The sequence below is a fragment of the Leifsonia shinshuensis genome, assembly GCF_022606355.1.
GTDB lineage: Bacteria > Actinomycetota > Actinomycetes > Actinomycetales > Microbacteriaceae > Leifsonia > Leifsonia shinshuensis_B.
The window spans coordinates 449,062-545,427 of the sequence record NZ_JAHHZQ010000005.1 but is presented as its reverse complement, the minus strand read 5'-3'; the positions used below and the strand labels follow the sequence as shown (position 1 = coordinate 545,427).

Below are 96,366 nucleotides of genomic sequence, written 5' to 3'. Positions count from 1 at the left end.
GGAGCCGACCCCGCGCTAAGGGCCACGTGCCCACATTTTGCCCACACCCGTGTGAGATCACATGAGGTCGTAGTCATCTCAATGCGCTCTAAAAGCGCGGAATTCCGCGGATTTTCGGAGCCGCAACTCCCCTGGCGCGGGACCCGAGCGGACTCTTGATCCGCGGGTCGTGGGTTCGAGCCCCACGGGGCCCACCCAGTGCGTCGGAGGGATCCACGGGCCGTCGGTGGCCGGATCAGGCTCCGCGGCTTTGGGATCTGCCTACGGCTGGCCCACAGCCCTTGGGGCGCCGAGACGGCTCAATGCATCTCTGACGGCATGTTGGTCCTCATCTAGGGGTTGAAGTAGACGTCGCGGGTCATCGCGATCAACTGTCCGCGCGGCCCTAGCAGGCAAGAGCTCAGCAAGCGAAATAGTGAGTCCATCCACCCCAGCCAGGCCGGAACTTCGAGAACGGGGCGCCCTAGAGTGTGAGCGTGACGCCACCTCACCTGAATCCATTTCCTTGTGTCGAACTCGGCGGAACCCGCTTCCTCATCGACAAGAGCCGGCCGGTGGCATTTCTCCAGAGCGGAGAAACGAATCGGTTTGTGACCTGGCCGAGCGCACCGTTACCCCGACGTGCTGCGACTGCGCGTCTCATTGCGAGTTCAAACGCGGTCTGGGTCGTTTACGAAGAGGATGTCCCCGAATCAGGTGAACTTGCTTGGTCAACGGCGGTTCGGATCGGTGAGGACGGCAGAGCCACCGGGCTCGACATCGGGCAGCTGTCCGTCATCGGAGTCGACTCGGCTGGGATCTGGGCCAGTAACCGTTCGTGGCCCGCGCCGGAGACGCTTCCCGGTGAAGAGGAGTCCGAGCGAGCCCCATCCTTCGATGCTGCAGGCATACCGCTGGAGTCGTGGCACGACTTTCAGAGGCAAGAAGAACTTTGGCGTCAGGGACGCAAAGAATCAGTTGCACCCACGGTGAGGACGTCGGGAAACGTGCCCGTTTGTCGGAACGACGACGATGCTGCCTCGTACGCCTGGTACGCGTTTGCACCTGGCCAGAGCCCTGAGGAGTCGCTGACGAGGTTCGCACCCCCACCCGCGCCGGGCCCATCCGCGCCCGCCCAACTTGTCCGTTTCACTAGCGATGGACGCATCGACTCGCTATCGGTCGACCGCACGGTGTCAGAGATCGAGCAAGTGGGCTCCCGAACAGCCATCACATTCTTTCCGACCAACCCGGTCGGAACGCTCGACGAAGACCCGGGCGCGATCAGCTACTCCTACCCTCAGAGCCAGATCTTTGTCGACTTCACCACTGGCATTCCTTCCGCGCTTTCTGTGCACGACTATGAGGCCACGGCGCTCCCCACGGAGGACCGGGATGAGAACTGGGCGGACGATGAACTCGATGAAGTCTCAGAGGATGACGCGCGCGATCAGGTCGACCTCACAGGCGTCGACGGAATCGAGTGGGCACCTGCGAGGCTCAGCCCCGAAGAGATCCGGAGCGCAATCGATCGCGTGGTCGAACAGTTCGAGTGGCTTGCAAGACCGAACGCGATCTGGACGCTGCGCGACGACCAGGTACACCTTGTGGAGAGCCCGTATCAGGACGTGCAAGTCCATGTGAGCGGCGACTGGCCCCGGACCGTGGTCAAGGTCGAATTCCGCCACAGAGAGTACTCGGACGCTTTGTACCGCCGACGGTACAACGTCTTCGATCCCGCCGGTCGACCCATTGATGCCGAGTACCTCACGGTGTACCTGGAGGAGGACATCGCCACGGGCGACCATCCCGCCGAGCACGGCGGAGTCATCGAATGGCCCTTCAACCTACCTCCTGCGCTCCCCCAAGAACGCACGACGCCTCATCGACGCCATTGAGAGCGCACGCGCGGGAAACACCACCGAGCACGACCTGACCGGTGAGTGACCGCAAGCTCGCCTAGACCGCCGGCGGCTGGGAGGACTACCCCTCCTGGCAGGTCAGGATCGGCGAACGCTCAAGCGGATCAACCTCCTGATCGAAGACATCCTGCGCGATGACCCGTTCGAGGGCGTCGGCAAGCCGGAGCCGCTGAAGCACGCACTGGCCGGTGCGTGGCTGCTCGAAATGACCCTCGTTGTGAGAGTGCCACCTACTTCGTTCACAGAGTTCGATGCAGTCGCCCCCAGACTTTCATGGCGACCGCTCGGACACGCCTCAGGGCAGCGATGCGCCCGTCGGTACACGTCCGACGAAGTCGCTGTCTGCGGTGAGCACGGTGACCGGCTGGGCGCCTGCCAGCCGTACCAGGGTCGCCCAGCTGCCCACCGGATGCTTCACACCGGCCTGGAGGGCGAAGACCACAGCCGATGCGGCGGTCTTGATGAAGACATTGGTTCCGAGTGTCGCCGAGCTCTTGGGCAGGACGGCGCACAAGGTCGACGGCAGCGTCGAGACCGGAAGCGATCCGACCACCGATGGGTCGATCGGCCACAACTCGCCCTGAGCGCCGATCCAGTCCGTTCCGGAGCACGAGACCAGGTTGCTCAGAGTTGTGGGCGCGACTGTCAGCGACGAGATCGTCGCTGCACTCGCCGTGACGAGGCCGCCGGGAACGCCGAGGTCGCTCGCCGTCGTGAACGAACGGATGGGGATGATTCCGCCAGACCCGTCAGCGACGTAGACGGTGGGCGAGGTGGGGGACTTGACCAGCATCCCCGGCATCACCAGGTCCGGGCCATTCGGGATCGACGCAAGGAAGCCGTTGTTCACGGTCACGTACGCTGCCGGATCGGGCGCACTCAGCGTGGCGAGCGTCGACATCGAGAAGACACGTTGCTTGGCGCCGGCTGCATTCACGAAGTAAATCGTCGGATCGGTCGCCGACTTGACGAACAGGGCGTGATGGAGGGTGCCGACGAAATGGTTCAGCGTCAGCGCATTGCAGGTTTCAGGGTCGATGGTCGTCGATGGCAGACCGGTCGCAACACCGGAGTCGAGGATGTAGATCTTACCGGCTCCCGCGATCATGCGGGTGCCGTAGCAGTCGAACGTGTTTCGGAACGGGGTCGTCGAAGCGGTGTAGTCGGACAGCTGGGAAGCCGCGACCACATCGATCTGGAGAGGTACCCCTGCGTCGATCACCGGGTCGAACGATGTCAGCGGAGCAAGGCGCGACCAGCCGTCCACCAGGTACACGGTCGGCGATGACGTCGCCTTGACCAGCCGTCCCGGCGGGATGAAGATCCCTCCGACCGGGAACTGGTCGAGGAAGTACGACGACACCCAGTTGATGTCCGGAAAGTACGAGGCCTGCGCCCGAAGGTCGTCCATCGAGATGTAGGGGTGCTTCTTGCCGTCGTCGCCGATCGAGTACACCGTCGGGTTGCCGTGTACCCCGAGAATGGGCGGCGTGATCGAGCCGTAGTCGGCCCGCTTCAGCACATCGCAGGTCGCGTCATCGAGATGCGTGATCCCGTGTGGAGTCTTCGACAACCCGGTTGCCGGTGTGAAGTCGTGGAGCACGCCCTCGGCGCCCAGGTAGGCGTTGCCGTAACACCCCACGACGTCGCTCAGGTGCGCGGACGAGATCGTGTACGTCGAGAGCCTGCTCTTGTCGTAGACGACGGGATTCGTGCTGAAGCCCAGGTCGGTGAGCGTGGTCATCGAGTCGACGGGCACGAGAGTCGTCGAGCCGTCGACGAGGTAGACGGCCGGGGACCCCGGCATCATGACCGTGGTTCCCGGTCGGATCGCCTGGACGAGCGTCGCGCTCACCGAGGCGGCCTGCCCCTCGCCGTTGAACGTGACGGGGTCGGAGAGCTTGTGCACGGAGGCCTTGAATTTGTCGGTGAACTTCAGATCGACGCGATAGGTCCCCGGAAGGAGCGAGGTGATCGTGAGATGCCCTGTCGCGTCCGACTGGAGCCACCGGTTGGAGTCGACCCAGGTGTTGGAACCCTGGTCGAGCTGTTGGACATCGACGAAGCTGTTTCCTACGGCGGCGAGCTGCGACGCGCTCAGGCCTTTGATCGAGACGGTGGTCGCGATCGTGTTGTCCTGATAGATCGTCGCGTCGAAGCCGCTCACCAGTTTCTGGCCGCCCAGGACGACCGGCGTCGGCGGTCCGTAGGCGTTCGCGCCGTGCCAGACCTGCCCCGAGTAGCCGTTCGGTGGTCTGAACTCGATCACGTAGGGTCCATCCGCGAGCTTGCCGATCGCATAGTGTCCCGCTGAGTCGCTCGTGGCTCCGATCCATGCGGTCTGGCTGCACATGGAGGGCTGCCAAATCGCCTGGGGAATGGCACACACAGCCACGCCCGCCAGTGGCCGGGAGGCACTATCGGTCAGCGTCCCTCCGATTGTGTTCGTGTAGGACAGGGTCACCGCGACAGGCGGGATCGCGGCACTCGACCCACCGATGGCGCCTCCGGGAGAATCCCAAGAGCTTCCGCCCAACCAGGTTCCGATGTAGCCCGGATCCGTGCCCTTGTAGACGAAGTCGAGAGTGAAGGAGAAGTCGGTCGTGTCGATTCCGTCGAAGCTGAATCCCCCGGAGGAGTCTGTGAGGGCTGTCGTCGACGTGTAGGGGTAGAAGGTGCCGTTCGACAGCACATACAGCACTGCCTGCACTTCGCCGGCTGTCGCCGGCCGCGGGTTCCCGCTCGTCGGGTCGTCGAGTCGCACCGTGCCGGCCACTGTCGACGTTCCGGCCAGCACGACGGGTGCCGGCAGCACGGCTGACGGCGCGGCAACGTCGAAGGTGATGTTCTGCGGGGCGAGACCGGTCCTCAGCAGATCCGTCACCGTGGCGCGATAGTGCCCGTACGACAGCCCGGAAAGCGTCGGGTACCGGCTGTTGGCGGGAACCTGCGTCTGAGGGTCGCTCCAGGTCGCGCCATCGGACGAGTACTGCAGCGCGATCGAGATCTCGTTCGCCTGCATCGGAGCGTCGATGGTGCCCGGTACGACGCGAAAACGAACCGAGCCGACCGGAGTCGGGTCGGCGACCGCTGCCGACGAGACGGCGAACACGGAGGCGACGACGAGCACAACGGAGGTGGCCGCGAAAGCGGCCCGCCTAATCAGGTTCACATTGGCACCTTTACATGGCGACGTCGAGGACCAGTGAGCCTCGGTGGCAACACTATGGGGCGCTCGGCCGCAGCCCTCTACCCCAAAATGGGGGACCGACTCCGCGACGCTGTCGGGGGCACGCATCGGCCTCGGCAGCGCCCGGAAGAACGACGAGGCGATGGCTCGTCTCGGAGTGTCTATCGCGCAGCGGTGACTCCGACGCTGGACGAGCACGCGGGCCGGGCGGCGGAGGGGTCGCCCTTCTCACGTGTCGCGCCGGCGTTCTAAGCTCCGATCGTGGCGAGCGACGACGACTACTCGGTGATCCGCGTCTTTCCCGACTACGCGGACAGTGTGATGTGGTTCATCATCGGAACCGTCTCGTACGACGAGTCCTGCGTCAGCGACACCCTCCGGCGCGACATGGAGGCCTGGGAAAGCCACTACTGCCAGGCGATGGGCGACGACCTCGTGTGGCGGTCACCGGACGATGAGAAGTATCACGTCGCGGAAGGGCGTCGCCTCGCAGAATCCCTGTCTGTCGAGGTGGGTCACGCTTTCGAGGTCGAGTACTTCGACGAAGGCGACCGAAAGGTCCGGGTGCGGTCAGACGAGCGGGCCTCGAACGAACGCGCCGCCCGCGCGTTCGCCGACGTACGCGCTTCGCACACAGAGCTCATCGCGCGGATCGAGCGCGAGACCGAGGCCGGAGCCGTCTTCGGCTGGTTCGCGAACGACCCGAACGACGAAGCGCGTGAGTGACGCCGCTCGGCGACCGCACGGAGCCGCGGCCAGTGGAGGACGCGGACGTCACCCCAGGTGCGACCGGATGAAGATGACGGCGTAGGCCACGAATCCGACGGCGCCGACGATCATGCCCGCGATCGCCAGTCCGCCGCCGCGGGCCTGGCCGAGGCGCGCCGCACGGTAGCCGCGCGCGGCGATCGCAGCGCCGAGCGCGCCAATGAAGCCGAGCACGAAGAGGCTCACGCACGAGATCACGAAGCCCCAGATCGCCGGCTGGCTGAACGGAAGTCGCTGAGCCTGCGGCGGGGAAACCGGAGGGCCGGGCGGGATCGGCTGGATCGGCGGGCCGGGCGGGATCGGCTGCTGGCTCGTGGGCGGTTCGGGCTCGTCCATGTCGTCTCCTGTCGGCCGCGGCAGCGTGGGCGGCTGGCACGACTGTAGTGCCGGCGCGCGCTCTCCCCCTCCGGCAACGGCCGTGTCGTGGATCCGAACCTCGCCGCACTATCCTCCATCGCGCACTACAACGCATTCCGTGGTACCGTGTGAAACGAAACAGTGGAGGTCGCGTGGATACGACGCAATTGCTCAAGGGGGTGCTCGACGTGGCTGTTCTGGCCGTGGTCCAGCACGAAGACGGCTACGGGTACGACATCGTGCGGCGGCTGCGGGAGGCCGGCCTCGGCGATGTCGGCGACGCCTCGGTCTACGGCACCCTGCGGAGGCTGTACACGGCGGGCGCCGTCTCCAGCTACATGGCGCCGTCCGAAGGCGGCCCCAACCGCAAGTACTACGCGATCAGCTCCGCAGGCCGCGAGATGCTCGCGAGCCAGCGGGAGACCTGGACGTCGTTCTCGGCTGCGATGTCCGCCCTGCTCGACGAACCCCAGACCCTGACCGCCGTCCACACGATCGGAGACCGCTGATGCCCACGACCACCCTGCGGGACGATGTCGCGGCCTTCGCCGCCGCCGTACGTGCCCACCTCGACGACCTGCCGGCCGACGAGGTCGAAGACCTCACCGACGGGCTGGAGTCCGACCTCCTCGAGCAGGCCGAGGACAACGGCGGCCGACTCGCCGAAGAGGATGCCGCACAGTACGCGGCCGAGTTGCGGGCCTCCGCCGGCCTGCCCGATCGCCCGGCAGGGTCGGCCGCGCCGCTGCGGAACCGCTTCGCCGACGTCGTCGCGCACGCCAGGACGCGGATGTCCGAGCTCGCGCGGTCGAGCAGGTTCGGTGTGTGGCTGACCGACCTTCTGCTCGCGCTGCGGCCGGTGTGGTGGGTGTTCCGCGGCTGGGCTGTCTACGTCGTCGGGTGGATGCTCGTCGCGGGCCAGTCGCGGCTCCTGCCGGACGGCCTCCCCGGCTGGGTGCTGCTCGTCGCGGTCGTGCTGGTCAGCATCCAGTGGGGCCGTGGCCGGTGGCTGCCGATGGGGTGGCTGAAGGGTGTTCGACTGCTCATCTCCATCGTGGCCGTCGTGTCGGCGCCGTTCCTCGCCACCGCCGCACTGAACGCCGTCGCCAACGCGTACTCCGTGTCGCAGGTCTCCTCCGAGCCCGCACCCGTCGGCCTCACCCAGGACGGCCAGCCGGTCACCAACATCTTCGGCTACGACGCAGAGGGGAAGCCGCTCGAGCACGTCCAGCTCTTCGACCAGGACGGTGAGCCGCTCCTCACGGTCGGGCGGTCGGAGACAGGGAGCGACTCCGACTACACCGGGGACCCAAACAGCGTGAGGATCCCCTTCGCGAAGGCGGGGCACGACTACGTCTGGAACGTGTTCCCGCTGCGCGAGGCGCCGCTGTCGGAATCCGGACAGGTCGAGACGGGCAAGGCACAGGCGGTGCCGCTCCCGTTTCAGGTGACGTCGCCGCTGAGTGCGTACCGGCAGCCGGCGGCCGGGTCTGCGGCGACGGCGGGGCCGACACCGTCACCGACAGCGGGACCGACGGGAGCACCGACGCCGGCCGCGACGGCACCGTCCACTCCCCTCCCGACGCCGACTCCGGCGCCATGACGGCGGCGGAGGCCGCGCCGGGCGGCATCGATCCTGCGGCGATCGAGCTGCCGCGGACGGTCTCCATCGACGTGACCGACCTGATGCTGCTTCTGACGCCGGAGTCCGCCTGAGGCACCGGCCTCGGAGAGGAGAGTGGGGTGCGCGACGGCGGCCGCTCCGGCCGGGCTCAGGCCACCGGCCCCTGGGCGAGCGTGACGCTCGCGGTGTGGGAGGTGCCGGAGGCGTCCGTCCAGGTCACGCTGACGCTGTCGCCGGGGGCGTGGGCGCCGAGCGCGGCCGTCAGGGCCGACGCCGAGTCGATCGCGGTGCCGTTGACCGCGGTGATGGTGTCGCCGGCGGCCAGGCCGGCGGCTGCGGCGGGGCTCCCGTCGATGACGCCGGCGATCGTCGCGCCGGAGGTCGCCGCTCCCGCGGTGTCGCCGGTCGATGAGCCGGAGCCGAAAGCACCGCCGCCGTCCGTCGTACCCGATCCGGAACCCGTGCTCGCGTCGCTCGCCGAGTCGACCGCCACGCCCAAGAAGGCGGGGTAGCCGATCGTCACCGTCGATGACGACCGGCCCGACTCGATCTGGCCGGCGATGGTCAGCGCGGTCCCGATCGGGATCGCGTATCCCGCGGTCGCCGCTCCGCCCTGCTCTGCAGCGGTGTCGATGCCGATCACCTGGTCCGCGGAGTTGAAGAGCGGGCCTCCGGAGTCGCCGGCCTGGATGTCCGCGTCGGTCTCGATGAGGCCGTTCAGGGTCTCCGAGGCGGCGGTCTGCTCGGCCTGGGTCGTGATGGTCTGGTCGAGCGCCGTAATCGCGCCGGGCGATGCGGACGGCGTCCCTCCGGCGCCGCCGGCGTTGCCGACACCGGTGACCGCCTCGCCGACGGACGCGTCCGATGCGGTGTCGAGGGTGGCGGTGCTGAGGCCGGAGGCGTTGCCGAGCTGGAGGACGGCGATGTCGTCCGTCGCGTCGGTGCCCACGACCGTCGCCGTGTACTGGGCGCCCGTGGAGACGACCGTGACACTGATGCTGGTCGCCCCCTCGACCACGTGGTTGTTCGTCAGGATCTCGCCGCTCGAGGTCAGGACGAGGCCGGTGCCCGCGCTCTCCGCCTGGGCGTACGTCAACTGGGAGGTGATGTCGACGACGCCGGCCTCCTGCGCGGCCGTCGCGCTCGCCAGTGCGGAGGACCCCGAGGAGCCGGCCGACGAGCCGGAGCCTCCGCTGCCGGAACCGTAGCCCCCGCCGTAGCCGTAGCCGTAGCCTCCGGACCCATACCCGGAGCCGATTCGCCCGAGGGCGGCATGGATGCTCGCCGACGACGCGGCCGCCGATGCTGGAGTGGCCGTGGCCGTGGCCGTGGCTGCGCCCGCCGCGAGCCCGAAGGCCGCCCCGACAGCAGCCGTCGCGGCGACCGCCGTCGACAGCACGATCGCGCGGCGGCCCCGATGGGGACGCCGGCCCGGCCGTGCATCGGCAAGCGCCTGCGCACCTCGCTCGTTCGTACCCGTGGGAAGCCCGTCGACGTTGTCCATGGCTCTCGTCCTCTCAGCTGTGTCGCGTGATGGCGACAGCACAGCGCAGCCGAGTGAGAGACCCTCATGGGCGACCTATGGCCTCGCCGGGAGAAACCCAGGGTCTGCTGTGAAGACTCCCCGACTCACCCCGACGGCATGGGAGATGGCGACAGGCTCAGCGCTCACACCCGGTTCTCGTGGCGGACCGGCTTCAGCCGTTCCGGGGCGTCCGCCGCCTCGGGGAACTCGCAGCGGAACGAGCCCTCATAGCCGAACAGGAAGCCCAGCACAGCGTTGTGCACCTCCATCCGGATCCGGTACACGCCCTCCTGGTCGTCGAACCACTCGTGCAGGCGCGCCCGCCCGCTGAAGAGCATCGGAAACCGGAACCCGATCAGTGGCCCTTCGTAGAACCGCTGGGCTCCCGAGACAAGGTGCAGCGACCCGTCGTCCCCGACGCTCAGCTCCAGGTCGACCGCCAGATGCTGGTGCGTGCCGAGGTAGTCGACGACGCGTCCGTCGTGGAGGATCATGGTCGCGTCGAAACGGCTGGGCCGGCGCCGCACCCGGTACTCCCGCACGAACGTCACGGTCTCGCGGCCGAGGGGATCGCGATACGGGAAGTTCTCGATCGTGAACGGGACGTTCTCGCCGACGTCGGCGATCAGGATGTTGCGGAGCCGCCCGAGCTGGAGGAACGGGACGACCCACCACGGCCCACGGCGGATGCGCGACATCACGCCGGTGCCGACACACGCGTATCCCGCGCCCAGGCCGACGCCGAACCGCTTCTGCATCATCGGAGACAGCCGGGCGAAGTCCTCCCCGAGCGCTTCGGCGAAGATCGAGGTCACGGCGCCTCCAGAGTCTCGAGCGTCGCGGGCTCGCGGTCCGCCCCGCGAGCGTAGCGCGGGGCGCGCAGGCACCGGGAGGCGCGGGGCCGGCCGCGCCGCCAGAACTGCAGCACGGTCCAGAGCGGCCACTCCTCCGGGGGCGTGCCGGTCTCTGCCCAGATCCGGAGCCGGTCGAAGCTCCACGCGGTCATCCAGCCGATCAGCGGTCGGGAGACGAGCGCGTCCACAAGCCTCCCCCACCCGGGCGCGTAGTCGTAACCGGTGATGAAGGTGGTTCCGGATTCGGTGGGGAGGTAGCGCCAGTAGCCCCGCCCCTCGCCGAGCGGGGAGAGGCGGTCGCTGGTCGTGAAACGGAGCGCGGAGGTGCGTGTGCCGTCCGGCCGGGTGCGCTCGCCGAGGGAGGTGCCGGTGCCGACGATCGTGTGCAGCGGGATCCTCCGCTCGTACCGGAACCGGTACCCTCCGCTCGCCAACCGGTCGGTGGGCACGATCGAGCTGAACCGCAGGTCCCAGCGCGGGTGCAGCGCCGGATCCTGCGTCAGCGCCCAGAGCTCGTCGACGGCGCAGGCGATGTCGATCTCGACATAGACGCGACCTGTCCGCATCCCCTCATCCTGGCCAAGAGCCGCCGGTTCACGCAGGCCCCCGATCGGAGGCCAGGCGGCCGCTCCGGGTTCAGCGTGGGGCCGAGACCATCGTCGACGTCTGCGACTGACCGCCGTGACGTCTCCGCTCATGCGACCCCGGTGACCCGGCCGCGCTCCAGCACGTAACCCACCGCGACCGCGCCCGCGACGCACAGCATGATCGGGGCGAGCAGCTCGGGCCCCTGGTTCGTGAACTCCATCACCAGGAGCAGTGCGGTGAGCGGTGCGCGCATGGTCACCGCCAGGAACGCCGCCGCCCCGAGCAGGGCGAAGGCCGCGAGCGGTTCCCCCGGCCAGGCCAGTTGCCAGACCCCGCCCAGCGTCAGGCCCAGCCCGGCGCCGATCGCGAGCGACGGGGTGAGCGTTCCGCCCGCTGCGCCCGCTCCGATCGTCCCGACGGTGGCCGCGGTCTTCACCAGCGTGATCACGAGGATGATGACGACCGGCAGTGACGCCGACAGCGCGAGCTGCCCGAGCGAACGGCCGTTGCCGAGGATCGCCGGCAGCCAGAGCGAGGCCACCCCGACCGCGGCGAACACCAGCGGCATCACGATCAGGATGCCCCACGATTTCGGGCGGTGGTTCTGGGCCAGGCGCGTCAAGCGGACGAAGCCGACGGCGGCGAAGCCGACGATCGGTCCGGCCAGGATCGCCCAGACCACGATCTGCGGGTGCAGCGGCACCTGCTCGACCACGTAGAGCGGGTTGGCCGGCACCACGAGGCGCGCCACCAACGCTGCGATCGCAGACGTGGCGAGGGCCGGGAGGACCGTGGCGAAGCTGATCTCGGCGAGCAGGATCTCGACCGCGAAGACCGCACCGCCGAAGGGCACGTTGTAGACCGCGGCGAGGCCGGCCCCGGCGCCGCACGCGACCAGGATGCGCCGCTCCCTGGCGCTCACGCCCGCACGGTCGGCCAGCCATGACGCCCACCACGCCGCGATCTCACGTGGCGCGACCTCGCGACCGATCGAGGCGCCGAGGCCGACGATGACGACCTGGAGGGCGGCGTTCAGGAGGGTCACCAGGCCGGGCATCCGCTTGCCCCCGACCGCGGCCTCCACCGACACGACGGCGTGGTCGGCCCGGCGGCGACCCCACGCGCGCAGGAAGTACCAGCCGACGGCGCCGACGATGCCGGCCACCACCAGCGCGACGACGCGGTTCACCGGCGGGGCCTCGAGCAGCCCCTCGAGGAAGCTGCCCTCCGAGTAGCCGAACGCCAGGTGCTGGATGCTGTGGAGGCCCAGGTAGACGAGCCCGCCGCCGATCCCCGCGCCGACGCCGACCAGCGCGGTCACGACGACGAGCCGGATCAGCCAGCCGGGCGTGGTGGGTCCGGGCTGGCGGCGGGCGATGGGCACGGAATCAGGCTATCGCCGGCCGCCGCGGCGGTGCGTCACGGCGCGGCCAGGGCGCCGACGGTGAGCAGCTTGACGGTCGTGGTCGTGCAGGCCGTGACGTTGTCGTCCTTCACGAACAGCGACTCGGTGGATCCGGGCGGGTAGACGCGGAACCCGTCAGCCTTCTGCGGCTTGCAGTCCGCCTCCGGGTAGTTCATCGCCTGGGTGATCTTCAGCGGCGCCTGCGCGGTGCCGCCCGGCTGCAGGACGACCGTCGCGTGCGGAGTGCTCCGGTCGAAGTCCGCCGGGTTGCCGAGCTGGGTGCCGTTGCCGTCGCCGACGAACGAGACACCGGGCCAGCCCTGCAGCGAGCACTGGCCAGAGCCGTTGTTGGTGAGAACCAGGGTGACCTCCACGCTTCCGGCGGCCCCGCCACCTCCCTGTCCGATGGTGCCGGTCAGGTCGGACGTCGCGCACTGCCCTTCGATGGGCTGTGAGGTGCTGGTCCCGGTCGGCCGCGGCGACGCGGAACCGGTGCCCGTGGGCGACTCCGATGATGTGGGGGACGCCGAAGGACCACCCCCTGCCGCACAGCCGGCGACGCCGACCGCGAGCGCTGCTGCCAGCGCGAGCGTGACGACGGTACGAGCGAGGGCAGGGCTGGAGGACGCGGACATGCCCTATTGTCAGCACGCCGCACCCGCCGCTCGCACCACGGCGCGCCGCCCTGCCTGCACTTGCCCTGGCAGTATGGACGCATGAAAGCGCTCGGACAGTGGCTCGCCCGTTGGTGGACGGTCCTCGTCCCGATCGTCGGAGTCGTCGTCCTCATCGCCTTCTGGACGGTCGAGCTCGAGCCGCTCGCCGTGGCGTTGATCGCGGTCGTCCTGGCGGGAACGGTGCTGGCCGCGGTGCAGCACGCGGAGGTCGTGGCGCACCGGGTCGGCGAGCCCTTCGGGTCCCTCGTGCTCGCCGTCGCCGTCACGGTCATCGAGGTGGCCCTCATCGTCACGCTCATGACGACAGGCAAAGACAGCGCGACACTGGCGCGCGACACGGTCTTCTCCGCCGTGATGATCACGATGAACGGCATCGTCGGACTCAGCCTGCTGTTGAGCGCCTCACGACGCGAGACCACGACGTTCAACGCGCAGGGCAGCGGAGCAGCACTCGGAACGGTGGCCGCGATGGCGACGCTCACGATGGTGCTCCCGACCTTCACCGAGGCGACACCGGGGCCCGAGTTCTCGCCCAGCCAGCTCACCTTCGCGGCCATCGCCTCCGTGCTGCTCTACGGGATGTTCGTCTTCACGCAGACCTTCGCGCACCGAGACTTCTTCCTGCCGGTGTCGCCCAAGGGGCGGCCCATCACCGACGACGAGGACACCCACGCGGACGCGCCGTCGACCCGCACCGCGCTCATCAGCGTCGGCCTGCTCCTCGTCGCGCTCGTCGCCGTCGTGGGACTCGCCAAGCTGGAGTCGACACCGATCGAGCGCGCCGTGACCGGGATCGGCCTCCCGCAGTCGTTCGTGGGTGTGATCATCGCGCTCCTGGTGCTGCTGCCGGAGGGCATCGCCGCGTCGAAGGCCGCGCGACGCAACCGCATGCAGACCAGCCTGAACCTCGCCCTCGGCTCGGCGATCGCGAGCATCGGCCTCACGATCCCGGCGATCGCGGTCGCGTCGATCTGGCTGCCCGGCCCACTGCACCTGGGCCTCGGCTCCAGCCAGATCGTGCTGCTGATGCTCACGGTCGTGATCAGCATTCTGACGATCATGCCCGGCCAGGCGGCCCGCATCAAGGGCGGCATCCACCTCATCATCTTCGCGGCGTTCATCTTCCTGTCGATCGCGCCGTGACGTCGTAGGCCTCGCGCCGACGGCGTAGGGTGACGCCATGACCGAGCGCGACCCGCGAGTGGATGCGTACCTCGCTGGGCTGCCGTCGTGGCAGCAGGAGGTCTTCGGCGAGCTGCGGGACATCCTCCACGAGGCGGATCCCGCGATCGAGGAGACGATCAAGCGCTCCGTGCAGCCCTACTTCGTGCTGGACGGCAACGTCGCCGCGTTCCTGGCGGCGAAGGACCATGTCAACCTGTTCGTCTACGACGGCGGCATCGTGCCGGACCCGAGCGGGCTGGTCACGGCAGGCCACGGCAACGCGACGGCGCGGACGATCGGCTTCCGCGAGGGCGACAGGATCGACCGCGAGGCGCTCTTGGTCTTCCTGCGCAGGCTCATCGCCGACAACCGCGCGGGCGGGTGGCGCACTCTCACCGGCCGGCGCTGACCGCCGCGTCGCCGACCGCTCCGTCTCTGACCGCCGCATCCCAGAGCTGCTCCGCCGCGAGCCGGGCGGCGAGCGGGGTCCCGCCGCACAGCGCCGCACTCGCCGAGGCGCCGTCGAACAGGAGCGTCAGCTGCACGGCGAGCACGTGCGGCGACGTCGCTCCCGCTGCCTCCGCCTGACGCTGGAAGTACGCCGTCAGCTCCCCCTTGAAGTGCTGCGCGACGACGGCAGCCGGATGGTCACGATCCCGCAGCTCGGTGGCGACGTTGACGAAGGGGCAGCCGAAGTAGTCCCCGGCCTCCGCGGCCCGATGGAGGGCGTCGTAGACGTGCAGCACCCGCTCGCGCGGCGAGCGCCCGTCGCTCTCGTCGCTGAAGTAGCCCGCGACCACGCGCGGACCGTACTCGCGGAGCATGTCGGCAACGATCGCGTCTTTGCTCTCGAAGTGCTGGTAGATGGAGCGCTTGGAGACCTGCGCCTCCTGGGCGAGCCGGTCGACCCCGACGGCGTTCACGCCCTCGCGGATGAAGAGCCGCGCTGCCGCCTCGAGCACGCGCTCCCTCGGGCGGGGGCGGGCGGGGGCGGTCGACGTCATGCGCTCGATTCTACGGGCGCGGTTGTACAAAGTAAACCGATCTGTGTACATTGGGCGGAAACAGATCGGTTTACTTTTGGAGGAATCCCCATGACAGCTCTCACCGGACGCGTCGCCCTCGTCACCGGCGCCAACCGCGGCCTGGGTGCCGCGTTCGTCGCCGAGCTCCTCGAACGCGGCGCCGCGAAGGTCTACGCTGCGGCACGCCGCCCCGAGACCGTCGCCGTCACCGACCCGCGTGTCGTCCCCCTCGAACTGGACGTGACCGACGCCGACAGCATCCGGCGCGCCGCGGAGGCCGCCCCCGACGTGACCGTGCTGGTCAACAACGCGGGCATCGGCGTGAACCAGTCGCTCGTGACCGGCGACCTCGAGCAGATCCACCGCGAGTTCGACACGAACTTCTGGGGACCGGTTTTCGTGACGCGCGCGTTCGCCCCCGCCATCGCGGGCAACGGCGGCGGTGCGATCGTGAACATGCACTCCGCGCTCAGCTGGTACGCGATCGGCTCCTACAGCGCGACGAAGGCGGCGCTCTGGTCGGCGAGCAACTCGACGCGTGTCGAACTGGCGCCGCAAGGAATCCAGGTCGTCGGCGTCCACGTGGGCTACGTGGACACCGAGATGGCGGCGAACGCAGACGGCTACAAGGTGCCGCCGGCCCAGGTCGTGACGGAGGCGCTGGACGCCGTGGCCGCCGGAGACGCCGAGGCCATCGTCGGAGAGACCGCGCAGCGCGTGAAGTCCGTGCTGCACGAGGACGTTCGCGCGCTCTACCCCCAGCTCGCCAAGTAGGAGTCGCCGGCGAACCCGCGCGGACGGATTCCCCACTGCGCCGTCCAGGTCTCGTCCGGTTCCAGCCAGCGCAGGCCCCTGCCGGTGTTCAACGCGTTCGCCGGCGCCGTCATGGGCTCCACGGCGAGCGCCACCTCCCCCGCCTCCTTCGTCGCGAAGGCGCGGTGGGTGAACAGCTGGACGTAAGCGAACGACGCATCGCCCCACAGGGTGACGGTGCGACCGTCCGCTGCGGCCAGCGTGTGCTCGACGGGCGAGGCGAGATCGCCGAACCCGTCGTTCAGGTCGAGATCGGCGACGACCCGCCCCGCGCCGAGGTCGTACGACGTGCCGGCGACCGGCGTCTCGCCGATCACATTCAAGCGGTCGTCGGTCTCGAAACGCATACCCGCGTGCACGGTCAGCGTCAGCTGCGCTGGCGGCACGTCGCCGATGCGCAGATAGGGGTGCGCACCGATCGCGACGGGCGCGGGACGAGGGCTGCGGTTGGTGACCGTGTGGGTGACGGTCAGCCCCTCCGTGTCGAGCTCGTGCGTGACCGTCGTGTCGAGCACGAACGGGTAGCCGGACTCGGGATAGATCGTCGCAGCCTGGGTGAGCGCGGAGTCGGAGCGCTCGACGAGCGCGTACGGACGGAATCGCAGCAGGCCGTGCGAGGCGTTCCCGAGCGCCGGCTCGGTGATCGCCAGCCGCTGCGGGACGCCGTCCAGCTCCCACACGCCGTCCTTCACCCGGTTCGGCCACGGCACCAGCACGATGCCGTCGGCCGAGGGAGGCGTGGAGTCCTCCGGGAAGGGCTCGATAAGGTCCGCGCCTCCATAGCGGAGGGTGCGGATGCCGGCCGCGACCTGGGTGATTGTCGCGGTCAGATCGCCGAACTCGAGCTCGTACTGTTCTCCGGTCGGTGCGCGCATAGGCACAGCGTATTACTCAGGCGATGGTCACCGGCAGGCCCGCCGCCCGGAGCGCCCGCACGTCGTCCTGGTCGGCCGACTCCCCCGTCAGCAGTCCCGCCACCTCATCGATCGCGGCGATGCGACCGACGTGCGTGCGGCCGAGCTTGGAGCCGTCGGCGACCACGAGCGCCCTGCTGCAGGTCGCGACCATCACGCGCTTGAGGTCGGCCTCCGGCAGATTCACATTGGTGACGCCGCCGACGGGATGAACGCCGGTGCAGCCGATGAACGCCAGGTCTGCGTGCACGCGCTCCAGCAGGGTGGAGGCCAGCGGCTCCACCAGGGAGTGCTGCAGCGGCCGCAGAGTGCCCCCCGTGACGACCACCTGGAACCGCGGGATCGCGCGCTCCAGCTCGAGCGCGATCGTGAGGCCGTTGGTGATGACGGTCACGTCCTCCAGGTCGTCGCGGTCGGCCAGGGCGCGGGCGATGGCCGCGGTCGTGGTCCCGACGTCGAGCAGGACGCTGCTGCCCGATTCGACCAGCTGCGCCGCCGCGGCGCCGATGCGCCGCTTCTCCTCCGCCGACGACTCGAGAGCCTCCTCGAAGCTCGCCTCGCGCGTCCCCGCCGCCCGGAGCACGGCCCCGCCGTGGACCCGCCGGATGCTCTGCTGCGCGTCGAGCGCGTCGAGGTCGGTGCGCACGGTCACGTCGGAGACCTGGAACTCCTCGCTCAGCTCGGCGACACGCACGAACCCGGATCGACCGATCCGTTCGAGCATCCGCTCGCGACGGAGGGCGGCCGGCAGCGGTTCGGTCATACCGGCAATGCTCCTGCGCTTGCGTTTTCTTGTCAATCCGCAAGTCATTGAGTACATTTGCTTTCGCAAACGAAAGGCACGTATGCCCGCCATCACGAAGCGCCCGCACCGCCTCTCCGACGGTCGCGATCTGATCTATTACGACGACGCGGACTCGGCGCTCGACCCCGAGCGCGCCCCCGACCTCCGCGAGCCCGCGCCGCGCCCGGCGACCGCGACCATGCGACAGGACCCGCTCACCGGCGAGTGGGTCTCCATCGCCGCTGCACGGCAGAACCGCGTGATGCTCCCGCCCGCCGAGCTCGACCCGCTCGCGCCCGCGACCCCGGGCAACCCGTCCGAGATCCCGAGCCTCTACGACGTCGCGGTCTTCGAGAACAAGTCGCCGTCGTTCGGCCCGCTGCTCGACGACCCGAACCAGCCGGAGGGTCTGGACGACCTCGCGACCATCGGCCTCGGCCGCACCCGCACCTCCGTCGGCCGCTGCGAAGTGGTGTGCTTCAGTCCCGCGACGAGCGGCTCGTTCGGCAGCCTCACGCCGACGAGGGCGCGCACGGTCATCGAGGCCTGGGCCGACCGCACCGCGGCGCTGTCCGCGCTGCCCAGCGTCCGCCAGGTGTTCCCGTTCGAGAACCGCGGGGAGGCGATCGGCGTCACGCTGCACCACCCGCACGGACAGATCTACGCCTATCCGTACATCACCCCGCGCACGAGCGCGCTGATCCGCTCGCTCGAGAACTACGGCCCGACGCTGTTCGCCGACATCCTGGAGCGCGAGCGCGCCTCCGAGCGGGTCATCCTCGCCGGCGAGCACTGGACGGCGTTCGTGCCGTTCGCCGCGCGCTGGCCGATCGAGATCCACGTGCTTCCGCACCGTCACATCCCCGACCTGGCCGCGACCTCCGATGCAGAGCGGGACGAGCTCGCCACCCTGTACCTCCGCGTTCTGCGCGGCGTCGACGCCCTCTACGACTCCGCCACGCCGTACATCGCGGCCTGGCATCAGGCGCCGGTGCACGCGCACCGCGACGAGATCCGCCTCATGCTGCAGCTGACCTCCCCGCGCCGGGCCGCGGATAAGCTGAAGTTCCTGGCCGGCTCCGAGTCGGCGATGGGCGCCTGGATCGGCGACGTCCCGCCGGAGCAGGCGGCCGCCGCGCTCCGGGAGGCCGTCGCCCGGGCGGATCGCGAGAACCCGGTCGGCGACCTCCCGGCCGGAATCGCCGGCCTGGTCACGGCCTCCGACACCCCAGAAGGAAAGATCCCCGCATGACCGACCTGCGCACCGGCGTCCTCGACGACTTCGTCTCGATCTTCGGCCGCGAGCCCGACGGCGTCTGGTCGAGCCCGGGCCGCGTCAACCTCATCGGCGAGCACACCGACTACAACCTCGGCTTCGTGCTGCCGTTCGCGATCAACCGGCGCACCGTCGCCGCGCTCGGCCTGCGCGACGACCGCACGGTGCGCGTCGGCAGCACCTTCGCCGACGAGCTGGTCGAGATCGACCTCGAGCGGCTCTCCCCCGACGCGCTCGACGGCTGGTCGGCCTACCCGCTGGGCGTCGCCTGGGCTCTCGGCGAGTTCGGCGCCGACCTCGCCGCCGTCCCCGGCTTCGACCTGCTCATCGACTCGAACGTCCCCGTCGGGGCCGGGCTCTCGTCGTCCGCCGCGATCGAGGGCGCGACCGCGCTGGCCCTCAACGACGTGTGGCGGCTCGGGCTCGACCGCCGCACGCTCGCCCGCGTCGGACAGCGCAGCGAGAACATCGCCGTCGGCGCCCCGACCGGCATCATGGACCAGTCGGCGTCCCTGCTCGGGGAGCAGGACGCCGCGGTGTTCCTCGACTGCCGCTCACTGGATGCGCAGCTCGTTCCACTCGGTCTCGAGGAGGCCGGGCTGGCGGTCCTCATCATCGACACCGGCGTCACCCACGCCCATGCCACCGGCGGCTATGCCGAGCGGCGCGCGTCGTGCGAGACCGGCGCCCGAGCGCTCGGCGTCGAGGCGCTGCGCGACGTGAGCGTCGACGACTTGCCCCGCGCCCGCGAGATCCTCGACGACGTGACGTTCCGCCGGGTGCGGCACGTGGTGACCGAGGACCAGCGCGTGCTCGACACCGTTCGCACCCTGCGCGAGAGCGGCCCCGCCGCCATCGGCGAGCTGCTGGACGCCTCCCACGTCTCCATGCGCGACGACTTCGAGATCTCGGTGCCAGAGCTCGACCTCGCCGTCGAGACGGCGCAGGCGAACGGAGCCATCGGCGCACGGATGACCGGCGGCGGGTTCGGCGGCTCGGCGATCGCGCTGGTGCCGCTCGACGCCCTCAGCCGCGTGCAGGTCGCGCTCGACGGGGCGTTCGCCGAGCACGGGTTCGGCCAGCCGGAACTGTTCACGGTCACGGCGTCGCAGGGCGCGGTCCGCGAGAGCTGAGCTCCTCGGCCCGTCCGTTCATCCGTTCGTCACGGGCGTTCGCCAGAATGGGACGATGACCGATGCGGAGACCACCTGGCTGAGCCCTGACACGGTTCAGCTCCGTCAGCCCAAGTCGTCGCACTGGGAGGCGCCGTTCCTGTTCCTGCTCTTCGGGCGGGAGCGGGCGCTCCTGATCGACACCGGCGCCACCGGCGACGAGCAGATCTTCCCGCTGCGCCGCACCGTCGACGCCCTCATCGACACCTGGCTGCGCCGCAATCCGGCGGTCTTCACCCGGCCGTACCCACTGGTGGTCGCGCACAGCCACGCGCATCGCGACCACATCGCCGGCGATGCGCTCCTCGCCGGCCGGCCGGGCACGACGGTCGTCGGCACCACGCCCGCCCAGGTGATCGCGTTCTTCGGGTTCCGGGCCTGGCCCGATGAGACCGTGGAGTTCGACCTGGGGCGACGCATCATCGACGTCATCGGGGGTCCGGGGCACGAGCCGTCGGCGGTCGCGTACTTCGACCGGGAGACCGGCATCCTCTTCACCGGTGACACCGTCCTCCCCGGCCACCTCTACGTGCGCGACCGCGCCCAGTACGTCGCGACGATCGAGCGCCTGCTCCGCTTCCGCGATACGCCGACCGCTCCGCTGCGGGAGCTGCGCGGCGCTCACGTGGAGATGTCGGCGACCCCGGGGGTCGTCTACCCGCCGGGGACCATCGACCAGCCGGACGAACTGCCGCTCGCCCTGCCGCCGCGCATCCTCGACCGGGTGCGCTCGGCGCTCGACGACCTCCACGAAGCGCCGGGAGAGCGGGTCGTGCGCAAGCGCTTCGTGGTCGTCAACGAGTGAGCGGCGCGCCGTAGGGTGAAGGCATGACCATCATCAGCCTCACCGACGGCTCCACCCCCAGCGTCGCCGACGACGCGTTCGTCGCCGCCGGCGCTGTTCTGGCCGGGCGGGTGCACCTCCGTCCCGGCGCCAGCGTCTGGTACAACGCCGTGCTGCGTGCGGAGGCCGAGGACATCGTCGTCGGCGAGCGGAGCAACATCCAGGACAACGTGTCGTGCCATGTCGACCACGGCTTCCCGCTGACCATCGGTGCCGACGTCTCCGTCGGCCACAACGCCGTGCTGCACGGCTGTACGATCGAGGACGGCGTGCTGGTGGGGATGCATGCGACCGTGCTCAACGGAGCCGTGGTGGGCGCAGGTTCACTGCTCGCGGCCGGCACCGTGGTGCTCGAGGGCGCGGTCATCCCGCCCGGATCCCTCGTCGCCGGAGTCCCCGGCAAGGTGCGCCGCGACCTCACCGACGACGAGCGCGCCGGCCTGCTCCGCAACGCCGCCGCCTACCTGACCCACATCACCCGACACCCCACCCCCTAGCGATCGATTCCTCACTTCCTCACGCTGGCGCACGGCGTGTTGCGGGAGAAAGTGAGGAACGGATAGCTGGTCAGGAGGGCTCGACGGGACCGGGCTCGCCGCCGGTGATGCGGACGAGCTCGTCGAACGTCGTCGGGAAGACGGTGTGCGCGTGACCCGCGGCGGCCCAGACCTCCGGATAGCCGGCGAGAGCGACGTCGACGACGGTGCGCAGGGGCTCGGGATGGCCGAGCGGCGCGACGCCGCCGATCGTCTGACCGGTCGCGGCCTTCACGGTCTCGGCGTCCGCCCGGCGGATGCGCCCGCCGAGACGCTCCCCCAGGAACGCGGTGTCGACGCGGTGCGCACCCGAGGTCATGACGAGCAGCGGCTCGCCGTCGATCGTGAAGACCAGGGAGTTGGCGATGGCGCCGACCTCCACGCCGAGCTCGGCAGCCGCGGAGACCGCGGTCGGCGTCGCCGACTCGAACCAGCGCACGCGTGGCTCGATCCCGGCCTGCAGGAGGGCGGCCTCCACCCGTTCGACGGCGGGGTGCGTGCGCTCCGCGTCGGTCACGCCAGCGCCCGCTCGGCCGACTCGACGACGTTCTGAAGCAGCAGCGCACGGGTCATCGGCCCGACGCCGCCGGGGTTGGGCGAGACCCAGGATGCCACCTCGGCGACGTCCGCCGCCACGTCGCCGGCCACGACGCTCTTGCCCGTCACCGGGTCCTCGACGCGGCTCACGCCGACATCGAGCACGACGGCGCCGGGCTTGACGTTGTCGGCGGTGACCAGACCGGCCACGCCGGCAGCGGCCACGATGATGTCCGCACGCCGCAGGTGCCCGTCGAGGTCGACAGTTCCGGTGTGCGTCAGCGTGACCGTGGCGTTGAACTCCCGGCGCGTGAGGAGCGAACCGATCGCCCTCCCGACGGTCACCCCGCGACCGACGACCACGACGTCCTTGCCCTTCAGGTCGATCCCGTGGCGCAGCATCAGGTCGATCACGCCGCGCGGGGTGCACGGCAGCGGTGTCGTGATCGGCCGGTTGACGTTGAGCACGAGCCGGCCGAGGTTCGTGGGGTGGAGGCCGTCCGCGTCCTTGGCGGGATCGACGAGCTCCAGGATGGCGTCCGTGTCGATGTGCGGCGGTAGCGGGAGCTGCACGATGAACCCCGTGCAGTCCGGGTCGTCGTTGAGCTCCTCGACCACGGCCTCCAGCTCGGCCTGCGAGATGTCGGCCGGCAGATCGCGGCGGATCGACGCGATGCCCACCTCCGCGCAGTCCCGGTGCTTGCCCGCGACATACCACTGCGAGCCGGGGTCGTCGCCGACCAGGATCGTGCCGAGACCGGGCACCACCCCCCGCTCGCGCAGCACGCTCACGCGCTCCTTCAGCTCCGCCTTGATCTCGGCTGCTGTCGCCTTGCCGTCCAGAATCTTCGCCGTCATGCCGGCCTCCACACTCTCGTCATCGGCCCGCGGTCCGCGAGCACAGGAGAAACGTCGCAGAACCGCCGAGCGCGGAGCAGTTCGCCCGCGCTCGGCGGCTGCGGATGGTCAGATCGAGGACGGGAGCTCGACCGGGAAGGCGTCCTGGCCCGAGGGGGTCAGGCCGGGGTACAGCGGGAAGGCCGCCGTGAGCGCGTCGACGCGGGCGCGGAGCGCCTTCGTGTCGGCGCCCGGACGAAGCGCGAGGGCGATGATGTCGGCCACCTCGGTGAACTCGACGTCTCCGAAGCCGCGGGTCGCCAGGGCCGGCGTTCCGATGCGGAGACCGGACGTCACCATCGGCGGGCGCGGGTCGAAGGGCACCGCGTTGCGGTTGACCGTGATGCCGACCTCGTGGAGGACGTTCTCCGCCTGCTGGCCGTCGAGCTCCGAGGTGCGGAGGTCGGCGAGCACGAGGTGGACGTCGGTGCCGCCGGTGAGCACGTCGACGCCCGCCGCCCGCGAGTCATCGGCGGTCAGGCGCTCGGCGAGCAGCTTGGCGCCACGGACGGTGCGCTCCTGACGGTCCTTGAACTCGTCGGTCGCGGCGAGCTTGAACGCGGTCGCCTTCGCGGCGATCACGTGCATGAGCGGGCCGCCCTGCTGACCGGGGAACACGTTCGAGTTGAGCTTCTTGGCGAGCTCGGTGTCACGGCTGACGATGAAGCCGGAGCGCGGGCCGCCGATGGTCTTGTGCACGGTCGAGCTGACGACGTCGGCGTACGGCACGGGCGACGGGTGCAGCCCGGCGGCCACCAGGCCGGCGAAGTGGGCCATGTCGACCCAGAGCTTGGCGCCGACCTCGTCGGCGATCTCACGGAACGCGGCGAAGTCGAGCTGGCGCGGGTAGGCGGACCAGCCGGCGATGATGACCTGCGGCTTGTGCTCCAGCGCCTTGTCGCGCACCACGTTCATGTCGACCAGGAACGACTCGGGGTCGACGCCGTAGGCGACGGCGTTGTAGAGCTTGCCCGAGAAGTTGAGCTTCATGCCGTGCGTCAGGTGACCGCCGTGGGAGAGCTCGAGCCCGAGGATGGTGTCGCCCGGAGTCGCGATCGCCGAGAGGACGGCGGCGTTGGCGGACGCACCGGAATGCGGCTGGACGTTGGCGTACTCGGCGCCGAACAGGCTCTTCGCCCGGTCGATCGCCAGCTGCTCGGCGATGTCGACGTACTCGCAGCCGCCGTAGTAGCGGCGCCCGGGGTAGCCCTCGGCGTACTTGTTGGTCAGCACGGAGCCGACCGACTCCAGCACGGCGCGCGGCACGAAGTTCTCGGAGGCGATCATCTCGAGGTAATCGCGCTGGCGGCCGAGCTCGAGAGCCAGCACCTCCGCGATCTCCGGATCGACCTCCGCCAGCGGCGCGGTGAAAGTGGACGGAAGGGTGTCGGTCACAATCGGCTCCTTCAAAACAGGGATGAACACTGCATCGACCCAGGCGCGCGGCCGAATCCATCCGTTCGTTCGAGGTACCGTCGTCGCTCCCCGATGGTGACCATCTGAGCGCCAGTCGCGACGTGAGCAAGCATAGCAAAGCCGGGCGCCCCGAAGCCGTGCGCTTCAACGGGAGGCCTTGCTGATTAGTTAGGGGCCCTGCAATACTCGCTGGTGGTCGTCCCGCGGTGGGCAGCGTCGGCCGAATCCGAGTATCCCCCTGACGCCGTGAGGAGCATCCGTGGTCGTGCCTCGCCCCGCCCAGCTCGAGAACACGGGCGATGCGCCCTTCACCCTCCTCCCCGGAGCTCGGATCATCGTCGCCGGCGCCGGAGCCGAAGCGGTCGGGCGGCTGCTGCGCGACGAACTGGCGACGGACTGCCATCGCGACCTGGTCGTCGTGCACGAGCCTCCCGCGTTCGGCGACATCGCCATCGTGATCGCCGACGACGAGGGACCCGCCGGACACGCGCCGGAGGGATACACGCTGGACGTCTCGGCCGAGGGCGTGCGCGTCGGCGCGGCGACGTCCGCCGGCGCCTTCTGGGGCGTCCAGACGCTCCGCCAGCTGGTCCCGGCGGTCTGCGACGGCGACCCGTTGACGGTGGACGCGGTGCGGATCAGCGACCAGCCGCGCTTCGCCTACCGCGGCGCGATGCTCGACGTCGCCCGGCACTTCTTCACGCCGGCCGAGGTCAAGCGCTTCATCGACGCCATCGTGCTGCTCAAGGTGAATCACCTCCACCTCCATCTGACGGACGACCAGGGCTGGCGGATCGAGATCGCGTCCTGGCCGGAGTTGACCCGTCGCGGCGGGTCGACGGGGAGCGACGGGAGCCGCGGCGGCTACTACACCGCCGACGCCTACCGCGACCTGGTCGCCTACGCGGCCGAACGCTTCGTCACGATCGTCCCCGAGCTCGACATGCCCGGCCACACCAACGCCGCCCTGGCGTCCTATCCGGAGCTGAATCCCGACGGCATCGCCCCGGCCCTCTACACGGGTTCGGAGGTCGGGTTCAGCACGCTGCGGACCGGCGACGCCGTGACCGAGCGGTTCGTGCGCGACGTGATCGGCGAGGTCGCCGCGCTCACACCCGGCCCGTATCTGCACATCGGCGGGGACGAGAGCCTCAGCACCTCGGAGCAGGACTTCCTGGGTTTCATCGACCACGCGATGCACGTCGTCGCCGATACGGGCAAGATCCCGGTCGGCTGGCACGAGATGGGACGCAGCCCGGACCTCCCCGAGGGCGCCGTGGGACAGTACTGGTCCTTCCGAACGCCACGGGAGCAGGCTGCGGACGAGACGCTGTCGTTCGTCCGGGCGGGCGGCGCCGTGATCATGTCCCCCGCGGATGTCGCCTACCTCGACATCGTGTACGAGGACGGTGACGCGATCGGCCAGGACTGGGCCGACGGGGCGACGGACCTGCGCAGCTCCTACGAATGGGATCCGGCTCGAATCATCCCCGGGCTCGGAGACGCGCACATCCTGGGTGTCGAGGCTCCGCTCTGGACGGAGACGATCGCGACGATCGAGGAGGTGGAGGACATGGCCTTCCCACGCCTCGCCGCCGTCGCCGAGATCGGCTGGTCGGCGGCGCCCGCCGATACGGAGGCCATCGACACCGCCCGCGACTTCGACGATTTCGCCACCCGCCTCGGACGGCTCGCCGAGCACTGGGACGCCCTGGGCACGTCGTACCGCCGGGTGCCGGGTGTGCCCTGGCCGGAGGCCGTCGCCGGCTGACCCGCGGTCGGGTCGGGCGATCCCTGCGCGACCATGGTGACGGCGTCCGACGACGACGAAGCCGGCGACCGTCAGGTCGCCGGCTCGTCGTTCGACGGTGCTGAATCCGTCGAGTCGCTCTCAGGCTGCGGCGTCGGCGCGCGAACGGCGACGGCGCACGATGAGCAGCACGAGCCCACCGACGAACAACAGGACCGCGCCCGTCGCGATGCCGGCGATCGCGATGTCCGAACCGGTCATCGCAAGGCCTCCGTCGGAGCCCGAACCGGCCGCCGAATCGCTGCCCGAGCCGGAACCCGCGTCCGGGCCGCTTCCGTTTCCGGCGCCGCGAACCACCGTCGTGACGACGAAGTGGTCCCAGACGTCTCCGCTGGCGAGGATCACATCGACCTCGTACTGGTCGCCGTGCTGAGCGGTCATCGGAATCGTGAAGCTGAACGTGTGCGAACCGTCAGCCGCAGCCGGCTTGGAGAAGGTGCCCTCGGTGGCCGGGGCGGCCTTGGTGGACGCCAGGCCGATCGCGTGAGCCTCGAGGCCGCGGATCTTCTGTGTGAGGGCCTCCTCGGCCGCGTAGGTGTTGGCATCCGCGGAGTAGGTGATCGTGTCGCCCGGTGCCCCGACGAGCGAGTTGAGCGTCCCGTGAAGCGCGTCACCCGCGCCCGGGGGGTACGGCGCGGCGTTCGCGCCTGCTGCCGGCGCCAGGGCAAGCGCCAGGGCGACGAGGCCGCCGAAGAGTTTCTTTCGCATGGGGTTCTCCTTTGTGTGGGTAGGCACGACGGATCGGAACGGTCCGGTCAGCCGCAGGTTCCGCGCTCGGCGTAGTGCTCGAACGAGGTGGCGGTGGGGGTGGCGACGACGCGGTCGACGGTGGGGGTCCGCTGGGAAAGGACGGTGAACTCGGTCTCGAGGACGGCCACCTGGCCCGGCGCGAGGTCGACCATGGCGACCACGACGGGGCGGCCGTCGATCATGCGCGTGACCAGACCCGCCTCTTCACCGTCGACGATGATTCGGACGGGACGCAGGCTGTCCGTCGCCGCGAACTGCACCATCGTCCGGATGTGCCCGGTCGCCGGGAGGCCGTTCCCTCCCGGACCGGTCACCACCCAGGGCGCCGAGGTGATGTCGCCCGGTGCTGTGGAGGCGAGCGTCGCGGTCGCCGCGATGGACCGGCCGTCCTTCCCGGAGGAGCACGTCGCGGTGACGGTCCCTTCGAGATAGCCGTCCATCTTGCCCGCCGTCCCGTCGGCGAAGAACACGCCGACGGGAGCGCCGTCGTCGCTCAGCTGCGCCAGCGGGCCGCCGAGCTTTCCGCCCGACGTGACGGACTGCAGCGCCGGGTCGGCGAACCAGACCGAGATCCTGCCCTCGTCGACGACGGCACCGAGTTGCTTCACCAGGGCGACGAGAGGCGTGCCGCTGCTGAAGAGCTTGTCGAACATGACACGGGTCAGCTCGCCGAAGAAGGCGTCCTGGTCGTCCCGATCGTCGATCTCGCGATAGACGTCGGTCAGCAGTACGGCATTCGCGTTCGCGGCATCGATCGTGCGTCCTCCGACGGTGACCGGCCCCGTCGCCGCGAGCAGCCGGGAGACCGATGCGGTGTCGATCGACACCACCCCGTCGAGCGCTGCACCCTGCGACTTCTGCCAATGTGATGCGGTCAGCTCACCGCTGCGGACGAAGTCCGGGGTCAGATTCACGTTCTGGATGTACTCGCCCAGCTGCACCCCGAACAAGGCGTGCTCCTCCGGGGTCACCCGGATGCCGGCGCCCTCGGCCGGATTGAGGTCGTCCGGAACGAGCTGGCGCCCGAGCTCGAACCGGCCGGCGTCGGTCGTGAGCTCGGAGATCGCGCCGGCGATCCCGCCGGTCGTGCGGAGCTCTGCGTTGTTGTTGAACAGGAGCGCATAGCGCTTGGCACCGTCGGCCCCGAGCGCACCCGGCAGGACGTCCACCGCGGTGGAGAGCGCCGAGACCGTGCCATGGAGGTCGCCGACCAGCTCGCCGGCTTCTCGGACGCCGGAGGCGAGCGGCGGTACGAGCGCACCGGATTCGGCGTCGGCCAGAGACTTGCCGCTGCGCGCGAGCGCGCCCTCGGCAGCATGGAGGTCGCCTGAGACCCCGGACAGCGCGGCGACGTCGACCGTTCGGTCCGACAACGAGACGGAGGCCGCGAGAGTCGAGAAGTCCGCGGCGACCGGGGCCAAGCCGTCGCCGACGGCGACGGCCAGGGCGTCGACGGTCAGCCGGTAGGCACGGAGGTTGTCGCCCAGGAGGGGAACGAACTCCGCGGACCGCCAGACGACGTCGGAGGTCAATCCGTGCGCGTCATCCAGACGTGCACCGAGGCTGCGGAGCCGGTCGACCGACGCCGCCCCCGTGGTGGGATCGGCCGTGAGCGTCGCTACGACGCTCGCGGCCTCGGATCGCGCAGCCGAGACCTGCCCGTACGACATCACGAGACGCACACCAATCCACGCGGCGCACGCCACGACCACGAGTGCGAGACCGCCGACTGCGGCGAAGACGATGCGTTTCGTCTTCACCGAGCCTGACTTCGTCGCTCGACGGCGTGCTCGATCGCTCATGCCACGGGTCCCTTTCACTTGAACCCCATGCTGTCGCGAGGCAGGAGGTGCGGACCCTCGAATCGTGAGAAGACCGGGCTCCTGAGCCGACGATCCGGAGTCGACTATCGACATTGCGTGTCTAAGATTAGAATTATGCGTATTACTTGCGTGCGAGTCTGGATCCTTCCCACCTCCTTCCCTCCTGGAGTCCGACGGTGACCGAGCCCCGCGCCGCATCCGCCCCGCGTCTCGTGGGTCGCGACCGCGCGCTGACGCTGGCCCGCGACCTCCTGCTCTCCGCCGGCGCGGACGTGGACATCGTCGGTCCGCGACGCAGCGGGCGATCGAGCGCCGCTGACGCGATCACCGCCTTCGCGTCAGACGCGCACCGCACCGCCGTCCGGCTGAACGGCGTCCGGTCCCTCTCGACGACGCCCCTGGCCGCGCTCCACGCCGCGGGGCTCGGAGACAACACCGGCCTGGAACGCCGCACCCCGTCCCCGCTGCAGAACGCGATCGACGCGCTGACGGCCGCCGTCGCACGCACCGACGCCGTCATCGTGGTCGACGACGCCGACCTGCTCGACGACGCATCGACGGGGGCCGTTGACGCGGTCCGGCGCGCGACGCAGGTACCCCTGCTGCGCACCCGCACGCGGCGGCCCAGGGCGGCCGAGTCCGGCTACGTCGTCGAGCTGACGCCCCTGTCGTACGATCAGCTGGCCGCAGTCGTCGGCGAGCGCCTCGACGGGCCGGTGGACGCCACGACGATGAGTCGCCTCTATGCGATGTCCGGCGGCAATGTCGGCGTCGCCGTCTCGATGATCCGACTCGCCGCGGTCGAGGGAACTCTCTCCAGGCGGGCGGGGATCTGGACTGCGGAGCGAGACCTCTGGACGCCGTCGCTGCACGGCCTCGTCATCGATCTCCTCGCCGGGTTCACGCCCGCCGAACTGGCAGCCCTCGAGGCCGTCGCCGTCGACGCGCACGACGATGCGGCCGCGGTCCGCCAGAGCCTCCGCGAACGCGACAGCGACAGCGACAGCGCAGCCTCCCTGAACGCGCTCGAAGCGACAGGCGTCGTGAAGACGGTCGACCACGGCGGCAGGCGCCGCATCGTGCTCGAGCCTCCCCTGCTTTCCGAGCACTTCCGCCGTGCCGGCGAGGCTCCGACCGCCGACGACGCCCTCGTCGCGCGGCTCGTCCACGAGGAGACGGCTGCGAACCGCGCAGCGGCGAGGGCGGAATGGCGTCGCTCGCCGACGCCGCGGTCGGCGCTCGCGCTCGCGCGGGCGTTGATGGCGCCGGCGGGCCTGAACCCCGGTGCCGCCGCTGAGCTCGACACGGTCTTGACGGCGGCCTCCGGGCACACGGAGGACCCGCTCGCGCTCGTCGAGCTCGCCGAGCTGCGCGCCCGTCGCGCGCTCGGGACGGGCGTGGACCTCGCGACGACGGCGGCGGCCCTGCACACCGCCGTCTCCGAGCTCGGCCACCCGTACTCGCACGCGGCGGACGCGACGGCGGCACTGCTCGCGGTCGAGGTCGGCGCAGCGCCCGGCACGGAGGTGGAGCAGCCGGGCGACGACCGGGAGCTGCCGACCGCCGTCCGCTCCCGCCGGCTCCTCGCGGCGCAGGCCGTCGCCCTGCAACGGGGTCGCTTCGCCGACGCGCTCGACTTCCACGAGCGGATGCGCTCCCTTCCCGACGCGGAGATCCCGCCTCTCGCCGACGCCCTTCACGGGCTCGCGCTGCTCGGCTGCGGGCGGAGCGCCGAGTCGGCGACCTGGGCTGCGCGCGGGTCGGCTGCCGCGCGGGAACGCCTCGACGTCGACGCCCTGCGCGCGCACAGCCTCGTCGCCGGCCTCGGCCACCTGGTCTCCGGCCGCACGGAGGCCGCATCGGAGGCCATCGCGACGGCGACCGCGCTGGGCGCGCCACCGTTTCCCGGCTCGGCGGCAGAGCTCGGCCTCCGCACGCTCGCGGCGATCGTCGCGGCTCGCCGCGGTGACCCTGCGGGCGCCGAGCGGGTCCGCGACGAGCTCGCCGTCCGGCCCGATGCATCCTCCCCTGCGGGCCGGGCGGCGTTCGACTGGATCGACGCGCAGCTGGCCGCCGTGCGGGGACGCCCTGACGAGGCGGTCGCCCGGCTCCGCAGGCTCGCTGCCGGTTTCCGCTCCACCCGGCAGGAAGCCGCCGCCGCGTTCGCCCTGCTGACGGCTCTGGAGCACTCCACGGACGAGAGCGGGCTGGACGAGGCGCGGTCGCTGCTCGCCGGTCAGCAGTCGGAGCTGTTCGACGCGCAGCTCGCCCAGCTCGTGGCACGCGCAGAGCACGATCACGACGCCCAGCGGGCGCTCGCCTCCCGTCTCGCCGCCGTGGGGCTCGAGAGATCGACCGCGGGCGGACACGACCGCACAGGCTTCTTCACGACACCGGTCTCGTTGACGGAGCGGGAGCGGGAGATCGTCCGCTTCGTGGCCGACGGGCTCGTCTACCGCGAGATCGCTGCGCGACTCCACCTCAGCGCGCGCACCGTCGAAGGCATCGCCGCCCGGATCATCCGCAAGCTCGGGCTGCGCGACCGCAGAGAGCTCGCGGAGCTCGCTCGTTCCGGTGCGCTGTGAGCTCGCTCACGGATAGCCGATGAACCACAGCAGCACGAGCGCGACCGGCTGGAGAGCGATGCCCGCGATGAGGACGATCCGCCTCGCGCGCGCGTTGTGCGTGAGTCCGGGCGCGCCCGCGAGCGGGGCCAGCGGCATCAGGAGGCGGAAGAGGCTCTGCTGCGGCAGGAACACCGCGAAGAGGTACAGCGCATAGCTGGAGGCGTAGGCGACCACCTCAGTTCCGAGCGCGCGGACGCTGGGCCGGTTGAGCAGCCAGGCGTAGCCGGCGATGACGGCGACCACGAGGAGAGCCCCCGCGACGCTCGCGTACCGCCAGGTGAAGAGGAACCACGGTGTGAGCGGCACGAACGCGACCCTGCCGATGAAGCCGGTCCACCACGACAGCTCGGTCTCGACGTAGGCTCCCGGCGTTCCCGTCACGGTGGCGGCGACCAGGGGCCACGCCAGACCGGCGACGGCGGTGGCAGCCCCGGCGACGATCATCGCGACGCGGTCGCGCGTCCCGAAGTCCTCCCCGGACCGACGCGCACCCAGGGCGCGGATCGTGAACATGATCCCGAGTGTCAGCGGCAGGGCGAGCTCGCCCGGGCGCGTGAAGGCGGCCGCCACGCCGAGAGGGATCACCGTCCAGTAGCGCCGCGCCATGATCGCCCAGAGCCCGCTGAACAGGAGGACGAAGAACATGCTCTCCGCGTAGGCGATCTGCAGGACGAACGACAACGGCCCGAAACAGAAGAAGACCGCAGCCCAGAGGCCGCTCACCGCTCCGACGCGCGAGGCGACGAGCCGGTACAGCACGAGCACCGCCGCCGCACCGCACAACACGGCGACCAGTACTCCCGCCGGCGCGAAACCGAGTCCGGTGGCGGCCATCAACCCGCGGACGACCAGCGGATACAGGGGCAGGAACGCCCACTCGTTCTGCTGGACTTGGCCGTCCGCGTCGGTGGGCAGCGTCGCCGGGTAGCCGTGCTCGACGATGCGCCGGTAGTAGGAGGCGTCCCAGGTGCCCGCGAACCCGAGGAAGGTCGGGTGGGCCTGCGGGCTGCCGCCCTCCCAGTGGAACGCCCCGGCGAGCAGGTACAGCACGAGCATCAGGACGGTCGTGAGGACGCGCGAGGCGGCGTAGAGGCCGAGGATCCCCGCCCACCAGGGCAATTCCCGGCCGAAAAGCCGAACCTGGCCGACATCGCCCGACGGCCCGGCGGGATTCGCCGGGCGCAGCGAACTGGAGGTACCGGCCGTCATCGCTTCGATGCTACTCCCGCGAGGGCCGCACGGGGCGAGGACCGATCGCGGTCCTCGCCCCGTGTTCCGTCGCCTGCGTGCGACTCCGCATCGCCTACTTGTAGTAGGTGAAGACGTAGTGCGTCATCCCCCCGTAGGCCAACGTCGACCAGCAGGACGTGCTCACGCGGTCGTAGCCGTACTGGATGAATCGGTTCCGCACTTGGTCGCACTCCGACTTCGTCGTGAACTTCATCGTCGTCAGCACGGTTCCCGCCGACGCCGGAGCTGCCACCCCGAGCGACAGACTCACGGCGAGCCCCACGATCGCCGCGCCCCCGAGCACCTTGTTTCTGGTGAATTTCATTGCGTTACCCCTTCGTAGCAATTCGATCGCCCGCACTACTCGGAGTGCAGGTTCCGCACACCATACCGGACGGTCTACCCGCCGGAACGGCGTGACGGCTCGACGATCGAAAATGATCAGTAGACAACCGTTACGCTCATAAGCGATCATTGAAGCGACCGAACCGTCGTGAGGAGATGAGCAGTGGCGTCCGAGATCCCACTCGACGACCGGCTGGGCGCCGGGCACCCCGTGGTCGCCTTCGACGTCGGAGGCACGGACGTCAAAGCCGCCCTGGTCGACGAGACCGGCCGCATCGTCGAACTCCTCCGCCGCCCGACGCCGCTCGACGGCGAGCGCACCGGCGATGCCGTCATCGCGGCGACCGTGGCGCTTCTGGACGACTTCCGTCGCGCGCACCCTGAGATCCGGCCGATGGCGGCGGGACTCGTCGTGCCCGGCCACGTGGACGAAGCACGTGGCGTCGGGGTCCTCGCCGAGAATCTGGGCTGGCGCGAGTACCCGTTCCGGGACCTCGCCACCCAGTCCCTCGGTATCCCGGTCTCGTTCAGCCACGATGTGCGGGCGGCCGGCGAGGCCGAGTACCGCCTCGGTGCCGCCAAGGATTTCCGCGACGTGGTGGTGATCGCGATCGGCACGGGGATCGCCGGAGCGATCTTCATCGACGGCACGCTGTTCACCGGTGGCGGGATGGCCGGTGAGATCGGCCACTCCCGTGTCGCAGACGGCCCCGAGTGCGCGTGCGGCGGCCGTGGCTGCCTGGAGGCCGTCGCCTCCGCCGCCGCCATCGCCCGGCGCTACACGGCGCTCAGCGGTGTGCCGGTCGCCGGATCGCGGGAGGTGCTGGAACGCGCGCGGGCCGGCGACCCCGCGGCCGGGCGCATCTGGGATTCGGCGCTCGACGCGCTCGCACTCGACCTGTCGCACACCGTCGCCCTGCTCGCCCCGGAGGCGATCGTGATCGGTGGGGGCCTCGCCCAGGCCGGCGACGCCCTCTTCCTGCCGCTCGCCGAACGCCTCGAGGGCATCCTGACCTTCCAGCGCCGCCCCGTGCTGCTCGCCGCGCGCATCGGCGAGAACGCGGGCGTGATCGGCGCCGCGCTGCGCGCGCGGGAACTCCTCGACGTCGTCGACCCCGGCCCCGACCCCGCCCCCGTTCGCGAGAGAGCTCGATGATCCTCACCGTCACGCCCAACCCCGCCATCGACCTGACCTATCGCGTCGCGGCCCTGGAACCCGGCGAGACCCACCGCGTCGCCGCACCGGCCGTGCGGGCCGGCGGCAAGGGCCTCAACGTCGCCCGTGTCATCGCCCAGACCGGCGGAGCGGCCTTCGTCCTGACGACGGCAGGCGGCGCCCCCGGACTGCGGCTCGCCGACGACCTGGAATCCTCCGGCCTGCCGTCCGAGCTCGTGCCCGTCTCCGCACCGACCCGCAGCAGCGTAGCGATCGTCGACGAAGGCTCGGGCGTGACCACGATCTTCAACGAGTCGGGCGGCGCGCTGTCGGCGGCCGAGTGGCGGGCCCTCGGGGAGGCCGTCGAGCGACTCGCGGTACCGGCCACGGCGATCGTCGGCTCGGGAAGCCTCCCTCCCGGAGCCCCCGACTCGTTCTACGCCGACCTCGTGGCAGTCGCCCGCCGGCGGGGCGTCCCCAGCGTCATCGATGCGACGGGCCTCCCCCTGCTCGCGGCCTCCGAGGCCGGTGCTGACGTGCTCAAGCCGAACCGTCGCGAGCTCGCCGACACCGTCGGCATCGACGACCCCGTCGACGGCGCGCGCGCCCTTCTCGCCGCCGGTGCGCGGCTCGTCCTGGTCTCGCTCGGCTCCGACGGGATGCTGGCCGTGAGCGGGACGGAGGTCGCCGCCGCGCGCCTGCCGCAGCCGCTCGCCGGCAACGCGACCGGAGCGGGCGACGCCGCCGTCGCGGCCGTCGCCGCGAGTCTCGCCGCGGGCATCGACGACCCCGCGCTCCTGGTGCGGCGCGCCACCGCCTGGTCCGCCGCCGCCGTCCTCGCCCCGCTCGCGGGCGAGCTCGACCCCGCCTACCCGGAGTACGAGGCTCGCCTCGTGCTCTCCTGACCCGCGAACGCCGACCCACCGGAGGCCCCATGTCCCTCGTCCCCACCCTCGACCTCTTGCACGGAGCGGTCGCCGCGCGCACCGGCGTCGCCGCGTTCAACGTCATCCACCTGGAGACGGCGGAAGCGCTCGTCGCCGCAGCCGAGGAGGCGCGCCGCCCGGTGATCCTCCAGATCTCACAGAACTGCGTGACGTATCACGGCTCCCTCGAGCCCATCGCGCGGGGTGCACTCGCCCTCGCATCCGAGTCGTCCGCGCACGTCGCCGTGCACCTCGATCACGCGGAGGACGAGGAGCTGACGCGACGCGCGATCGACCTCGGGTTCGGGTCGGTCATGTTCGACGGCTCGACGCTGGAGTACGACGCGAACGTGGCGGCCACCGTGCGCGTCGTCGAGTACGCGCACGCCAACGACGTGTCGGTCGAGGCGGAGCTCGGCGAGATCGGCGGCAAGGACGGCGCCCACGCACCGGGGGTGCGCACCGATCCGGCCGAGGCGCGTCGGTTCGTCGCCGAGACCGGGGTCGACGCGCTGGCGGTCGCCGTCGGCAGCTCCCACGCGATGACCGAGCGCACGGCGCAGCTCGACCTCGACCTGATCGCCGCGCTGCGGCACGCCGTCCCGGTCCCGCTCGTCCTGCACGGCTCCTCCGGGGTCGCGGACGACACGATCGAGGCGGCCATCCGAGCCGGGATCACCAAGGTCAACGTCTCCACCCACCTCAACCGGTACTTCACGGAGGCGATCCGCGCCTACCTCGGCGCCAACCCTGACGTCGTCGATTCGCGACGCTATGTACGTGCAGGGCGCACGGCGGTCGCGGCGGAGGCGGCCCGGCTGCTGACCCTGTTCGATGTCGCGGCGCGCCTGCCGGACGGAACGGCGACGGCGCGACCATGAACAGGGCGGAGCGCCTCAACGCGGTCCTCGACCTCCTCGCGGAGACCGGCCAGATCGAGGTCGAGGACATCGTCGCGAAACTCGATGTCTCCGCGGTCACGGCCCGGCGCGACCTCGACGCGCTCGCATCGCAGCAGTTGCTGACGCGCACCAGGGGCGGAGCCGTCGGCCAGTCGGTGGCCTACGACCTCCCGATCCGCTACAAGCGCGAGCAGCACGCGCCCGAGAAGCTCCGCATCGCCCAGGCCGCGAGCGCTCTCGTGCCGCGCGGGTCCGTCGTCGGCCTGTGCGGCGGCACGACCAGTACCGCGGTGGCGAGCGTCCTCGGGTCGCGGCCCGACCTCATGGAGCCGTCCCCGCACCCCAATCTCACCGTGGTCACCAACGCCATCAACATCGCGGCTCAGCTCGTGATGCGACCGCAGATCAAGACCGTGGTGACGGGTGGCGTGGTGCACGCCAGATCGTACGAGCTCGTCGGGCCGTACAGCGACGTGGTGCTGGAGCGGATCACGATGGACATCGCGTTCATCGGTGTCAACGGCATCGACCCGGTGGTCGGCCCGACCGTGCACGACGAGGGCGAGGCGAGCGTCAACTCGTTGATGGCGCGCAGAGCCACTCGCGCCGTCGTCGTCGCCGACTCGAGCAAGATCGGCCGCACAGCCTTCGCCACGCTGGGCGGCCCCACGATCATGTCCACGCTCATCACCGACGACGGCATCACCGCCGACCAGCGCGCCGCCTTCGTCGCGCAGGGCATCGAAGTGATCGTCGCGTAAGTTGGAGAGGATGTCTGTGCACGCGATCCATTCCGCCCGCCTCGTCAACGAGGGCCGTATCACCCGCGACGCGTGGGTGCTGTTCGACGGAGACCGCGTCGCCGCGACCGGGACGGGCGACGGCTGGGTAGCCGCCGTCGCCGGAGCACCGGACGCGATCGTGACCGACGCCGACGGCGGGTGGCTCACACCCGGCTTCATCGACATCCACGGTCACGGAGGAGGCGGGGCGGCGTTCGACGACGGCGCTGAGGCGATCCGCACCGCCCTGGGTCTCCATGAGCGCCACGGCACGACCCGGTTCGTCGTGTCGCTCGTGACGGCCACGGTGCCCGAGCTCGCCGAGCGTGTCGAGGTCATCGCCGCGCTCACGGCGGAGGACCCGCGCGTACTCGGCTCGCACCTCGAGGGCCCCTTCCTCGACGTCGGCCACAAAGGCGCGCACGACCCCGCACTGCTGCGGTCGGCGACACCGGCCGACGTCGACCTGCTGCTGGAGGCCGCCCGCGGCACGCTCCGCCAGATCACGATCGCCCCGGAGCTCCCCGGCGGCATGGAAGCCGTTCGCGCCTTCGCCGGTGCGGGCGTCGCCGTCGCCGTCGGGCACACCGGCGCCGACTACGAGCAGACCCGTGCCGCCTTCGACGCGGGGGCCACCATCCTGACGCATGCCTTCAACGGCATGGACGGCCTCCACCACCGTGCGCCCGGCCCGGTCGCCGCGGCGACCCGCACTCCCGGGGTCACCGTGGAGGTCATCAACGACGGCATCCACGTGCACCCGGAGGTCGTGCGGATGGCGTTCGCCTCGGCGCCCGGCCGAGTGGCGCTGATCACCGACGCGATGGCCGCGGCCGGAGAGGCCGACGGCGACTACCTCCTGGGCGCTCTGCGCGTGGAGGTGCGCGACGGCGTCGCCCGGCTCGCCGGGGGCGGTTCGATCGCCGGCTCCACGCTCACCCAGGACGACGCGCTCCGCCGCGCGGTGCAGGAGGTCGGCGTGAGCGTCGAGGAGGCCGTGCGCGCACTCACCGAGACGCCCGCGGCCGCGATCGGCCGCGCAGCCGACCTCGGACGCCTGGCGCCGGGCTTCGCGGCCGACGCCGTGCTGCTCGACGACGACTTCCGCGTGCTGCAGGTGTGGTCGGCGGGTGCTCCCGTCGGCCGCTGAGCCGATCGGTCAGGCGTCGGCCAGGTCGGAGCTGCTCACGATCTCGATGAGCGGGGCGTAGAGGGCCATCGCGTCGAGCGCCCGCCGGTGGTCCGCGTCGCTCGCCCCGGCGCAGGCGTCCGCGACCACGAGGACGTGGAGGCCGGCGTCGGCCGCTGCGAGCGCCGTCGACAGCACGCAGCAGTCGGTGGAGACGCCGGTCAGCACGAGCTCGTCGGCGTCGCCGATCGCCTCCCGCAGCTCCGGCCCCCACTTGCCGAACGCCGGCAGCGAGACGACGGGATGGCCGGTGTCGCGGAACGCGAGCACCTGGTCGTAGAGCGGATCGTCGGCGGGCACCAACGCGAACGGCCACTGCTCGTAGTAGCGGATCCAGGCACCGTCGGGCTGTTCGGGGGCGACGAACCGGGTGAACACCGCTTGTCGGCCGAACGACGGCAGCAGCCCGGCGATCACGGCCTCCGCCTCGGTGAACCGCGGCGTGAACCAGGGGCTCGCGGGGTCACCGAAGACCTGCTGCATGTCGACGACGACGAGGGCGCGCCCGGTCACCGCTCCTCCTGACGGCGGATGATGCCCCGGCCGAACAGCAGGACCCCGAGGAAACCGATCGCCAGCGACACGAGCACGCCGAGGTTGGCGTAGGCCCAGTCCCCCGTCGTACCGCCGAGCCCCAGCGGCCCGAGCAGGTAGCCCTGCCAGCTCAACCAGTCGGCCGAGCTGTTGGTGACGAGCCCCCAGCCCACCGCGGTGCCGGCGGCGATCAGCGCGATCGGCAGCCAGCGTACCGACCCGTACCGGCCGCGGCGGTCGTAGAGCTCGGCCTCCGCGTAGTCGCGCCTGCGCAGGGCGATGTCGGCGACGAAGATGCCGCACCACGCCGCGATCGGCACGCCCAGCGTGATGAGGAAGCCCTGGAACGGGCCGAGGAAGTCGCTCGCGAAGAACACCACGTAGACGGCCCCCGCGGTCATGATCACCCCGTCGATCCCCGCGGCGACGTACCGCGGCACCCGGACGCCGACGCTCAGCAGAGCGAGCCCCGAGGAATAGATGTCGAGCACCGCGCCGCCGACCAGCCCGAGCACCGCGACGATGACGAACGGCACCAGGAACCACGTGGGAAGCAGGGAGGCCAGCGCGCCGATCGGGTCGGCGGCGATCGCCTTCGAGAGCGACGGGGACGAGCCGGCGAGCAGGATCCCGAAGATCAGCAGGAGGACCGGTGCGAGCGACGAGCCGAACGTCGTCCAGCCGACGACACTGCCGCTGCGGGTCGAGCGCGGCAGGTAGCGGGAGTAGTCGGCTGCGGCATTCACCCAGCCGAGACCGAACCCGGTGAGCATGAAGACGAAGCCGCCCACCACGTGCGGGACGTCCCCGGCCGGAAGCGCCCCGACCGCGCCGAGGTCGATGTGGCCGAGCACCAGCGCGATGTAGAACACCGTGAGCACACCGGTGACGATGGTGATCACCATCTGCATGCGCATGATGAGGTGGAAGCCGATCACGCCACCGGCGACGACCAGCCCGATCACGACGACCAGGGCGACGACCTTGGTCGCCGTGCCGCCCTCCCAGCCCAGGCGGGTGAACACCGTCGCCGTCGCGAGCACGGCGAGTGCCGTGAGGACGGTCTCCCAGCCCACGGTCAAGAGCCACGACAAGGCGGAGGGCACCCTGTTGCCCTCGACACCGAACACCGCGCGGCTGAGCACCATCGTCGGAGCGGAGCCGCGCTTTCCGGCGAGGGCGATCACGCCGCAGAGCAGGAACGATGCGACGATCCCGACGACCCCCACGATCGTCGCCTGCCAGAACGAGATGCCGAACCCGAGCAGGAACGAACCATAGCTCAGGCCGAACACCGACACGTTCGCGCCGAACCAGGGCCAGAACAGGTCGCGGGCGCGCCCCCTGCGCTCGCTCTCGTGGATGGTGTTGAGCCCGTTGAGCTCCACACCCAAGGTCGCCGCCGCACCCCCGGCCCGGTCGGGCCGATCGTCACCGCTCGTCATGAACCGATCCAAGTGCAGCCGGCCGGCCGCCGTCAACCGGACGCGGGGGTGGGGGCCGGTACCCTGGACGGATGGACTCCACCGGCCCTTCCGACCCCACCGGCCCCGCCACCGGCAACGCCAACCACTGGGTGCTCACCTTCAGCTGCGCCGACAAGCCCGGGATCGTGCACGCCGTCTCCGGCGCGATCGTCGCCGCGCGCGGCAACATCACCGAGAGCCAGCAGTTCGCGAGCACCGACACGGGGCGGTTCTTCATGCGGCTCCAGGTGGAGTCGGCGGCCGATCGCGCCGAGTTCGAGCGCGCGCTCGCGCCGGTCGTCGAGCGCTTCGGGATGACGCACAACGTCGACAACGTGGGCCGTCCGCTGCGCACACTCGTGCTGGCCTCCACCGCGGCGCACTGCCTCAACGACCTCCTGTTCCGGCAGCGGGCGGGTCAGCTGCCGGTGACGATCCCTCTCGTGCTGTCGAACCACGGCGCCCTGCGCGACCTGGCCGGGTTCTACGGAGTCCCGTTCGAGTCGCGTCCGGTCACCGATCCGGAGTCCAAGGCCGCGTTCGAGGCGCGCATCCTGGAGGCGGTGGAGGAGCACGACATCGAGCTGGTCGTGCTCGCGCGCTACATGCAGATCCTCTCCCCCGGGCTCTGCGAGAAGCTCGCGGGGCGGGCCATCAACATCCACCACTCCTTCCTGCCCGGCTTCAAGGGAGCGAACCCGTACCGTCAGGCGCACGCGCGCGGCGTGAAGCTCATCGGTGCGACGGCCCACTTCGTGACCAGCGACCTCGACGAAGGCCCGATCATCGAGCAGAACGTCGTGCGAGTCGACCACACGCGCAGCGTGCCCGAGCTGGTCGCGATCGGCCAGGACGAGGAGAGTCGAACCCTGACCCAGGCGGTCAAGTGGTTCGCGGAGGACCGGGTGCTGCTCGACGGCGCCCGCACCATCATCTTCCGCTGACACCGCGCGGCTACACTGGTCCGGTGACCTCCACGCACGACCCGAGCACCCCCGCCGCAGCGCGCCCCGCCGCTCTGCGGGCCAACGACATCCTGCGCTTCCTGCTGGAGATCTTCGCGATCGTCTCGCTGGCCATCTGGGGGTTCGTCGCCTGGCCGCTGCCGTGGAACATCGTCGTCGGCATCGGCGCGCCCGTGCTGGCCATCCTGCTGTGGGCGCTGTTCCGCTCCCCGAAGGCCGTGCTGCACGTCGATCCATTCGTGAAGGCGGTCGTCGAGCTGGTCGTGATGGGATCCGCGGCGTTCGCGTGGTGGAGCCTCGGCCAGCCGATCGTCGCGCTCGTCTTCGCCGTGGTCGCCACGGTGAGCGGCGTGATCAACGGTCGGCGCGAGTTCGCATGACCGGCGTCGTCATCCATGACGCCCGCAAAGTGGATGCGAGCGGACTGGTCGACGAGTTCTGGCTGGCGACCGACGGCGACCGGATCCTCGCCACCGGTTCCGGAACCGGTTGGCACGACGCCGCTCGAGTGCCGGGCACCGAGGTCGTCGACGCCGGAGGCCGTTGGCTGACACCGGGCTTCCTCGACCTGCACTGCCACGGCGGCGGCGGTCATCCGTACGACGACGGCCCGGAGGAGATGCTGGCGGCGCTCGCCACGCATCGCGCGCACGGGACGACCCGCGCGCTCGTCTCGCACGTCGCGAACCCGCTCGCCTCGCTGCGTGAGAGCCTCGGTGTCGTCGCCGATCTGGCTGCGGTGGACCCGATGGTGCTCGGCTCGCACCTGGAGGGCCCGTTCCTCGCGCGTGAGCGCAGGGGCGCGCACGACGACGCCTTCCTGCGCGAGCCGGGGCCCGAGATGGTGGAGGAGCTGATCGGTGCGGCGCGCGGCACCCTGCGCACGGCGACGATCGCGCCGGAGCTGCCGAACGCGCTGGAGGCCATCGGCGTGCTCATCGAGGCCGGCGTCGTGGTCGGCATCGGCCACACGGCGGCCGACTACGCGCAGGCCCGCAGGGCGTTCGAGGTCGGCGCACGCCTCCTGGTGCACGCGTTCAACGCCATGAACGGCATCCACCACCGCGCGCCGGGGCCGGTGATGGCCGCGATCGAGAACCCGGAGGTCACGCTCGAGCTCATCCTCGACGGCCTGCACGTGCACCCGTCGGTCGCCGGGCTCCTCTTCCGGGAGGCCGCAGGCCGGGTCGCGCTGGTCACCGACGCGATGGCTGCGGCGGGGGCGTCCGACGGCGACTACCGGTTGGGCGGGCTGAACGTGAGCGTGCGCGACGGACTCGCGGTGCTCTCCGGCACGTCGACCATCGCCGGTTCGACGCTCACGCAGGACGCGGCGCTCCGCAACGCCGTCACGCTCGTCGGTCTCGACCCGGTGACCGCGGTCACGGCGCTGACGCACACGCCCGCGAAGGCACTCGGCGAAGGCCACCGGTTCGGCCGCCTCCACGCCGGCTATGCCGCCGACGCGGTGCTGCTCGATCACGAGTGGCACGTCCGCCAGGTCCTCGCCGACGGTCGCCTGCTCTAGCTCACGTCGAGGGGCACGCAAGCGCCCCTAAAACCGCGTTTTAGGGGCGCTTACGTGCCCTTCGCGACAGCGAACGGGGGCTACAGCTTCTGCCAGGCGGGCTTGTGGTCGTAGGCGTACCGGTAGTAGTCGATGTTGCGGAGCCGCGAAGCGGCCGCCTCGTCCACCAGCACGGTGACGTGCGGATGCAGCTGGATGGCCGAGCCCGGATTGGAGGCCGACACCGGCCCCTCGACGGCACCGGCGAGCGCCTCCGCCTTGCCCTCGCCGAACGCCAGCAGCAGAAGGTGACGCGCGCGCAGGATGGTCGAGAGGCCCTGGGTGATGCAGTGCATGGGCACGTCGTCTTCGCTGTCGAAGAAGCGCGCGTTGTCCTTGCGGGTCTGCTCGGTCAGCGTCTTCACCCGCGTCACCGACGCGAACGACGAGCCGGGCTCGTTGAAGCCGATGTGGCCGTCGGTTCCGATGCCGAGGATCTGCACATCGACGCCTCCCGACTCGGCGATCGCCTTCTCGTAGTCGGCACCGGCGTGCTCGATCGTCTTGCGCGCACCGTTCGGGGTGTGGATCAGCGACGGCGTCAGACCGAGCGGTTCGACGACCTCCCGAGTGATCACGGCGCGGTAGGACTCGGGGTGACCCGCCGGCAGGCCGACGTACTCGTCGAGCGCGTAGCCGCGGACGTGCGACACGTCGAGGCCGCTCTCGGCGACCCGCCGGGCCAGCGCCCGGTACACCGGGAGCGGGGTGGATCCGGTCGCGAGCCCGAGCACCGCGTCGGGCTTGGCGGCGATCAGCCGCTCGATCGACTCCGCCGCGAGCTCGCCCGCTGCGTCCTTGTCTGCGACGACGACGACTTCAGCCATCTGTTCCTCCTACGAGCGCCGCTCCGAGCGCGGCGACTGGCGTTCCTTCGGGGACGAGGCGCACTCGCCGGGACAGCGCGAGAGACGCGAGGAACGGGGATGTCCTGGCCCACCCGTCGAGCACCTCGTGGACATCGCTCAGCAGCCGGTCCCCGAGATGACGGAGGCCGCCACCGATCACCACGGTGTCGACGTCGACCGTCAGCACGAGCACCCGCACCGCTGCGGCGATGCCCTCCGCAAGCCTAGCGGCGATCGCGCGCGCCTCGCGGTCGCCGTCCGCGGCAGCGGCGAACAGGGCACGAGCGGGCAGCGGGTCGTCCGTGCGCCACTGCCGGGCGACGCCGGACCCGCTCGCCACCGTCTCCAGGCAGCCGCGCTGGCCGCAGCGGCAGAGCGCGCCGGCCGGGTCGACCGGGAGGTGCCCGATCTCGCCCGCCACGCCCGTGGCTCCGCGCCAGAGCCGGCCGTCGACCACGATGCCCGCCGCCATCCCGGTCCCGAGGTTCAGATAGGCCATCGACCCGTCCAGCCCGAGCAGATGGAACGCGCCGAGCGCCGCCGCCTTCACGTCGTTCTCCACCCGCACTCCGACGCCGAGCCTCCCGGCGAGCTCACCGCCCAGAGCGAGGCTCTCCACGCCGAGGTTGACGGCGTGGGCGACCTGCCCCGAGACGCTGTCGACCATCCCCGGGATGCCGATGCCGATGGAGGAGAACCCGCCGGCCGCGAGCCCGGTGAGCTCTCCGATGCGGGCGACGGCCGTCACGGCCGTCTCCACGACGGCCGCCTGCCCGAACCCGGTCGCGAGGCGGATGCGCTGGGCGAGCGCTCCCCCGTCGTCGACGGCGACCGCGTCGGTCTTCGTGCCGCCGATGTCGATGCCGAGTCTCACGGGGTCTCCCCCGTGCCGCCCGTGTGGTCGTGGTCGAGGAGCTCGATGAGCGCCCGGCCGATCAGCCGGGAGGCGCCGAACGTCGCGATGTCGGCGTAGGCGCGGTCGTCGCTCGGCCAGCCCATGTCGACGACGACCACGCCGTCGCGGTGAGCGCGCAGCCGGTCGATCGCCTCTCGAGCGAAGGCGTGCCGGTGGTTGTCCTTGCCGACGACCAGCACGGGCGAGGCGGCGGCGAGCACCAGGTCGGGATGGTCTCCCTCGGTGAACACCACCAGGGGGTTGGCCGCGAAGCCCGAGCCCGCTCCGTGCGTGCCCGCCTCCGCCGCCACCTCCGCGAAAGGTCCCCAGGGGGCCTGTCCGATGGCGATGTTCGCGACGGTGTCGACGCGCACGACCGAGTAGCGGCTGTGGTGGTCGCGCAGCCAGGACGCGGCGTGCTCAGAGATGTCGAACGCCTCGAGCGCGCGTCGCACATCCACCTCGTCGATGTCCGCCGCACGGCGACGGGAGCCTGCGGTCGACGGGACGGCCGCGTGTGCCGCCGCGTCGGCGCGTACGCCATCGGCCAGCGCGCGGACCCGGCCGGCCGCCTCTTCCACGCGGGTCGGGCTGAGCCGCCCCGCGGCGATCGCGGCCGCGATCGCGTCCTCGATCTGCGTGAGCTGGGCGTCGGTGTTCTCCGTCCCGATGCACAGGAGGTCGCACCCCGCGGCGAGCGCGAGGACGGCCGCCTCGGGGATGCCGCGATCGCCGCTCGCTCCGTGCATGTCGAGCGCGTCGGTGACGACCACGCCGGTGAAGCCGAGCTCGCCGCGCAGCAGGTCCTCGACGACCCTCCGGCTGAAGGTCGCGGGCAGGTCCGGGTCGATGCGCGGCAGCAGGATGTGCGACGTCATGACCGTGCGGGCGCCCGCCTCCACGACCGCGCGGAACGGCAGCAACTCGCGCTCGCGCAGCTGCTCGGCGGTCAGGTCGACCTCCGGAAGCTCGAGGTGGGAGTCCTGGGCGGTGTCGCCGTGACCGGGGAAGTGCTTCGCGCAGACCGCGACACCGGCGGATTGCAGCCCGCGCGTCCACGCGGCGCCGTGCTCGGCGACCACCTCCGGAGTCGAGCCGAAGCTGCGCACCCCGATGACCGGGTTGTCGGCGTTGGAGTTGATGTCGACGTCGGGGGCGAGGTCGAGGTTCACCCCGACCGCGTGGAGCTCCTCGCCGACGCGGCGCGCCACCGCCTCGGTGTAGGCGGTGTCGCCGAGACGCCCGAGCACTGCGTTGCCGGGGAACGGCGAACCGCTGTCGTAGTAGAGGCGGGTGACGTCGCCGCCCTCCTCGTCGATCGCGATGATCGCGTCCGGGTTGGCGGCGTAGACGGCGTCCGTCAGCGCACGCAGTTGCGGCACCGACTCGACGTTCTGGCCGAAGAGGCACACCCCGCCGAGACCGTTCCGCAGCCGCTCCTCGAGCCACGCCGGCACGGTGGTGCCCACGAAGCCGGGAAGCAGCGTCGCCGCGATGCGGCGCCGGAGGGCGGTGTCGGTCGGGCCGGGCGCCTCGGCCGTTTCGGACCGGGTGACCGACATCCCGCTCACCCCTTGACCGCCCCGCTGACCAGGCCGCTGGTCATGCGTCCCTGGACGATGAGGAAGAAGATGATCACGGGCACGGCCACGAGGGTCGAGGCCGCCATCACCTGTCCCCAGTCCGTCGCGCGCGACGCGGACTGCTGGATGAAGCCGCGCAACCACAGCGGCAGGGTCTGGCTGCTGTTGTCCTGCAGGATGACCAGGGCCACCGTGAACTCGTTCCACGCCTGAAGGAAGGCGTAGACGCCGGAGGCGACCAGCCCCGGGGCCAGCAGCGGGAAGGTGATGCGCAGGAAGGCCTGGGTGCGGCTCAACCCGTCCACCATCGCGGCCTCTTCGAGGTCGGCGGGGATGCCGGCGACGAAGCCGCGCAGCATCCAGATCGTGAACGGCACGACGGCGGCGATGTAGATGATGCTGACGCCGATCACCGTGTTCAGGAGGCCGAGCGATCCCATCAGCTTGTACTGCGCGATGAACAGCCCCTCGGCGGGGAGCATCTGGATGAGCAGCACGGCGAGCACGAACGAGGTGCGGCCACGGAATTTGAACCGGCTGATCGCCAGCGCGGCCAGGAAGGCGAACGCCAGGCAGAAGACGACGGTCACGAGAGCGATGACAAGACTCATCCCGAGCGCGGGGAAGAACGTCCCGCCCTGCATGACGGCGATGAAGTTGTCGAACGAGCCCCCGAACGGCAGCCAGGTGGGCGTCGAACTCTGCAGCACGACGTTCGGCAGCAGCGAGGAGTTGAGCATCCAGTAGACCGGGAAGACCCAGATCAAACCGAGCACCACGGCGAGGACACCGAGGAGGATGCGGGCGGGGCGGACCTTCTGCTTGAGCTTGCGGTCGGCGACGGTGGTCACGACTGGTCCCCCTTGAGCAGGTGTCGGACGTAGAACCAGCTGAGCGCGATGGTCAGCACGAGCACGAACACCGAGACGGCGCTGGCCATCGCGAAGTCGCTCGATCCCACGCCGAGCTGGTAGATGTAGGTGCCGAGCAGGTTGGTCTCGCTGGCGATGGAGCCCTTGTCCTGCAGCAGCTTGATCTGGGTGAACACGCGGAGGTCCCAGATGACCTGGAGCAGCAGCACGATGCCGAGCACCGGGCGGATCATCGGCAGGATGATGTAGCGCAGCCGCTGGTAGCCCTTCGCGCCGTCCATCTGCGCGGCCTCCAGCACCTCGGACGAAACCTGCGTGAGGCCGGCGTAGACCGAGAACGCCACGAACGGCACGCTCATCCAGGTCACGATGACACCGGCCACGAAGAAGAACGAGATCGGGTTCTGCAGCCAGTTGTGGTTCTGGAAGTCCAGTCCCCACGAGGTCAGGACGTTGTTGATCACGCCGCGGCGCCAGTCGAACAGCCAGTTCCAGACGGTCATGGCCGCGACGACCGGCATGGCCCAGGCGAGCAGCAGTGTGATCTGCAGGAAGATGCGCGGGAAGCGCGAGATGCCGGTCATCAGGAGCGCGAGCCCGACGCCGATCACGACCGTCACGGCGGCCGTGGTCAGGCAGAAGACGAGCGAGCGCCCGACGACGACCCACATGTACGGGTCCGAGAAGAGCGTGACGTAGTTGTCGAACCAGACGAACGGCGCCGGCTTGCCGAACTGCTGGGCGAGCCCGAAGTGCTGCATCGAGGTGACGAGCTGCCAGACGATCGGGTAGCCGAGCGCGAGCAGCAGGATGAGGATGGCCGGCAGCAGCAGGGCGTACGGCGTGAGGCGGGGCTTGCGCCTCCGGGGCGCTGTGGGCTTCGGTGCGCTCGCGGTCGGCGAGGCGGTCACGGTCTCGCTGGTGGTGGTCACGGCGGTCCTCCTTCCTGGGGTGTGGGGGAAGCGTGCGGGTGTTGGGGAAAGTCTGGAGGCAGGAGCGAGGGCGCGGAAGGGGTGGTGCTGCTTCCGCGCCCTCGCCACTGCGCTGCTAGGTGTCGCTAGGTGGAGCCGATCAGCCGTTCTTCACGTTGAGAAGAGCGTCGATCTTGGTGTCGTACTGCTGAGCGAGGCCCTTCAGGTCGGACGAGTCGCGGATCTTGGAGAAGAACTCCTCCATCACGTTCGCCGCCTCGACGCCGGCCCAGCCCGGAGCGGCCGGGGTCAGCTTCGAGTTGGAGGCCGACTCGATGAGCGCCTTCGCGAACTGGTCGTCGCCGAGCGAGGACATGTAGTCCGAGTTCGCCGGTCCCAGGCCGTTCTTGCCGAGCATCTCCTGGTACTCCTTGCTGAAGATGATCTTCAGCAGCGTCTTGGACAGGCCCGGGTTCTTGGACTTGGCCGAGATGCCGATGTTGGAGCCGCCGGCGAAGACCGGTGCGGGCTTGCCGTCGTTGCCCGGCAGCACGTAGGTGCCGAAGGTGTTGTCGTTCCAGGTGCGGACCGCCTTGCCGTCCTTGGTGGACAGGTCGCCGATCGACCAGTGCGCCCAGCCCGGAGCCATGATGGTGGCGGCGGCGAGCGAGGTGTCACCCGTCTTGTTGCCGTTGGCGTCCACCGTCTGGTCCGTGTCGTTCAGGTAGATGTACTGGTTGGAGTCCTTGGCGTCGTTCGGGGCCTTGGACGCGTTCTTGTAGATGTCCTGCAGCTGCTGGAGACCCTTCAGCGACCCCGCCGAGTCGAGCGTGGCGACCCACTTGGAGCCTTCCTTCTTGGCGATGTCACCGCCGTTCGCGAAGATCCACGAGATGCCGTCGCGCCAGTCCTGGCCGCCGAGGAAGAAGCCGGAGAAGTTCGGGATCCCCTTCGGGTTCTTCGCGGTGATGTCGGCGACAGTGGTGTTGAACTGGTCGAGCGTGGTCGGCACCGTGGCGCCGGCCGCGGCGTAGACGTCCTTGCGGTAGAACATGTAGCGCGAGCCGAAGTAGTACGGCAGCGTGTAGTTCTTGCCGTCGACCTTGCCCGCGTCGACGAAGGACTGCAGCAGCTTGTCGCCGCCGAGGTCCTTGTACATGTCGGAGATGTCGAGGAACGCGCCCACGTTCGTGAACGTCGGGGACTGGGTGTTGCCCATCTCCGTCACGTCCGGGGTGTTGTTCGCGTCGGGGAGGGACGTCGTCAGCTTGGTGACGATGTCTCCCCAGTCCTGCTGCTCGATCTTGAGCGTCGCGCCGGTCTCCTTGTTGAACTCCGTCTTCAGGTAGTTGCGGAGCGCGTCAGGGGTGTCGGACCCGACGAGCCACAGGGTGACCGTCTTTCCCTTGCCGTCGGTGCTCGGAGCCTGGCCTCCACCTGAGGCGCATCCGGCGAGCACGAGAGCGGAAGCCGTAGCCACTGCGGCGAGGCCGACGAGCTTTCTCTTCATTGCTGTTCCCTTCATTGTGTTCGGGCTTTCTTGGGTGGTCAGTGTGGGCGAGTGCTTCACACCGTCGGTGCAGGGGTCGTGGATCGCGGTGCTGTGTTACGAGACCCCGAGTTGTCCGGAGAGGACGAGTACGGCCGCGCCGCGCAGGACGATGTCCTGCCCCTGCGTGGTCATCCGGACCGTGAGGTCGGCGTGGTTCTCTGCCATCGTCCGGCTCCGGAGCGTGTGGATGGTCGCCTCGGAGAGAGGGCCATCGAGGAGGTCCGTCGGCCCGCTCAGCACGAGCTCCGACAGGTTGAGGGCGCCCACGATCGGGGCGAGCGCGATGCCGAGCCTGCTGCCGGCTTCGCGGAGGAGGGGGGTCGTGTCGGCGCCGGCGCCCTCCGCTTCGCGGATCCCGCGCTGGAGCTGCGGGACGCTGAGCCAGTGCTCGAGCACCTGGTCGCGGCTGTACGTGGCGTCGAGCCCGAGGTCGGTGCCGACCATGACCTGGCCGATCTCCCCCGCGGCGAAGTGGCTGCCGTAGACGAGGGCGCCGGCGATGATGAGCCCCGCTCCGATTCCGTGGCCGACGCGGATGAGCATCATGTCGCCGGTCGCTCCCCCGTAGCTGTGCTCGGCGAGCACGGCGGCGTTGGCGTCGTTGGCGACGACGACCGGCAGCCCGGTGAGGAGGTGCAGGTCGTGCTGCAGCGGAACTCCGGTCCAGCCGAGGTTCGGGGCCGTGAGGATGGTGCCTGTGAGGTCGACGACACCCGGGGAGCCGACGCCGATGCCGAGGATGGGCGCCGTCGCGCTGTCGACGAGGTGACGGACCAGCTCGACGACCTTCGCGAGGGCCTCCTCGCCGGTCGCCGCACGGCCGTCCCCGTCTTGGAGCGGGACCTCGGCGGAGTGGAGCAGCTCGCCGTCGAGGTCCATCACCGCGCCGCGGAACCGGTCGTGATCGCTCAGGTCGACGCCGACGATCTGGTGTGCGGAGCGATTGATGTCGAGGAGCACCGCCGGCTTGCCCGGGCGCGCCGACTCGCGCTGGCCGAGTTCGATGACCAGGCCTTCGCTCAGGAGTTCCGCGACCAGATCGGATACGGTGACCCGGGTGAGCCCGGTCTCGCGTGCGATGTCGGCGCGGCTGAGCCGGCCTGCCCGGTAGAGCGTCTGGAGGACGAGCGAGCGGTTGTGGCTGCGCGCGTGCTCCGGGAGGACCTTGGCGCGCGGCCGGAGCGCCCGGCCGGGGCCGAGCCCGCCGTTGCTTCCCCGCACATCCATCGTGGTCATGTTTGTTAGTAAAGCTTACGAACAAAAGAAACGCAAGCACCGAAACGAACTCGTTACACTCCTGCACGTGACCGACGCATCCACCGCCCCCGCCCGCACACCCTTCGCCCTCACGGGCTCGCGCGCACTCGTGACCGCGGCCAGTCGCGGGCTCGGCCGCGAGATCGCCCTCGAACTCGCGGGACAGGGCGCCGACGTCGTGCTCGGCGTGCGCGATCCCGACGGCTCCGCCGAGCTCGTCGCCGACCTGACCGCGTTCGGCGTGACGGCACGCGCCGTGCGCCTGGACGTGCTCGACCTCTCCGCCTGCCGCGCGGCGATCGACGAGGTCACCGCCGAGCTCGGCCCCATCGACATCCTGGTGAACAACGCCGGTGGCGGTGTCAACGCACCCGCGCTCGAGGTCACCGAGGACGACTTCGATCATGTCTGGCGGCTGAACACCCGCTCGACGTTCTTCCTCTCGCAGCACGTCGCGAAGAGCATGCGCGTGAACGGCGGAGGGTCGATCGTGAACATCGCCTCCCAGGCCGGGCTCGTCGCCCTCCCGCTCGAGTCGTCGTACTGCACCGCCAAGGCCGCCGTCGTTCACCTCACCCGCTGCCTGGCCGTGGAGTGGGGAGGCTACGGCATCCGCGTGAACGCCGTGGCGCCCACCTTCATCGCCACGGACGGCACGTCCGAGGCGCTCTCGGACGACGCCTTCCGCGCCGACACCATCGAGCGCATCGCGGCCCTCCACCGCATCGGGGTGCCGGCGGAGGTCTCCGGCGCCGTCGCCTTCCTCGCCTCCCCCGCCGCGTCCTTGATCACCGGCCAGACCCTCGCCATCGACGGCGGCTGGACCGCCCGCTGAGCCGGGATTCGTGACGAATGCCACGATCCGTGGCACGAAAGTCGACATTCGTGACGAATGTCGACGCCCGTCACCCCTGGCGCGCCCGGAAGGCCGCGACGTCGAGCTCCCGGGTGGGGATGGCATCGAGGCGGGCCAGGGTCTCGGCGTCGAGGACGACCGAGCCCGCCGCCAGGTTCGCCTCCAGGTGCCCGGCATCCGCGGTGCCGGGGATGAGCAGGACGTTCGGCGCGTGCTGCAGCAGCCAGGCGAGACCGACCTGGGAGGCAGTGACGCCGAGCGCCTCCGCAGCCGAGATCACCTCCGGCTCGTCTGTCACCTTGGGGAGGCCGGCGAAGGCGCTGCCGAGCGGGAAGTACGGCACCCACGCGATGCCGTGCGCCTGGCACAGCGCGAGCATGTCCTCGTCGTCGCGGGCGACCAGGCTGTAGGCGTTCTGCACGCACACGACACCGGCGGGGAGCGCTCGGCGGAGGCCGTCGATGGCCACACTGCTGAGGCCGATGCCGTCGATCATGCCGTCGTCGCGCATCGCGACCATCGCCTCGAGCTGGTCGTCGAGCGGCACGACCTGGTCACCGTCGGCGCGGATGCCGATTCCGGAGTCCATGCGGCGCAGGTTGACGACCGGGATGCGCTCGACGCCGAGCGAGCGCAGGTTCGCCTCCACGGCGGCACGGAGCTGCTCGGGTCGCTGCGCGGGCCGGAGGCCGTGCCCGCCCGGGACGACCTCGGCGCCGACCTTGCTCACGAACTGGACGTCGCCGTCGTGTCCGGCGAGCGCCTCGCCGAGAACGCCGTTGACGAACCCGTCGCCGTAGAACTCGGCCGTGTCGATGTGGTCGACGCCGAGCTCGGTCGCGCGTCGCACCAGCGCGATCGCCGCAGGCCGATCCCCGCGGAGCCGCTCGAGCTGCATCGCGCCGAAGCCGATCCTGGCGACCCGGCGCCCGGCGAGTTCACCGACGCCACCGGGGCGCGATCGGTCGTCGGTGATCGTGTCGTCGGTCATGGTGCTGCCCTCCCGTGTCAGAATGGACGAAGCGGAGGATCCTCCGCTAACGCCACGATACACCTTCCGGAGGAGCCTCCGCTTTGAGTTCGCCGAATCAGCGACCGCTGCGCGCGGACGCCCAGCGCAACCGCGACCACCTGCTCACGATCGCTCGCGCGGCGTTCGCGGCCGACGGCGACGAGGTGACCCTCGACCGGATCGCCAAAGACGCAGGCGTGGGCATCGGGACGCTCTACCGGCACTTCCCCACCCGCGATGCGCTGGTGGAGGCCGTCTACGCGGCGGAGCTCGACACCGTCGTCGCCGACGCCGAGCCGCTCCTCGCCGCCCTCCCGGCCGACCAGGCGCTGCGCGAGTGGATGAACCACTACGCCCGCTTCACCGTCGCCAAGCGCGGGATGCTGGGGACCCTGCGTGCCGGCTGGGCCTCGGGGCGGATCGCGACCCCCGCCACCCGGCAACGAATCACAGCGGTGATCGGATCGATGCTCACGGCCGGCGCGGCCGACGGCATCCTGCGCACCGACGTGGACCCGGACGATGTGGTCACGATGCTCGTCGGCGTCTTCCTGTCGTCCGGCGCAGCGGACGGAGCCGACGGGCCCGCTCGGACCGACCGGCTCCTCGACCTGCTGATCGACGGGTTGCGGCCCCGCGTCGGCTGACGGGGGAAGCCGGAGGCGACCGTGCCGCCGCCGCTCGTCGAGCCGCCATCGACGAGGTGAACGCGGAGGACGTCGTCTTCACCGACCCGGAGGGCACCGCGACCGGGCAGGACCCCCTGGCGGCCAAGGCCGACGACCTGCAGCGCGACCTCCCGGAGGCCCTCGCGTTCCGCGAGGACGGCCCGCGCTACGAGGGCGCCTGAGCGCCCGCGCGCAGCCCGGTCGTCACTCCGGAGCGCCCGTCGGCGTCCGCAGCCGCGCCACCTTCTCGAGCGCGAACTCCATCGCGAGCTGGCCGGCGACCAGGGCCGCAGCCGCCGCGGCCCCGCCGACCTGCGCCGACGGATCCGTCACGTTGCCGGCCGCCCACACCCCGGGCACCCCGGTCCGGCCCTGGGCATCGGTCGGCAGGTACTCGCCGATGCCGGACGGATGCTCCACCGGCGCGAGGCCGAGTCCTTGCAGGAACGGCGCGACGATTCGCGAACGCGGCCCGATGACGACCGTCTCGACAGGGTGCACGTCACCGTTCACGAGGCGGATGCCTGCGACCCGTCCGTCGCGCAGTTCCACGGCCTCGGCAACGCCCTCCACGACGGGGATGCCGCGCTCAGCGGCTTCCTCGGCGAGACCGGGCTGACCGTTCACGAACAGCGTGACGTCGGGGCTCCACTGGTGGAACAGCAGCGCCTGGTGCATCGCGCGGGGGTTCAGCGCCAGCACGCCGATCGCCGTGTCGCGCACCTCCCAGCCGTGACAGAACGGGCAGTGCACCACCTCGGCACCCCAACGCTCGCGCAGGCCGGGGAGATCAGGAACGTCATCGACCAGCCCGGTCGCCACGACGATCCGGCGTGCGGTGAACCGCCGGTCGCCGTCCACCGTCACCGCGAAGTCGTCCCCGTCGGGATGCGCGTCGGTCACGGTGCCGGAGACGATGCGGCCGCCGTACCGCCGCACCTCGTCGCGGCCGCGGGCGAGGAGGTCGGCGGGAGGCGTGCCGTCGCGGCCGAAGAGGCCGTGGACCTCCCCGGCCGGCGCGTTCCGCGGCGCCCCCGCGTCCACCACCAGCACCGGGACGCGGGCACGGGCCAGCATGAGTCCGGCGCTGAGTCCGGCGGCGCCGCCGCCGATCACGATCACATCGAAGTCGTCCATGACTCCAGGCTGGACGCCAGGCAACAGATCCAGCAAGTTCTGTTGCCGGAATGGCAAACTGGTCGCGTGATGAACGACACCGCACCCGACCGCAGCCTCGAGGCCGTCGGCGAGCGCCTCCGCGCGCTGCGGACCAGGCGCGACCTGACACTCGCCGACCTCGCGGCCGCGACCGGCATCTCGGTCAGCACGCTCTCGCGGCTGGAGTCCGGCTCGCGACGGCCGACGCTCGAACTGCTGCTCCCACTCGCACGCGCACACGGCGTCACGCTCGACGAACTGGTCGACGCGCCGCAGACGGGCGACCCGCGCGTGAACCTGCGTCCGGTGCGGCACGGCGACCGCACCGTGATCCCACTGACCCGCCGGCCCGGCGGTATCCATGCGTTCAAGACCGTCATCTCCGGCGGCAGCCCGGCCCCGGGCATCCCCGACCCGAAGAGTCACGAGGGCTACGAGTGGCTCTACGTGCTGAACGGCCGGCTCAGGCTCGTCCTCGGCGACCACGACATCGAGCTCGGCCCCGGCGAGGCCGCCGAGTTCGACACCCGGGTGCCGCACTGGTTCGAACGCGCGGGCGAAGACGCCGTGGAGTTCCTCAGCCTGTTCGGCAAGCAGGGCGAGCGCGTCCATCTGCGCGCCCGTCCCTCCCGCCCCGGCGACGGGGACAAGGCGCCCTGACCGGTCAGCGTCCCGCGATCGCCGGCGGGTTCCATCTGCCGTCCAGGGCCTCCGGCCGAGGAGCGTACAGTCGCATGATGATCCGTAGCGGCCCAGCGGGAGCCGGCAGCCAGTTCGCCGACTTCTCACCGCCCGGATCCGTCGGTCCGTAGTAGAGCTCGAGCGAGCCGTCGTCGCCGTAGTACAGTGCGTCGCGGTCACCGAGCGCGAAGCGGTTCAGCGGATTCGGTGCCTGGAAGCTGTCGTGGTCGTACATCGTCACCGACCAGAAGGCGTCGACCGGCGGCAGCTGGTCGTGCTCGAAGCGCTGCACGTAGTCCCGCTCCCCCACGATCGGGCGGCCTGCGGCGTCGCCTACGGCGATGGGATAGATGGCGTCCTCGGGCTGGTTCGCGCCCAGGCCGACGACCGACACGGCGGCGCGCTTGAGGTAGAAGTCCCCGTAGACGCCCATGGTGTCGGTGTTCATCGCCCAGCCGTTCGCGATGCGGGCCATCGTGGTGATCGCCCGGTTGTGGCGTTGGCGCGCATCCTCTGCACCACGCTCGAGGGCGGCACGCTGGTCGTCGTCGAACGCGGCCCCGTCGAACTCCGCGCCGCGGACGATCCCCAGCGCCCCCAAGCGGGCCAGGATGCTGAAGTCCGTCGCCTGCGGAGGGTGCTCGGCGAGCAGGCGCGCGGCGTAGGCGAAGTAGTCCACGGCCGGGAGCCCGTTGACGATCGCGAGCGGCTCCTCGGTGAGGTCGAGCCCCTCGGGCGCCACCGAAGCCGGAAGCGCGGTCGAGGGCGCCTCGCCGTCGAGCCCGGTGAGCCGGAGGCCGTCCTGGAACTCCCGGACGGCCGCGTAGTCGGCCGGCCCGTTCGTTTGGACGCGACCGATCAACCAGACGTGGGAGGTCGGGGCGTCGATCCTCGTCACCGCGTCCGGCATCTCCCCCTCCCACCCGGGCGGTGCGATCAGGAACCGCGCCGCCGCGGTCCCCGTGGTGCGCTTGCCCGGCACGGCGAACGCGTTCGTCCACATGTCGAGCAGCGGGAGCAGGTAGTACCGGCCCCCGCTGTCCGGGACGTCCAGGAGGAGCGGGCCGCGTGAGAGGTCGAGCCACGCGGACGAGTACAGGGTGTCGAAGTTCGGCGCGACGACCGCTCGGAAGTCGGCGTCGGGGAAGGCCCGCGCGTGTGCAAGGGTGTTCGTAGGCCCCCGACCGATGGCCGTCGACTCGCCCGGCTGGGTGAAGACGGTGCGTGTGACATCCATCGTCACCAGCGGGTAGAAGTACGTGTAGGCCTCGGCCGCGCGGGCGGCGACCTCGTCCGGGCTCAGTGCGATCACAGCATCCCCCTCGATTCGTCCGATGCGCGACCCGCATCTGCGCCGCAGCATAGGGGCGGCCCCGCCGGTTTGGCCAGGCCGCACCTGCCTGCGCCTTAACGACCCGTGCCGAATGCCGGCTCCGGACGCGCCGGAGTCGACATTCGGCACGAATGTCTGCGGGAGAGACCTAGGCCACGCGTGCCTTGAGGTTCTCGCTGATCGCGTCGAGGAACTCCTCGGTGGTCAGGAACTTCTGCTCCGGGCCGACCAGGAGGGCGAGATCCTTGGTCATCTTGCCCTCCTCGACCGTCTTCACCACGACGTCCTCGAGGGTGTGCGTGAAGTCGATGAGGTCCTGGTTGCCGTCGAGCTTGCCACGGTGCGCGAGGCCGCGCGTCCAGGCGAAGATCGAGGCGATCGGGTTCGTGGAGGTCGGCTTGCCCTGCTGGTACTGGCGGTAGTGGCGCGTCACGGTGCCGTGCGCGGCCTCCGCCTCGACGACCGAGCCGTCCGGGGTGGTCAGCACGGAGGTCATCAGGCCGAGCGAACCGAAGCCCTGCGCGACGGTGTCGGACTGCACGTCGCCGTCGTAGTTCTTGCATGCCCAGACGTAGCCGCCCTCCCACTTGAGGCTGGAGGCGACCATGTCGTCGATGAGGCGGTGCTCGTAGGTGAGGCCGGCCGCGTCGAACTTCTCCTTGTACTCGGTGTCGAAGACCTCCTGGAAGAGGTCCTTGAACCGGCCGTCGTAGGCCTTGAGGATCGTGTTCTTGGTCGACAGGTAGACCGGGTACTGGCGGTCGAGACCGTAGTTGAACGACGCGCGGGCGAAGTCGCGGATGGACTCGTCCTGGTTGTACATGCCCATCGCGACGCCGGCACCGGGCGCCTGGTAGATCTCGAAGGACTGCGCCTCGCCGCCGTCGGCCGGCTGGAAGCTCATCGTGAGCGTGCCGGGACCGTCGAAGGTGAAGTCGGTGGCGCGGTACTGGTCGCCGAAGGCGTGACGGCCGATGACGATCGGCTTGTTCCAGCCCGGGACCAGCCGCGGGATGTTGGAGATGATGATCGGCTCGCGGAACACGACGCCGCCGAGGATGTTGCGGATGGTGCCGTTCGGGCTCTTCCACATCTTCTTGAGGCCGAACTCCTCGACACGGGCCTCGTCCGGGGTGATGGTCGCGCACTTGACGCCGACGCCGTGCTTCTGGATGGCGTGCGCCGCGTCGATCGTGATCTGGTCGTCGGTCTCGTCGCGCTTCTGGATGCCGAGGTCGTAGTACTCGAGGTTCACATCGAGGTACGGGTGGATGAGCGAGTCCTTGATCGCCTTCCAGATGATCCGCGTCATCTCGTCGCCGTCGAGCTCGACGACCGTTCCATCAACCTTGATCTTGTCCACTGGTTCTCCTGGGGTCTGTGCCGTGTTTCAGCCGCAGACAGCTTACCCGAGGCGGGCAACTATCTTGACATCGAGACACTTTTGCCAGCAATCGGTCAGCGCCGTCGTCGACTATGCGGGCCGCTCCGTGCACGTTACCCTTTCGTTATGGCTGAGTTGAGACTGGAAGAGTTGAGCGCGAAGACCGTCGTGGCGGCGAACGCGCTGTCACTGAAGCCTGGCCAGGAGCAGTTCATCGCTCCCGTGTCGTACTCGGCCGCGGCCGCCGTCGCCGACCCGACGACCTCCTGGCAGCGTGTCGTCCTCGACGGCGACGACGTCGTCGGATTCATCATGGGCGACTTCAACCCGCACGCCGAGCACGACGAGTTCAAGGCGATCCTCTGGCGGATCAACGTGGACGCCGACGACCAGGGTCGCGGAATCGGCACGTTCGCCGTGCGTGCTCTGGCCGCCGAGGCGCGCGAGCGCGGCGTCCAGCGTCTCTACGTCATCTGGGAGTCCGGCGAGCTCGGCCCCGAGCAGTTCTTCCTGCGCACCGGGTTCACGCCCGTCGGCGAGACGCAGTACGGCGAGACGATCGGTGCCCTCGAGCTCTGACGGCGCCGCAGGAGCGGGCGACGACTTCGCTTCGCGGGTCCTCGCCGTCGTCGAGAGCATCCCGCCCGGGCGCGTGATGACTTACGGCGACGTCGCGGCGACCCTCGGGTCCCGGGCGTCGCGCATGGTCGGCCAGGTCATGGCCTACTACGGCGCGGCGGTGCCGTGGTGGCGCGTGGTGCGGGCGAGCGGCCATCCGCCGGCGAACCACGAGCACATCGCACTGCAGCACTACCGCGCTGAGGGGACGCCGCTTCTCGGGGGCGGCGATCGGCCGTACCGCGTCGATCTGGCGGCCGCCCGCCACGACGCCGTCTGAGGCCGCCCCGGCGACATCATCCTTTCGGCCGATGCGGCGCTCAGGTTGATGGTGTTGACTGGATCGGTCTGTCCACCATCCCGTCCAGGAGCGTCCGTGCCCCGTACCCGTCGACTCGGCCTCGCCATCGCCGCCGTCCCCCTCGTCGCCGCCCTCTCCGGGTGCTCCGTCGTCGCGGCGTTCACTCCGCATGTCGAACCGGCGATCTACGACACGGCCAAAGAGCTCCAGTCCTCGAGCAACGCCTCGCTCGGCTCGATGACGTTCGTCCCCGACGATGCGAAGGTGATCCGCATCGACTACGACACGCAGACCGACGAGGCGATCATGACGTACACCTCGCCGACGCTGCTGCGGCCGGACGTCTGCAAGGGCGCCGCCGCCACGCCCAAGCCGACCATCCAGGACAGCTGGTGGCCGGTATCCGGAGTCCCCGCCGAAGGGTCGGCGTGCCCGGGCAAATGGGTCGCGTTCGCGATCGGCCAGCAGGTCTACGCGATCCGCCCCGCCACCAAGTAGACACCGGCTCGGCCGCGCACGGCTCAGGAGGCCGGCCTACCCCCTCTCGGCTGCGAGCGCGGGCACGACCAGCTCCACGATGGTGCCGAGGCCGACGACGGACCGCACGTCGACATGACCGCCGACGGTCTCGACGCGGTCGCGCAGCCCCTCCAGTCCGCCGCCCGGCTCGATGCGCGCCCCGCCGCGGCCGTCGTCCTTGACCGTCACGGTGACCAGGTCGCCCTCGCGGGTGACCAGCACGGCGCAGTTGCGCGCCTCGGCGTGCTTGGCCGCGTTGGCGAGGCACTCCGAGACGCAGTAGTAGATCGTCTCCTCCACGACGTTCGGCAGCCGCTCGTCGAGTTCGACCTGCACTTCGACGGGGGTGCGGCTGCGCTGGGCCAGCTCCTCCAGCGCCGATCGCAGGTCCCCGTCGGTCAGCACGGTGGGGTGGATCCCGCGGGCGAGCTCGCGCAGTTCGCGCAGCGCGTCGGCGAGTTGCGCCGAAGCGCCCTCGAGGTCGCCGACGAGTTCGTGCTCGTCTGCCGCCGCCGCCTTCGAGGTCGCGATCCGGAGGCTGATCGCCAGCGACACCAGCTGCTGCTGCGAGCCGTCGTGGAGGTCGCGCTCGAGTCGCCTGCGCGCCAGGTAACCCTCCTCCACGATCCGGAGCCGCGACTCCCGCAGCTCCTGGATCGTCTGTTCGAGGCGGGCGCGCAGGCGGTCGTTGTCGACCGACAGCAGCAGAGCGGACGAGACGGCGTCGAGCAGCCTGTCGTCCTGTGCGAGCGCCACGTCGTGTTCGATGAGCGCGATCGGCCCCTGGTCGGAGTCGATGGCGAGCGTGGAGCGGCCCGGCCGGTCGATGTGGTCACCGTCCGGCACCGCGTCGCCCCGGCTGGTACGGTAGCCGCGCCGGTGCTCGTCCCACCAGAAGACGCGCAGCGAACTGTCGTGCAGCGTGCGCGCGAGGCTCGACTCCCACAACCCGCGGTCCACCTTGTCACGAGCAACGATCACGAGGTCCGCGACCCGGGACCGCAGGCCGCGCGCATAGAAGACCCCGCCCACGTAGGCCGGTGGGATGAGCGCGATCGCGACCGGCGGGATGAACTGGAGCCAGCCGCTGTCCCAGCCGAGCGCGAAGCTCAGCGAGTCCTGGAACGTGCCGTAGCACCAGAGCAGCAGGGCCAACGGCATCACGAACGCCACGCGACGCGCGGGGAGCGTGCTGGTCACCCAGCGCACGGCGAGCCGCACGGCGACGGCCAGCAGGAGCACGACGCCGACCACCCGCCAGGCGACGCCCAACCAGTAGTCGGCATCGGGACTCGGGATGAGTGCGTACGGATTCGCCACGCACCCGCACTCGGCCGCGGTCGGCGACGAGAACACCAGGATCCCGAGGAAGCGGATCACGAACGCACCGACCAGCGTGTAGGCGACGACGCGATCGAACCGCGACGTCAGCCGGCCAGTCGGATAGGTGAGCACCAGGATGCCCACGAGCACCGCCCACAGGTCGGTGACGCCCTCCATCAGCGGCCAGAGCCACGCGATGTCCCTGGTCACCGGATACCAGGCGCCCGCCGCCCAGAAGAGCGCCGCCCCGACCATCAGCCAACCGGGCACCGGGCTGCGGATCGCCCGCCATGCGATCACCGCGCAGACGACGTAGTCGACGGCCACGGCCACGAAGACGATCGCCCAGCCGACGCCCTGCGGCCGGGGTCCGTAGTCGTCCGTGACCGCGCTCACGACCTGGGCGAGCACGTTCGACGCGATCGTCACCGTGACGGCGAACGCCCGCAGCGAGAGGCGTGCGGCGTTCACGTCGTCAGCCGTCCCGGCCGAGGAAACGCAGGACGGCGAGTACCCGCCTGTGACCTTCGGTGGTGTCCTCGATGTCGAGCTTGCTCATGATGTGCCCGATGTGCGACTCGACGGTGCGCAGGCTGAGGTGCAGCGCGGCGGCGATCCCGGCGTTGGAGAGCCCCTCCGCCATCAGCCGGAGGACGTCGACCTCTCTGCTCGAGAGCGACTCGACGGCCGCCTCGGACGACCGTGCGGAGACGAGGAGCTGGACGACCTCCGGGTCGACGACGGACCCGCCGCGGGCCACGGAGCGCACGGCGTTGACGAGCGTGTCGCCGTCGGCGACCCGGTCTTTGAGGAGGTAGCCGGTTCCGCTGCCTGCGCTCATCGCCCGGATGGCGAACGCGGCGGTCGTGTACATGGAGAGCAGGAGCACCCCCACCGTGGACCCTGCAGCGCGCAACGTCTCCAGGGCACGCAGCCCCTCGTCGGTGTGCGTGGGCGGCATCCGGATGTCGAGCACGACGGCGTCGATGCTGTCTTCGTCGTCGAGGAACTGCAGCAGCTGCTCCGCCGTGTCCACCGACGCGACGACATCCACTCCGCCCGCTCGCAGAAGCTGCCCGATCCCCTCACGCAGCAACACGGCGTCATCGGCGATCGCAACCCGGAGCGGGCGGGAATCCGAGTTCTCTCCCCCGACCACGCGCTTACATTAGCAGGCTGCGAATCGCCTCACCGCTCAGTTCCGCTTTGCTGATGAAACCGTCTGCCCCGCTGTCGGTCACCCGGGTGCCGTAGTCGCGCGAGGAGCGGCTGGAGGTCAGCACCACAGCGGCCCCCGTCGCACGCATCACCGCCACCAGATCGAACCCGTTGGCGTCGGGAAGCCCGACGTCGAGCAGCACGAGATCGGGCGTGAGAGCACGGCTCAACTCGATGCCGCGGGCACCGGTCTCGGCGTCGCCGACGACGGAGAAGCGCTCCAGCGTGAGGAGCTCGGCGGCCTGCGCACGGAATCGCGCGTGGTCGTCGACGATCACAACACGGAGGCACATGCTGACGATTCTCGCCGGAAGCGCAGGGACGGCGCATCCGTGCCAGCACGCAGCATGTTCATGTGAGTGGATCCGGTGACTACGTTCGAGGGATGGACGACGACCGAATCCCCCACCGCGCCCTTCGGGCCGCGGACATCGTCGCGACCATCGTGCTCGGCGTGCTTCAACTGATCGCGTCGTTCACGTTGCCCATTCTGGGGTGGTTCCAACTCATGAGCGTCGCGAGCTGCTCTGAGAGGGAGTGCGACTACGCCCTCCTGGGCATCTCGGGATACCTCACCGCAATCGTCGCCGCGCTCGCATTCGTCGCGACGCTCGTGTTCGTCATCCTGCGCGCCGTTCGGGGGCGGAGCACGTGGTGGCTGACGTGCATCGGGCTCGCGGCGGTCGTGGTCGCGTATGTGATCGCCACAGCGCTGAACGAGCTCGCGCGCGCCTGAACCAGCTCTGACGCTCCTGATCCGTGCCAGCACGCACCACGTTTCGGGTGGTCCCCCGGATGTGGGACACGCTCGGCCGGACGAACATATGAGGCAAGCTCAGCACCTAGCTCCGAGCCCACCATCCCGAACCCGAGGAGGATGCGATGCCCACCGCAACCCGAACCGCCGACCCGAACGGAGCAGCCGACCTGGCCTCCGAGGCGGTCGCGGTGGGCATCCACGACCTCCCGGTGGTGGTCATCGACCTCGAGCGGGCGCGCCGTCGGTACTGCGCGCTGCGGGACGACTTCCCGTGGGTCGACGTGCACTACGACGTGAGCGCACTCGCCCATCCCGCGCTGCTCTCCGCGATCGCGGAGGCCGGTGGCGGCTTCGAGGTGACCCACGACCAGGCGCTTCCCGCGCTGCTGCTCGCGGGCAGCCCCGGCCATCACGTGCTCCATGCGACCCCGGTCGCGCACCCCCACGAGGCCAGAGCGGCCTACGACGCGGGCGTCCGCCGGTTCGTGATCGATGGGGCACGCGCCCTGGAGGTGTTCGCCGGCGCTCCGGGCGACCTGCGGCTCGTGCTGAAGCTCCAGCCCGCGCTCGCCCCGCGGCCGGCCCACCGCGCAGCACGGGGGATGTGTCCCGCTGCGGTCGTGGCGGCAGCCCGCACGGCACGCGGCCTCGGCGTCCGCGTCGCCGGCTTGTCTCTCACCCTCCCGCAAGACGGCAGTCCCGCCGAGTACGTCAGCGAGATCGTCCGAGCGATGGGAGTCGCCGCCGACGTGGAAGCCGGGACGGACCAGCGCCTGCGCCTCCTCGACCTGGGTGACGGGTTCCCTGGTCGCGCCGACCGCCGGCCGGCCGAGCGCGCGGAGCTGGCGCGCGCGATCCGCGGCATCGTCGCGCCGGCGACCTCCGGGATCACCGTGACGGCGTCGGCCGGAAGCGCGATCACCGCCGGCTGCCTGAGCGTCGTGTCGGCAGGCGTGCGGCACGACGTGGAACCCGCCGTCGCCAGCGCGTGCATCGACGCGGGCGCGGAGGTCGTCGTCCTCGACAGCCAGGGCACCTCACTCCTGCGACGCCTGCCCCTGCTGCGCAGCAGGAGCTCCTCCGACCACCGGGTGCTCCGCAGACTCGCGAGCTCCTGATCCGTAGACCTGGCGGGACGCGCCGACAATCAACCCAACCCAACCCCTTGGCCCGTCCCGACCACGGCGGCAGGCCCCGGATCCTCTCCCCGAAGGGAGGGCCCGGGGCCTGTCGGTACCTCCCAGAGCCGACCGCTGCCCGTGGTCACCCGTGTCGCCCGTGGTCGCCGGCGTCGGGTGCGTACGGCGTGCTGGCGCACATCAACTATTGTATAAGATGTGAAATGTACAAAACCCCTCGCCGTGAGTATTCTCGCGGCCTCCGCCTTCGCGCTCGTCGGCGCCCCCGCGCCCGCGACCGCCGCGCCCGCCCCCTACACCGTCTCCGGCACCGTCTACTTCGATGCCGACCGGAACGGCTCATACACCCTGGGTGACCTCCCGATTCCCTCGGCGACCGTCGACCTCTACACCAGCGCAGCCGACGCGGCAGCGGGCACCCGCCCGGTGCGCACGGTGACGACCGACAGGCTGGGCGCGTACTTGGCCACCAAGCTCACGCCGGGCACTTACCACGCCACGACGAAGGCCACCGGCTACCGTTCGAACGCAGTAGCCGAGGTGACCGTCTCCGGACTCTCGCTCGTCGGCGTCGCGAATGTCGCGGCGACCAAGCAGACCGATCTCACCGCCACCGTGTTCGACGACAGCAACGGCAACGGCGTCCGCGACTCCGGAGAGGGACTCCTCAACGGCAAGACGCTGATCTTCGTCGACGTGCTCGCGACGCAGAAGGCGCTCGCGGACGGCTCGCTCGAGTCGATCGACGTCGGCGCCGCCGTCGGCGCCGCAATCGGAGGCTCGCTCGACCTCGGCGACGCGATCAGGTTCCGCACGACGGCCAGCGGTCAGCCGATCACCTACACCGACGTGCCGGAGGGCGTGTACGTCGTGTTGCGCTCCCCGTTCAACCTGACGGTGGGAGACCTGCTCGCGAACACCTCGCGGGTCACTGCCCTCATCGACATCCTCAGCTCGGGCGACGTCGACGCCCTCCTCGCCATGGACCCGGAGCTGCTCTCGACGGGTGACATCACCACCGCGCCGACGAACGAGTATCTCAAGAAGCTCGCGTCCGGCCTGTCGCGTGCGGTCGGCGTGGTCGACCGGGTCGACACCGAACGCCTCCTCGGCGCCGATGCTGCGGCCCAGATCGGCACCCTGACGGGAACCGTCGCCCAGGCCGCCGGCCTGATCGATGCCATCCCCGCGGCTCACTTCGTCGCGGTCGGCCACTGGGGCAACTCCTGGCAGCTGACCGGCCTCACGGTCAAGAAGACCAATGACTTCGCCTTCGGCGTCCGCCAGCCCGTGAGCATCACCGGAACGGTCTTCAACGACGCCAACGCGAACGGCAAGAAGGACACGTTCGACCTGGCGGAGTCCGTCACCCTGACGGCGTACCGGGCCAACGGCACCGTGCTCGGCAGCACCAGCACGCCTTCGCTGATCGGCTCGTACAAGCTGAGCGGCCTCCCCTACGACACCGACATCTACGTCGGACTGAGCGGCACGTCGAAGTCGCCGTCCGTGCGGTACTCGGGCACAGTTCCGCCGGCGCTCGCGGGCGTCACTCTGATCGGCTCGTACCGTCTCGCCGGCACCGGCACGCAGAACTCTGTCGGCCAGGACATCGGTCTCGCCACCCTGACCGCTCCCTCGGCCACGATCGCCGACGTGTCGGCGTCGGGTACGGCTACGCTCACCCTGACCAACAGTGCGTCGGCCGTCGTGAACGTCGGCTACTCGGTCAACGGCGCGGCCAGCACCGCCACGACCGTCCCGGCCAAGGGCGTCCGCTCGGTCACGCTCACCGAGCTGGTCGCCGGCACCAACACGGTGACGGTCGACTGGTCGGCCGGCGTCTACCGCGGTGTCCCCCTGACCATCGAGGTCGTCCGCGGCTGACCCTCCCCTCCCAGCACGAAGGTCCCGGAAGGAGTGACTCCTTCCGGGACCTTCGTCGTTGCTCAGACCAGCGAGTCCCGCCACGCAGCGTGCAGCTGCGCGAACCGGCCGGTGCCGGCGATCAGCTGATCCGGCGAGCCGTCTTCGACGACCGTCCCGTGCTCCATGACGAGCACCCGGTCCGCGATCGCGACCGTCGACAGACGGTGCGCGATGATCACGGCGGTGCGGTCGGCGAGCAGGGTCTGCAGGGCCTCCTGCACCAGGCGCTCGCTCGGGATGTCGAGCGAGCTGGTCGCCTCGTCCAGGATGAGCACCGCCGGGTTCGCCAGGAACGCCCGGGCGAACGAGATCAGCTGACGCTGACCGGCGGACACCCGGCCGCCGCGCTTGTTCACGTCGGTGTCGTACCCGTTCGGCAGTCCCGTGATGAACTCGTGGGCGCCGACCGCCTTCGCGGCCTCCACGACCTCCTCCCTCGTCGCCTCCGGCTTGCCGAGTGCGATGTTGTCGGCGACCGACCCGCTGAACAGGTACGCCTCCTGGGTGACCATGACGATGGCCCGGCGCAGATCCTTCGGGTGCATGTCGCGCAGATCGACGTCGTCGAGCGTGACGGAGCCTTCGCTCGGGTCGTAGAACCGGGAGATCAGCTTGGCCAGCGTCGACTTGCCTGCGCCCGTCGAACCGACCAGTGCGATCGTCTGCCCCGCCGGGATGTCCAGGCTGAACTCCGGGAGGATCACACGATCGCGCTTGTAGGCGAACGTCACGTCATCGAACCGCACGTGGCCTTCGGCCGTCCAGAGGTCGACCGGCTTGACCGGGTCGGGCACGCTCGGCTCCTCCTCCAGCACGCCCGAGATCTTCTCGAGCGCCGCAGCGGCCGACTGGTAGGAGTTGTAGAACATCGCCATCTCCTCCATCGGGTCGAAGAACCGGCGCGTGTAGAGCAGCGCAGCCAGCAGCACACCGATGGCGAGCTGGCCGTTCGCGACCCGGAAGCCGCCGACCAGCAGCACGACACCGACGGTCACGTTGCCGATCATCACCAGACCGGGGTCGAAGATCCCGAACAGCTGGATGACCCGCGCGTTGACGTCGCGGTAGTCCTCGACGAGGCCGCCGAACTCCTTCTCGTTGCGCTTCTCCTTGCGGAACGCCTTGACCGCGCGGATGCCGGTCATCGTCTCCACGAAGTGCACGATGAGCTTCGCCGACGCCACCCGCGAGATGCGGAACAGCGCCTGCGAACGCTTCTGGAACCAGCGCGTGAGCAGGTACAGCGGCACCAGCGAGCACAGCAGCACGACACCGCTCAGCCAGTCGAGCCAGAACAGCGCGATGGCGATGAACAGCATGTACAGGAAGCCCTGCACGAGCTGGTTGATGCCGGAGTCGAGCAGCTCGCGGATCGAGTCGAGGTCGCTCGTCTGCCGCGAGATGATGCGGCCGGACGTGTACGACTCGTGGAACTCGAGCGAGAGCTTCTGCGTGTGCAGGAAGACCCGCTTGCGGAGGTCGATCAGGATCGCCTGGCTGATGCGCGCGCTGAGCACCGTGTACCACGAGATCAGCACGGCACCGATGATGCCGGTGAACAGGTAGGCGACACCGGCGGCGGCGACCGGGAGCCAGTTCTGCGAGTGCAGAGCCGTGATCCCGTTGTCGATGCCGAACGCGATGATCGCCGGCCCGGCCACCTGGCCGGCCGTGCTGACCACGACGACGATCGCGGTCAGCACCAGCCGCAGGCGCAGTGGGTGCAGCAGCGAGCCGAGAAGGCGCAGCGAGCGCCGACGGATCTGCCGGCTCTCCTCTTTGCTGAGGTCGTTGCGCTCTTCGCCCTCGACGCCCAGTACTGTCGCGGTGCTCACAGGTTCACCTCCTGAAGGAACTCCTCGTCCTGCTCCTCTTCGAGGGAGGAGAGGACGAAACGGTAGTGCTCGTTGGTCGCAAGCAGGTCATGGTGGGTGCCGACGGCCGTGATGCGGCCGTCCTCCAGCAACGCCACCCGGTCGGCGAGCATGACCGTCGACGGACGGTGCGCGACGACCAGTGCGGTGGTGGAGGCGAGCACCCGGCGCAGGGCGGCCTCCACCAGGGCCTCGGTGTCGACGTCGAGCGCCGACAGCGGGTCGTCGAGCACCAGGACGCTCGGAGCCGCTGCCACCGCGCGCGCGAGCGCGAGTCGCTGACGCTGTCCGCCGGACAGGCTGAGCCCCTCCTCGCCGACCTTGGTGTCGAGTCCCTCCGGCAGCTCGTAGACGAACCCGGCCTGCGCGATCTCGAGAGCCTCGGTCAGCACGCGCTCGGCTTCCGGCGACGCGGGGTCGAGACCGTCACGGCCGAGGAGGACGTTGTCACGCACCGAGGCCGAGAACAGCGTCGCGTCCTCGAACGCCATCGCGATGGCCTTGCGGAGGTCGTACCTGGTCAGGTCGCGCACGTCGACGCCGTCGATGCGCACCGAGCCTCCCGTCACGTCGTACAGACGGGTGGTCAGGGCGGTCAGCGTGGACTTGCCGCTTCCGGTGAGCCCCACGAGCGCCATCGTCTCCCCCGGCAGCACCGTGAGATCGATACCGTTCAGGAGGTCGGGGAAGCGCTCAGGCGAGTCCTGGTAGCGGAAGTGCACATCGTCGAAGACGAGCTCTCCGCGCGGATCGGTGATCTGCTTCGGCTCTGCGGGGTCGGTGATCGCGTTGGCCTCGTCCATGACCTCGAAGAAGCGGTCGGCGGCGGTGCGCGTGTCGAACGTCATCGAGAGCAGGAAGCCGATCGACTCGATCGGGAACCGCAGCACGGTCGCCGTCGCGAAGAAGGCGACCAGCTCGCCGACCGAGAGCTGGCCCTGAGCGGCCAGCCAGACGCCGACGACCAGGCAGATGCCGAACGCGACGTCCGGGATGAGCAGCAGCCACAGCCAGAGGCCCGCGACCGCCTTCGCCTTCTCGATCTCGGTGCCGCGCAGCTCCTCCGCCTGCGACTCGAACTTCGCCAGCGCATGCTTGCCGCGCCCGAACGCCTTGAGCACGCGGATGCCGTGCACCGACTCCTCGACGGCCGTCGCCAGGTCGCCGGCCTGGTCCTGACTACGCCGCGCGACGATCGAGTACTTCTTCTCGAACGCGAAGCCGTAGATCCACAGCGGCACCGACAGCGCGAGGAAGATCAGGCCGAGGATCCAGTTCCACCCGATCAGGATCGCGAAACCGACGATGATGGTGACCACGTTGACGACGAGCAGCACGATGCCGAACGACAGCCAGCGCCGGATCAGGCTCAGGTCGCTCACGGCGCGCGAGAGCAGCTGGCCGCTCGGCCAGCGGTCGTGGAAGGCGACAGGAAGGTCCTGCAGCTTCTCGTAGAGCGCGTTGCGCATCCGCGCTTCGACGTGGGTGCCCGGCGTGAGCACGAACCAGCGCCGCAGCGAGATGAACACGGCCTCCGCGGCACCGAGCCCGACCACCAGCAGGGCCGCCGGCCAGACCGCTGAGGCGTCGCCGGTGGACAGCGGGCCGTCGACCAGCCAGCGGAGCACCTGCGGGATGAACAGCGCGACCAGGCTCGCCAGCAGCGCGGCGACCATGCCGAGCACGATGCGGGGCGCCGCCGACTTGGCGAACGGGAGGATTCGGAGAAGCGTGCGGAAGGTCCCGAGCCGCTTCTGGACTTCTCTTTGGGGTGGGTGCTGATGGGTTTCAGCGATGGACATGAGTTCCGTCTTCTCTGTATGCGTTTCGTGGCTTCGATTTCGTGGATGGGTCGACTCCGACCCGGTGTGACGTGCTGAGAGGTCGCCAAAGGAGTCGTTCGCGTGGGCGCGACGAGCCCGGGCCGCGGATGCCCGGACGGTGGTGCCGGCGACGGTCAGCCGGAAGCGCGTTCCTGCCTGGGACCTACCAGGCGGGGGCCGGCTCCGGGGACGCGTACGCGGCAGCGACGAGCCCGAACACGGTCACGGTTCGTGTCTTCTCAGTCGTTGTCATGGCGTCCTCCCAAGGCCCGATGCGTCATCCGAATGCTGCGACAAGGCAGCCCTACAGGATATTCCCAGCGTCACTCAGAACGCAAGAGCGAGTTCTCGCAGCTGCGTCGCGAATCGTGACGGGCGGTCCCCCGCTAGGCTGCTGGGATGGTGTGGCGGTCCCTCCCGTTCTGGTCGGTCATCGGGGCGTTCGCCGTGTTCGTCTCGCTGGTCGCCGGGATCTACGTGAGCGTGGGGGCGGCGTGGAGTGCGGCCCGGTCATTGACCCACACCACCCTCGAGCTCCGGGTGCAGGGCGAAGGCTCGCGGACCGTCGAGGTCTACCTGCATCACGCGACCTGCGTCGTCCGTGCCGGTCAGCGCGTCGTCGTGCGGAACGACCCGACCTCTCGTGCGCCGGCGCAGATCGTCGCCGATCTCCGCAAAGGAGTCTTCAGCACCAACATCAGCACCGGCGACGGTGGCTCGTTCTTCTCCACCCAGGCGTTCCGACTCGAGGGCGGCAGCGTCCACTTCGACGGGACGACCGGCGACTACGTCGACGTCTTCGACGGGGGCGCGACGAAGAAGTCGCAGCTCGCCGGCAGCATCCCGTGCACGAAGGACACGTCCGGCGATTGAGCCGTCAGGTCAGCGAATGCGAATCGAGAGGCAGGTGACGCAGCCCTCGAGCTTCTCGAACTCGGAGATGTCGACCTGCACCACGGTGTAGCCGAGGTCCTCGACCAGCGCGATGGAGCCCGGGGCCGACGAGGACATCAGCACGGTCTCGTCGTCGAGCACGACGACGGCGGTGCCGTGCGCCTCGGGGACGGGCAGGAAGCGCTCGAAGATCCTCGGCTCGTCCACGATCGGCTCGTAGCCGATCACGGTGCCGTCAGGGAGCGCGGTGACCGCGGTCTTGAGGTGCAGCGCCTTGGTGACCGGCACCGCGACGACGGTGTAGCCGAGCGGCGCGACGAGCGCGCGCAGCTGCCGGATGCCCTCGGCGTTCGTGCGGCCGCCGCGGCCGACGTAGACGGTGTCGCCCACCTTGAGCACATCGCCGCCGTCGAGGGTGCCCGGCTCCTCGATGCGCTCGAGCCGGAGGCCCTGGGCGCGCAGCGCTGCCTCGGTGCCGACGGTCTCCGCGCGGCGGGAGTCGGCGCCGGGGCGCGAGATGACGGCGGTGTCGCCGAAGACGATCGCGGTGTCTTCCACGAAGACGGAGTCGGCGAGCTTGTCTGCGCTGGCGACCTCGACGGTCTGCCAGCCGGCGTCGGAGAGCGCCGCGACGTAGTCGTCCCACTGCTTGTCGGCCCGTTCGTTGTCGACGGCCTCCCGCTCGATGTGCGTCACCAGGCCGTCGGCCAGGTTGGCCGCGGGGATGCGCACCAGGGCGATCTTGCGCGCGGCGGGCGCGAGAACGCGCCTGTCGAGCGCCACGTAGACCGCGTATCCCGCGGTCGGGAAGGCGATCGCGGCCGCGATCCAGACGCCGAGGTTGACGCCGATGAGCGACAGCCACATCTGCTGCCATGCGGTCCCCGTGAGCGTGGCGCCGTTGGTGGCGTAGAGCACCAGGGTGCCGACGATCGTCCCGATGACCGCGACAACGACGCCCGAGATGATGGAGACCCAGCGACGCTCGAACGCGCCGAGCAACGCCGCGATCAGCCCGAGGACGAACAGGGCGAGCGCGATGTATTCCGTGTACTGCACGGCATTGCCGAGGATCTTCGGCTCCGCTGCCGACCCGTTCAGCCAGAGGAGCACGCCCGTGATGATCGCGATGACGGCCACTGCGGCGAAGAAGGCGATGGCGGCGACTGCGACGGCAGCGAGGAGCGAAGCGACGAACCGGCGCCCAACAGAGGAATTCATGAGACCCAAGCCTATCCGACGGGTTCCTATGGGAATGCTGGCATCGCGGGGCCTCGTAGTGATATCCGGCAGGTCAATCTCTTCTTCTCGAATGTTATGCTTCGGACTCCGTTCCCGCCCGCAGAGGAGGTCGCCCGTGACCGACCGGTCCACGCTCGCCGAGCCGACGCCCACCTCGCGGGTCGACGGCAGGTCGCGTTTCCGGCCCGAGATCCAGGCTCTTCGCGCGGTCGCCGTCCTCGGGGTCGTGGTCTACCACTTCTTCCCCGCCCAGCTTCCCGGCGGCTATGCGGGCGTCGACGTGTTCTTCGTGATCTCGGGCTTCCTGATTACCGGTCACCTGATGCGCGAGCTGACCTCCTCGGGCCGGATCAGCCTGGGTGCGTTCTACGCCCGGCGCGCGCGGCGCCTGCTCCCGGCGGCGTTTCTGGTGCTCGCCGCGTCGGCCGTGCTGGCCGTGACCCTCCTCGGTCCCCACCACTGGCAGCGCGTGGCCATCGAGATCGGCGCCTCGGCGCTGTACATCGAGAACTGGGCCCTCGCGCAGGCCGCCGTCGACTACCTCTCGCCGACCACCGAGATCCTCAGCCCCGTGCAGCACTACTGGTCGCTCTCGGTCGAGGAGCAGTTCTATCTCGTCTGGCCCCTACTCTTGCTGGTCGTCTGGCTGCTCGCGGCGAAGCTCAGCGCGAGTCATCGGCAGTACGTGCTCATGGTGACCCTTGCCACGGTGTTCACCGCCTCCTTGGCGTTGAGCATCGTCCAGACTGCGACCGCGCCGAGCCTCGCCTACTTCGCGACGACGACGCGGGCCTGGGAGTTCGCCGCCGGAGGTCTTCTCGCGCTCCTCCTCCGCGAAAGCGACGCTCGGCCTGTTGCCCGGTCCCTCCTGTCGTGGCTCGGCCTGGCGGCGATCGCCGTGTGCTTCTTCGTCTTCGACGATCGCACCCCGTTTCCCGGGTACACCGCGCTGCTCCCGGTCGTCGGCACCGCGCTGGTGATCGCGGCAGGCAGCCCGCGGCTGTGGTGGTCGCCGCGCGCGGCCATGGCCGTGCGGCCGGTTCGGTACCTGGGCGACGTGTCGTACAGCCTGTACCTCTGGCACTGGCCGCTGGCCATCGCGGTCGTCGCCCTCGTCACGGATCCCGGCCCGGTCATCCGGTTCGCTGCAGTGGCACTCTCGCTCGTCCTCGCGGCGGCGACCCGGCGCTTCGTCGAATCGCCGGCCCAGCGGGCACGCTTCCTGACTTCGAAGCGTCCACGTTTCACGCTGGGTGTGACCGCGGTCGCGATGGCTCTGATCGTGGCATCGGTAGGTGGTGCCATCTGGTCGATCGGGCGAGCCACAGCGTCCGACCTGAAGAACGCGGCGCTGACCGTCCGCGAGTCTCCGCCGTGCCTCGGTGCCGCAGCTGTCGCTGAAGGCTGCTCGATCGAGGGATCGGGCTCTCCGCCCATCCCGGGAGTCCTCGCCGCAGCGGGCGACGCCGCAGTGACCCCCGAGTGCTGGGGCCATGCGCACCTGAGTCAGCTCATCGTGTGCTCGGCCGGCCCTGCCGAGCATCCCGCGCTCCGCGTAGCCCTGGTCGGGGACTCCCACGCCAACAACTATCAGGACACCCTCGAGGTACTGGCCCGGGAGTATGGCTGGCGCGTCGACTTCATCGGCAAGTCGTCCTGCCCGTGGTCGACGATCGAGCGGGAGTACTCGGCGGCGTGGAACACCTCCTGCCAGTCCTGGGTCCGTTCGCTGACCGAGCACGTGCTCACCGGAGGCTACGACCTGGTGATCACCAGCTCGGCGGTCGGGGACTCGTGGAAGGCCACACCGGGACGCACGGTCGAGCAGAGCCTCGCGGACGGATTCGTCGGCACCTGGTCGCCGGTCGCCGCGGCCGGCATCCCCATCGTCGCGATCAAGGACATCCCCCGCGCCATGCCCGGGTACCTCGACTGCATCCACGCGCACCCGACGACGGCGACGACGGCGTGTGCGTTGCCCCAGGGCGAGGCCTTTGCGGGTTACGACGCTCAGAGCGCAGCGGCCGAACGGGTGAAAGGAGTGACGGTTCTGGACTACACCAGGTACTTCTGCCAGAGCGGGCGCTGCCCCGCGGTCATCGGCGGCGTGATCGTGTACCGCAACAACGACCACCTGACCGGAACGTACGCTGCCACCCTGGCTCCGATGCTCCGCTCGGACGTGCTCACGGCGACGGGGCTCATCGAGCGCCCACGCGGCTGAGACGCACGGCGCCGAGAGCGCGCGCACGCGGCGCGCGCTCTCGACCCCATTGGCCCGTCAAGCGTGAGCGGGCTCGCGGAGGCGCGCCATCGCGATCTCGTCGGCGGCCTCCAGCGTGGTGATGCCCCGCTCGGCGGCGACGTCGAAGACGCGGGCGACGGTGTCGCCGATGGCCTCCACCCGCGCGCGGGTAGCCTCGGCCGAGGGTGTCTCTTCGTTCATCATCGACAGGAAGATGACTCCACCGGCGTTGACGACGAAGTCGGGCGCCCAGAGGATGCCGCGGGCGGCGAGCCGCTCGGCGCCTGCGCGCTCGGCGAGCTGGTTGTTCGCCGGCCCGACGACCGCCTTCACGCGCAGCTCGTCGATGACCGCGTCGGTCAGCACCCCGCCGACGCCCGCGGGAACGAACAAGTCGCCCTCCACGCGGTGCGCCTCGCTCGGCTCCACCCAGGCGGCGCCGAGCGCGTCGGCGAGCGCCCGCTTGGCCGGGTTGACGTCGGTGACGGTGAGCACGGCTCCCTCGCTGGCCAGCCGCATGGCGATGATCGACCCGACGTGTCCAAGGCCCAGCACCGTCACGCGTCGGCCGGCGACGTCGCGACTGCCGGTGACGCGCTCCAGGGTCGCGAGCAGTCCGGCGTAGACGCCGGCAGCGGTCGCGTCACTCGGCTCGCCGACGCCGCCCTCCGCCGGAGGGAGGCCGCACACGTTGGCGGTGCGCGTCGCGACCACCGACATGTCCTCGGCGCTCGTGCCGACGTCCTCCGCTGTCATGTAGCTGCCACCGAGGCTCTCCACGGCATCACCCAGGTCGAGCATGACCTCGTAGCGCTCCGTGGGGCTGAGCTGGTGACCCCGCGGCAGGTAGACGACGGCCTTGCCGCCTCCGCGGTTGAGGCCGGCGGCCGCGTTCTTGTACGTCATCCCCTCCGCCAGGCGGAGCGAATCGGCGACGGCCTCCTGCCAGGAGTCGTAGTTCCACACGCGGCAACCGCCGAGAGCGGGGCCGAGGACGGTGGAGTGGACCGCGATGCTGATGGTGAGGCCGCTCCGCCTCCCCTTCACAACGTGCAGTGTTTCGTGCGGCAGGTCTGCGGGCAGGACGGACATCGGTGTCTCCTCGTGGGATCGCGGTGAATGCTGAGGGTCTTGTGGACCGTCCTCCATTCTCCGCGACCCCGCGAGGGGATGCAACGCGGCGCCCGGATGAGCGCGCGCCGCTCAGTGGAAGAAGTGGCGCTCTCCGGTGAAGTACATGGTGACGCCCGCCGCCTTCGCGGCAGCGATGACGTCCTCGTCACGGATCGAGCCGCCCGGCTGCACGATGGCCGACACGCCCGCGGCGATCAGGATCTCCGGGCCGTCGGCGAACGGGAAGAACGCGTCGGAGGCCGCGACCGATCCGGCCGCGCGCTCGCCCGCCCGGCTGACGGCCAGGTTGCACGAGTCGACCCGGTTGACCTGGCCCATGCCGACGCCGACCGAGGCGCCGTCCTTGGCCAGCAGGATCGCGTTGGACTTGACCGCGCGGCAGGCCTTCCACGCGAACTCGAGGTCGGCCCGGGTGGCGGCGTCGGCCTCCTCGCCGGAGACGAGGGTCCAGCCGGACGAGTCGAACCCGTCGAAGCGGTCGCTGTCCTGCACCAGGATGCCGCCGGAGAGCTGGCGGAACTCGGTCGTCGCACGAGTGTAGCCCTCGGGGAGCTGCAGGATCCGCAGGTTCTTCTTGGTCTGCAGCAGCTCCAGCGCCTCCGGCTCGAAGCCGGGGGCGATCAGCACCTCGGTGAAGATTCCCTTGACGGTCTCGGCCATCGCGAGCGTCACGGTGCGGTTCGCTGCGATCACGCCGCCGTACGCGGAGACGGGGTCGCACTCGTGAGCCTTGCGGTGCGCGTCGGCGATGTCGTCCGCGACCGCGATGCCGCACGGGTTGGCGTGCTTGATGATCGCGACGGCCGGCTCGGCGAAGTCGTACGCACTGCGGAGGGCCGCGTCGGCGTCCACATAGTTGTTGTACGACATCTCCTTGCCGCCGAGCTGCGTGGCCTGCGCGATGCCGCGCCCGGCCGGGTCGGCGTAGAGCGCCGCGGCCTGGTGCGAGTTCTCGCCGTAGCGGAGGGTCTGCTTCAGTTCGGCGCGCACCTCGAAACGCTCCGCGAAGTCGTCCGTCGAGGGCGCCTCGCCCGCGAACCACGCGGCCACGGCACCGTCGTAGGACGCCGTGTGCGCGAACGCCTTCGCGGCGAGCGCACGCCGCTGGTCGAAACCGGTGCCGCCGGCGGAGACCGCTGCGGCGACCTCGGCGTAGTCATCGGGCGAGACCACGATGGCGACGTTGGCATGGTTCTTGGCCGACGCGCGCACCATCGCCGGGCCGCCGATGTCGATCTGCTCGACGACGTCGTTGCCGACGGCGCCCGACGCGACCGTCTCGACGAACGGGTACAGGTTGACGACGACGAGCTCGAACGGCTCGATGCCGAGATCTTTCAGCTGCTCCTCGTGGGAGGCCAGACGCAGATCGGCCAGCAGACCGGAGTGGATGGCCGGGTGCAGCGTCTTGACCCGCCCGTCGAGCGACTCGGGGAAGCCCGTCACCGAGGCCACGTCGGTCACCGCGTGGCCGGCGTCGCGGATGGTCTGGGCGGTGGAGCCCGTCGACACGATCTCGACTCTGGCCTCCGCCAGCGTCGCAGCGAGTTCGAGGAGGCCCGTCTTGTCGCTGACCGAGATCAGCGCGCGGCGGATCGGGACGAGGTCCCGTTCGCGGTAGAGGCTGGCGTCGTGACGGGGTCCGCTCATACTCGGGAGAGCTCCTTGAGGTCGATGTGTCCGTTGGCGATGTCGAGGACGGCGTCGATCAGGAGGCGCCGCTCCACGGGTTTGATGCGTTCGTGCAGGCTGGCTTCGGTGTCGCCCGGCACGATCGGGACGCGCTCCTGGCTGATCACGGGCCCGGCGTCGACACCGTCGTCGACGACGATGAGGCTGGCGCCGGTCTGGGTGGCGCCGGCGGCCAGGGCGTCGCGGACGCCGTGCGCGCCGGGGAACTCCGGCAGGTAGGCGGGGTGCGTGTTGATGAGGTTCGGCGAGAACGCCTGGACGACGCGCGGCGGCACCAGACGCATGAAGCCCGACAGGATGACCAGGTCGGGCTCCCAGAGCCGGATCTGCTCGAGCAGAGCGTCGCCCCACTCCTCGCGGCTGTCGTACGACGTGAACGGCACGGTGAACGACGGGACGCCGAACTCCTCCGCGTGGTCGAGCCCGTCGGCCTCCCGATCGGCGCCGACCGCGACGACCCTGGCCGGGAACTCGGCGTCGGATGCCGCCTCGAGCAGAGCGCGCAGATTGGAGCCACCGCCGGAGATCAGCACGACAATCGAGAGCACGCGTCAAGCCTACCCATCCGCGACGCCGCGCTCAGACCAAACGCAACCCCCACCGCGACGGGGCGATCGTGTACAGCTGGCGGTAGAGCGCCGTTCCCACCAAGACGCCGAGCGCGATCGAGACGATCGAACCGAGCACGTTCGGGATGCTGCCGGCGTCGAAGTCGACGCCCGTCGCCGTCTGCGTCAAGCGGATGAGCCCGGTGGCTCCCGGCACGAGCAGCCAGAAGGCCGGGAGGAAGCAGACGACCGCAGGCGGTGCCCCACGCACCGACTGCACGAGGTAGGCGAGCACGGTGAGCGCGAACGCCCCGAAGAACCCGCTGAAGACGTTGCCCATGACGAAGGCACCGACGAGCTGCCCGCCGTAAGCGACCAGGAGCACGAGCGTGAGGAAGTAGAGCGACCGCTTCGGCCCGCAGTAGTAGAGGAAGATCCCCGCCGAGAACAGCAGGACCCCCAGCCACGGCTGGATCGCACCGAGCGGCGGCTGGGTCGACAGCAGCGCCATGGAGGCGGGGACGCCCGTGATCTGCAGGGCGGCGAGGATACCGATCGCGAGGAAGCCCAGCTGGGCGATGCCGGACACCAGCCGGCTGGAACCCGCGACCATGTCGCCGGTCGCGAGCTCCTGGATCCCCGTGGTCAGCACCGCGCCGGGAAGCAGCGTGACCAGCGGCGGGACGAGCACCTGCAACGGCTCGTCGAAGAGGACGGTCCGGCCCAGCAGGAACACGATCAGCGAGAGCACGAACGCGGTGGCGACGGGCAGGAGGATCGCGGCGTACGTGCCGGGGCGGACGAACAGCTTGGCGGCACCGACCAGCATCCCGAGCGTGAAGGCGTAGAGCATGCTGGTGGTCTCCGCGCCGAGGAGCACCAGGGCGACGCCGGCCGACGCGAAGCCGTGGCCGACGATCCGCACCAGACGGTTGAACCGCGGCCGGGCCGACGCGATCGCATCGAGCGCGTCGATCCCCTGGGCTGCGGTGATCTCCCCCGCGAGCGCGCGGTCGACCACGGCGTAGACGTGCGCCGCCCGGTCGAAGCGCACCTCGCCCCCTGCGGCCTCCGCGACGTCGAAGCGGGTCTGCGCCTCTCCGGGCAGGCCGACGAAGATCAGGGTGGGGAACACGATCAGCGTCGCGCGCGGCGACCCGAGGGCGGTCGCGACCCGCTTGAGCGTGCCCTGGATGTCGCGCGAAGCGGTACCGATCGCCAGGAGCGCGCTGCCGAGCCGCACCAGGAACTCCTGCAGCTGTGCGGACGGGCTCTCGACGAGCTGCTCGGCCTCTGTCGACCTGCGTCGGAGAGTGAACCGCGGCAGGTGGAACCGGAGCCCGGGCGCTCTCATCGTCGCGCCCGGCCTCCGGCCAGCAGTCCGATGACCGCCGCGACGGCGACCTCCGCGGCGGCGATCGCGCCGACCAGCCACGGGTTCGGCCCGACGTCGTGCAGGCGGCCGGGGCCGAGCGCCCCCGACGACCACCAGGCCAGTAGGCCGAGCTGGATGCCCGCGACCGCGCCGATCCCGAGCGCCGTGAGGAACAGTGCGAGCGCGCCGTCGACCTGGGCCCTCCTGGTCGCGCGCAGCAGCGCGGCGGCGAGGAAACCCGCGAGCAGGGGCACGAGCACGCCGACGAGGCCGAAGCTGTAACCATGGGCGGGGATGACACCGAAGAGCGGCACGCCGGGCAGCGGCCCGAGCGCGGTGCCGATCGGGCTCACGGCTGACCCGGTGCCGATCGCGAAGCCGGGGCCGACCAGCCAGGACATGAGCCAGATCACGAGGTTGGGCACGAAGGCCAGCTGCGCGACCGTGAGGGCGACGCCGCCCGCGACGCCGGTCTGCAGCTGTTCGTAGAGGCTGATGATCGCCGCGTAGTTGCCGAAGATCAGCAGCGCGAGGATGAGCGCGGAGATCCCGATGACGATCGCGGTCGCCGCGCTGCCGGCTCTGACCGCGCCCAGCAGGCCCGCGCGGATCGGCGCCGGGATCGTGTTCAGTCGGGCACGGACGGCGACGGCGACGGGTGCCGCCCCGTCCGGTCCGTCGGGCGGCGCGCCGTTCACCTGATCACCTGGTCGGTCGACGTGCCGGTCCGAAGCCCGATCTGTCGAGGAGGTGGTGCGGCCTCCTCCCCTGCGGAGCGCCGCGAAGGCGAATCCGATCCCGATGCCCAGCGCGTAGACGAACGGAGGCAACACGATCCCCTGCCACATCGACGGCGTCACGACCGCGCTCCCCGCGGTCAGGGTCACCAGCGCGGAGACGGCGACGAACACGGCGAGCGCGGAGATCGCACCCGTGCTGCGGTAGGGCGTCTCCGCAGCACGCAGGCCGGTGCGGACCCCGAGGCCGGCGGTGAGGGCGGCGAAGCCCAGAAGCGCGATGGTCACTTGGAACGGCGCAGCAGCGCCGGGGAGTCCGAGGGATCCGACGGTCTGCGGATCCAGGGTCACCGTCAGGTTGACGCCGTGCCCCACCAGCCAGATGTCGGCCGCAGCCTTCCAGACGACCGCGAAATCCCCGGTCAGATGATATTGCGCCGCCCAGAGCACGGTGAGCGGGACGACGCAGATGCCGATGCCGACCGCCGCGACGATGGCCGCCTCCAGCGCGGCGAGCAGGGCGACGGTTGTGCGATTCATGACCGGATGGAGCCTACCGGTCGCGGGGGTGTCCAGCCGGTAGACACTTCGACAGCCGGGCGACCGTCAGGGACTCCACAAACATCTAGCATTTGAACCTCTTGCATTTATGCCTGATGTTCTGGTTTGCTGTGGCCATGAAGAAACACACCAGAGTCAGCAAGATCCGTTCCCGCGTCGCCGCCGGAGTCGTGGCAGCGGCCGCATCGGTCGGCCTCATGGTCGGCACCGCCGTGCCGGCGCAGGCGGCGATCTGGCACTACGTCTCGTCGTCGTGGGTCGAGGCGTACGCAGGTGCGACATCGAACACCGCCCGCGACGGGATGATGCAGGCCTACGCCGTGCTCGGCGGGGACTACAAGTGGGGCGTCCGCTCGTCGAGCTCGACGCTCGCCAAAGTCAACGGATTCAATACGACCCACAAGGCTCAGCTCTTCCGTGACGGCAAGTTGATCGCGTCGAGCTGACGACCCGGAGACGGAGCCGGGACTCGTCCGAGCCTGGCTCCGTCCACCCGGCCGACGCCCCAACCTGGAAGCACACGTGACACGTCCCATGAAACGCACCGCCTTCGTCTTCGCCGCCGCCACGCTCGTAGCGGCGATCAGCGGGTGCTCGACGCAGGCTCAGACCGCAGTCGTCGGCAAGCTGGCCGACTCGTATACGGCGCTGATCGAGGAGAAGCTGGGCGGCACCCTGACCGAGTTCGAGACAGAGGTGCTCGAGCGCGCGCTGGATCGGGGAACGATCTCGCAGAGCGACTACGAGGCGGCGCACGGCCGCTATCGCGAGTGCATGGCCCAGCACGGTATCGAGACCGAAGAGCGCCGGTTCCCGAACGGAGTCATCCATTCGACTCCGCCCGGGCCGGACGAACAGTTCACCGTCGAGCAGCTCATCGACGTCGACTACCGGTGCGCTATCTCCACGATCTTCGTGATCGACGAGCTCTACGTCGTCCAGCAGGGCAATCCCGGGCTCCTGCGCGACACGTCCGCGGCCGGCAGGGAATGCCTCATCCGAGAGGGGCTCGCACCGTCGTCGTTCAGCCGCGACGACTTCGAGTCGGCATTCGGGCCGGGAAACGACGACTACGACAGCCTCCCGTTCGACGTGAGAGACGAGCTGGTGCAGATGTGCCTGTTCACCGCGCACATCGTGCTCGGGTTCGCCGAGTGATCCGCCGCCTCCTGCTCCCCGTCGCCACCGCTCTCGCCGGGCTGGCGGCCGGCGTCCTCGTCGTCTCGACGTTCGCACCCTCGGCTCCGGACAGCCTCCAGGTTCCGCAGGCCCCACGCACGCTCGGCCTGCAGGAGACCGAGTTCCGGGATGAACGCTCGATGGGACTCACCGCGGACGTCGACCGCACCGCGGCCATCGCGCTGAACACGAGCGGGATGGTGACGGCGTCCCGTTGCGCGCCCGGCGCCGGCTTCGCGAGCGGTGATGTGATCGCGCACCTCGACGCGGCGCCGGTCGTGGCGCTGTCGAGCAGTACGCCGCTCTTCCGCGATCTCGCGCTCGACGACGAGGGCACCGACGTGACAGCGCTGCGGGGAGCGTTGCGCGGTCTCGGGTTCGCGGTGGACGCCGAGGGGAGCTACAGCACCGCGGTGCGCGATGCCGTGAAAGAACTGCAGCGGCGTGCGGGGGTTGCACCCGCCGACGGCGTGCTCCGGCTGTCGAGCATCGCCTGGCTCCCCGGGCCCACCGTGGCGGTCACCTCGTGCGAGGTCATCGTCGGCGAACGCTATGAGCTCGGGAGCCCCTACGCGCAGGTCCCGGGCACCCTCCGCTCGCTCACCCTCGTCACCGGCGAGACGACCACGGTGGTCCCTGGCGATCGCATCCTCCGGCTGGGCGCTCGGGAGTTCACGATGCCCGACAGCGGGGTGATCGGCGACCGTGCCGTCCTCGACACGATCGCCGCTTCTCCGGAGTACCTGGCGAACGCCGCCAAGCCGAAAGACTCCCCGCTCTCGGTCACCGCGCGTCTCGTCACGCCGCTCCGCGTGGTGGCGGTGCCGCCCGGCGCGCTGGTCGGCACCGCGGCGGATGCGCGGTGCGTCCAGGCCGAGAACGGCGCGACCGCCGCCGTGCGGATCGTCGCCAGTCGGCTCGGCTCTTCCTTCGTCGTCTTCGACGGAGACGTCCCCAAACGCATCCGGATCGGTGCCGCGGTCACCGCGAGAGCCTGCGGATGAGCGCGGCCGTCGGCGCACGCCTGGCGCTCACCGGCGTCGCCTTCGCCTTCAGCCCAGGCGCCTCGATCTTCCACGGCCTCACCGCGACGATGTCGCCGGGCCAGGTCTGGGCCGTGACCGGGCCCTCGGGTTCCGGCAAGTCCACGCTGCTGTCGCTCCTCGCCGGCTGGGAGGCCCCGACCGCCGGCGGCATCGAGCGCACCGGGATCGGCCGTGTCGGGTGGGTCTTCCAGAACCCGCACGGCCAGGCCCACCGCACCGCCCTCGATCACGTCGTCTACCCGCTCATCGCCCGCGGGGACGACCGCACCTCGGCCTCCCGCCGCGCTTTGCGCATCCTCGGCGAGCTCGGGTTGCTCGGCCGCGCCGAGCACACCTTCGCCCAGCTCTCGGGCGGGGAGGCCCAGCGGCTCATGCTGTGCCGAGCGATCGCCGCCGAGCCCGACCTCCTGCTTGTCGACGAACCGACCGCACAGCTCGACCGCACCAACGCCGCGACGGTGAACGGGGTGCTCCGGTCGCTCGCCGGCATCGGCGCGATCATCGTGGTGGCGACCCACGACCAGGACACGGTCGCCGCATGCACACACCGGCTGACACTGGAGCGGGCGACGGCCGCGCCGGAAGAGGCCGGGACGTGAGGATCGTCCGGTTGCGCTCCCTCGCCGGCGAGAGCCGACGCAATGTCTCGACCAGCCCGCTGCGATCGGTGGTCCACGGTGCGGTGCTCTCGGCGATCATCGCGGCGACAGCTCTCCTCGACACCCTCACGATCACCGGGCTGGAACGCCAGGCCGAGGTATTCCGGGCGGCGGGCGGTGCGACGCGGGTACTCTCCTCGCCCGATGCCGTCGATCGGGCCCGTTGCGAGGCCCTTCCGACCACGGCAGGCTTCGCAGGTTCCGGATCGCTCACGCAACGGGAGCCGATCGCCCTGCTCGAACCCGGCTCCAGCGCGATCCCGGTCTTCGAGGTCTCGCCGGGACTGGCAGCGCGGCTGGGCATCGCGGACACCGGCCGAGGCGGCGTGTACATCACGACGCTGTTCGCGAAGGAGCTCGGCGCGGATCACGGTACCCGATTGATGACGCGGGAAGGTCCGGTCACCGTGCTCGGGACGTTCGAACCCGGGCCGCGAGACGGCGCGGCGTCACGGCTGTCGTCCGCGCTGGTCTCGGTCGTTCCGGCGACGGGGACCGCGGGCGAGTGCTGGGCGGACACCTGGCCCGCCGCCAGGGACCGCGATCCGCTCCTGCTGACCGCACTCTCACCGGACGCACCGTCGAAGGAGACGTCGATCGACCCGCTGAATCCCGTCGTCGGTCAGGAGTTCTCCGGCGCGTCTGCTTTCGTCGAGCGGACGAGTCGATTCGCGCCGGCCGCCGCAGCCGTCGGTGCCCTGCTCCTCGGCGTCGTGTACGCGCGCGTGCGCCGGCTCGAGCTGGCCAGTTCGTTGCACTCCGGCGCGAGCCGCATCTTCGTCACCGGGACGCTGCTCGTCGAGGCCGCTCTCGTCGGCCTCCCTGCGCTGGCGATCGCGGCACTGAGCTATGGCCTCGCCGTCCTGGGCCTGGAAGGCGCCTCGAACGCCCGGCTCGTGGTGCCGGGGCTGGCCGCCGCGACCGCCGTGGCGATGTTCGTCGTCGGCGTCGGCGCCGCAGCCTCCGCGGTTCGCGAGAGCGACCTGTTCGCCCTCTTCAAAGCCCGCTGAGGAGTGGCACGCTCACGGCACGGTCATCACGGGCGTGTCGTCGTCGGCGTCCTCCGGAATGGTGATCACCGGTCGCTGCACCAGCTCGAGGATCGCGATCACCACCGCGGCGATCACCAGAGTCCAGATGATGAGCGACGGGGTCAGCGGGCGCACGAACAGGACGATCGCCGCCGCGATCACCGCCACGGCGCTGCGCAGCAGCACCCGCTGGGCGTAGATCCACTCGCCGGTCCGGCCGGTGGTGATGCCGTGGCGTTCCGCGGACTCCCGGACCCAGGTGACACCGGATCCGAAGAAGCCACGCAGGCGACGGGGCACGCCGAACGGACCCGAGTACCAGGCGACGAGCGCGACCACGATCGCGAGCACGAGGACCGCGACGCCGGTGTCCTTCATCGCCGTCGAGACGGTGGTGTAAAGCGTCGTCGCGACCCCGGCGGGCACCAGCCCGGGGGATGCCGAGGCGACGAACACGATCTGACCGATGCTGATGCCCGCGACCACCACGATCATCGCGACGCCCAGAGCGCAGGCCGCGCCGATGAGGGCGAGCGCGCGACGCCGAGCCACGATCACCCCCAGGGCGAGCAGGCCGATCGAGACCCAGGGCAGCCAGGCGCCGGCGACGATGGCCAGGTTGTAGAACATCTGAAGGGTCGGGATGGACGAGTTCTGCGCGACCGTGATCGTCCTGTCGATCGTCGGGATCTGCGAGGCGAACGAGAGGCCCTGGTCTTCCAGGAGCTGCTTGACCCGGTCGATGATCGGACCGAGTTGCACGCCGACCGAGCCGTCGGCGCCCACCGTGATCGCCGCTTTCGGATTGCCCTGCATCGTGGCGACCAGCTGCGTATGGCTCGCACGCAGGGCATCCTGCCAGACTTGCGCGAAAGCGTCCGACGACACGAACCGGCCCACCGTGGTCTGGATCAACGACACGATTCCCTGCGCCAGGGGCGCCTTGAGCGCATCCAGGGCCTTCGTGGCCACGGGTCCGGTGCCGAGGCCCGTGATGCCGTCGATCACCTGGGAGGTCAGCTTCGGGATGTCGACGTGCTCCTGGATCACTTTGACCGTCTCGTCGGTCACGTAGGCCTGCACGCCGGGGTCGTTCGCGAGCGGCGCATAGGTGGCGACGAACGTATCGGTGTCCGTCAGCTGCACTTTGGCCCAGGAGGCGACGACGGCGACCGGCGCGAGGATCGCCCCGATCACGATCAGGACGACGGCCAGCAGCGTCCAACCCCACCCCCGCTTGTGCTTCGCCCCGGTGATCAGTGCGGTCTCGGGCAGCGGCTCCGTCGCATTGTCGTCGAGCCGGCTCCGGAGGGTGGTGTTCTCGGCTTCGAGCGCTGCGACCCGCCGAGCGAGCTCGGCGTTCGTCATCTTCGGCATCGGCAACATCCCCCTCCGGGCGTGATGCCTCACTGTAGCGCCGGGCCGGGTGGCACGGGCAGGCCCGGAAACGGGTGGTGGACAAACGGCGCAGGGCCGGACTCTGTGGAGGAGTCCGGCCCTGTGCCGTCAGTGGTCGCTGCGGACTACAGCGCCGCGTAGACCTCGCGGAGCAGCGCCGCGGTCTCGGACGGGGTCTTGCCGACCTTCACGCCCGCGGCCTCCAGCGCCTCTTTCTTGGCCTGCGCCGTACCGGCGGAGCCGGACACGATCGCGCCGGCGTGACCCATGGTCTTGCCCTCTGGCGCGGTGAAGCCGGCCACATAGCCGACGACCGGCTTGGTGACGTTGGCCTTGATGAAGTCGGCCGCGCGCTCCTCGGCGTCGCCGCCGATCTCGCCGATCATGACGATCGCCTTGGTCTCCGGGTCGGCCTCGAAGGCGGCGAGCGCATCGATGTGCGTGGTGCCGATGATCGGGTCGCCGCCGATTCCGATGGCGGTGGAGAAGCCCAGGTCGCGCAGCTCGTACATCATCTGGTAGGTCAGCGTGCCCGACTTGGAGACCAGCCCGATCGGCCCCTTGCCGGTGATGGTGGCCGGGGTGATGCCGACCAGCGACTCGCCCGGCGTGATGATGCCGGGGCAGTTCGGGCCGATGATGCGGGTCTTGTTGCCCTTCGCCTTGGCGTACGCCCACGCCTCGGCGGAGTCCTGCACCGGGATGCCCTCGGTGATGACGACGAGCAGCGGGATCTCTGCGTCGATGGCCTCGACCATGGCATCCTTGGCGAACGCCGGCGGAACGAAGATGATCGACACGTCGGCGCCGGTCTTCTCGATCGCCTCGACGACGGTGCCGAACACCGGCAGCTCGACGTCGCCGTGGGTCACGGTGGTACCGGCCTTGCGCGCGTTGACGCCGCCGACGACCTGGGTGCCCGCCTTCAGCATCAGCGCGGTGTGCTTGGTGCCTTCGCCACCGGTGATGCCCTGGACGATGACCTTGGAGTCCTTGTTGAGGAAGATAGACATTCTCTGATTCGTCCTTGCTTACTTCGCGGCCAGCTCGGCGGCCTTGTCGGCGCCTTCGTCCATGGTGAGGGCGAGGGTCACCAGCGGGTGGTTCGCCTCGGTGAGGATGCGGCGACCCTCATCGACCTTGTTGCCGTCGAGACGGACGACGAGCGGCTTGTTCGCCTCGCCGCCGAGGATCTCGAGCGCCTTGACGATGCCGTTCGCGACCGCGTCGCACGCGGTGATGCCGCCGAAGACGTTGACGAAGACGCTCTTCACCTGCGGGTCGTTCAGGATGACGTCGAGTCCCGCTGCCATGACCTCGGCGGACGCACCGCCGCCGATGTCGAGGAAGTTCGCCGGCTTGACGCCCTTGTGCTTCTCACCCGCGTAGGCGACGACGTCGAGGGTGGACATGACCAGGCCGGCGCCGTTGCCGATGATGCCGACCTGACCGTCGAGCTTCACGTAGTTGAGCCCGGCCTTCTTGGCCTTGGCCTCCAGCGGGTCGGCGGCCTCCGCGTCTTCGAGCGACTCGTGCTCGGGGTGACGGAAGTCGGCGTTCTCGTCGAGCGTGACCTTGCCGTCGAGGGCGATGATGTCGCCCTCCTCGGTGAGGACGAGCGGGTTGACCTCGACCAGCGTCGCGTCCTCGCCGGTGTAGACCGCGTACAGCTTCACGAAGACATCGGCGACCTTGTCGACCAGCTCGTCGGGGAACCCGGCGGCCTTGGCGATCTCGACGGCCTTCGCGGAGTCGAGGCCGGCGCGGGGGTCGACCTCGATGCGGGCGAGCGCCTCCGGCTTCTCGACGGCCAGCTGCTCGATCTCCATGCCGCCCTCGACGCTCGTCAGCGACAGGTAGGAGCGGTTCGCCCGGTCGAGGAGCACCGAGAAGTAGAACTCGCGGGCGATGCGGGCGCCGCCCGCGACCATCACCCGGCGGACCACGTGGCCCTTGATGTCCAGGCCCAGGATGGCCTTGGCGGCCTCTTCGGCGTCGTCGGGGGTCTTGGCGACCTTCACGCCACCCGCCTTGCCACGGCCTCCGACCTTGACCTGCGCCTTGACGACGGTGACGCCGCCCAGCTTCTCCGCGGCCGCGCGGACCTCCTCCGGAGTGTCCGCGACGATGCCCGGAAGGACCGGGACGCCGTACTTCTCAAACAGGTCTCTGGCCTGGTACTCGAATAGATCCACGGTTATCCAATCCGCTGATGCCCGGCGCGCTCGTGACGCTCCGGCTGATATCTCCTGGGCGGTCCGGCGGGAGAATAGCTCGACGCCGAGATAAATTCGCCAGTGAGAACTTTAGCGCGTTCGACTGAACAGCCCGAATCCGGTTCTCCTCCACAGCGGACGACCTGAGCGAGTACTCCACGGATCCGGTCGTGCCCGGCCCTGAGCGGGTCCGAGACGGCGACCGTGGAGGGCATGACACATCGCATATCGACCTTCGTGACCGCCTTCGCCCTCGCCGGCCTGGCCGTCTTCCTCGGCATCCTGCAGGCCCTCGTGATCGCGCCGGATGCCCGCGCGCTCACGGGCGCCGGGCACGGACCCGGCTATCTGTCCTCCGACGGCTGGTGGCTCGGCACCTATCGCATGGACGACGGCCGGCAGGGGTTCTGCCTCAACGCGGGAAAGCCGAGCCCGACCGGCCACGGCCTCGACTACGCGGAGGCCTCAGCGCTCGGGTGGTACACGCCCCAGCAAGCGGCGTCGCTCGCCTACATCTCACGCAGCTGGGCGGGAACCGGCGACCAGCTGACGGCGGCGGCCGGCCAGATCGCGACCTGGCTCGTCGCCGGGCTCAACGGGCACAGTCCGGAGGAGGTCGCAGCGCGCGCGGGAGCAGACGCCGGGCGGGTCCTCGCCCGCGCCCACGAGATGGTGGACGAGGCCGCCCGACGGGGATCGAATGCCGTCAGGGCCGACACCGTCATCGAGCTCGCCGAGACCGGTCCGGGACGCGTGCGTGTGGAGCTCACCGTCATGCGACCGTCCGGCTCCGATCTCATCGCCCCTGGCGGCCACCTCGCCCGGGTGACGCTCGCCGGCGCTTCGTTCGGTGACGGAAGCACGACAGCTGAGGTGCCGACCGGCACCGACGTCGAGATCATGCCGACGGCGACCGATGCCAGCGTCACGGTGAGCGCTCACGCGGAGTTCTCTGCCCTCCCTTATGGGGACCGCATGCTGGTGGCCGTGCCGCACGACGACGCGCAGGCGGTCCTCATCGCCGTGCCCGCCACAGCGGAGGCGCACGCGGAGGCCTCCGCGACGGGCCCCTCGCCGTTGCCGTTCCAGCCGGTGGTCGCAACGGTGACGAGCACGGCGGTCGCCGCGCCCGGCGCCGCCGTGCATGATCGCCTGACCGTCACCGTCGACACCGAGGACGGCCTGCTCCCGTCGTGGGGCGTCCGTGCGACCGACGACGGGTTCGAACCGGTCGACGCGACCGTCGAGAGCACCCTCCACGGGCCGTTCGACGACCCGATCGTGGAGTCCGCCGCTGTTCCGGAGGGCTCGCCCGTGGTGTGCGTCGTCGAGACGGCGGTGAACGGCACCGGCGAGTACGAGACGCCGGAATGCACGCTCCCTGCGGCCGGATACTACGTGTGGACCGAGCGCATCGATCCGGCAGCCGTGGAGCCGGACGCGGGCGGGGAGCGGATCCGGCCCTGGCAGTCGGCGTTCGGCATCGCCTCGGAGATCACGCTGGTCGCAGCACCGGCGCAGACGCCGCCCGCCCAGCTCGCCGCCACCGGCGATGACTCCGGACCGCGGGCACTCGCTCTCGCAGGCTCCCTCGTCGTCGTCGGCTGCACCATCGTCGCGATCGGACACATCGGGATGCGTCGAGTGCGGCGGCCGACTCATCGACGCGCCTGACCGGCCGAGACGGCGAAAGTCCGACTCGTGACACGACGGCCTGCGGTGCTTCCGCCCTCGAAGGCCCTGCTTCAGGATGGTGACATGACTGCTCCGCACCGGGAACAGAGCGCAGATTTCCACCAGATCGCCGGCGAGGCCCTGTGCCTCGCCGGCGGCGGGAGCGCCCTGCTTCTGCAGATCGCACACCCGGCGGTGGGCCGCGGCGTCGTGGAGCACAGCGACTTCGCGAACCGGCTCATGGATCGGTTCCACGCCACGATGATGTTCGTCTACGCGGCGGCCTTCGCCTCGCCGGACGAGTTCAGCACCGTCCTCCGCAGCGTGAACCGGGCACACGCCCCGGTCCGCGCCCCAGCGAGCGGTGAGCGTCCCGCGTACAACGCCTTCGACACCGACCTCCAGCGGTGGGTGTCCGCGACGCTCTTCGCGACGATGACCGACCTCCACGAACGCGTCTTCGGGCCGCAGACCGGTGACTCGAAGGAACAGGTGTACCAGGACTTCATCCACCTCGGGCGCAACCTCCAACTGGTGGCCGAAGACTGGCCAACCACCCGGAGCGGATTCCAGACCTACTGGGACGACATGGTCGCCGGCTTGAGGGTGAGCGACGAGACCCGGGTCGTCGCCCGCCAGATCCTGTACCCGCGCGAAGTGCCGCTGTGGCTGAGAGCGGCCCTCCCCGGCGCGCGGCTCGTCACCGCCGGACTGCTGCCCGCCAGGGTACGGGAGCAGTTCGACCTGCCGTGGAACCCGGCGATCGAGCGTCGCTTCGAGCGTCGGATGCGGACCTTCGCCGCGATCTATCCTCGGCTGCCGTCAGCGCTGAGGCATCGACCACGGGATGTGTACCTGCGTCGATTGCGACGGACGATCCACGCGGATTCGACGGCGTCGTGAACACCTCACGTTCCCACTGCGACTGCATGGCGCGGCTCGGGCGATCGTCGTACGAGACGCGACCCGCCATCGCTCCCGCTGGAACGCTGCCTCAGATCGTCGGAGTACGGCCCCGCTCGATCGCTCGTGCGAGCAGCACGAGCGCGATGCCCACGCCGGCGCCCAACGCGGTCTCGATGACCCGGTCGAAGAGCAGCGGTCCGAGCGGGACCGGCGCAGCGAGATGCGAGACCGCCAGCGCCATGGGCGTGATGAACAGCAGGGCGTAGCCGTAGTGTCGCCCGACGAGCATCTCTGCGAAGAACTGGCAGACGACGATCACGAGGATCACCACCACGGCCGGAGGAGACCAGAACAGCACGACGGCGGCGACCCCGACGCCGCCGACGGTGCCCAGGATCCGATGCAGCGACCGCGAGATCGAATGCGCCGCGCGGGCGGGAGGGATGACGGCGACGAGACTCACGACAGCCCAGTAGGCGTGGCCCAACCCCAACGCGAGCGCGACGCCTCCAGCGATCAGCACGCCGACCGCGTTCTGCGCTGCCGTGAGCCAGACGCGTCCGTCGCGGAACACCGTCGTGTCGACGCCGGGGCGACGGTGCAGCTTCTTGAGCAGCACCGCCCCTGTCCTCGCCGCCCGATCGCCCGCCCAGCGGCGGACGACCCACCCCGAAAGCGTGAGCACCCACGAGAACGCGGCCACGGCGGCCGCCAGCCCGATCCGCGGCAGCGCGTCCTGCGCGGTCGTCGGCACGGCCGCGCAGACGAGCAGGGCGAAGACGAAGAACAGCGGCTGCGTCGGAAGGAGCTGGAACGCCGTCGCGAGCAGCGTTCCGGCGACGACGATCAGCACGAGCAGAACGGTCACGAGCCAGAGCGGTTCCCCGGCGACGGCGACGATCACACCGAGCGAGATGCTCACCAGCATCGCGACCGCAGCGATCGACACGCTGCGCAACCGGAGCCGGTACGGTTCGTTGCGGCCGTACAGAGCAGTGAAGGCGCCGAACGTCGCGTACGCGGCGAGATCCAGACGGCCGACGGCCAAGAGGATGAGCAGCGGAACGGCGACAGCGGCCGCCGCCCGAAAGCCGACCTCGACGCTCATCGCCGCGAGACGCTGCCTCACCGCCGTGCCCCCACGGCTCGACGGCTCACAGCTTGTCGATCGGCGCGATCTTGATGAGGAGCTTCTTCGCCCCCACCTTCTCGAACTGCACGTGGGCGACGCGCTTGGCCCCCTCGCCGGTCACGTTCGTGACCCTGCCCTCCCCGAAGTCCGCGTGCCGGATGCGGTCGCCGGGAGCCAGCTCGAGATCGCCGTTGTCACGCACCTTGCCCGTCACCCGGTTCGGCCATTCGGCCTTCGGGCGCTCCGCGGGGGCGCTGCCTCCGACGGGATAGCTCTCGTTCCAGCGACCCGCCGTACCCCCGCCGATTCCGGGCCTGCGCGCGTTGAGCGCGCGGGACTGCGAGCCGCCTCGGCCGTTCGCGGCGCCGGGTGACTGCCTCCAATCGATCAGGTCGGCAGGGATCTCCTGCAGATAGCGACTGGGCATCGCGACGGCGGTCTCGCCGAACTGCGCTCGGGTCATGGCCAACGACAGGAACAGCCGCTTCTTGGCACGCGTGATGCCGACGTAGAACAGTCGGCGCTCCTCCGCGGGGCCTCCCGGCTCGTTCGCCGACATCCGGTGCGGGAGCAGGTCCTCCTCGATGCCCGTTAGGAACACCGCGTCGTACTCCAGGCCCTTGGCCGTGTGCAGAGTCATCAGCGAGACCGAGCCGCTCGAGTCGTCGATCTCGTCGGCCGCGGCGACCAGCGACACCTCGGTGAGGAAGTCCACGAGCGTTCCGTCGGGATTGTTCCGCGCGAACTCGCGGGTCACGGCCACGAGCTCGTCCACGTTCTCGGCGCGGGCCTCGTCTTGCGGGTCGCGACTGTTGCGGAGCACCTCGAGATAGCCGCTGCCGTCGAGCAGGAAGGTCAGCACGTCGGCGACGGGCGCGACGCCCGCGGGGTTGGCCGGATCGATCTTCGCCGCCGCCTCGTCGAGCAGGGCGGAGAGCTGAAGGATCGCTCCGGTGACCTTGGGGCCGAGTCCGAGCGAGCCGGCGTCGCGCATCGCGTCGCGGAACGTGAAGCCGTTGTCTTCCGCGTAGCTCGCGAGCTGCGTCTCCGTCGCCGGCCCGATGCCCCGCTTCGGGGTGTTCAGGATGCGGCGCAGAGCCAGGGTGTCGTCGGGGTTGGCGACCGTGATGAGGTACGCCATCGAATCCTTGATCTCGGCGCGCTCGTAGAACTTGGTGCCGCCCATCACCTTGTAGGGCAGTGCGGAGCGGATGAAGATCTCTTCCAGAGCACGGGTCTGGGCGTTGGTGCGGTAGAAGACCGCGATGTCTTTGTAGTCCATGCCCGCGGCGTGGAGCTTCTCGATCTCGTCGGCGACGAACTGCGCCTCGTCGTGTCCCGAGTAGCCGGTGTAGCCGACGATCTTGTCGCCGTCGCCGACCGCCGTCCACAGCTTCTTGTCTTTGCGGTCGAAGTTGTTGGCGATGACCGCGTTCGCGGCGCTCAGGATGTTCTGCGTCGACCGGTAGTTCTGCTCCAGCAGCACCACCTTGGCGCCGGGGAAGTCACGTTCGAACTCGACGATGTTGCGGATGTCCGCGCCGCGGAACGCGTAGATCGACTGGTCGGAGTCGCCCACGACCGTGAGCGACGCGCCCGGGATGGCGCCCACCACGTCACGCAGCTTGCCGACGTTGCGCCCGTGCTGCTCCATCTCCTCGGCGATGTCGGGCGAGACCGGCATCGTCAGCTCGCGGATGAGGGAGTACTGGGCGTGGTTGGTGTCTTGGTACTCATCGACCAGGATGTGCCGGAAGCGCGTCTGGTACAGCGCCGCCACTTTCGGGAAGGCCCGGAACAGGAACACCGTCTCGGCGATGAGGTCGTCGAAGTCGAACGCGTTCGCCCGCCGGAGCGCGCGCGTGTACTGCCGGAAGATCTCGAGGAACATCACCTCCTGCGGGTCGCTCAGATTGGCCGAGCGCGCGAAGGTCTCGATGTCGGTCAGCTCGTTCTTCAGCTTGGAGATGCGACCGGCGGTGCCCGCCACGGTGAAGCCGAGCGTGTCGGCGTCGAGCTCCTTGATGATCCGTTTGAGCAGGGCGCGGGTGTCGCCCGAGTCGTAGATCGTGAAGCTCTGCGTCTTGCCGATCGTCTCGGCCTCGCGGCGGAGGATGCGCACGCAGGCGGAGTGGAACGTCGAGATCCACATGCCCTGCGCTCGGCCGCCCAGGAGCTGCTCGACGCGCTCGCGCATCTCGTTCGCCGCTTTGTTGGTGAACGTGATCGCCAGGATCTCGCTCGGCCACGCCTCGCGGCTCTCGATGAGACCGGCGATCCGGCGGGTGAGCACGCTCGTCTTACCGGACCCCGCGCCCGCCACGATGAGCAAGGCGGCTCCGCGGTACTCCGCCGCTTCGCGCTGCTGCGGGTTGAGCCCGGCGAAGAGCCGGTCGGAGGGCGCGTGCCCGCGGCGGCCGTCGCGTGTTCCGCCGGTCGCCGAACCGCCACCCGACCGGTCGTCGCCCTCCCAGCCGTCGAGGATGATCGGCACGGAGGAGGGTGCGGCGGAGGTGGGAGGAGGGGCGTCGGGAAGGCTCGTCATGTCTCCAGCCATTTTAGCCGCCGCCACCGTCATCGCGGCCGGGATCGCTCGCGGACCGGAGCGCTCGCTCCGTCGCCTCCGCCTCAGCGGCCGTCGCGGACGGCGACGGCCAGGTCCGGGTGATCCGCGAAGACGCCGTCCACCCCCGAGTGCAGCAGGATCGCGAACAGCCGCCTCCAGTCGCCCCACTCGTCGTCGCGGCCGCCCGTGCGGAACTCCCGGGGAAGCATGCCGTTCTCGGGCCGCAGCGTCCAGCAGTACACAGAGAGGCCGGCCGAGTGCGCGAGGTCGACCAGATCCGACGTCACAGCACCGATGTCCACTCCCCCCTCGTCCTCGCCGAACAGCCCCATCGATACGGAGCCCGAGTGCAGGATCTGCCCCACATCGACGCTGATCCCGTCGACCCGGTCCGCAGGCGACGCCGCGGATCCGAGCGCGTACAGCCCACGAAGGGTCACGTCGGAGGCATACCCGGGCGCGGCGGCGCCGAGCGAGGCGACCCGGTCGGCCGGCGCGCCCTCCGCCTCCACGAGGTACACCCGCCGCCCGCGGAAGCCGCGCACGCTCAGACGCCCGAGCACGGTCTTCTCGAAACTCTCGACGACGAGCCCCGGGTGGTCGCTCCAGCCCGCGTCGGCGAGCGCGTCGACGAAGAGCTCGTCGAGCGGCAGGCCGGCGGCCTCGAAGTAGGTGGCGTGCTTGAGCTCGGCGACGAGGCCGAGCGCGCGGCTCGCTGCGTCGGAGGCCGAGTCGACGACCTCCAGGACGTCGGACAACCGGAGGATCGGGTAGCGGTCGTCGAAGGTGGCACTGGCCTGACGTACCTGCGGAAGTCGCTCCCTCGCCCGCAGCACCGAGAGCTCACTCCACGTGAAGTCCTCGGTGAACCACCCGGTCAGGGCGACTCCGTCGACCTCCTTGGTGGTGCGGCGGCCCGCGAACTCCGGATGGTCGGCGACGTTGGTCGTCCCCGAGATCTCGTTCTCGTGACGCACCACCAGCACGCCGTCCTTCGTGGCGACGATGTCGGGCTCGACCGCGTCGGCGCCGAGGGCGAACGCCAGTTCGTACGCCGCCCTGGTGTGCTCGGGGCGATAGCCGGGCGCGCCTCTGTGACCGATCACAGACGGAGTCGAGCGGGCACGCATGTGGCGATCCTAGCCGGGCGGTCGAAACGATCCGATGCACGTCCCCGCCGATTCACCCGTCCGTCGACACGAGGTGACACAATCGGGGTGTGCCCGATCCCGACGGCCTCCCGACCCGTGCGCCGACGACCTCCGAACCGCTCCAGGAGGCCGCAGGGCGGCGCCGCGCCTGGCACGAACCGGCGCGCGACCTCGGCCTCCACTGGGGCGACTATCGCGCGAGGTGGATCGCCGGGCTCGCGATGATCGTGATCGGCACCGCCTGCATCCTCGTGACGACGGCGTACAGCCTGCCGTTCCTGCTCGTCGGCTCGCTGATGCAGCCGGCGGGCTGGGCCGTGCTGCCCTCCACCATCGGCCGGCGCGTCGCGGTCGTCGTCCCCGTGCTGGGCTTCACCTGGCTGATGCTCGGAGGCTCGGGCTTCGCCTGGTGCTACGCCATCATGCTGGCGGCGTGGCTGTTGGTGCGCCTGCGCCCCCTGCCGACGTTCGCCGTGCTGGTCCTCCCGATCGCATCGAGCCTCGTGCTGCCGAGCTTCGTCACCACGTACGAGCAGGGCTGGATCACGATCCTGGTGAGCTCCGTGGTGATCGTGGCGTCGGCCTGGCTCGCGCGCTGGGGCGCGATCGCACTGGATTCATGGCAATCTGTCAGAAGTCTCAGAAAACAAACCGATAGGTTGGACGAACCGAGACCCTAAGCGGTCCCCGACAAAGCGAGGAACCCATGGCAACCTCCAATCCTGCCTTCTCTCAGAGCGCTGCCTTCAACGCGACCGCGAGTGCTCAGCAGCTCGAAGAGCTCTACAACTCCCCGTCCGCGTCGTCTGCAGAGACCGACCGCATGACCGTGGAGGACACGATCCGGAAGACCGCCGCGAGCTTCGGCATCCTCCTCGTGGGCGCCGTCGTCGGGTGGTGGGTTCCCGGGCTCTGGATCGTCGGCGCGATCGCCGGGCTCGTCCTCGCGTTCGTGAATATCTTCCGCAACCGTAAGAAGCTCCCGTCGGCCGGTCTCACCCTCGCCTATGCGGCCGCGGAAGGTCTTTTCGTCGGCGGCATCTCCAAGTTCTACGAGGCGTTCGCCGGGGGCGTCGTGGTCCAGGCCGTGCTCGCGACGATCGTCGTGGTCGGCGTGACCCTCGCGCTCTTCGCCACGGGCAAGATCCGCGCGTCGGCTCGCGCGACGAAGGTCTTCCTCGCCGCGATGATCGGCTATCTGGTCTTCTCCCTGGTGAACCTCGTCCTGATCTGGACCGGCGCGGTGAACGACCCCTGGGGCCTCCGCGGATCCTTCGAGATCTTCGGCATCCCGCTCGGCGTCGTGATCGGCGTGCTCGTCGTGATCATGTGCGCCTACTCGCTCGTTCTCGATTTCGACATGATCCAGCAGGGTGTCAAGAACCGCGCGCCGCGCGCCTACGGCTGGGCCGGCGCCTTCGGGATCATGGTCACCGTGGTGTGGCTCTACCTCGAACTGCTCCGCATCTTCGCGATCGCACGCAACTAGCGCCGCACACGCAGAAGGGCCGGGATGCATCCGCATCCCGGCCCTTCTCACATCTCGGGGAGGCTCACTCCCATTCGATCGTCCCCGGCGGCTTCGACGTGACGTCGAGAACGACACGGTTGACGCCGTCCACCTCGTTGGTGATGCGGTTGGAGATCGTGGCCAGCAGGTCGTACGGCAGGCGCGTCCAGTCGGCCGTCATCGCGTCCTCGCTGGAGACCGGGCGCAGCACGATCGGGTGGCCGTAGGTGCGGCCGTCGCCCTGCACGCCCACGGAGCGCACATCGGCCAGGAGCACCACAGGGCACTGCCAGATCTCGGCGTCGAGGCCGGCGGCGGTCAGCTCGGCACGGACGATCGCGTCGGCGTCGCGCAGCAGGTCGAGACGTTCCTGCGTCACCTCGCCGACGATGCGGATGCCCAGGCCGGGGCCTGGGAACGGCTGGCGGCCGACGATGACCTCCGGCAAGCCGAGCTCGCGGCCGATGGCGCGCACCTCGTCCTTGAACAGGGTGCGCAGCGGCTCGACGAGCTCGAACTGGAGGTCTTCCGGAAGGCCACCGACGTTGTGGTGGCTCTTGATGTTGGCCGTGCCCGTGCCGCCGCCCGACTCCACCACGTCGGGGTAGAGGGTGCCC

Annotated in this window: 90 protein-coding genes, 1 tRNA gene, 1 pseudogene and 1 riboswitch (1 of these 93 only partly in view); of the genes and pseudogenes, 44 read left to right on the top strand and 48 right to left on the bottom strand. The window is 70.1% G+C overall.

Going from position 1 to position 96,366, the window contains the following annotated elements; all coding sequences use genetic code 11:
* The first annotated feature begins 130 nt into the window (after positions 1-130).
* From KNO15_RS21350 to KNO15_RS23540, 3 genes and pseudogenes are all read left to right on the top strand, one after another.
* Positions 131-194: transfer RNA gene (locus tag KNO15_RS21350), tRNA-Lys, on the top strand.
* A gap of 978 nt (positions 195-1,172) precedes the next feature.
* On the top strand, positions 1,173-1,877 hold the full coding sequence (locus KNO15_RS21345) for a hypothetical protein (protein WP_241705945.1): 705 nt from the start codon (positions 1,173-1,175) through the stop codon (positions 1,875-1,877).
* A 76-nt stretch (positions 1,878-1,953) separates the two neighbouring features.
* A pseudogene (locus KNO15_RS23540) lies at positions 1,954-2,043 on the top strand (hypothetical protein); the annotation flags it as partial.
* Positions 2,044-2,196: 153 nt separating this feature from the next.
* Here the strand turns inward: KNO15_RS23540 and KNO15_RS21335 are convergent.
* A complete protein-coding gene (locus KNO15_RS21335) occupies positions 2,197-5,073 on the bottom strand; it encodes a carboxypeptidase-like regulatory domain-containing protein (RefSeq protein WP_241705944.1) in 2,877 nt (958 codons plus the stop codon).
* Positions 5,074-5,352: 279 nt separating this feature from the next.
* Here KNO15_RS21335 and KNO15_RS21330 point away from each other — a divergent pair, with 279 nt between their 5' ends.
* Complete coding sequence (locus KNO15_RS21330) at positions 5,353-5,817, top strand: hypothetical protein (RefSeq protein WP_241705943.1); 465 nt, start codon at positions 5,353-5,355, stop codon at positions 5,815-5,817.
* Positions 5,818-5,865: 48 nt separating this feature from the next.
* Here the strand turns inward: KNO15_RS21330 and KNO15_RS21325 are convergent, their stop codons facing one another.
* Positions 5,866-6,195, bottom strand: a complete 330-nt coding sequence (locus KNO15_RS21325; RefSeq protein ID WP_241705942.1) for a DUF4190 domain-containing protein — start codon at positions 6,193-6,195, stop codon at positions 5,866-5,868.
* 173 nt (positions 6,196-6,368) lie between these two features.
* On the opposite strand from KNO15_RS21325, the gene KNO15_RS21320 reads away from it, so the two are divergent.
* Both KNO15_RS21320 and KNO15_RS21315 read left to right on the top strand, forming a co-directional pair.
* On the top strand, positions 6,369-6,725 hold the full coding sequence (locus KNO15_RS21320) for a PadR family transcriptional regulator (RefSeq protein WP_241705941.1): 357 nt from the start codon (positions 6,369-6,371) through the stop codon (positions 6,723-6,725).
* Positions 6,725-7,819 carry a hypothetical protein gene (locus tag KNO15_RS21315; protein WP_241705940.1) on the top strand — a complete coding sequence of 365 codons (1,095 nt, stop codon included), beginning with the start codon at positions 6,725-6,727 and terminating at the stop codon, positions 7,817-7,819. The genes KNO15_RS21320 and KNO15_RS21315 overlap by 1 nt, the downstream gene beginning before the upstream one ends.
* Before the next feature lie 169 nt (positions 7,820-7,988).
* Here KNO15_RS21315 and KNO15_RS21310 read toward each other — a convergent pair whose 3' ends face one another.
* The 5 genes from KNO15_RS21310 to KNO15_RS21290 all read right to left on the bottom strand — a co-directional run bounded on the left by KNO15_RS21310 (position 7,989) and on the right by KNO15_RS21290 (position 12,847).
* Complete coding sequence (locus KNO15_RS21310; protein ID WP_241705939.1) at positions 7,989-9,344, bottom strand: S1C family serine protease; 1,356 nt, start codon at positions 9,342-9,344, stop codon at positions 7,989-7,991.
* A 164-nt stretch (positions 9,345-9,508) separates the two neighbouring features.
* Entirely contained in the window at positions 9,509-10,180 is a 672-nt protein-coding gene (locus tag KNO15_RS21305; protein ID WP_241705938.1) for a DUF4166 domain-containing protein, read from the bottom strand.
* A complete protein-coding gene (locus KNO15_RS21300; protein WP_241705937.1) occupies positions 10,177-10,785 on the bottom strand; it encodes an SRPBCC family protein in 609 nt (202 codons plus the stop codon). Before KNO15_RS21300 ends, KNO15_RS21305 begins: the two co-directional genes overlap by 4 nt.
* A gap of 128 nt (positions 10,786-10,913) precedes the next feature.
* The gene (locus tag KNO15_RS21295) at positions 10,914-12,191 is read right to left on the bottom strand and encodes a chloride channel protein (RefSeq protein WP_241705936.1); all 1,278 of its coding nucleotides are present in this window, start codon (positions 12,189-12,191) and stop codon (positions 10,914-10,916) included.
* Positions 12,192-12,226: 35 nt separating this feature from the next.
* Positions 12,227-12,847 carry a DUF4232 domain-containing protein gene (locus KNO15_RS21290; RefSeq protein ID WP_241705935.1) on the bottom strand — a complete coding sequence of 207 codons (621 nt, stop codon included), beginning with the start codon at positions 12,845-12,847 and terminating at the stop codon, positions 12,227-12,229.
* A gap of 81 nt (positions 12,848-12,928) precedes the next feature.
* On the opposite strand from KNO15_RS21290, the gene KNO15_RS21285 reads away from it, so the two are divergent.
* Together KNO15_RS21285 and KNO15_RS21280 are read left to right on the top strand one after the other, a co-directional pair.
* Positions 12,929-14,032: a calcium:proton antiporter gene (locus KNO15_RS21285; protein ID WP_241705934.1), complete on the top strand. Its 1,104-nt coding sequence runs from the start codon at positions 12,929-12,931 to the stop codon at positions 14,030-14,032.
* Between the two features lie 37 nt (positions 14,033-14,069).
* Positions 14,070-14,462, top strand: coding sequence for a DUF1801 domain-containing protein (locus tag KNO15_RS21280; protein ID WP_241705933.1), 393 nt, complete (start codon positions 14,070-14,072; stop codon positions 14,460-14,462).
* On the opposite strand, the gene KNO15_RS21275 is transcribed toward KNO15_RS21280, so the two are convergent.
* The gene (locus KNO15_RS21275; RefSeq protein ID WP_241705932.1) at positions 14,446-15,057 is read right to left on the bottom strand and encodes a TetR/AcrR family transcriptional regulator; all 612 of its coding nucleotides are present in this window, start codon (positions 15,055-15,057) and stop codon (positions 14,446-14,448) included. The two genes, KNO15_RS21280 and KNO15_RS21275, sit on opposite strands and share 17 nt — an antisense overlap.
* A 90-nt stretch (positions 15,058-15,147) precedes the next feature.
* On the opposite strand from KNO15_RS21275, the gene KNO15_RS21270 reads away from it, so the two are divergent.
* On the top strand, positions 15,148-15,852 hold the full coding sequence (locus KNO15_RS21270) for an SDR family oxidoreductase (RefSeq protein ID WP_241705931.1): 705 nt from the start codon (positions 15,148-15,150) through the stop codon (positions 15,850-15,852).
* On the opposite strand, the gene KNO15_RS21265 is transcribed toward KNO15_RS21270, so the two are convergent.
* A complete protein-coding gene (locus KNO15_RS21265; protein ID WP_241705930.1) occupies positions 15,831-16,766 on the bottom strand; it encodes an aldose 1-epimerase family protein in 936 nt (311 codons plus the stop codon). The two genes, KNO15_RS21270 and KNO15_RS21265, sit on opposite strands and share 22 nt — an antisense overlap.
* A gap of 16 nt (positions 16,767-16,782) precedes the next feature.
* Entirely contained in the window at positions 16,783-17,568 is a 786-nt protein-coding gene (locus tag KNO15_RS21260; protein WP_241705929.1) for a DeoR/GlpR family DNA-binding transcription regulator, read from the bottom strand.
* Between the two features lie 82 nt (positions 17,569-17,650).
* Between KNO15_RS21260 and galT the strand changes: the two genes are divergently transcribed.
* Genes galT through KNO15_RS21240 form a run of 4 tightly spaced genes read left to right on the top strand, consistent with a single transcriptional unit; the run spans position 17,651 to position 21,378 of the window.
* On the top strand, positions 17,651-18,841 hold the full coding sequence (gene galT, locus KNO15_RS21255; RefSeq protein WP_241705928.1) for a galactose-1-phosphate uridylyltransferase: 1,191 nt from the start codon (positions 17,651-17,653) through the stop codon (positions 18,839-18,841).
* On the top strand, positions 18,838-19,998 hold the full coding sequence (gene galK, locus KNO15_RS21250; RefSeq protein ID WP_241705927.1) for a galactokinase: 1,161 nt from the start codon (positions 18,838-18,840) through the stop codon (positions 19,996-19,998). The genes galT and galK overlap by 4 nt, the downstream gene beginning before the upstream one ends.
* A 55-nt stretch (positions 19,999-20,053) precedes the next feature.
* Positions 20,054-20,842 carry an MBL fold metallo-hydrolase gene (locus tag KNO15_RS21245; RefSeq protein ID WP_241705926.1) on the top strand — a complete coding sequence of 263 codons (789 nt, stop codon included), beginning with the start codon at positions 20,054-20,056 and terminating at the stop codon, positions 20,840-20,842.
* Positions 20,843-20,865: 23 nt separating this feature from the next.
* Positions 20,866-21,378 (top strand): gamma carbonic anhydrase family protein, encoded by a 513-nt coding sequence (locus tag KNO15_RS21240; protein ID WP_241705925.1) that lies wholly within the window; start codon positions 20,866-20,868, stop codon positions 21,376-21,378.
* A 70-nt stretch (positions 21,379-21,448) separates the two neighbouring features.
* On the opposite strand, the gene KNO15_RS21235 is transcribed toward KNO15_RS21240, so the two are convergent.
* The 3 genes from KNO15_RS21235 to glyA all read right to left on the bottom strand — a co-directional run bounded on the left by KNO15_RS21235 (position 21,449) and on the right by glyA (position 24,246).
* Entirely contained in the window at positions 21,449-21,934 is a 486-nt protein-coding gene (locus KNO15_RS21235; RefSeq protein ID WP_374113191.1) for a YbaK/EbsC family protein, read from the bottom strand.
* Complete coding sequence (locus KNO15_RS21230) at positions 21,931-22,812, bottom strand: bifunctional methylenetetrahydrofolate dehydrogenase/methenyltetrahydrofolate cyclohydrolase (protein WP_241705924.1); 882 nt, start codon at positions 22,810-22,812, stop codon at positions 21,931-21,933. The genes KNO15_RS21235 and KNO15_RS21230 overlap by 4 nt, the downstream gene beginning before the upstream one ends.
* A gap of 108 nt (positions 22,813-22,920) precedes the next feature.
* Positions 22,921-24,246 carry a serine hydroxymethyltransferase gene (gene glyA / locus KNO15_RS21225; RefSeq protein ID WP_308220466.1) on the bottom strand — a complete coding sequence of 442 codons (1,326 nt, stop codon included), beginning with the start codon at positions 24,244-24,246 and terminating at the stop codon, positions 22,921-22,923.
* 30 nt (positions 24,247-24,276) lie between these two features.
* Positions 24,277-24,375, bottom strand: a riboswitch (ZMP/ZTP riboswitch).
* 151 nt (positions 24,376-24,526) lie between these two features.
* On the opposite strand from glyA, the gene KNO15_RS21220 reads away from it, so the two are divergent.
* Positions 24,527-26,038 carry a beta-N-acetylhexosaminidase gene (locus tag KNO15_RS21220; protein ID WP_241705923.1) on the top strand — a complete coding sequence of 504 codons (1,512 nt, stop codon included), beginning with the start codon at positions 24,527-24,529 and terminating at the stop codon, positions 26,036-26,038.
* Positions 26,039-26,158: 120 nt separating this feature from the next.
* Here the strand turns inward: KNO15_RS21220 and KNO15_RS21215 are convergent, their stop codons facing one another.
* Positions 26,159-26,785, bottom strand: a complete 627-nt coding sequence (locus KNO15_RS21215; RefSeq protein WP_241705922.1) for a hypothetical protein — start codon at positions 26,783-26,785, stop codon at positions 26,159-26,161.
* A 47-nt stretch (positions 26,786-26,832) separates the two neighbouring features.
* Entirely contained in the window at positions 26,833-28,629 is a 1,797-nt protein-coding gene (locus KNO15_RS21210; RefSeq protein WP_241705921.1) for a DUF4012 domain-containing protein, read from the bottom strand.
* A 197-nt stretch (positions 28,630-28,826) separates the two neighbouring features.
* On the opposite strand from KNO15_RS21210, the gene KNO15_RS23425 reads away from it, so the two are divergent.
* Complete coding sequence (locus KNO15_RS23425; RefSeq protein ID WP_241705920.1) at positions 28,827-31,235, top strand: helix-turn-helix domain-containing protein; 2,409 nt, start codon at positions 28,827-28,829, stop codon at positions 31,233-31,235.
* Positions 31,236-31,241: 6 nt separating this feature from the next.
* Here KNO15_RS23425 and KNO15_RS21200 read toward each other — a convergent pair whose 3' ends face one another.
* Both KNO15_RS21200 and KNO15_RS21195 read right to left on the bottom strand, forming a co-directional pair.
* The gene (locus KNO15_RS21200; RefSeq protein WP_241705919.1) at positions 31,242-32,486 is read right to left on the bottom strand and encodes a mannosyltransferase family protein; all 1,245 of its coding nucleotides are present in this window, start codon (positions 32,484-32,486) and stop codon (positions 31,242-31,244) included.
* A gap of 94 nt (positions 32,487-32,580) precedes the next feature.
* Positions 32,581-32,832, bottom strand: a complete 252-nt coding sequence (locus KNO15_RS21195) for a hypothetical protein (RefSeq protein WP_208039731.1) — start codon at positions 32,830-32,832, stop codon at positions 32,581-32,583.
* 183 nt (positions 32,833-33,015) lie between these two features.
* On the opposite strand from KNO15_RS21195, the gene KNO15_RS21190 reads away from it, so the two are divergent.
* The 5 genes from KNO15_RS21190 to nagA (KNO15_RS21170) are packed head-to-tail and all read left to right on the top strand — an operon-like array spanning position 33,016 to position 37,768.
* A complete protein-coding gene (locus tag KNO15_RS21190) occupies positions 33,016-34,008 on the top strand; it encodes an ROK family protein (protein ID WP_241705918.1) in 993 nt (330 codons plus the stop codon).
* The gene (locus KNO15_RS21185; RefSeq protein ID WP_241705917.1) at positions 34,005-34,913 is read left to right on the top strand and encodes a 1-phosphofructokinase family hexose kinase; all 909 of its coding nucleotides are present in this window, start codon (positions 34,005-34,007) and stop codon (positions 34,911-34,913) included. The genes KNO15_RS21190 and KNO15_RS21185 overlap by 4 nt, the downstream gene beginning before the upstream one ends.
* A gap of 29 nt (positions 34,914-34,942) precedes the next feature.
* Positions 34,943-35,815 carry a class II fructose-bisphosphate aldolase gene (locus KNO15_RS21180; protein WP_241705916.1) on the top strand — a complete coding sequence of 291 codons (873 nt, stop codon included), beginning with the start codon at positions 34,943-34,945 and terminating at the stop codon, positions 35,813-35,815.
* The gene (locus KNO15_RS21175) at positions 35,812-36,597 is read left to right on the top strand and encodes a DeoR/GlpR family DNA-binding transcription regulator (RefSeq protein WP_241705915.1); all 786 of its coding nucleotides are present in this window, start codon (positions 35,812-35,814) and stop codon (positions 36,595-36,597) included. Before KNO15_RS21180 ends, KNO15_RS21175 begins: the two co-directional genes overlap by 4 nt.
* Before the next feature lie 10 nt (positions 36,598-36,607).
* Positions 36,608-37,768 carry an N-acetylglucosamine-6-phosphate deacetylase gene (nagA, locus tag KNO15_RS21170; RefSeq protein WP_241705914.1) on the top strand — a complete coding sequence of 387 codons (1,161 nt, stop codon included), beginning with the start codon at positions 36,608-36,610 and terminating at the stop codon, positions 37,766-37,768.
* A 9-nt stretch (positions 37,769-37,777) separates the two neighbouring features.
* Here nagA (KNO15_RS21170) and KNO15_RS21165 read toward each other — a convergent pair whose 3' ends face one another.
* Together KNO15_RS21165 and KNO15_RS21160 are read right to left on the bottom strand one after the other, a co-directional pair.
* Positions 37,778-38,320 (bottom strand): cysteine hydrolase family protein, encoded by a 543-nt coding sequence (locus tag KNO15_RS21165; RefSeq protein ID WP_241705913.1) that lies wholly within the window; start codon positions 38,318-38,320, stop codon positions 37,778-37,780.
* The gene (locus KNO15_RS21160) at positions 38,317-39,786 is read right to left on the bottom strand and encodes a purine-cytosine permease family protein (RefSeq protein ID WP_241705912.1); all 1,470 of its coding nucleotides are present in this window, start codon (positions 39,784-39,786) and stop codon (positions 38,317-38,319) included. Before KNO15_RS21160 ends, KNO15_RS21165 begins: the two co-directional genes overlap by 4 nt.
* A 71-nt stretch (positions 39,787-39,857) precedes the next feature.
* Here KNO15_RS21160 and purU point away from each other — a divergent pair, with 71 nt between their 5' ends.
* The 3 genes from purU to nagA (KNO15_RS21145) are packed head-to-tail and all read left to right on the top strand — an operon-like array spanning position 39,858 to position 42,300.
* Positions 39,858-40,751, top strand: a complete 894-nt coding sequence (gene purU / locus KNO15_RS21155; RefSeq protein ID WP_241705911.1) for a formyltetrahydrofolate deformylase — start codon at positions 39,858-39,860, stop codon at positions 40,749-40,751.
* Positions 40,752-40,774: 23 nt separating this feature from the next.
* The gene (locus KNO15_RS21150) at positions 40,775-41,152 is read left to right on the top strand and encodes a YrdB family protein (protein ID WP_241705909.1); all 378 of its coding nucleotides are present in this window, start codon (positions 40,775-40,777) and stop codon (positions 41,150-41,152) included.
* Positions 41,149-42,300 carry an N-acetylglucosamine-6-phosphate deacetylase gene (gene nagA, locus KNO15_RS21145; protein WP_241705907.1) on the top strand — a complete coding sequence of 384 codons (1,152 nt, stop codon included), beginning with the start codon at positions 41,149-41,151 and terminating at the stop codon, positions 42,298-42,300. The genes KNO15_RS21150 and nagA (KNO15_RS21145) overlap by 4 nt, the downstream gene beginning before the upstream one ends.
* An 80-nt stretch (positions 42,301-42,380) precedes the next feature.
* On the opposite strand, the gene KNO15_RS21140 is transcribed toward nagA (KNO15_RS21145), so the two are convergent.
* The 7 genes from KNO15_RS21140 to KNO15_RS21110 all read right to left on the bottom strand — a co-directional run bounded on the left by KNO15_RS21140 (position 42,381) and on the right by KNO15_RS21110 (position 50,236).
* Entirely contained in the window at positions 42,381-43,166 is a 786-nt protein-coding gene (locus tag KNO15_RS21140; RefSeq protein ID WP_241705905.1) for a glucosamine-6-phosphate deaminase, read from the bottom strand.
* Positions 43,159-44,061, bottom strand: a complete 903-nt coding sequence (locus tag KNO15_RS21135) for an ROK family protein (RefSeq protein WP_241705903.1) — start codon at positions 44,059-44,061, stop codon at positions 43,159-43,161. Before KNO15_RS21135 ends, KNO15_RS21140 begins: the two co-directional genes overlap by 8 nt.
* Complete coding sequence (gene nagZ / locus KNO15_RS21130) at positions 44,058-45,644, bottom strand: beta-N-acetylhexosaminidase (protein ID WP_241705901.1); 1,587 nt, start codon at positions 45,642-45,644, stop codon at positions 44,058-44,060. Before nagZ ends, KNO15_RS21135 begins: the two co-directional genes overlap by 4 nt.
* Before the next feature lie 5 nt (positions 45,645-45,649).
* A complete protein-coding gene (locus KNO15_RS21125) occupies positions 45,650-46,516 on the bottom strand; it encodes a carbohydrate ABC transporter permease (RefSeq protein ID WP_241705900.1) in 867 nt (288 codons plus the stop codon).
* Positions 46,513-47,469: a carbohydrate ABC transporter permease gene (locus KNO15_RS21120; RefSeq protein WP_241705898.1), complete on the bottom strand. Its 957-nt coding sequence runs from the start codon at positions 47,467-47,469 to the stop codon at positions 46,513-46,515. The genes KNO15_RS21125 and KNO15_RS21120 overlap by 4 nt, the downstream gene beginning before the upstream one ends.
* A 139-nt stretch (positions 47,470-47,608) precedes the next feature.
* Positions 47,609-48,958 (bottom strand): extracellular solute-binding protein, encoded by a 1,350-nt coding sequence (locus tag KNO15_RS21115; RefSeq protein ID WP_241705896.1) that lies wholly within the window; start codon positions 48,956-48,958, stop codon positions 47,609-47,611.
* Between the two features lie 96 nt (positions 48,959-49,054).
* On the bottom strand, positions 49,055-50,236 hold the full coding sequence (locus KNO15_RS21110) for an ROK family transcriptional regulator (protein WP_241705895.1): 1,182 nt from the start codon (positions 50,234-50,236) through the stop codon (positions 49,055-49,057).
* 67 nt (positions 50,237-50,303) lie between these two features.
* Here KNO15_RS21110 and KNO15_RS21105 point away from each other — a divergent pair, with 67 nt between their 5' ends.
* The gene (locus tag KNO15_RS21105; protein ID WP_241705893.1) at positions 50,304-51,092 is read left to right on the top strand and encodes an SDR family NAD(P)-dependent oxidoreductase; all 789 of its coding nucleotides are present in this window, start codon (positions 50,304-50,306) and stop codon (positions 51,090-51,092) included.
* Between the two features lie 70 nt (positions 51,093-51,162).
* Here KNO15_RS21105 and KNO15_RS21100 read toward each other — a convergent pair whose 3' ends face one another.
* Positions 51,163-52,104 carry an aldo/keto reductase gene (locus KNO15_RS21100; protein WP_241705891.1) on the bottom strand — a complete coding sequence of 314 codons (942 nt, stop codon included), beginning with the start codon at positions 52,102-52,104 and terminating at the stop codon, positions 51,163-51,165.
* Positions 52,105-52,187: 83 nt separating this feature from the next.
* Between KNO15_RS21100 and KNO15_RS21095 the strand changes: the two genes are divergently transcribed.
* Together KNO15_RS21095 and KNO15_RS21090 are read left to right on the top strand one after the other, a co-directional pair.
* Positions 52,188-52,772, top strand: coding sequence for a TetR/AcrR family transcriptional regulator (locus tag KNO15_RS21095; protein WP_241705887.1), 585 nt, complete (start codon positions 52,188-52,190; stop codon positions 52,770-52,772).
* A 56-nt stretch (positions 52,773-52,828) separates the two neighbouring features.
* Entirely contained in the window at positions 52,829-52,975 is a 147-nt protein-coding gene (locus KNO15_RS21090) for a hypothetical protein (protein WP_241705885.1), read from the top strand.
* A 22-nt stretch (positions 52,976-52,997) separates the two neighbouring features.
* Here the strand turns inward: KNO15_RS21090 and KNO15_RS21085 are convergent, their stop codons facing one another.
* Positions 52,998-53,930 (bottom strand): NAD(P)/FAD-dependent oxidoreductase, encoded by a 933-nt coding sequence (locus KNO15_RS21085; protein ID WP_241705884.1) that lies wholly within the window; start codon positions 53,928-53,930, stop codon positions 52,998-53,000.
* Between the two features lie 69 nt (positions 53,931-53,999).
* Here KNO15_RS21085 and KNO15_RS21080 point away from each other — a divergent pair, with 69 nt between their 5' ends.
* Positions 54,000-54,611 carry a helix-turn-helix domain-containing protein gene (locus tag KNO15_RS21080; protein ID WP_241705965.1) on the top strand — a complete coding sequence of 204 codons (612 nt, stop codon included), beginning with the start codon at positions 54,000-54,002 and terminating at the stop codon, positions 54,609-54,611.
* 4 nt (positions 54,612-54,615) lie between these two features.
* Here the strand turns inward: KNO15_RS21080 and KNO15_RS21075 are convergent, their stop codons facing one another.
* A complete protein-coding gene (locus KNO15_RS21075; protein ID WP_241705881.1) occupies positions 54,616-55,944 on the bottom strand; it encodes a DUF1254 domain-containing protein in 1,329 nt (442 codons plus the stop codon).
* A 169-nt stretch (positions 55,945-56,113) separates the two neighbouring features.
* Complete coding sequence (locus KNO15_RS21070; RefSeq protein WP_208039711.1) at positions 56,114-57,328, bottom strand: NADP-dependent isocitrate dehydrogenase; 1,215 nt, start codon at positions 57,326-57,328, stop codon at positions 56,114-56,116.
* A 147-nt stretch (positions 57,329-57,475) separates the two neighbouring features.
* Between KNO15_RS21070 and KNO15_RS21065 the strand changes: the two genes are divergently transcribed.
* From KNO15_RS21065 to KNO15_RS21055, 3 genes are all read left to right on the top strand, one after another.
* Positions 57,476-57,928, top strand: coding sequence for a GNAT family N-acetyltransferase (locus KNO15_RS21065; RefSeq protein WP_241705878.1), 453 nt, complete (start codon positions 57,476-57,478; stop codon positions 57,926-57,928).
* Positions 57,912-58,247 (top strand): MGMT family protein, encoded by a 336-nt coding sequence (locus tag KNO15_RS21060; protein ID WP_241705876.1) that lies wholly within the window; start codon positions 57,912-57,914, stop codon positions 58,245-58,247. The genes KNO15_RS21065 and KNO15_RS21060 overlap by 17 nt, the downstream gene beginning before the upstream one ends.
* 96 nt (positions 58,248-58,343) lie before the next feature.
* The gene (locus KNO15_RS21055) at positions 58,344-58,766 is read left to right on the top strand and encodes a hypothetical protein (RefSeq protein ID WP_241705873.1); all 423 of its coding nucleotides are present in this window, start codon (positions 58,344-58,346) and stop codon (positions 58,764-58,766) included.
* Between the two features lie 36 nt (positions 58,767-58,802).
* Here the strand turns inward: KNO15_RS21055 and KNO15_RS21050 are convergent, their stop codons facing one another.
* Genes KNO15_RS21050 through KNO15_RS21040 form a run of 3 tightly spaced genes read right to left on the bottom strand, consistent with a single transcriptional unit; the run spans position 58,803 to position 61,606 of the window.
* Positions 58,803-60,581 carry a sensor histidine kinase gene (locus KNO15_RS21050; RefSeq protein WP_241705872.1) on the bottom strand — a complete coding sequence of 593 codons (1,779 nt, stop codon included), beginning with the start codon at positions 60,579-60,581 and terminating at the stop codon, positions 58,803-58,805.
* Positions 60,582-60,585: 4 nt separating this feature from the next.
* A complete protein-coding gene (locus KNO15_RS21045; protein ID WP_241705870.1) occupies positions 60,586-61,269 on the bottom strand; it encodes a response regulator transcription factor in 684 nt (227 codons plus the stop codon).
* A 4-nt stretch (positions 61,270-61,273) separates the two neighbouring features.
* Positions 61,274-61,606 carry a response regulator gene (locus KNO15_RS21040; protein WP_241705868.1) on the bottom strand — a complete coding sequence of 111 codons (333 nt, stop codon included), beginning with the start codon at positions 61,604-61,606 and terminating at the stop codon, positions 61,274-61,276.
* Positions 61,607-61,713: 107 nt separating this feature from the next.
* Here KNO15_RS21040 and KNO15_RS21035 point away from each other — a divergent pair, with 107 nt between their 5' ends.
* The 3 genes from KNO15_RS21035 (at position 61,714) to KNO15_RS21025 (ending at position 65,114) form a co-directional block, all read left to right on the top strand.
* Positions 61,714-62,064: a hypothetical protein gene (locus KNO15_RS21035; protein ID WP_241705866.1), complete on the top strand. Its 351-nt coding sequence runs from the start codon at positions 61,714-61,716 to the stop codon at positions 62,062-62,064.
* A gap of 146 nt (positions 62,065-62,210) precedes the next feature.
* Positions 62,211-63,206 (top strand): hypothetical protein, encoded by a 996-nt coding sequence (locus tag KNO15_RS21030; protein WP_241705864.1) that lies wholly within the window; start codon positions 62,211-62,213, stop codon positions 63,204-63,206.
* A gap of 243 nt (positions 63,207-63,449) precedes the next feature.
* The gene (locus tag KNO15_RS21025) at positions 63,450-65,114 is read left to right on the top strand and encodes an SdrD B-like domain-containing protein (protein ID WP_241705862.1); all 1,665 of its coding nucleotides are present in this window, start codon (positions 63,450-63,452) and stop codon (positions 65,112-65,114) included.
* 62 nt (positions 65,115-65,176) lie between these two features.
* On the opposite strand, the gene KNO15_RS21020 is transcribed toward KNO15_RS21025, so the two are convergent.
* Complete coding sequence (locus KNO15_RS21020) at positions 65,177-66,991, bottom strand: ABC transporter ATP-binding protein (protein WP_241705860.1); 1,815 nt, start codon at positions 66,989-66,991, stop codon at positions 65,177-65,179.
* Positions 66,988-68,832: an ABC transporter ATP-binding protein gene (locus tag KNO15_RS21015; protein ID WP_241705858.1), complete on the bottom strand. Its 1,845-nt coding sequence runs from the start codon at positions 68,830-68,832 to the stop codon at positions 66,988-66,990. The genes KNO15_RS21020 and KNO15_RS21015 overlap by 4 nt, the downstream gene beginning before the upstream one ends.
* Positions 68,833-69,252: 420 nt before the next feature.
* Here KNO15_RS21015 and KNO15_RS21010 point away from each other — a divergent pair, with 420 nt between their 5' ends.
* Positions 69,253-69,726, top strand: coding sequence for a hypothetical protein (locus tag KNO15_RS21010; RefSeq protein WP_241705855.1), 474 nt, complete (start codon positions 69,253-69,255; stop codon positions 69,724-69,726).
* A 9-nt stretch (positions 69,727-69,735) separates the two neighbouring features.
* Here the strand turns inward: KNO15_RS21010 and ddaH are convergent, their stop codons facing one another.
* Positions 69,736-70,968 carry a dimethylargininase gene (ddaH, locus tag KNO15_RS23220; protein WP_278046608.1) on the bottom strand — a complete coding sequence of 411 codons (1,233 nt, stop codon included), beginning with the start codon at positions 70,966-70,968 and terminating at the stop codon, positions 69,736-69,738.
* Between the two features lie 136 nt (positions 70,969-71,104).
* Here ddaH and KNO15_RS21000 point away from each other — a divergent pair, with 136 nt between their 5' ends.
* Positions 71,105-73,213, top strand: coding sequence for an acyltransferase family protein (locus tag KNO15_RS21000; RefSeq protein ID WP_241705852.1), 2,109 nt, complete (start codon positions 71,105-71,107; stop codon positions 73,211-73,213).
* 57 nt (positions 73,214-73,270) lie between these two features.
* Here the strand turns inward: KNO15_RS21000 and KNO15_RS20995 are convergent, their stop codons facing one another.
* The 5 genes from KNO15_RS20995 to KNO15_RS20975 all read right to left on the bottom strand — a co-directional run bounded on the left by KNO15_RS20995 (position 73,271) and on the right by KNO15_RS20975 (position 79,260).
* Positions 73,271-74,326: a Glu/Leu/Phe/Val dehydrogenase family protein gene (locus KNO15_RS20995; protein ID WP_241705850.1), complete on the bottom strand. Its 1,056-nt coding sequence runs from the start codon at positions 74,324-74,326 to the stop codon at positions 73,271-73,273.
* A gap of 111 nt (positions 74,327-74,437) precedes the next feature.
* Positions 74,438-76,018 carry a bifunctional phosphoribosylaminoimidazolecarboxamide formyltransferase/IMP cyclohydrolase gene (gene purH / locus KNO15_RS20990; RefSeq protein WP_241705848.1) on the bottom strand — a complete coding sequence of 527 codons (1,581 nt, stop codon included), beginning with the start codon at positions 76,016-76,018 and terminating at the stop codon, positions 74,438-74,440.
* Complete coding sequence (purN, locus tag KNO15_RS20985; RefSeq protein ID WP_241705846.1) at positions 76,015-76,608, bottom strand: phosphoribosylglycinamide formyltransferase; 594 nt, start codon at positions 76,606-76,608, stop codon at positions 76,015-76,017. Before purN ends, purH begins: the two co-directional genes overlap by 4 nt.
* A 31-nt stretch (positions 76,609-76,639) precedes the next feature.
* Positions 76,640-77,962, bottom strand: coding sequence for a threonine/serine ThrE exporter family protein (locus tag KNO15_RS20980; RefSeq protein ID WP_241705844.1), 1,323 nt, complete (start codon positions 77,960-77,962; stop codon positions 76,640-76,642).
* Complete coding sequence (locus KNO15_RS20975) at positions 77,959-79,260, bottom strand: cell division protein PerM (RefSeq protein ID WP_241705842.1); 1,302 nt, start codon at positions 79,258-79,260, stop codon at positions 77,959-77,961. Before KNO15_RS20975 ends, KNO15_RS20980 begins: the two co-directional genes overlap by 4 nt.
* A gap of 137 nt (positions 79,261-79,397) precedes the next feature.
* Here KNO15_RS20975 and KNO15_RS20970 point away from each other — a divergent pair, with 137 nt between their 5' ends.
* The 5 genes from KNO15_RS20970 (at position 79,398) to KNO15_RS20950 (ending at position 83,175) form a co-directional block, all read left to right on the top strand.
* Positions 79,398-79,727 carry a hypothetical protein gene (locus tag KNO15_RS20970; RefSeq protein ID WP_241705840.1) on the top strand — a complete coding sequence of 110 codons (330 nt, stop codon included), beginning with the start codon at positions 79,398-79,400 and terminating at the stop codon, positions 79,725-79,727.
* Between the two features lie 88 nt (positions 79,728-79,815).
* Complete coding sequence (locus KNO15_RS20965) at positions 79,816-80,439, top strand: hypothetical protein (RefSeq protein WP_241705837.1); 624 nt, start codon at positions 79,816-79,818, stop codon at positions 80,437-80,439.
* Positions 80,436-81,464: a peptidoglycan-binding domain-containing protein gene (locus tag KNO15_RS20960; RefSeq protein ID WP_241705836.1), complete on the top strand. Its 1,029-nt coding sequence runs from the start codon at positions 80,436-80,438 to the stop codon at positions 81,462-81,464. The genes KNO15_RS20965 and KNO15_RS20960 overlap by 4 nt, the downstream gene beginning before the upstream one ends.
* Positions 81,461-82,105: an ABC transporter ATP-binding protein gene (locus KNO15_RS20955; protein WP_241705834.1), complete on the top strand. Its 645-nt coding sequence runs from the start codon at positions 81,461-81,463 to the stop codon at positions 82,103-82,105. Before KNO15_RS20960 ends, KNO15_RS20955 begins: the two co-directional genes overlap by 4 nt.
* Positions 82,102-83,175 (top strand): hypothetical protein, encoded by a 1,074-nt coding sequence (locus tag KNO15_RS20950; protein WP_241705832.1) that lies wholly within the window; start codon positions 82,102-82,104, stop codon positions 83,173-83,175. The genes KNO15_RS20955 and KNO15_RS20950 overlap by 4 nt, the downstream gene beginning before the upstream one ends.
* 12 nt (positions 83,176-83,187) lie before the next feature.
* On the opposite strand, the gene KNO15_RS20945 is transcribed toward KNO15_RS20950, so the two are convergent.
* From KNO15_RS20945 to sucC, 3 genes are all read right to left on the bottom strand, one after another.
* Positions 83,188-84,573 (bottom strand): hypothetical protein, encoded by a 1,386-nt coding sequence (locus tag KNO15_RS20945; protein WP_241705829.1) that lies wholly within the window; start codon positions 84,571-84,573, stop codon positions 83,188-83,190.
* Positions 84,574-84,719: 146 nt separating this feature from the next.
* Positions 84,720-85,607, bottom strand: a complete 888-nt coding sequence (gene sucD / locus KNO15_RS20940) for a succinate--CoA ligase subunit alpha (protein ID WP_241705827.1) — start codon at positions 85,605-85,607, stop codon at positions 84,720-84,722.
* Between the two features lie 18 nt (positions 85,608-85,625).
* The gene (gene sucC, locus KNO15_RS20935; RefSeq protein ID WP_241705825.1) at positions 85,626-86,789 is read right to left on the bottom strand and encodes an ADP-forming succinate--CoA ligase subunit beta; all 1,164 of its coding nucleotides are present in this window, start codon (positions 86,787-86,789) and stop codon (positions 85,626-85,628) included.
* 234 nt (positions 86,790-87,023) lie between these two features.
* Between sucC and KNO15_RS20930 the strand changes: the two genes are divergently transcribed.
* Both KNO15_RS20930 and KNO15_RS20925 read left to right on the top strand, forming a co-directional pair.
* Positions 87,024-88,484, top strand: coding sequence for a hypothetical protein (locus KNO15_RS20930; RefSeq protein ID WP_241705823.1), 1,461 nt, complete (start codon positions 87,024-87,026; stop codon positions 88,482-88,484).
* Positions 88,485-88,568: 84 nt separating this feature from the next.
* Complete coding sequence (locus tag KNO15_RS20925) at positions 88,569-89,387, top strand: oxygenase MpaB family protein (protein ID WP_241705821.1); 819 nt, start codon at positions 88,569-88,571, stop codon at positions 89,385-89,387.
* Positions 89,388-89,478: 91 nt separating this feature from the next.
* On the opposite strand, the gene KNO15_RS20920 is transcribed toward KNO15_RS20925, so the two are convergent.
* The 3 genes from KNO15_RS20920 to KNO15_RS20910 form a co-directional block, all read right to left on the bottom strand.
* A complete protein-coding gene (locus KNO15_RS20920; protein WP_241705819.1) occupies positions 89,479-90,498 on the bottom strand; it encodes an FUSC family protein in 1,020 nt (339 codons plus the stop codon).
* Between the two features lie 46 nt (positions 90,499-90,544).
* Complete coding sequence (locus KNO15_RS20915) at positions 90,545-93,067, bottom strand: ATP-dependent helicase (protein WP_241705818.1); 2,523 nt, start codon at positions 93,065-93,067, stop codon at positions 90,545-90,547.
* 83 nt (positions 93,068-93,150) lie between these two features.
* Positions 93,151-94,218, bottom strand: coding sequence for a glycerophosphodiester phosphodiesterase family protein (locus KNO15_RS20910; protein ID WP_241705816.1), 1,068 nt, complete (start codon positions 94,216-94,218; stop codon positions 93,151-93,153).
* Positions 94,219-94,307: 89 nt separating this feature from the next.
* On the opposite strand from KNO15_RS20910, the gene KNO15_RS20905 reads away from it, so the two are divergent.
* Both KNO15_RS20905 and KNO15_RS20900 read left to right on the top strand, forming a co-directional pair.
* Complete coding sequence (locus tag KNO15_RS20905) at positions 94,308-94,919, top strand: hypothetical protein (protein ID WP_241705814.1); 612 nt, start codon at positions 94,308-94,310, stop codon at positions 94,917-94,919.
* Between the two features lie 26 nt (positions 94,920-94,945).
* Positions 94,946-95,728, top strand: coding sequence for a Bax inhibitor-1/YccA family protein (locus tag KNO15_RS20900; RefSeq protein ID WP_241705813.1), 783 nt, complete (start codon positions 94,946-94,948; stop codon positions 95,726-95,728).
* A gap of 64 nt (positions 95,729-95,792) precedes the next feature.
* Here KNO15_RS20900 and guaA read toward each other — a convergent pair whose 3' ends face one another.
* Positions 95,793-96,366, bottom strand: partial view of a glutamine-hydrolyzing GMP synthase gene (gene guaA, locus KNO15_RS20895; protein WP_241705963.1) — the 3' portion only. 1,028 nt of this gene lie beyond the right edge of the window; only the last 574 of its 1,602 coding nucleotides appear in the window; its start codon lies beyond the right edge, outside the window — the gene reads right to left on this strand; it ends in the stop codon at positions 95,793-95,795.

Coding starts and splice junctions, on each gene's coding strand:
- KNO15_RS21210 (WP_241705921.1), bottom strand. CDS start 28,629: ATGAGCGATCGAGCACGCCGTCGAGCGACGAAGTCAGGCTCGGTGAAG.
- KNO15_RS20980 (WP_241705844.1), bottom strand. CDS start 77,962: ATGAGAGCGCCCGGGCTCCGGTTCCACCTGCCGCGGTTCACTCTCCGA.
- KNO15_RS21245 (WP_241705926.1), top strand. CDS start 20,054: ATGACCGATGCGGAGACCACCTGGCTGAGCCCTGACACGGTTCAGCTC.
- KNO15_RS20965 (WP_241705837.1), top strand. CDS start 79,816: ATGAAACGCACCGCCTTCGTCTTCGCCGCCGCCACGCTCGTAGCGGCG.
- KNO15_RS21300 (WP_241705937.1), bottom strand. CDS start 10,785: ATGCGGACAGGTCGCGTCTATGTCGAGATCGACATCGCCTGCGCCGTC.
- KNO15_RS21010 (WP_241705855.1), top strand. CDS start 69,253: ATGGTGTGGCGGTCCCTCCCGTTCTGGTCGGTCATCGGGGCGTTCGCC.
- KNO15_RS21325 (WP_241705942.1), bottom strand. CDS start 6,195: ATGGACGAGCCCGAACCGCCCACGAGCCAGCAGCCGATCCCGCCCGGC.
- nagA (WP_241705907.1), top strand. CDS start 41,149: ATGACCGGCGTCGTCATCCATGACGCCCGCAAAGTGGATGCGAGCGGA.
- nagZ (WP_241705901.1), bottom strand. CDS start 45,644: ATGTCGGTCACCCGGTCCGAAACGGCCGAGGCGCCCGGCCCGACCGAC.
- KNO15_RS21240 (WP_241705925.1), top strand. CDS start 20,866: ATGACCATCATCAGCCTCACCGACGGCTCCACCCCCAGCGTCGCCGAC.
- purH (WP_241705848.1), bottom strand. CDS start 76,018: ATGAGCGGACCCCGTCACGACGCCAGCCTCTACCGCGAACGGGACCTC.
- KNO15_RS21115 (WP_241705896.1), bottom strand. CDS start 48,958: ATGAAGAGAAAGCTCGTCGGCCTCGCCGCAGTGGCTACGGCTTCCGCT.
- KNO15_RS20945 (WP_241705829.1), bottom strand. CDS start 84,573: ATGCCGAAGATGACGAACGCCGAGCTCGCTCGGCGGGTCGCAGCGCTC.
- KNO15_RS21140 (WP_241705905.1), bottom strand. CDS start 43,166: ATGGCTGAAGTCGTCGTCGTCGCAGACAAGGACGCAGCGGGCGAGCTC.
- KNO15_RS21110 (WP_241705895.1), bottom strand. CDS start 50,236: ATGACCACGATGGATGTGCGGGGAAGCAACGGCGGGCTCGGCCCCGGC.
- KNO15_RS21085 (WP_241705884.1), bottom strand. CDS start 53,930: ATGGACGACTTCGATGTGATCGTGATCGGCGGCGGCGCCGCCGGACTC.
- KNO15_RS21265 (WP_241705930.1), bottom strand. CDS start 16,766: ATGCGCGCACCGACCGGAGAACAGTACGAGCTCGAGTTCGGCGATCTG.
- KNO15_RS20975 (WP_241705842.1), bottom strand. CDS start 79,260: ATGAATCGCACAACCGTCGCCCTGCTCGCCGCGCTGGAGGCGGCCATC.
- KNO15_RS21200 (WP_241705919.1), bottom strand. CDS start 32,486: ATGACGGCCGGTACCTCCAGTTCGCTGCGCCCGGCGAATCCCGCCGGG.
- purU (WP_241705911.1), top strand. CDS start 39,858: ATGGACTCCACCGGCCCTTCCGACCCCACCGGCCCCGCCACCGGCAAC.
- KNO15_RS20955 (WP_241705834.1), top strand. CDS start 81,461: ATGAGCGCGGCCGTCGGCGCACGCCTGGCGCTCACCGGCGTCGCCTTC.
- nagA (WP_241705914.1), top strand. CDS start 36,608: ATGTCTGTGCACGCGATCCATTCCGCCCGCCTCGTCAACGAGGGCCGT.
- KNO15_RS21065 (WP_241705878.1), top strand. CDS start 57,476: ATGGCTGAGTTGAGACTGGAAGAGTTGAGCGCGAAGACCGTCGTGGCG.
- KNO15_RS21185 (WP_241705917.1), top strand. CDS start 34,005: ATGATCCTCACCGTCACGCCCAACCCCGCCATCGACCTGACCTATCGC.
- KNO15_RS21275 (WP_241705932.1), bottom strand. CDS start 15,057: ATGACGTCGACCGCCCCCGCCCGCCCCCGCCCGAGGGAGCGCGTGCTC.
- KNO15_RS21015 (WP_241705858.1), bottom strand. CDS start 68,832: ATGTCCATCGCTGAAACCCATCAGCACCCACCCCAAAGAGAAGTCCAG.
- galK (WP_241705927.1), top strand. CDS start 18,838: ATGACCGACCTGCGCACCGGCGTCCTCGACGACTTCGTCTCGATCTTC.
- KNO15_RS20925 (WP_241705821.1), top strand. CDS start 88,569: ATGACTGCTCCGCACCGGGAACAGAGCGCAGATTTCCACCAGATCGCC.
- KNO15_RS21280 (WP_241705933.1), top strand. CDS start 14,070: ATGACCGAGCGCGACCCGCGAGTGGATGCGTACCTCGCTGGGCTGCCG.
- KNO15_RS21285 (WP_241705934.1), top strand. CDS start 12,929: ATGAAAGCGCTCGGACAGTGGCTCGCCCGTTGGTGGACGGTCCTCGTC.
- galT (WP_241705928.1), top strand. CDS start 17,651: ATGCCCGCCATCACGAAGCGCCCGCACCGCCTCTCCGACGGTCGCGAT.
- KNO15_RS20900 (WP_241705813.1), top strand. CDS start 94,946: ATGGCAACCTCCAATCCTGCCTTCTCTCAGAGCGCTGCCTTCAACGCG.
- KNO15_RS21180 (WP_241705916.1), top strand. CDS start 34,943: ATGTCCCTCGTCCCCACCCTCGACCTCTTGCACGGAGCGGTCGCCGCG.
- KNO15_RS21310 (WP_241705939.1), bottom strand. CDS start 9,344: ATGGACAACGTCGACGGGCTTCCCACGGGTACGAACGAGCGAGGTGCG.
- KNO15_RS20995 (WP_241705850.1), bottom strand. CDS start 74,326: ATGTCCGTCCTGCCCGCAGACCTGCCGCACGAAACACTGCACGTTGTG.
- KNO15_RS20910 (WP_241705816.1), bottom strand. CDS start 94,218: ATGCGTGCCCGCTCGACTCCGTCTGTGATCGGTCACAGAGGCGCGCCC.
- KNO15_RS21080 (WP_241705965.1), top strand. CDS start 54,000: ATGAACGACACCGCACCCGACCGCAGCCTCGAGGCCGTCGGCGAGCGC.
- KNO15_RS21030 (WP_241705864.1), top strand. CDS start 62,211: ATGCCCACCGCAACCCGAACCGCCGACCCGAACGGAGCAGCCGACCTG.
- KNO15_RS21215 (WP_241705922.1), bottom strand. CDS start 26,785: ATGCGAAAGAAACTCTTCGGCGGCCTCGTCGCCCTGGCGCTTGCCCTG.
- KNO15_RS20915 (WP_241705818.1), bottom strand. CDS start 93,067: ATGACGAGCCTTCCCGACGCCCCTCCTCCCACCTCCGCCGCACCCTCC.
- KNO15_RS21035 (WP_241705866.1), top strand. CDS start 61,714: ATGGACGACGACCGAATCCCCCACCGCGCCCTTCGGGCCGCGGACATC.
- KNO15_RS20930 (WP_241705823.1), top strand. CDS start 87,024: ATGACACATCGCATATCGACCTTCGTGACCGCCTTCGCCCTCGCCGGC.
- KNO15_RS21175 (WP_241705915.1), top strand. CDS start 35,812: ATGAACAGGGCGGAGCGCCTCAACGCGGTCCTCGACCTCCTCGCGGAG.
- KNO15_RS20970 (WP_241705840.1), top strand. CDS start 79,398: ATGAAGAAACACACCAGAGTCAGCAAGATCCGTTCCCGCGTCGCCGCC.
- KNO15_RS21290 (WP_241705935.1), bottom strand. CDS start 12,847: ATGTCCGCGTCCTCCAGCCCTGCCCTCGCTCGTACCGTCGTCACGCTC.
- sucD (WP_241705827.1), bottom strand. CDS start 85,607: ATGTCTATCTTCCTCAACAAGGACTCCAAGGTCATCGTCCAGGGCATC.
- KNO15_RS21230 (WP_241705924.1), bottom strand. CDS start 22,812: ATGACGGCGAAGATTCTGGACGGCAAGGCGACAGCAGCCGAGATCAAG.
- KNO15_RS21160 (WP_241705912.1), bottom strand. CDS start 39,786: ATGACGAGCGGTGACGATCGGCCCGACCGGGCCGGGGGTGCGGCGGCG.
- KNO15_RS20920 (WP_241705819.1), bottom strand. CDS start 90,498: ATGAGCGTCGAGGTCGGCTTTCGGGCGGCGGCCGCTGTCGCCGTTCCG.
- KNO15_RS21270 (WP_241705931.1), top strand. CDS start 15,148: ATGACAGCTCTCACCGGACGCGTCGCCCTCGTCACCGGCGCCAACCGC.
- KNO15_RS21315 (WP_241705940.1), top strand. CDS start 6,725: ATGCCCACGACCACCCTGCGGGACGATGTCGCGGCCTTCGCCGCCGCC.
- KNO15_RS21100 (WP_241705891.1), bottom strand. CDS start 52,104: ATGACCGACGACACGATCACCGACGACCGATCGCGCCCCGGTGGCGTC.
- KNO15_RS21260 (WP_241705929.1), bottom strand. CDS start 17,568: ATGACCGAACCGCTGCCGGCCGCCCTCCGTCGCGAGCGGATGCTCGAA.
- KNO15_RS21195 (WP_208039731.1), bottom strand. CDS start 32,832: ATGAAATTCACCAGAAACAAGGTGCTCGGGGGCGCGGCGATCGTGGGG.
- ddaH (WP_278046608.1), bottom strand. CDS start 70,968: ATGAATTCCTCTGTTGGGCGCCGGTTCGTCGCTTCGCTCCTCGCTGCC.